Source organism: Streptomyces sp. NPDC001796 (genome assembly GCF_042892355.1).
In the GTDB taxonomy this organism is placed as follows: Bacteria; Actinomycetota; Actinomycetes; order Streptomycetales; family Streptomycetaceae; genus Streptomyces.
Genome location: NZ_JBIAUC010000006.1, coordinates 1 through 86,512 on the forward strand (window position 1 = coordinate 1; position 86,512 = coordinate 86,512).

Here is an 86,512-nt window from a genome sequence, read left to right on the forward strand (position 1 = left end):
TTCCGCGTCGGCTGCGCCGATGGCCCTTCGGGCCACCCTTGACTAGTCCCGCTCCAGCACGGGTGAGAAGCGAGCGAGCGGCCCGGAGGAACGGGGGGCCGACGGGGTTCAAGGGCCCCGTTGTCTGGATTGTGCTCAGGGTTGGGGGGCGCATCAGCGTCTCGCCTGCACGTCTGGTCGGCAAAGCGGCGTGCGGCCGGTGGGCAGCGGGTGATGGGTGGGCGGGGGCGGGTGGGTGTGTGCGGAGAGTGCGACACATCTGCGCTTTCTGTTGCAGTTTTCGGCAGAGGCACTCCGGCGAGCGGCACGCGTCACGCGCGCACGCAGGACCCGGCACGGTCTCCCGGCCGCCCTTGCGGTTGCGGGTGCCATTGCGGTTGGCGTCCCGCGAGTATGGGCGCCCGATCATGGCGCTCTGTGCATGTTCATCGCCGCCAGCCGCCTGCCCCCTGCCGCCTGCCGCCTGCCCGAACGCTCCCTTTCCCACCGTCGGTATGGCCGGTGATCATTCGGCTGGGCCCGCACACGCAGCGTGAGCGCCAAGTCAGCCGATGTGCCGCCGATCCGCGACGGCGTTTCCACCCTCGCACCGTTAGCCGCTGAACCCACCCGGCGTGCAGGCGAGGCGCGATGGCGCCCCGAACACCGGGCACAGCCCAGCCCACGCGCACGTCGCCTGACCTGGGGCACCCGTTCCTCCGGGCCGCTCGCTCGCTTCTCACCCGTGCTGGAGCGGGACTAGTCAAGGGTGGCCCGAAGGGCCATCGGCGCAGCCGACGCGGAACGCAGCGCAGCGGAGTGCAGCGGAGTGCAGCGGAGTGCAGCGCCCTTGACTCGGCCCGCGGAAGCACGACCCTGACAAAGAAGCGAGCGGCCCACCAGCCACTCCCCAACTCCCGAGCGACCCCAGGCAACCCCCGAGCACCCCCGGCCCCGACCTCGGATCCAGCCCCAGCGCCAGCCCCGGCCTCCGCTCAGCCCACCGCCAGCAGAATCGCCAGCACCACCGCTCCCGCGACCGCCGGCCCCGCGATCTCGTAGGCCCAGCGGACCGTCACCTCGCCCTGAGCCGTCTCCTCCTGCTCTCGGGTCTCGTGCAGCTGGCGCAGGTCATCCATGATCTGGTCGGTCGTGGCGCGGACGGGACCGGTCGGGCCTGCGGGGCCCGCCGGGCCGGCGTCCAGCCCGCCGGGTCCGAAGGGACGAGGCCGCAGCAGCCGGCCCTGCCCGCGCTCCGCGCCCGCCCCCGCGGCCCGCGCCCGCTGCCGTGCCGCCCTCTTGCGTGCCCGCATCGACACGGGCACCGCCCACAGCTGGTACTTGGTGCCGGACTTGGCGATGACCTCGTTCGAGTAGCCCGACCGCAGGGCCGCGACCTGGCCCCAGGGCAGGACGATCACGCGGAAGGGGTTACGGATGCGCAGCCGCTCGTCGTTGGCGTATACGGCCGGCCGCAGGGTGAAGGCGACCACCAGCGGCACGACGAGGATCATCGCGGCGAGCGCCAGCCACGGGGTGCGGCCGTGGCCGGTGAACAGGGCGTCGAAGCCGAGCCACGCGACGATGGCCAGCAGCAGCACACCGCCCGCGATACCGCCGGCCGACCGGTGGACCCGGTCCTTGAACTCGGGGGCCGGCGGCTGCGGCGCTGGTGACTCGTGCTCGGGCGTCGTCATGGTCCCGATTCTGCACGACGGGACCGGCGCGGTCGTGGGCGGTCTCGTCCGGCATCGCGTCAGCGTTGCGATGCCCACACGGGGGTGTACAGCCGCTACGCGCGTAGATATGCTCGGCTGGTGACCATGCCCACCACTGCATCCCGCGCACACGCTCTCGCCGACGTCACCGCGTCCGACAGCACGCTGCGCCGCTTCCTTCACGGGCTGCCCGGCGTCGACGCGGTCGGCCTCGAGGCGCGCGCCGCCTCGCTCGGCACCCGATCCATCAAGACCACCGCGAAGGCGTACGCCATCGACCTCGCCATCTCGATGGTCGACCTGACGACGCTGGAAGGCGCGGACACCCCGGGCAAGGTCCGGGCGCTCGGCGCCAAGGCGGTCCACCCCGACCCGACGGACCGTACGACCCCGACGACCGCGGCGGTCTGCGTCTATCCCGACATGGTGGCCGTCGCCAAGGAGGCCGTCGCGGGCTCCGGCGTGAAGGTGGCCTCGGTCGCCACCGCCTTCCCGGCCGGCCGCGCCGCTCTCGACGTGAAGCTGGCCGACGTGCGCGAGGCCGTCGCCGCGGGCGCCGACGAGATCGACATGGTCATCGACCGCGGGGCGTTCCTCGCCGGCCGGTACCTGAAGGTGTACGACGAGATCACCGCCGTGAAGGAGGCCTGCGGGACGTCCGCCCGCCTGAAGGTCATCTTCGAGACCGGCGAGCTGTCGACGTACGACAACATCAGGCGCGCGAGCTGGCTCGGCATGCTGGCGGGCGCCGACTTCATCAAGACCTCGACGGGCAAGGTCGCCGTAAACGCCACCCCCGCCAACACCCTCCTCATGCTGGAGGCCGTGCGCGACTTCCGTGCCCAGACCGGCGTCCAGGTCGGCGTGAAACCGGCCGGCGGCATCCGCACCAGCAAGGACGCGATCAAGTTCCTCGTCCTGGTCAACGAGACCGCCGGCGAGGACTGGCTGGACAACCACTGGTTCCGCTTCGGCGCCTCCTCGCTGCTGAACGATCTGCTGATGCAGCGTCAGAAGCTGGCCACCGGCCGCTACTCCGGCCCCGACTACGTGACGGTGGACTGATCACCATGGCATCCGCATTCGAGTACGCACCGGCGCCCGAGTCCCGCTCGATCGTCGACATCGCCCCCTCCTACGGCCTGTTCGTCGACGGCGAGTTCACCGAGGCGGCCGACGGCAAGGTCTTCAAGACGATCTCGCCCAGCACGGAAGAGGTGCTGTCCGAGGTCGCCCAGGCGGGCGAGGCCGACGTCGACCGCGCGGTGAAGGCGGCCCGCAAGGCGTTCGAGAAGTGGTCGGCGCTGCCCGGCTCCGAGCGCGCCAAGTACCTGTTCCGCATCGCCCGCATCATCCAGGAGCGCAGCCGCGAGCTCGCGGTCCTGGAGACGCTGGACAACGGCAAGCCGATCAAGGAGACCCGCGACGCCGACCTGCCCCTGGTCGCCGCGCACTTCTTCTACTACGCGGGCTGGGCCGACAAGCTCGAGCACGCCGGGTTCGGCCCGGACCCCAAGCCTCTCGGCGTCGCCGGCCAGGTCATCCCCTGGAACTTCCCGCTTCTGATGCTGGCGTGGAAGATCGCCCCGGCGCTCGCCACCGGCAACACGGTCGTCCTGAAGCCGGCCGAGACGACGCCGCTGAGCGCCCTGTTCTTCGCGGACATCTGCCGCCAGGCGGGTCTGCCCAGGGGCGTGGTCAACATCCTTCCGGGCTACGGCGACACGGGCGCCGCCCTCGTCGCGCACCCGGACGTGAACAAGGTCGCCTTCACCGGTTCCACGGCCGTCGGCAAGGAGATCGCCCGCACGGTGGCGGGCACGAAGAAGAAGCTCACGCTCGAACTGGGCGGCAAGGGCGCCAACATCGTCTTCGACGACGCCCCGATCGACCAGGCCGTCGAGGGCATCGTGGGCGGCATCTTCTTCAACCAGGGCCAGGTCTGCTGCGCGGGCTCCCGCCTGCTGGTCCAGGAGTCGATCCACGACGAGCTCCTCGACTCCCTCAAGCGCCGTCTGTCCACGCTCCGCCTGGGCGACCCCCTGGACAAGAACACCGACATCGGCGCGATCAACTCCGCCGAGCAGCTGGCCCGGATCACCGCGCTCGCCCAGCAGGGCGAGGCGGAGGGCGCCGAGCGCTGGTCCCCCGCCTGCGCCCTCCCGGAGAGCGGCTACTGGTTCGCCCCGACGCTGTTCACGAACGTCACCCAGGCCCACACCATCGCCCGTGACGAGATCTTCGGCCCGGTGCTGTCGGTTCTCACCTTCCGCACCCCGGACGAGGCGGTCGCCAAGGCGAACAACACCCAGTACGGCCTCTCGGCCGGCATCTGGACCGAGAAGGGCTCGCGCATCCTGGCCGTCGCGAACAAGCTGCGCGCCGGTGTCGTCTGGTCCAACACGTTCAACAAGTTCGACCCGACCTCGCCGTTCGGCGGCTACAAGGAGTCGGGCTTCGGCCGCGAGGGCGGCCGCCACGGCCTGGAGGCGTACCTCGATGTCCGATAAGTCAGAACAGCAGCGACTCACCGTCTTCAAGACCTACAAGCTGTACGTCGGCGGGAAGTTCCCGCGTTCCGAGAGCGGCCGGGTGTACGAGGTGACCGACTCGAAGGGCAACTGGCTGGCCAACGCTCCCCTGTCCTCCCGCAAGGACGCCCGCGACGCGGTGGTCGCCGCGCGCAAGGCGTTCGGCGGCTGGTCCGGCGCGACCGCCTACAACCGCGGCCAGGTTCTCTACCGCGTCGCGGAGATGCTGGAGGGCCGGCGCGACCAGTTCGTGCGGGAGGTGGCCGACGCGGAGGGACTGTCGAAGTCGAAGGCGGCGGCGGTCGTGGACGCGACCGTCGACCGCTGGGTCTGGTACGCCGGCTGGACCGACAAGATCGCCCAGGTGATCGGCGGCGCCAACCCGGTCGCGGGCCCGTACTTCAACCTCTCCTCCCCCGAGCCGACGGGCGTCGTCGCCGTACTGGCCCCGCAGGAGTCGTCCTTCCTCGGCCTCGTCTCGGTCGTGGCCCCGGTGATCGCCACGGGCAACACGGCGATCGTGGTCGCCTCCGAGAGGGCCCCGCTGCCCGCTCTGTCGCTGGGCGAGGTGCTGGCCACCTCCGACGTCCCGGGTGGCGTCGTGAACGTCCTGTCCGGCCGTACGGCGGAGATCGCCGCGCCGCTGGCCGCGCACCAGGACGTCAACGCGATCGACCTGGCCGGCGCCGACGACGTCCTGGCGAAGGAGCTGGAGATCGCGGCGGCGGACAACCTGAAGCGCGTTCTTCGTCCACAGCCTGTGGATTACTTCGAGACGCCCGGCATCGAGCGCATGACCGCTTTCCTGGAGACAAAGACGGTCTGGCACCCGACGGGTTCGCTGGGCGCGTCCGGTTCGTCGTACTGACGCCGGTCCGCGGGGCGGTCACCGGTCCGCGCGCCCCTGACAGACAGCAGAGCCGCGCGCTCCCCCGTCCGGGAGAGCGCGGCTCTGCGTCCGTTGCCGCCGGTCGGGAGGCGGTCAGCGCAGCGCCCCGACCACCTGCCCGACCACCGGCACACCGCCGAGTGACTCCGCCTCGGCCACCGGCCGGGTCAGGGACCGGGACGACAGCGGCTTGAAGTCGGCGAGTTGGGTGGCGACGCCGTTGTCGAGCGGGTCGACGCCCGTGCCGGCGAGCGGGTTGGGCTTCAGGCCCGCGAGCGGCCCGGCCGCGTACCTCACGGGCCCGGTGACGTACCCCACGGTCCCCGTCAGTGCCGACACCCCTACCTGCGGGTCGACCTTGCCGAGCGAGGTGGGACGGGTCCGCATCACGTCGGCCGACAGGCCGCCGTTCGCCGCCGACGCCGAGGCGGCGCCCGCCCCCAAGGCGACGCCCGCGGTCGCGAGAGCGACGAGCGCGCGCTGGGCGGTGGGGGACTTGGGGGAGGCGTGTCGTGCCATGGCTGCTGCCACCTTCTTGCTGCGAAACGTGAGAATGTCGCCACGCAGCGTAGTTGAGGTGTGATCTGCGCTCCAAACGTCGACCCGCGGGGTCCGCAGGGTGTACGGAATGCGTCACACTGGTGTCTCGTGAGTCTTCATCCCCCGGCCCCCGCCCGCGTCGTGCTGCTGTGCGGCCCCTCCGGCTCCGGCAAGTCCCTCGTCGCCGCCCGCTCCGGCCTGCCCGTCCTGCGGCTCGACGACTTCTACAAGGAGGGTGACGACCCCACACTGCCCCTGGTGGAGGGGAGTTCGGACATCGACTGGGACCATCCGCAGTCGTGGGACGCGGACGTCGCGGTCGCGGCCATCGCCGAACTGTGCGCCACGGGCCGTACGACGGTGCCGGTGTACGACATCGCCCTGAGCGCGCGTACGGGCGAGGAGACGCTGGACATCGACCGTGCTCCGGTGGTCATCGCGGAGGGTGTCTTCGCCGCCGAGATCATAGAGCGCTGCCGGGAACTCGGGGTGCTCGCGGATGCGCTGTGCCTGACCCGCGGCCCCCTCACCACGTTCCGCCGCCGCTTCCTGCGCGATCTGAGGGAGGGCCGCAAGTCGGTGCCGTTCCTGCTGCGCCGCGGCTGGCGGCTGATGCGCGCCGAGCGGTCGATCGTGGCCCGGCAGACGGCGCTGGGCGCGTACGCCTGCGACCGGGACGAGGCGCTGAGCCGGCTGGCCGCGGCGTCCGCGGGACGGCGGGCGTCGGTGGGTACGGCGGCGTAACCCGTTCCCCTGAGGACCGCACGGAAACGAGAAACGGGACTGGTTGGACCCCCCGGCCCTCCAGTCCCGCTCTCTTGTGCTCCCCCGTGTTCCCCCGTGCTTCCCTCCCCCGGTACCGGTCCCCCGATCGGTACCGCTCCCCCGTGTCCCCCCGTGCTCCCCCGTGTCCCCCCGTCCCTCAGGCGACGAGCTCGCCGAAGGACTCCTCCTGGTCACGGCCGAAGCTGAGGACCTCGTCCTCGCGCAGCCGGCGGAGCGACCGCCAGATGCTCGACTTCACCGTGCCCACACTGATGTCGAGGATCTCCGCGATCTCCGGGTCCGTGCGGCCCTCGTAGTAGCGCAGGACCAGCATGGTGCGCTGGATTTCGGGCAGCCGGGCGAGCGCCTGCCACAGGACGGCGCGCAGCTCCGTACCGCGCATCGCGTCCGTGTCGCCGGGCGTCTCCGGCAGCTCCTCGGTCGGGTACTCGTTCAGCTTGCGGCGGCGCCACGCGCTGATGTGCAGGTTGGTCATCGTGCGCCGCAGGTAGCCGCCCACGGCGGCCTTGTCGCTGATCCGGTCCCACGCCCGGTAGGTGGAGAACAGCGCGCTCTGCAGCAGGTCCTCGGCCTCGAAGCGGTCACCGGTCAGGTGGTAGGCGGTGGCGTACAGGGAGGCGCGGCGCTCCTCGACGTAGGCGGTGAACTCCGCCTCCGTCGCGGAGCGGCGCTCCCCCGGGACCTCCCCGTACGCGGCTCCCCCGTGAGCCTCCCCCGTGCGAGCGTCAACCACCGTCATGAGCCCGGTGTGCTGACGCCCGGTGCCGCGAGCGCACCCCCGTCCGCTCACTGCACCGGACTTCTCACCCCGGGTCACGTCGTGCAGACGCGTGACCACTGCGCTGGTGCTGGTGCCCTGCAGCGTGTTCATCTCGCGCCCCCCGTCGTGGAGTCCCGGTCGTCGGCTCGCTTCCTTGCCTGTGCCGAAGAGCTTGCCCGGGCCAGTTCATGGCCGTGTCCGCCGACTGTCACAGAGCTGTCACAGGGGTCGTCCGCGGCCGTGTCCCAGCCCGCTCACGGAGAAGAGCGATACGGCTACGCAGGTGTGGCGGTCAGTGGCGCCCTGCCCCGCGGGAGAGGCCGGAGCAGTCCGGCAGTCGAAACACGGCCACGGCATGGGCCAGAATGACCCCGTGCCTTCCCTGTTGCTGATCGAGGACGACGACGCCATCCGAACGGCCCTGGAGCTCTCACTGACGCGCCAGGGACACCGTGTGGCCACCGCTGCCACCGGCGAGGACGGTCTGAAGCTGCTGCGCGAGCAGCGGCCGGACCTGATCGTGCTGGACGTGATGCTGCCCGGCATCGACGGGTTCGAGGTGTGCCGGCGCATCCGGCGCACCGACCAGCTGCCGATCATCCTGCTGACCGCGCGCAGCGACGACATCGACGTCGTGGTCGGGCTGGAGTCCGGCGCCGACGACTACGTCGTCAAGCCCGTGCAGGGACGGGTGCTGGACGCCCGGATCCGGGCCGTGCTGCGCCGCGGGGAGCGCGAGTCCAGCGACTCGGCGGCTTTCGGCAACCTGGTCATCGACCGGGCCGCGATGACCGTCACGAAGAACGGCCAGGACCTGCAGCTGACCCCGACCGAGCTGCGGTTGCTCCTGGAGCTGAGCCGCCGGCCCGGACAGGCGCTGTCCCGGCAGCAGTTGCTGCGGCTGGTGTGGGAGCACGACTACCTGGGCGACTCGCGGCTGGTCGACGCGTGTGTGCAGCGGCTGCGCGCCAAGGTGGAGGACGTACCGTCCTCGCCCACGCTCATTCGTACGGTCCGTGGGGTCGGATACCGGCTGGACGCCCCTCAGTGACCGATTCACCAGGGGGAATCCGCGGCTGGGCCGCGGCTCGCAGGGCCGTGCAGTCCCGTCTGCGCTTCACGAGCCTGCGGCTGCGCCTGGTCGTCGTGTTCGGGCTCGTGGCGCTGACCGCCGCCGTGTCGGCATCCGGCATCGCGTACTGGCTGAACCGTGAGGCCGTGCTCACCCGCGCCCAGGACGCGGTGCTGCGCGACTTCCAGCAGGAGATGCAGAACCACGCGAGTTCGCTGCCGCCGCATCCGACGCAGGACGAGCTGCAGCGCACCGCCGGCCAGATGGCGAACAGCAGCCAGCGCTTCAGTGTGCTGCTGATCGCGCGGGACGAGCACGGGAAGACGGTCGTCGGCAACTCCGACCTGGACTCCTTCACGCCGGAGGACGTGCCGCAGTCGCTGCGGAAAGCCGTCGACAAGCAGCAGAAGGTGTCCTCCACCAACAAGTACGCCCACCACCTGTACTGGCAGCGGATCGTGGAGGGCGGCAAGCCGTACCTGGTGGGCGGCGCCAAGGTGATCGGCGGTGGTACGACCGGCTACATGCTCAAGTCCCTGGAGCCGGAGGCCAAGGACCTCGACTCGCTCGCCTGGTCGCTCGGTATCGCCACCGGTCTCGCGCTGATCGGCTCGGCGCTGCTCGCGCAGGCCGCCGCCACGACCGTGCTCAAGCCGGTGCACCGCCTCGGCGTCGCGGCCCGGCGCCTGGGCGAGGGCAAGCTGGACACCCGGCTGCGGGTGTCGGGCACGGACGAACTGGCCGAGCTGTCACGGACGTTCAACCGCGCCGCCGAGTCCCTGGAGAAGACGGTCGCCGACATGAGCGCCCGCGAGGAGGCCTCCCGCCGCTTCGTCGCCGACATGTCCCACGAGCTGCGGACGCCTCTGACGGCGATCACGGCCGTCACGGAAGTGCTGGAGGAGGAGCTGGACGCGGAGACCGGCAGCGTGGACCCGATGATCGAGCCGGCCGTGCGGCTGGTGGTCAGCGAGACCCGGCGGCTGGGCGACCTCGTCGAGAACCTGATGGAGGTCACCCGCTTCGACGCGGGCACGGCCCGGCTGGTCCTGGACGACGTCGACATCGCCGACCAGATCACCGCGTGCATCGACGCCCGCGCCTGGCTGGACGCCGTCGAGCTGGATGCCGAGCGCGGCATCATGGCCCGCCTGGACCCGCGCCGCCTCGATGTGATCCTCGCGAACCTGATCGGCAACGCACTCAAGCACGGGGGTTCGCCGGTACGGGTCTCGGTGCGCGAGGAGGGCGAGGAGCTGCTCGTACGGGTGCGGGACCACGGCCCCGGCATCCCCGAGGACGTCCTGCCGCACGTCTTCGACCGTTTCTACAAGGCGAGTGCCTCCCGCCCGCGCTCCGAGGGCAGCGGGCTGGGTCTGTCCATCGCGCAGGAGAACGCACACATCCACGGCGGCAGCATCACAGCCGCCAACTCCCCGGAAGGCGGGGCGGTGTTCACGCTGCGCCTGCCGCGCGACGCGTCGCCGCTGATCGAGCAGGAGACGCGGAACGGGAACGGCCCCGAGGGGAAGGCGCGATGAGGGCACGGGGCGGACGCCTGACGGCGATACGGGGCGGGCGCCCGGCGGTGCTGCCGGGCGGACGCCGAGTGGCCGTACGCGGCACACGCCCGGTGGCGGTACGCCTCGCACGCCGCTGGCTCGCCGTGCCGTTGCTGGCCGCGCTGGTGGCCGGGTGCGGGATCCGGGCCACCCAGGTGCCCACGGACTTCGGGCCGGCGCCGTCCCGGGTGCCGTGCGCGCTGTCCGGTGCGGACCTGGCCACGCAGGCGGGCCGCGGCATTCCCGTGCAGGTCTTCCTGTTGTGCGCCTCGCAGCTGGTGACGGTGGACCGTTCCGTGCACATCCCGGACGGCACGGCCGAGCGGCAGCGCCGGGTGCTGGTGGCGCAGGGGCTGCTCGACCAGCTCGCCAGGATGCCGTCGCTCGCGGAGAAGCAGGCCGGCTACACGACGGACGTGCCCGGCGGCATCACGGTGAGCGGCCCGCGCGACAAGGACCCGGAGGGCACGTTCCGGCTCAGCGGCCGCCTGCAGGACCTCACCTCCTCGGCCCTCGGGCAGATCGTCTGCACGTTCGCCGACTCGGAGGCGACCGCCGCCGACGACGGGACGGTCGTCCTCGGCGGGCCGGACGACCGGTCCTTGCGCCGCTACCGGTGCACGGCTCAGGTGCGCTCGCACCCAGGGTCGATGGCGCCGCCGTCGACCGAGGTGACCGGCGAGTGAACCGCGGGGCGCGCCCCTGAGGTGAGCGAGCCGTCACGAAGGGGAACCGATCGTGCCGGGAGCGGCGTCTAGGGGGGCGTGCAGCGTCAAGGCTCAATCGGCGGCAGCGCCGCGATCCGCGTCCGTGTGGCAGGGGGTGTCCTCCTCGTCGCACACCTCGCGCTCGTCGCCTGGATCACGCTGCGCCCGCTGGACGTGCCCTGGGTGAGGCCCGCCAACCTGCATCCGTTCGCCGGGATCAGAGCCGATCTCGCGCTGGGCTGGCCGGAGGCCGCCCGCCGTATCGGCAAGGGGCTCGCGCTGCTCGCACCGCTCGGGGTGCTGCTGCCCGCAGCGGGTGGGCGGCTCGTCGTCTCCCCGCTCGCCTCCCTGGCCCGTACGGTCGCCGCGGGCACCCTGATCTCCCTCGGCATCGAGCTGCTGCAGACGGGGGTGCCCGGACAGGTCGTGGACATCGACGCGATCCTGCTGAACACGGCCGGGGTGGCGCTGGCGCACCTCCTGGTCGTCCCCGTGGCCAGGTTCCGGCTGCGCCGGCGGATGGAGTCCCGCGGCCTGGGCTCCCACCCCCGGGAGGAGCCCGCTCAGGGTCGGACCCCGACGATTCCCAGGGTCGGGATAGCTCCGTAGAGTGACGCTTCGTCCGCTTCGCCCCCGTAGCGTGGAACATGTCGAAAGCGCCGAGGAGTTCGGCGCCGGCCCCCGGACTTCGGGCAGCCTCCGGAGCGGGGTTCCACCACGGTTCGCGAAGGAGCCACCATGACCTCCCTGGCCCGCCCCACCCACGGACGGATGATCGGCGGAGTGTGCGCAGCGCTGGCACGGCGCTTCGGCACCTCCGCGACCACGATGCGCGTGATCTTCCTGCTGTCCTGCCTGCTCCCGGGCCCGCAGTTCCTGCTCTACATAGCCCTGTGGATCCTTTTCCCCTCGGAGGACAAGGCGGCGGCCGGTACCGCCTGGTGACCGTGGAGGTCTCAGGCACGCCGATGGGCGCCCCGAGCGGGGCGCCCATCGTGGTCGTGGGGACGTGCCCGGTCAGCCCAGCGGGATGCCGTTCACCGGCAGGCCGTGCGTGGGCAGTCCCTGCACCGGCAGCCCGCCGAGCAGCCCGGCGGCCGGCGCGACGGGGCCGTTGCGGAGGGCCTTCTCGGCGGCGGGCTGCGCGGCGGCCACCACGGTGCCGAGCGCGTTCTGTCCCTGGCCGAGCGCCTGGTCCGCGCCGGGCAGCGTCTTGGCGACGTTGCCCACCGGCAGCGCCTGGGTGACGGAGTCCAGTGCGGCGGTGTCCGGCACGGCGGGGGCCGCGCTCGCGACACCCGCGCCCGCGGCGGCGAAGGCGGCGCCGAGGGCGGCGACACCGAGGGTCCTGGCAGCAGACTGCTTCATGTTGAACGCGTCCTTGGGTCCGTTGACGGAGATCTGAGCGGTCCAAAACCGTAAACACGCGCCGACGGGCTCCGCAAACATACGAATACGGCCGGACGATGATCGCCCGGCCGTGTCGAAAAATCCCTCCGTCAGCCCTCGGACGTCTCATAACCCCTGGTGGAGGCGGTCTGCTGGAACAGCCATTCGGACTTCAACTCGGCGTATCCCGGCTTGATGACGTCATTGATCATCGCCAGTCGTTCATCGAAAGGAATGAATGCTGACTTCATAGCATTGACGGAGAACCACTGCAGATCGTCGAGCGTGTAACCGAATGCCTCGACCAGGTGGTCGAATTCCCGGCTCATGCTCGTCCCCGACATCAGGCGGTTGTCCGTGTTCACCGTGGCCCGGAAATGCAGCCGCCGCAGCAGCCCGATGGGGTGGTCGGCGTACGAATCGGCGGCGCCGGTCTGGAGGTTGGAGCTCGGACACAGCTCCAGCGGGATGCGCTTGTCGCGTACGTAGGAGGCGAGGCGCCCGAGCTTGACCGTGCCGTCCTGAAGGACCTGGATGTCGTCGATGATGCGCACGCCGTGCCCGAGCCGGTCGGCGCCGCACCACTGCAGGGCCTGCCAGATGGACGGCAGCCCGAAGGCCTCCCCGGCGTGGATGGTGAAGTGGTTGTTCTCCCGCTTGAGGTACTCGAAGGCGTCGAGGTGCCGGGTGGGCGGGTACCCGGCCTCGGCTCCGGCGATGTCGAAGCCGACGACACCCAGGTCCCTGTACCGGTTGGCGAGTTCGGCGATCTCCAGGGCGCGGGCGGCGTGCCGCATCGCGGTGAGCAGGGCGCCGACACGGATGCGGTGGCCGGCCTCCTTGGCCCGCCGCTCGCCCAGCCGGAAGCCCTCGTTGACCGCCTCGACGACCTCCTCCAGGGTCAGCCCGCCCTCCAGGTGCTGCTCGGGCGCGTACCGCACCTCGGCGTAGACGACGCCGTCCTCGGCGAGGTCCTCGGCACACTCGGCGGCCACGCGCACCAGCGCCTCGCGGGTCTGCATCACTCCGACGGTGTGGGAGAAGGTCTCCAGGTACCGCTCCAGGGAACCGGAGTCGGCGGCCTCGCGGAACCAGACGCCGAGCTTGTCGGGGTCGGTCTCGGGGAGGTGGAGGTACCCGGCGTCGCGGGCGAGGTCGACGATCGTGCCGGGGCGCAGACCCCCGTCGAGGTGGTCGTGGAGCAGGACCTTGGGAGCCCGGCGGATCTGGTCCCAGCTCGGGGTGTTCTGGTGCTGGCTCGTCATTGCCGCACCATACGCCCTACGCGCGTAGAGCACGGGGTGCGGCAAGGCGTCGATACGCAAAGGTGACCCGTCGGCCAGGTTTCGTACACCGTCGCTTCTGACACTGTTCTGTCATGGCACATCAAGCGACGCCGGTTCGCAGGGCCCGGCTGGGGAGGGCGCTCGGCCCGGAACCGACGGCGGTGAGCGGCGCGGTGCTGCTGCTCCCCGGCGGTGACGAGATGTCCTCCCGAAGACCGCTCCCGGTGATGGCCACGGCCTCGGTCCGCGCGCTCGGCCGCCGGCTGACCCGGGCCGGGCATGGCGAAGGCCTGGTCACGCATGTCGTGCACTACCGCTACCGGGGCTGGAACGGCAGCGAGGCGCATCTGGCGCAGGACGCCGACTGGGCCGCCGAGGAGGTCGTCCGCCGCTACGGGGACGTGCCCGTCTGTCTGGTCGGCGTGGGCATGGGCGGCCGGGCGGCGCTGCGCGCGTCCGGGCACACGGCCGTCAACTCCGTTGTCGCGCTGTCCCCTTGGCTGCCTGAGGAGGACGTGGCGGCGCCACCCGAACCGGTGAAACAGCTCGCCGGACGCCGGGTGCTGATCGTGCACGGCACGAACGACGAACGCACGGACCCGGAGCTGTCGTTCCGTCTGGCGGCGCGTGCGAAGAAGGCGAACCGCGACATCTGCCGCTTCGAAGTCCACTCCGACGGGCATGCGTTGCACCAGTACCGCTCGGAAGTCCACGCCCTGGCCGAGGACTTCGTGATGGGCTCGCTGTTCGGTCGGGCGTTCTCCCGCCCGGTCCAGGACGCACTGGCGGCTCCGCCGCCACTGGGGCTCAGGATGCCGCTGGCCGCGGGTTTCGGCAGGTCGTTGAGGAGGTGAACCGGGGGCCTCCCTCGAGGGGCGCGGGACTGTGCCGACTGCGACTCCGCCGCGCGGGGGCGCGAGCGACCACGGCGAACCCGTGCCCTCAGTCCGGGAGAAGCCGCCCCCTCCTCGACAACAGGAACTTCTTGAAGGCCGCCACCGGCGGCGTGTCCACGTGCCCGGCAAGCCACGCCACGCCGATCTCCCGCACCGCCCGCGGCGCGGTGACCGTGAGCTCCACGACCCCGGGCCGGGGCACGGCCGGCGGTGGCAGCAGGGCCACCCCCAGTCCCGCCGCGACCAAGCCGCGCAGCGTCTCGGCCTCCTCTCCCTCGAAGGCGATCCGCGGCTTGAACCCCGCCTCGCGGCACAGGTCGTCGGTGATGCGCCGCATCCCGTATCCGGGCTCCAGGGTCACGAACGTCTCGTCGGCGGCTTCCGCGAGCCGCACGCGCCTGCGGCTCGCGAGCCGGTGGTCGGCGGGCACCACGAGCCGCAGCTTCTGCTCGTCGAGGCGCCGGGCGACCAGATCGGGCGCGTCCGGCACCGGAGAGGTCAGGCACAGGTCCAGTTCCCCCGCCCGCAGCCGCTCCAGCATCGCCTCGCCGTAGTTCTGGACAAGGCTGAAGCGGACGCGCGGATGGTCGGCGCGGAAGGCGTGAATCAGCCCGGGCACGGTCTCGGCGCCCATCGTGTGCAGAAAGCCGAAGGCGACCTTGCCCGCGGCCGGGTCGGCGTCCGCGCGCACCTCCTCCGCGGCCCGTTCGATCTCGGCGAGGGCGCGCTCGACGGAGGCGAGGAACGTGCGTCCCGCCGGAGTGAGCGAGACCGTGCGGCCGCGCCGGGCGAACAGCTCCACGCCCAGGTCCTCCTCGAGCCGGACCAGGGCCCGGGACAGGGTGGACTGCGGGACCTGCATCTCCTGCGCGGCGCGCGTGACGTGCTCGGTGCGGGCGACGCCCGCGAAGTACGCGAGACGCGGCGCGAGCAACGTGACGATGTCTTCTGCGTCACTTGTGTCACTGAACGATGACAGGCGAGCGTCCGACCTCTGCTGATGCACCATGGGAACGATTATGGCGGTTCTGTGCATTGGACGGATCAGCGGTCGTGTCCGTACGTTCGAGACATGCCTGCTGCCGATACCGGGGCGTCCACCACCGTGGACGCCGATGCCGTCACTGTTGCCGTCCCCGACTCGCGGATGACCCCGGGTGGCCCCGGCTACCGCCGGATGAGCCTCGCGCTCTTCCTCGCAGGCGTCGCCACCTTCGCGCTCCTCTACTCCACGCAGGCCCTGCTGCCGCTCGTCTCCCACGACTTCGGGGTGACGGCGAGCGCGGCGAGCTGGACGGTGTCCGGCGCCACCGGCGCGCTGGCGCTGTTCGTCCTTCCCATGAGCGCCCTGTCCGAACGCTTCGGACGACGCACGCTGATGACGGCGTCGCTGGCCGTGGCGGTGACCGTCGGACTGCTCGTCCCCTTCGCCCCGTCGCTGGGTTCGCTCATCGTGCTGCGGGCGGTGCAGGGCGCGGCCCTGGCCGGCCTGCCGGCGTCGGCGACCGCGTACCTGGCCGAGGAGGTCCGGCCCAAGGCCCTGGTCACGGCGATCGGCCTGTTCGTGGCCGGGAACAGCGTCGGCGGGATGAGCGGCCGGATCATCACCGGCTGGGTCGCGCAGGAGTGGGGCTGGCGGGTGGCCGTCGGCACGGTCGGCGTGATCGCGGTCGCCTGCGCGGTGGCGTTCCGCCTGCTGCTGCCGGCGCCCGAGCACTTCACGGCGGGTTCGCTGCGCCCGCGCGTGCTGGCCCGCACGGTCCGCGACCACCTCGCCAACCCGCTGCTGCGCCGGCTGTACGCGATCGGGGCGCTGTTCATGATGGTCTTCGGCGGCGTCTACACGGTGATCGGCTACCGCCTGACGGAGGCGCCGTTCGGGCTGTCTCAGGGCATCATCGGTTCGATCTTCCTGGTGTACCTGGTGGGCACGGTGTCGGCGTCGACGGCGGGGCGGCTGGTGGGCCGTCTGGGCCGCCGCGGGGCCCTGTACCTGGCGGGCGGCACGACCACGGCGGGCCTGCTGCTCTCCCTGGCCCCTTCTCTGCTGCTGGTCCTGCTGGGCCTGGTCCTGATCACCGCCGGGTTCTTCGCGGGCCACGCGGTGGCGTCGTCGGCGGTCAGCCACACGGCGAAGGAGGGCCGCGCGCAGGCGTCCGCGCTCTACCAGTCGGCGTACTACATCGGCTCCAGCACGGGCAGCACGCTGGGCGCGGTCGCCTTCCACGCGGGGGGCTGGACCGGAACGGTGGGGATGGGCGTGCTGGCGGTGCTGGGTGTCGTGGTGATCACCCTGTTCGGGTCGCGGGCGGCGCGGGTCGCCGCGCGGCGGGAGCCGGTGCCCGCACACTGAGCCCGGCCCCGGCCCGAGGGCCGTCCTCGTCCGGGTCCCGACCTGCGCTTTCCCTCGCTCCGAGAGCCGTTGTCAGTGGGCTGCTGTAGCTTCCGAAGTGCTGGGGCGCAACGGCGCGCGACAGGAACGGCCACAGGGGTGGGTGGACCATGGGTGAGGGCACGGCGACGGTGGAGGACCTCGACGTCCGGTTGGAGAAGCACCGGGTCGAGCTGACGGGGTACTGCTACCGCATGCTCGGCTCGTCCTTCGAGGCCGAGGACGCGGTGCAGGACACGATGGTCCGCGCCTGGCGGAGCTACGAGAAGTTCGAGGGCCGCTCCTCCTTGCGCTCGTGGCTGTACCGCATCGCGACGAACGTCTGCCTGGACATGCTGAACGCGGGCAACAAGCGGGCCCGCCCGATGGACCTGACCGAGGCCTCGCCGCTGGAGCGGGCCGCCCTCTCCCCGCGCCCGGACCACACGTGGCTGGAGCCGATGCCCGACGCGCGCGTGCTGCCGACGACCGGGGACCCGGCGGAGGCGGCCGTCGCCAAGGAGTCCGTCCGCCTGGCCTTCATGGCGGCCCTGCAGCAGCTGCCGCCCAAGCAGCGCGCGGTGCTCATCCTGCGGGAGGTGCTGGCCTGGAAGGCGAGTGAGGTCGCGGAGCTGCTCGACACCTCGGTGGCGTCGGTCAACAGCGCGTTGCAGCGGGCGCGGGCGACACTCTCGGAGAAGAGTGGCGAGGGGTCCGACGCGGCCGTCTCCGATCCCCTCGACGAGGAGCAGAAGAAACTCCTCGAGCGCTATGTGGCGGCCTTCGAGGGGTACGACATGGCGGCGCTGACGGCCCTGCTGCACGAGGACGCGGTGATGACGATGCCGCCGTTCGACCTGTGGCTGCGCGGCACCTCGGACATCACCGGTTTCATGACCACGCTCGGCGCCGCCTGCGCGGGCTCACGGCTGGTGCCGGTCGCGGTGAACGGCCTGCCGGGCTTCGCCCAGTACAAGCCGGACCCGGAGAAGGGCTGCTTCACGGCCTGGGCGGTGCAGGTGCTGGAGACGTCAGACGGCCGGATCACCGGGTTCCACTGCTTCCTCGACACCCAGCGCTGGTTCCCGCTGTTCGGACTGCCCCTCGAGCTCGATCGGGAGGCCGACGAGGTCGAGTAGCGCGCGCAGGGCCGGCGCCGGGTCGCGCAGCCGGATGCGGCCCCCGGCCCGGCGGGCGGCGAGCTGGAGCCGGGCCAGTACGTCGACGGTGGCGAGCCGTACGGGCCTGAGGGCGCCGACATCGCATACGACGACCCCGGTGCCGGTGGTCTCCAGCAGCGCTCGCACGTTGTCGCCGAGCTGCGCCACCTGGTCGGGGGCGACGGGGCCGGTCAGCATGAGTACGGGGGGTGTCTTGGCGTCCACGGAGGGTGGACCGGGCGGACGCCGGCAAATCATCGGCAGCGGCTGTGCCTCTAGTCGACCGGAAACTCGCTGGTGTCGATGACGAGATCGAAGGGAGCCGGAAGCTTGATGGCCTCACCGAACTTGGCGGTGCTCAGCGGGCGGTAAACGTCGCCCTTCGGTTCTCCGTAGAGCGTCGCGATGGGACCTTCGGGAGCCCAGCGGTCGACGAGGAGGTAGAGCGGGATGCCGGCGGCGGCGTAGGCGGCGGGCTTGCTGATGCGGTCGTGCCGAGCGTTGGACTTGGAGGTCACCTCGACGACGAGTTCGGCGAGTGCGGCCGGAATGTGGGTGTCCGCGTCAGCGCACTCCTGCACCGGGGCCACCACGAGGTCCGGGATGAGCATGCCCAGACGCGACGGAACGGCGACGGCCAGTGTCTGGAAGATCCCCCAGTCGTCACGGATCACGGAGTAGAGGCGACGCTGGATACGTTCCGCGATCACATTGTGACGGGAAGCAGGAACAGGTGACACGGTGACGATCCCCTCGATGATCTCCACCTTGCTGCCCTCAGGCCATTCCATCTCCTCCCAGAACCGGACGAGCTCGTCCCAGCTCTGCTCGGGGTCATGGCTGACGGTGAGTGCCCTCATGGCGGTCTCCTATCGGTGCGTCACCGATCCCAGCATGCCGAACGGGACCGGCGGCGGTCCACCGATCCCGTTCACCCGAAAGAAGAAATCCCAGGTCAGGCGATACGATCCAGCACGACCGGCGTAGCCGTGAACTCCGTGCCGGGCGCCGCGATGTCGTAAGAACCCTCCACCGCCTGAAGCGCGTACGCGAACCGCTCCGGCGTGTCCGTGTGCAGGGTCAGCAGCGGCTGGCCGGCCGTCACCGTGTCGCCCGGCTTGGCGTGCATCTCCACGCCCGCCCCCGCCTGCACCGGGTCCTCCTTGCGGGCGCGGCCCGCGCCGAGGCGCCAGGCGGCGACGCCGATGTCGTAGGCGTCGAGGCGGGTCAGGACACCCGACGACGGGGCCTTGATCACGTGCTGCTCCTTCGACGTCGGCAGCGGCGCGTCCGGGTCGCCGCCCTGGGCCGCGATCATGCGGCGCCAGACGTCCATCGCGGAGCCGTCGGCCAGGACCTTCGCCGGGTCGGCGTCCTTCACGCCTGCCGCGTCGAGCATCTCGCGGGCCAGGGCCACGGTCAGCTCCACCACGTCCGCGGGGCCGCCACCCGCCAGGACCTCGACCGACTCGCGGACCTCCAGCGCGTTGCCGGCCGTCAGGCCCAGCGGGGTCGACATGTCGGTCAGCAGCGCGATCGTCTTCACGCCGTGGTCCGTGCCGAGGCCCACCATCGTCCGCGCCAGTTCACGGGCGTCCTCGATCGTCTTCATGAAGGCGCCCGAGCCGACCTTCACGTCCAGGACCAGGGAGCCCGTGCCCTCCGCGATCTTCTTCGACATGATGGAGGAGGCGATCAGGGGGATGGCCTCCACCGTGCCCGTCACGTCGCGGAGCGCGTACAGCTTCTTGTCCGCGGGTGCCAGGCCGTCGCCCGCCGCGCAGATCACGGCGCCGACACCGTCCAGGACGGACAGCATCTCCTCGTTCGACAGCAGCGCCCGCCAGCCCGGGATCGACTCCAGCTTGTCCAGCGTGCCGCCCGTGTGGCCGAGGCCCCGGCCCGACAGCTGCGGGACCGCCGCGCCGCACGCGGCGACCAGCGGGGCCAGCGGCAGCGTGATCTTGTCGCCGACGCCGCCCGTGGAGTGCTTGTCGGCCGTCGGGCGGGAGAGGGACGAGAAGTCCATGCGCTCTCCCGACGCGATCATCGCCGCCGTCCAGCGGGCGATCTCGCGGCGGTTCATGCCGTTGAGCAGGATGGCCATCGCGAGCGCGGACATCTGCTCGTCGGCGACCTCGCCCCGCGTGTACGCGTCGATGACCCAGTCGATCTGCTCGTCGCTCAGCTCACCGCGGTCCCGCTTGGTGCGGATGACGGAGATGGCGTCCATGGCCATGGGTTCCTTCCGGAGGTTCGAAGGACCGAAGGTCCGAAGGTGTGCGGCCCCTCCGAGCCATGGGGTTCGACTCGGAGGGGCCGCACAGGAGTTACTTGGTGAGATGGTCCGGGCCGAAGGCCTGCGGCAGCATCTCCGACAGCGGCAGGACCCCCGCCGGAGAGTCCACCAGCAGATCGGGGCCGCCGAACTCGTACAGCAGCTGGCGGCAGCGACCGCACGGGACGAGCAGCTCGCCCTCGCCGTTCACGCAGGTGAAGTGCGTGAGCCGGCCGCCCCCGGTGTTCTGCAGCTGCGAGACGAGCCCGCACTCGGCGCACAGGCTCAGACCGTAGGAGGCGTTCTCGACGTTGCAGCCGGTGACGGTCCGCCCGTCCTCGACGAGGGCCGCCACGCCGACCCGGTAGCCGGAGTAGGGGGCGTAGGCGCGGGACATCGCCGCGCGCGCCTCCTCCCTGAGGGCCGCCCAGTCGAACGTCGCGGACTCGGTCACTTGCCCTGTCCCTTCCGGTACGGCAGACCGTCCGCCTTCGGCATCCGCAGGCTCTGCGCGGACAGCGAGAGCACCAGCAGGGTGACGATGTACGGGGTGGCGGTCACGAGCTGCGCCGGGACCTCCTTCGTGGAGGCGTACCAGACGAACATCAGGGCCGCGGCCACGGCCGTGATCAGCGCGGGGACATACTTCTTCTTCCACACGAGGTACGCCGCGCCGAACACCACCAGGATGGCGAGCAGCAGGATCAGCGCATGCACGTTGGTGGTGCCGCCGCGCAGGTTGAGGCTGTCGGTGTAGCCGAACAGACCCGCGCCGAGCGCGAGTCCGCCCGGCATCCAGTTACCGAAGATCATCGCGGCGAGACCGATGTAGCCGCGCCCGGCGGTCTGGCCGTCGAGGTAGACGTTCGAGGCCACGATCGACAGGAACGCACCGCCGAGACCCGCGAAGCCACCGGAGATGATCACCGCGATGTACTTGTACTTGTACACGTTGACGCCCAACGACTCCGCCGCCACCGGGTTCTCTCCGCAGGAGCGCAGACGCAGACCGAACGCCGTGCGCCACAGCACCCACCAGGTGACCGGGACCAGGGCCACCGCGATCACGGTGAGCGGCGAGAGGTCGGTGACGAGTCCGCCGATCAGGCCCGCGATGTCCGACACCAGGAACCAGTGCTTGCCGTTCAGGGCGTCGAGCCAGTGGGACAGGCCCGGGATGTCGAAGGTGCCGAGCGAGTCGATCGGCGGGGACTGCTTGGAGGAGCCCTGCGGGGCGTTCTCGAAGGTGAACTTCGACAGGTAGCGGGTGGTGCCGAGGGCCAGGATGTTGATCGCCACACCGGAGACGATGTGGTTCACGTTGAAGGTGATGGTGGCGATGGCGTGCAGGATCGCACCCAGGGCGCCGCCCACGATGCCGAAGACGACACCGGTCCACGGACCCCACTGGTAGCCGGCCCAGGCGCCGAACCAGGTGCCGAGGATCATCATGCCCTCGAGACCGATGTTGACGACGCCGGAGCGCTCGGCCCACAGGCCGCCGAGACCGGCGAGGCCGATCGGCACGGCCAGGCGCAGTGCGGTGGACATCTGGCCGGTCGAGGTGATGCCGTCCGCGCCGGTGATCAGACGGACGATCGAGGTCAGGACCAGGACGCCCGCGATGATCAGCAGGAGTGCGGGGAGCGAGATACGGCGGCTGCCCTTGCCGGGCTGCTGCGCCTTCGGCTTGGCGACGGTCGCGGTGGTCATCGGGCAGCCACCTCCTTCTGGTGCGAGTTGTTGTTGCCGGCCGCCTCCGCGGCCAGCTCCGCGCCGACCCGCTTCTGCTGGCGGCGCAGGCCCCACTGGCGTACGGCCTCGTAGGAGATGACGACCGCGAAGACGATCAGGCCCTGCATGATCGTGGCGATCTCCTTCTCGTACGCCACCGGAGTCGCGTAGTCGAGGGCCGGGGACGCCTTGTCGAGGAAGGCGATCAGGAGCGCGGCGAAGGCGATGCCGAGCGGGTTGTTGCGGCCGAGCAGGGCGATGGTGATGCCGGTGAAGCCGAGGCCGGTCGGGAAGCTCAGGCTGTAGGTGTGGGCGTCGCCGAGCAGCAGCGGCAGGCCCGACAGGCCCGCCACGCCGCCGGAGATCAGCATCGCGGTGAGGACCATCCGCTTGGCGTCGACACCGGAGGCCGCGGCGGCGGTCTCCGAGGCGCCGGTGGCGCGCAGGTCGAAGCCGAAGCGGGTGCGGTTGAGGACGAGCCAGTACAGGACGCCCGCGAGGACGGCGAGGAAGACCAGGCCGTAGATCTCGCCGACGTCGGCGCCCAGGCTGATGCCCGGGAACCAGCCCGACTTCTTCATGATGCCGGTCGTCATGTTGTTGCCGACCTGCACGCCCCAGACATTGGACAGGGTGAGGTAACCGATGAGGCTGGTGGCGATCGCGTTGAGCATGATCGTCGCGACGACCTCGCTCACGCCCCGGGTGGTCTTCAGCACGCCCGCGATACCGGCCCAGAAGGCGCCGGTGAGCATGGCGACCAGCATCAGCACCGGGATCTGCAGGAAGGACGGCAGCGCGATGTGCGCGCCGACGACGGCGGTCATCATCGCGGCGAGCCGGTACTGGCCGTCGACGCCGATGTTGAACAGGTTCATCCGGAAGCCGACGGCCACGGCGAGCGCCGCCAGGTAGTACATCGACGCCTGGTTGACGATCAGCACCTGGACGTCGGAGTACCCGATCTGCTGGAGCATCAGCGCGTACGGCTCGAACGGGTTCTTGCCGGAGGCGACCAGCACGACCGAGGTCAGCAGGATCGCCGAGACGAGCGCGATGACCGGGCCGGCCACCGCGAGGAGCACCCGCTCCTTGTCGAACTTCTTCATCGGGCCTCGTCCTCCGGACCGGCGTCTGCCTCGTCTGTGTCGGTCGCTACGTGTTCCAGGTGTCCGGACGCGGCACCCGTCATGGCCGAACCCAGCTCCTCCGGAGTGATGGTGGCGGGGTCGGCGTCGGCGACGAGCCGGCCGTTGTAGATCACCCGCAGGGTGTCCGAGAGGCCGATCAGCTCGTCCAGGTCGGCGGAGATCAGCAGCACGGCCAGGCCCTCGCGGCGGGCCTCGCGGATCTGGTCCCAGATCTGCGCCTGCGCGCCGACGTCCACACCACGGGTGGGGTGGGCGGCGATCAGGAACTTCGGCTTGTGGCTCATCTCCCGGCCGACGATCAGCTTCTGCTGGTTGCCGCCGGACAGGGAGGCCGCGGTGACGTCGATGCCGGGCGTGCGGACGTCGTACTCCTCGACGATCCGCCGCGTGTCCTCCTGGGCGCCCTTGGGGTCCAGCCAGAAGCCCTTGGCGTTGGGGCGCTCGGTGACGTGGCCGAGGATGCGGTTCTCCCACAGCGGGGCCTCGAGGAGCAGGCCGTGGCGGTGGCGGTCCTCGGGGATGTAGCCGACGCCCCGCTCGCGGCGCTTGCGGGTGGCCCAGGCGGTGATGTCCTCGCCGAGGAAGGCGATGGAGCCGGAGTCGGCGTGCTTGAGGCCGATCAGCGCGTCGATGAGCTCGGTCTGGCCGTTGCCCTCGACACCGGCGATGCCCATGACCTCGCCCGCGTGGATGGTGAAGGTGACGTCGTCGAGGACGCGCTTCACATCGCCGCCCGCGGCGAACTCGGTGAGCCCGCCGGCCGCGGGCTCGGCCTCCACGCCGAGGGAGGCGCCGCCGCTGGCGTAGACGGTGAGGTTCCTGACCTCGATGACCGGCTTGTCCGTGACCGTGGACTCGGCGGTCTCCGGGGTGGGCAGCTCGCTGCCGACCATCATCTCCGCGAGCTGGCGGGGGGTGGTCTCGGAGGGTACGGCGGTGCCGACCGTCGTACCCCGCCTTATGACGGTGATGTCGTCGGCGACCGAGAGGACCTCGCCCAGCTTGTGGGAGATGAAGATGACGGACAGGCCCTCGGACTTCAGTTCGCGCAGGTTGTCGAAGAGTGCGTCGACCTCCTGCGGGACCAGCACGGCGGTCGGCTCGTCGAGGATCAGGGTGCGGGCGCCTCGGTAGAGGACCTTGAGGATCTCCACGCGCTGGCGGTCGGCGACGCCGAGTTCCTCGACCAGGACGTCGGGGCGTACGTTCAGCCCGTACCGGTCGGAGATCTCCTTGATCTTCTTACGGGCGCCGCCACCGATGCCGTACAGCTTCTCGCTGCCGAGCACCACGTTCTCCAGGACCGTGAGGTTGTCGGCGAGCATGAAGTGCTGGTGGACCATGCCGATGCCGCGGGCGATGGCGTCGGCGGGGCTGGAGAAGCTCACCTGCTCGCCGTCGACGGTGATGGTGCCCTCGTCCGGCTTCTGCATGCCGTAGAGGATCTTCATCAGGGTCGACTTGCCGGCGCCGTTCTCGCCGACGAGGGCGTGCACGGTGCCCTTGTGGACCGTGAGGTGGATGTCGTGGTTGGCGACGACACCCGGGAATCGCTTGGTGATCCCCGCCAGCTCGACCGCGGTCGTCGACTGTGCGGTGAGCGGAGGGCTGCTGGACGCGTCGATGGCGCACTCTCCTTGGAAAAGGGGCCGCTCTACGCGCATAGCGCCCCTGCCTTAAATTTGCTCGGACCTGATCGCGGTCGATCCGTTCCGAGCATTCTGCCGCGCGAACGGGGGCGCCCCTGGCGCCGATCTCCCGCCCGGCCCGCCCTTCGGGCGGACAGCGGGAGATCGGCGCCAGGGGTGCGGTTCGGCGATCCTCCCCGCGCCCCGTTCCCAGGCCGTAACGCTGTCATGACAGCGCCGTTCCGGCCATGCCTTCGACAGGCCTATGACCACCTGGTCAGGAGGTCTTGACCTTGATCGAGCCGTCCTTGATGCCCTGCTCGGCCTTCTTCAGCGCGGCCTGCAGGTCGGCGTTGTTCTTGAACACCGGGTTGGAGTCGGCGAGGCCGACACCGCCGTTGGCCAGGGATCCGCGGATCTCGCCGGACAGCGGCTTGTTGTCCTTGATGACCGACTTGGCGAGGTCGTACACCGCGCCGGAGACGTTCTTCAGGGCCGAGGTGAGAATGTACTGCTTGTACGCGGCCAGCGCGCTCTGGTTGTACTGGTCGGAGTCGACGCCGATGGCCCACACCTTGTGCGTGGCGGCGGCCTTGATGACGCCCTGACCGGACAGGCCGGCCGCGTGGTAGATGACGTCGGCACCGGCGTCGATCTGACCGTTCGCGGCGTTCTCGCCCTTGTCGGGGCTGGAGAAGCCGCCCTCCTGGGCGGTCTGGGTCAGGTACTGCGTCTCGACCTTGATGTTCGGGTTGACCGACTTGGCGCCCTGGATGTAGCCGGCCTCGAACTTGTGGATGAGCGGGACGTCCACGCCGCCGATGAAGCCGATGTGGTTCTTCTTGGTGGTCTTCGCGGCGGCGACACCGGCGAGGTAGGAGGACTGCTCCTCGTGGAAGACCAGGTCGGCGACGTTCTTCGCCTGGATCGTGTTGTCGTCGATGATGCCGAAGGTGATCTTCGGGTACTTGGCGGCGGCCTCCTTGACGGCCGGCGCGTAGGCGAAACCGACACCGATCACCGGGTTGTAACCGGCCTTGGCGAGCGTCTCCAGACGCTGCACCTTGTCGGCGTCGGACTCGTTGTCCTGCGGCTCGACGTCACGGCCGCCGACACCGAACTCCTTCTCGGCTTTCTGGAAACCGGCGTAGGCGGCGTCGTTGAAGGACTGGTCGCCCTTGCCGCCGACGTCGTAGGCGAGACCGATGCCCTTGCTCTTGCCGCTACCGGCGGACTCGGTGGAGGAACTGCCACAGGCGGAGACGGTGAGAGCGAGGGCTGCGGTGGCAGCACCCGCGACGGCGATTCGGGACACCCGGCGCATGGAACGAGACTCCTTCGTGCAAGCGCCCATACCAGGCGCTGGTTCCGCGGCAGCGTAACGCGCGTAGACCGGACGGAAAACCCCTTCTGTCCGGTCCGTTATCGAGATGTGGCCACCGTCTCTTCGACGGGTTACGGAGAGCGTCGGGGCACTTGCGGGAGGCGAGGGAAAGCGATGTGTGGGGTGTTTGTGGGGTTTCTGGTTCTTCGGGGAGAAAAGGTGGCTGTGTGATCGATTTTGCGAAGGGGGTGAGTGAGGTGAGCAGGGCCGCCGACGGGTGCGGGGAGCCGGCCCGGAGGCCGCGCGGACGGCCGCCGCCTTCGAGCGGTCCGTGCTGTCCAGGGCTCATGGTCATCGGCACCGGGTTGCCACGGACACGTCTTCCATGCCGGTGCCGCGCGGACGCCGTTCGGCGTAGCCGTCGGCGGGCACAACGCACGAAACCCATCCCGCGCAGGGGATGGGTTTCGTCTCGGAGCGCCGGGCAGGCCTTGCACCTGCATCTCCCCGCAGGAAGCGGGGCGTCTTTCCTTGGACCACCAACGCGCGACCAGGCACCGGGAGTTCCGGCGGCCAGCTCAAGATCAAGTCTAGCAGAGTCCCGTCCTGCCCCGCCTCTCGAACAGGACGGGCGCCCCCGGCCCGTACGTCCCGGCCGAGGGCGCCCAGTCGTCGGCCGGGCCGACGACGGTGTCACTGCGTCTTGACGACGACCTTGCCGTCGATGATGTCCTGCTTGGCCTTGTTCACGGCCGCCACGACGTCCTTCATCGCCTGGTACTTCGGGTTGGAGTCCGCGAAGCCCACACCGCCCGACTTCAGGTCACCGCGGACCTCGCCGGTCAGGGGCTTGCCGTCGACCACGGACTTGGTCAGGTCGTAGACCGCGCCGCCGACGTTCTTCAGGGCCGAGCCGAGGATCCAGTCCTTGTACTTGGCCAGCGCGCTCTGCTCGTACTGGTCGGAGTCGACGCCGATGGCCCACACCTTGTGCTCGGCGGCGGCCTTGATGACGCCCTGACCGGACAGACCCGCCGCCTGGTAGATGACGTCGGCGCCCGCCTCGATCTGGCCGTTCGCGGCGTTCTCACCCTTGTCGGGGCTGGAGAAACCGCCCTCCTGAGGAGTCTGGGTCAGGTACTGCGACTCGATCTTGATCTTGGGGTTGACCGACTTGGCGCCCTCGTCGAAGCCCGCCTCGAACTTGTGGATGAGCGGGATGTCCACGCCGCCGATGAAGCCGATGTGGTTCTTCTTGGTCGCCTTCGCCGCCGCGACGCCCGCGAGGTAGGAGGACTGCTCCTCGTGGAAGACCAGGTCGGCGACGTTGCCCGCCTTGACCGTGTCGTCGTCGATGATGCCGAAGGTGATCTTCGGGTACTTGGCCGCGACCTCCTTGACGGCGGGCGCGTAGACGAAGCCGACGCCGACGATCGGGTTGTAGCCGGCCTTGGCGAGCTGCTCCAGGCGCTGCACCTTGTCCGCGCTCGACTCGCCGTCCTGCGGCTCGATGTCCCGGCCGCCGATCTTGAAGTCCTTCTCGGCCTTCTGGAAACCGGCGTACGCGGCGTCGTTGAAGGACTGGTCGCCCTTGCCGCCGATGTCGTAGGCCAGGCCGATGCCCTTGCCGGTGTAGCCGGAGGAGCTCTTGCCGGAGTCGCTGTTCGCCTCCGTGCTGGACTTGCCGCAGCCGGTGGCCGCGAGGGCGATGACCGCGACGGTCACCGCAGCTTGGGAGAACCTCGTTCTCCGAGAGACCCGAGAGATCAGACGCACAGCAAGCACCCCTTCATCCCCACGGCACCGTCACCGGTCCGCATGCCCAAAGCGCCGCCACCGCAGCGATTTCGGCGCACAGTAACGCGCGTAGAAGGGGAGGGGAACGGGGTTTCTCGCGGCCGTTATCGATTCGTGCCGCCGCCGGGTTACGGCTGGGCGACGGCGGTTACGGGCGGGTGACGGAAGGGGGCGAAGGAGTGCCAAACGGGGCACCCCTTTCGGCCACCGGTCACCGCCGCCCGGGCTCCGGCGCTCCTGACCCGGCCTGCACCCACCGGTCACCCGCCGTCCGGGCTCCGGGCTCTGGCCTCCGGGTCCGGCCTCCGGTCACCCGCCGCCCGGGCTCTGGCCGCCGGGCCCGACCTCCGACCACCGGTCACCCGCCGCCGGGGCTCGGGGCTTCGGACGCGGCCTGCGGCCACCAGGCCCGGCCACCGGCCCCGGACGCCGATTCCAGGCCCTGCGAACCGGCTACCGGCTACCGACCGGCTACCGCTCCTGCGCGTCCAGCAGTGCCGCCGCCGTGAACAGTTCCACGCCCACAGTGATGGCGTGCTCGTCCGCGTCGAAGTCGCCCTGGTGCAGGTCCCGCACCACGCGGTCACCGGGGCGGCGGACGCCGAGGCGGGCCATGGCGCCGGGGACCTTCTCCAGGTACCAGGAGAAGTCCTCACCGCCGAGGCTCTGCTCGGTGTCCTCCACGGAGTGGGCACCGCGCCGTGCGGTCATCGCGTCCCGCAGGAGTTCGGTGGCACCGGCCTCGTTGACGACCGGCGGCACCCCGCGGACGTAGTTGATCTCGGGCTTGGCCTTGTACTGGTTGGCGATCTCGTCGACCGCCGCGTGCACCAGGTCCGGCGCCTGCCGCCAGGCGTCGAGGTCCAGGCAGCGCACGGTCCCGGAGATCTCGGCGTGCTGGGGGATCACATTGCAGGCGTGCCCGGACTCGATGCGCCCCCAGGTGACCGAGAGCCCGCTGCGGGCGTCGACACGGCGCGCGACCATCCCCGGCACCTCGGCGGCGACACGCGCGGCGGCGAGCACGAGGTCCGTGGTGAGGTGGGGGCGCGCGGTGTGACCGCCCGGGCCGTCGAGCGCGACCTCGAGCCGGTCGCAGGCGGAGGTGATGGGACCGTGCCGCAGCCCGATGCGCCCGGCGTCGACCTTGGGGTCGCAGTGCACGGCGAGGATCCGCCCGACCCCCTCCAGGACGCCGGCCTCGATGGCGTCGGCGGCCCCGCCCGGCAGGACCTCCTCGGCGGCCTGGAAGACCAGCCGCACCGGCTTCGGCAGCAGCCCCTCGCGGTGCAGCTCGGCGAGGACGAGTCCGGCGCCGAGGACGACCGCGGTGTGCACGTCGTGTCCGCAGGCGTGGGCGCGGTCCGGCACGGTGGAGCGGTACGCGCAGTCGGTCTTGGTGTCCGGGATGGGGAGCGCGTCGATGTCCGCGCGGAGCGCGAGCATCGGACGTACGCCGTCCGGGTCGCCGATGTCACACACGAGTCCGGTCCCGGTGTCGAGGACGCGCGGCGTGAGACCCGCCTGCTCCAGGCGGGCCTTGATCGCGGCGGTCGTACGGAACTCCTGGTGGCCGAGTTCCGGGTGCATGTGCAGGTCGCGCCGGAAGGCGACGAGTTCGGCGTGCAGCGCCTCGGACAGCGCGCCGGGAAGCACCGCTTCCCCGGGGTGATCGGCCTCGGACTCTAGGGACATCAATTGGTTCACCCTTTGAAGGGTAAGGCGATCGGGCGGCCGGCCTCCCTGCGATCAACAAAACTTCAGCCCGTCAGGGGAAGAAAATCCGGCCGCACGCCGCATGGTCGGCAGTGAGGATGGGTAAACTCGCCCGGCTTTCCGGGCGACGGGATCGCACCGCGGTCGAGAGTGGGGCCGCGGAGGTGACCGCGGCGGCGTCCCGGCGCTGTGGGAGGCGCCCGGTGATCCCAGGACGGGACCGCTTCCGTGTGCGGGCGTCCCGTTACGTGAACGCTCGAAGGGCTCCGAGCGATTCCCGTACACCACGGATACCACGTCACGCCGCCTTCCCGTCGCGGAAGCGTCACCTCTTCTACGACTCCCCAGCCCGTGCGCTGCCTCACATGGCGAAGTGGTGAACGCTCGAAAGCAGCCCCTTTCCCGTACGCCCGCGCGGGTAGGGTCGCCCGCGTGAACGCCGAGGAACCGGACTTCATACGGACCACCCGGGCGTCGTACGACGCCATGGCCCCCGACTACGCCGACCGCTTCCCCGACGGCCTGGCGACCCGTCCCCTCGACCGGGCCCTGGTCACCGCCTTCGCGGAGCTGGTCCGTGCGCACGGCACCGCCCCCGTGGCCGACCTCGGCTGCGGCCCCGGACACGCCACGGCCCGCCTGCACACCCTCGGCGTCCCGGTCTTCGGTGTGGACGTCTCGCCCCGGATGGTGGCTCTGGCCCGCCGTACCCACCCTGACCTGCGCTTCCACGTCGGCACGATGACGGCGCTCGACCTGCCGCCGGAAACGCTGGGCGGTATCGCGGCGCTGTTCTCGGTCGTCCACGTACCGGAGGAGCACCTGCCGACGGTGTTCGGCGAGTTCCACCGTGTCCTGAACCCCGGCGGTCACGCGCTCGTGGCGTTCGAGACGGGCGACGACGACCACCGGCACCTTGTGGAGGGCCTGGGTCACGAGACGGCCCTCGACCATTACTGGCACGGCCCGGACACGGTCACAGCCCACCTCACCAAGGCCGGCCTGCAGGTCCGGGCGCAGACCCTGCTGGAACCGGACGGGGCGGGGAGGCGTCAGCGCGCGTACGTCCTGGCCCGCAAGCCGGGCGACGAGGCCCGGTGACGGCGGTCACGGCGACTCGCCCGCCACCGAAGGCCCCTACCCGGGCGGCCCCGGGGCCGCCCGGCCGATCGGCGCGAGCGCCGCGCCTGCGAGGAGCCCGTCAGCCGAAGCGGCCCTCCACGTAGTCGGCCGTCCGAGGGTCCGACGGGGCGGAGAACATCGCCGGGGTGGGGCCGTGTTCGCGATGGCGCCCGGGGTGTTCTGTTCGGCCAGGAAGAAGGCGCACTGATCGGAGACACGGGCGGCCTGCTGCATGTTGTGGGTGACGATCACGACAGTGACCTCGTGCGCCAGTTCGCGGATGGTCTCCTCGATGCGGCGGGTCGAGGTGGGTCCAGGGCCGAGCAGGGCTCGTCCATCAGCAGGACCTGGGGGCGTACGGCGAGGAAGCGGGCGATGCACAGGCGCTGCTTGGCGACGCGAACGGTGGCACGGCGACGCGACCGGGTCGCCGCGGCCGGAACGAGAAAGCGCACCCCGTCGGCCCGGCGGGGTGCGCTCGTGTGGAGAGGGTGAGGCGGCGGGCCGTCCTGGGGCCTTTCGTTTGGACCAGGCCGGGCTCCGGCCTGGTCCAAACGAAAGGCCCCAGACTAGCTACCCCGCTGCGATGTCCTGCTCGGCCGGGACGTCCCGTTCTGCTGCCGCCGAAGGCACCCGGTCCACGTTCCGCGCCGTTTCCGTCACCCCGGACAGGAAGCCCTGCGCCCGGGGCGAGGCGTGGTCGGTCAGCCAGGCCGGGTCGATGTCGCACACCGCGACGCGGACCTCAGTGCCGACCAGGGCCAGCGGCAGGGTGTGGACGACCGTGGAGGGGAAGCTGAGGATCGTGCGGCCGACGGGGCCACGGCGGGCGATCAGTTCCAGGGGCAGGTCCGGACGGACCACCTCCAGGCCCGTCTCCACCGCCAGCTTGTGGAGTTTCTCGGGGCTTTCCCGGCGGTGGGCGAAGTAGCGGGTCGCCCCGTGCGCCGCGGCGAGTGACCGCACCGCCTCCAGATAGCGCTCGCCGTCCACCACGCCCGTCTCGACGAGCGAGGTGCCGACCAGGTCCGCGCCCTTGGTCAGGCGTGGCGGGCCGAAGCGGGCCCGGGTCCAGGCGAAGTCGTTCGGCGTGATCGTGACCCCGGCCGGGGCCTCCTCGATCGGCATCGAGGAGAAGACATCCACCGTGCGCCGGGTGCCCGGGGTCAGCCTGCGGCGCGCCGAGGACGACACCGGGGCGAACAGCAGGTCCCGGGGGCCCCGGCGGCCGCCCTTGCGGTGCCAGCGCACCAGGCGTTCACCGCGGGCGAGCTGGGCGACGAACTCCATGGTCGCGGTGCCGTCGTCCACCACCACCAGTTCCCGGGCCCCGGTGATGGTCAGCAGCAGCTGGACGTAGCGGGAGAAGGGGTCACCCATCACCACCCGGCGCGCCCGGCGCAGCAGCCGGGTGAGGCCGCCGATGGTGTGGAAGGGGGCCAGGGCACCGCCCCGCGCCTCCTCCCAGCGGACCTCGTACCCCTCGTCACGGGCCAGTTCCGCCATGCGGCGCAGCTGCCCCCGGGTCATCGGGTCGGTGGGCGCCAGCACCACGAGGGTGAGCCCGTCCCCCGCCGCACCTTCCGCCGCGCCGACATCGTGCGGCGCCGTACCGTCCGCCGCCGCGCCCGCGCCGTCCCCCGTCGTACCGTGCGGTTCCGCGCCGTCCCCCGTCGTACCGTGCGGTCCTCCGCCGTCCCCCGTCGTACGCCCCGGCCCGGCCCCCCGGCCCCCCTGCGCGGCAATCCCCCGCGGCCGCCGGCGCCCCTGCGCGGGGATCGCCGCCGCGCGCCCGGGCGCGGCGTCCCCCGCGGTGCGCAGGGCGTGCGCGTGGGCCCACTCCAGCACGTTCAGGAGCTGTACCGGGCTCTCGACGAAGGCGAGCGTGGAGTGGGGGTGGCCGGCGGATCCGGCGCGGGGGCTCATCGGCTCAGGACCGTCCCGTAAGGCGCTCAGACCGCCACCGGCTCGCCGGCGGCGGCGGCGATCTCCGCCTCGGCGACGACGCCGGTGACGCGGCGCAGCTTCTTCATCGGGCCGAGCTCGGAGTCGTAGACCTTCTTCACGCCGTCGCCGAGGGAGGCCTCGATGACGCGGATGTCGCGCACCAGACGCGTGAGGCCCTGCGGCTCTACGGAGGCGGCCTGGTCGGAGCCCCACATGGCGCGGTCCAGGGTGATGTGGCGCTCGACGAACACCGCGCCGAGGGCGACCGCGGCCAGCGTGGTCTGCAGACCGGTCTCGTGGCCGGAGTAGCCGATCGGGACGTTCGGGTACTCCTTCTCCAGCGTGTTGATCACGCGGAGGTTGAGCTCCTCGGCCTTCGCCGGGTAGGTGGAGGTGGCGTGGCACATGAGGATGTTGTCGCTGCCGAGCACCTCCACCGCGTGGCGGATCTGCTTCGGGGTCGACATGCCCGTGGACAGGATGATCGTGCGGCCGGTCGCGCGCAGGGCGCGCAGCAGCTCGTCGTCGGTGAGGGACGCGGAGGCGACCTTGTGGGCGGGGAGGTCGAACTTCTCCAGGAAGGCGACCGCCTCGGTGTCCCACGGGGACGCGAACCAGTCGATGCCCTTCTCCTTGCAGTACTCGTCGATCTGGCGGTACTCGTCCTCACCGAACTCCACGCGGTGGCGGTAGTCGATGTAGGTCATCCGGCCCCAGGGGGTGTCGCGCTCGATGTCCCACTGGTCGCGCGGGGTGCAGATCTCGGGGGTGCGCTTCTGGAACTTCACGGCGTCGCAGCCGGCCTCGGCGGCCACGTCGATCAGCTTGAAGGCGTTCTCCAGCTCACCGTTGTGGTTGATGCCGATCTCGCCGCAGATGTAGACGGGCTTGCCCGGACCGACCTCGCGGGAACCGAACGTACGCAGACGGGAGTTGGTGCTCATGGCAGGAACTGTCCTTACTTGTGGAGGGAATCGAGAGAGGGGCCGAGGATCCAGCTGGCGATCTCTCGGATCGCGCCGTCGCCGCCGGGGACGGTGGTGACCGCGCGTGCGGCGCCGCGCACGACGTCGTGGGCGCTCGCGACCGCCACGGGCCAGCCGACGAGGCCGAAGCACGGGAGGTCGTTGACGTCGTTGCCGACGTAGAGCACGCGCTCGGGCGCGATGCCCTGCTCCTCGCACCACTGCTTCAGCGCGAGGTCCTTCCGGTCGATGCCGTGCAGGACCGGGATCTTGAGCTTCCGGGCCCGTGCGGCGACGACCGGGTTCACTTCCGTGGAGAGGATCAGCATCTTCAGCCCGCTCTTGCGCAGGGCCGCGATGCCGAGTCCGTCCCCGCGGTGCACGGAGACGAACTCCTTTCCATCGGCGTCGATCAGCACCCGGTCGTCGGTCTGGGTGCCGTCGAAGTCCAGTACGACTGCGTCGACATCGGCAGCGGTGGGCAGCGAACCGGGGAGGTCCGCGTCGAAGAGGGGCGCCAGAGCCCGCGCCCGCGCCAGGTCGTGCGGGTCGTCGATCTCCAGGACCCGCGCCGGGTCCGTCCGCACCAGTTCCGTGCGCCCGAAGAAGCGGTGCTGGTGCTTGCGGAAGCCGGCCGCGTCCATCGCGTAGGCGGCGCCGGTCTCCAGCAGGTCCTGGGGGCGGTCCTGGCGGCGCGGGCGGAAGGACTTGTCGTGGTTGACGCCGTAGCCGCCGCCGACGGCCGCGTCGGCCTCGGCGCCGGCGGCGACCTCGTCCGCCGCATCCTCGTGGTCTCGCCAGATGAAGCCGTGGAAGGGGGCCACGGTGACCGCGGTGTCCGCGCCGTTCTCGACGACCGCGCCGGCCACCCCGTCGATGTCCTCGCGGACGATGAACGGGCTGGTGCACTGCACGAGCAGGACGACGTCGACGGACGCGCCGTGCAGGGCCTCGTGGGCGTCCATGGCGTGCAGGACAGCGGCCTCCGAGGTCGCCGTGTCGCCTGCGATGGCGGCCGGCCGCAGCACGACCTCGGCGCCGGCCTGGCGCGCGGTCGTGGCGATGGCCTGGTCGTCGGTGGACACCACGACGTCCGTCACCAGGCGGGTCGCGAGGCACTCGCGCACCGCGCGCGCCACCAGCGGCACACCGCCGACTGGGGCGAGGTTCTTCGCGGGCACCCCCTTGGAGCCGCCGCGCGCGGGGATCACCGCGAGCACCCGGCGCACCGAAGCGCCTTGGCCCGCTTCCGGGTTGGGCATGGGGTCTACTCCTTGAAGAGAGGTCACAGCTCACCCATCCGCCGGATGACGGGCGCCACCCGCTGCACCCCGTGCCGGTACGCGCCCCGTGCCGCGCGGCGGACGATCCGGCGCACGGGTCCGGGCGCCTTGTCGGCGGCGGGCGCGCCCGGCAGCGGGCTGCCGTCCGGGGCGAGGTGGTGGCGGGCGAGGACGCCGGGCAGATAGCCGGGCGCGGTGACAGGGGTGTAGTAGGGCTTGAGCGGCGGGAGTCCGCCGGTGGTCAGCAGCTCGCCGATGCGCTTGCGGGCCTCGTCGAAGGCGGTGGCGTACGAATCTCCCCCAGAGGGGGAACCCCCGGCAGCGACGCCCTGCCGGGCCACCCACTCCGCATCGGGTACCGGCTCGTGTCCGGCGTCGAGCTGGTCCCAGGAGGCGAGGCAGCCCGAGCCCACGAAGTGGTGGTTGCCGAGCGCCTCCCGCACCCCGAGGTCGGTGAGGACGACGGTGGGGATACGGCGGTGCAGGGACTCCAGGGCGGCCGTCGAGCTGACCGTGACCAGCAGGTCGGTGCGGTCGAGGACCTCGCCCATGTTCCCGTAGACCAGGCGGAAGTTGGCCGGCAGGTCGTGCCGCTGGGCCAGCTTCTGGTAGGGCAGTTCCTCGATGTGGGTGGTGTGCTCGCCCGGCTTGGAGCGCAGCTTGAGCAGCACCTCGCGCTCGGGGTGGCGGCGCGCGTGCCGGACGAGCCGGTCCAGCAGGTACGCACGGTCCCTGCGGGACTCCGGGACGGAGGGCTGTGCGGCGAAGACGACCGTGTAGGGGTCCTTCTTCACGTACGGGGCGCCGCCGAGGAAGGGCAGCGCGACCTCGGTCACCGACGAGGCGTCGGCGCCCACGCCCTCGTAGACGGCCCTGAAACGCTCGGCGTCCTGGCGGGAGTTGGCCAGGACCAGGTCCGCGCCGTGCCGCAGCAGCAGGCCGTCGGCGAGCTTCTCGTAGACGACACCGACGTAGCCGGTGACCACCACGGGCCGCTCCGGGCGTCCCTGCCAGGCGTGGGCGAGCCCGTGCAGCATCGCCTGGACGCCGCCGCCGACGAGGGCGAGCACGAGGACGTCGTACGTCTCCTCCGTCATCTCGCGCAGGAATTCGACGGCGGTGACCTCGCGGAGGGAGTCCGCGCGGACGCCGACCTCCCCGAGCTGGCGGGCGGTGGGGGTGGCACGGCCCCGCAGGAGGAAGCCGTCGAGCCGGATGTCCGAATCGACTGTTTTATCAGGTGTTTCCGTCGATTCGGTGGCCTCCGCGAATTCCGTCGGCGAAATGCGGGCAGCGGTGAGCGCACCCCATTTCCACCGGGTGTCGGAATCGGCTAGAACGGCGACCCGCAGGCGCCTCGCAGTACTTGCTGGCACATCGAAGACGCTAGGAAGGGATTTCGAGGCGCAGCCGACGCGGAATGCAACAAAGGGTTAACAGCACGCCGCCGAACAGCGAATCAGGCCGTGAAACCGCGAGGAAACAGCTGGGTTCACTATTCCGCCACGCGCCGTTCACGCCCCATCAAACCGCCGGTCAAGACGAATGCCGGGCCGCCGCCTACCGTCACAGGCGTGGTCAAGCTCTCCGTCATCGTGCCGTTCTACAACGTGCAGCAATACGCGCCCGACACCCTGAAGAGCCTGCGTGCGAACGCGCGCGAGGACTTCGAATTCATTCTCGTCGACGACTGCTCGCGCGACGAGACACCGGACATCCTCGCGCGCGCGGAACGCGAGCTGCCAGGCGCGGTGTATGTCCGGCACGAGAAGAACGGGGGGCTGGCGACCGCGCGCAACACCGGGATCGACACGGCACGCGGCGAGTACCTCACGTTCCTCGACGGGGACGACTGGCTCGCCCCCGGCTACTATCCCAGGCTGGTCGCCGCCATCGAGGAGTTGGGCTGCGACTTCGTGCGCACCGACCACGTCCAGTGCACGGGGCGGGCGCGCGCCATCCACCGGGTGCCGCACGGCCGGCGCGGGGTGGTGATGAACCCGCGCGACGCCATCCTGCCCGCCGACCGCTCCACCTCCGTCGACTACGCGTACGCCTGGGCGGGTGCGTACCACCGCCGCCTCGTCGACCGCGGTCTGCTGCACTTCACCGACGGCCTGCGCACCGCCGAGGACCGGCCCTGGATCTGGAAGCTGCACCGGGAGGCGGAGTCCTTCGCCGCGGTGAGCCTCATGGGTGTCTACTACAGGCGCGGTGTCGCCTCCTCGCTCACGCAGATCGGGGATGTGCGGCAACTGGACTTCATCCGCGCGTTCGACCAGGTCGTGGCGGAGACCGCCGGGGACCAGGATGCCGACAAACTGCTCCCCAAGGCCGTGCGCACCTACTGCGCGATCATTTCCCACCATCTGGGATCCATCGAAAGGTTCGAGCCGCCGGTGGCACGGAAACTGAAGTCGATGAGTGCTGTCGCACTGCGGCGCATGCCGCAGGACGTGCTCGACGACGCCCTGGACTCCATGGACATCGAGCGGGCCTCGCGTCTGCGCCGGCTGCGCCGCCGTCCCGCCCCCGCGGGGGTGGCCGCGTGACGACGCAGATCTTCCTGGCGTCGACGCTGTACGGCACGGCGACCCTGGCCGCGGCGCTGGACAGCGAGTGCTTCGCGCCCGCCGACCGGCGCATCCTGCTCGTGTCCAACAACGCGGCGACGCCCGAGACCACGCCCGGTCTGGACGAGATGCCCGGCTTCGAGCGGCTGCGCGGCCGCTTCGACGAGGTCATCTCCTGGAACGAGACCATCCACCCCTTCCACCCGGGCGGCTGGGCCCCGCGCCTGGACGACGTCCCGCTGTGGGAGCGGCACCTGCGGCTCCTGTGGAACCTCGGCGACGACGACATCGAGCTGGCCGTCGAGTCCATCCAGGTCAACCCGGCGCTCGGCGTCTGCCAGATCTTCACCGGCGCGCCCGTCACCGTCTACGCGGACGGCCTGATGAGCTACGGCCCCACCCGCAACAAGATCGACCCGCTGGTCGGCACCCGCGTGGACCGGCTGCTGCACCTGGACCTGGTGCCGGGCCTGAAGCCGCTGCTGCTGACCGAGTTCGGCGTCGAGCCGGAGATCGTGCCGACGGACGCGTTCTCCAAGGTGCTCGCGGAACTCGAGGACACCGGCGACGCGCTGCCCGCCATGGAGGCCCCCGCGCTGCTGCTCGGCCAGTACCTCTCGGCGCTCGACATACTCACCGCCGTGGAGGAGGAGAACCTCCACGTACGGATGCTGAAGGGCGCCGTCGAGCTCGGGCACACCCGGGTGGTGTTCAAGCCGCACCCCTCGGCGCCGGCCCGCTGGTCGCGCGCCCTGGAGAAGGAGGCCGAGAGGCTGGGCGCCGACCTGGCGGTGCTCGACACCCCGGTGCTCGCCGAGGTGCTGTACCAGCGCATGCGTCCGGCGCTGGTCGTCGGCTGTTTCTCCACCGCGCTGCTCACCGCGTCCGCGTTCTACGGCCTCCCGGTCGCCCGTATCGGCACCGAGACCCTGCTGGAGCGTCTGGCCCCGTACGAGAACAGCAACCGCGTCCCGGTCACGATCGTGGACGCGCTGCTGCCCGAGCTGACGGCCCGCAAGGCGGTCGAGGACCAGCGCCGGGGCATGGAGGTCGGGGACCTCGACGCGCTCGTACGGACCGTGGGCTTCGCGATGCAGCCGAAGATCTACCCGGATCTGCGGGCGCACGCCGAGCGCTATCTCACCAGGTACCTGAGCCCGCACACCTGGCGGTACTTCAAGCGCCGGCGCCTGACCTCGCTGGCGCTGCCCGGCGGGATCCCCGTCCAGCTGGCGTTCATCCCGCGCAACGCCACGGTCCGCAGGGTCGCCCGCCGGGCCCGGGCCCTCAGGCGCGGGCGCGCCGCCCGGGCCTGAGCCCCCGCGGCACGCACCGCACCGTCCCCGTCCGGCCCTTCGGCGGGGGCGGGCCGTCTCACGGCGGCACCCTCGAAGCCCCATCCCGCAGTCGGCTCACAGGAATTGGCCCGCTGTTCACCTCGCCGCCCGTTCGGATGACCCCTGCCGGGCAGATGCTGGGCAGCTCTCGCACCGTTTCCGTCCGCACAAGGGAGTGCCCGTCCTCATGGTCGCCACAGCAGAAACGGCCTCACCGCCCCGCCGGCTCGATGACGTCCCCGGCTGGTTCCCCGTTCTCGACCAGACGCTCTTCAACTGGTTCCTCGACCGGCAGGAATCCGCCGGGATGCGCGGAGACCTGCTGGAGGTCGGGGTGTACATGGGCAAGAGTGCGATCTTCCTCGGCCGGCATCTGAGGGACGGCGAGGAGTTCACGGTGTGCGACCTCTTCGGGGGCGAGGCACCGGACGACGCCAACAGGGCGGAGTCGACGAAGTCGTACAGCGCGCTGACCCGGCAGGCCTTCGAGGGGAACTACCTCTCCTTCCACGACGCGCTGCCACGCGTCCTGCAGGGCCCCAGCTCGATGGTGCCCGACGAGGTCCCGCCGCGTTCCTGCCGGTTCGTCCACATCGACGGCTCGCACCTGTACGAGCACGTCCACGGCGACATAGGAGCGGCCCACGACCTGCTGCTGCCCGGCGGCATCGTCGTCCTGGACGACTTCCGCTCGGAGCACACCCCCGGTGTCTCGGTGGCCGCCTGGGAAGCGGTGCTGAACAGGGGTCTGCGCCCGATCTGTCTGAGCACGCAGAAGCTGTACGGGACCTGGGGCGATCCCGAGCCCGTCCAGGAGGAGCTGCTGGCGATGGTGGAGGGGCGCGAGGACTGCCACCTGAGTGTCCAGCAGGCCGCCGGCCACCGCATCATCCGCCTCAAGTCCAAGGGCATGCAGGCACCCCCGTTCCCGCCGTCCCGGCACGCCGACGCCCCCGAGCCCCCCGCGGCCACGATCCCCACGCAGCCCACCCGGCGGCCCGCCGACCCGCCGAAGCGTCCCGCGGTCCCGCGCAGCCGCACCCGCAAGATCGCCGCGGACCTGCTTCCGCCGGTGGTCACCCGCGCGATCCGCAAGGCCCGCAACCGCTGACCGGCGCGCCGGCGACCGGGGCCGTCCCGGGTTCACCCGGGCCGGGGCCACCGCCCCGGCCCGGTTCAGCCGGCCTCGGCCCTCTCGCGCGGCGACCTGCCCGAGGGCTGGTCCGACCGCACGAACCCACGGGTGACGGGTTACGCGACGCGTGACGGGCTACGCGCTCGCCAGCGACAGCTTCACCGCGAACCCCAGGAACAGCAGCCCCACGGCCGAGGTGGCCCCTGCCGACAGCCGCTTGCGCCGCTGGAAGGCCGCCGCAAGGCGCGTGCCGCTGAATATCAGGGCGCTGAGGTAGAGGAAGCTGGCGAGCTGGGCGAAGGCGCCGAGGACGACGAAGGACAGCGCCGGGTAGGCGTATCCCGGGTCGACGAACTGCACGAAGAAGGCGACGAAGAACAGGATCGCCTTGGGGTTGAAGAGGCTGATGACGAGGGCGCGGCGGTAGGGCCGCTCCTCGGCGGTCACCGGGACGGCCACCGGCGCGTCCTCGGCGCGCCTTTCCCGGCGCGTGCGCCACATCCCCCACGCGGCCCGCAGCATCCCGACCGCCAGCCAGGTCAGATACCCGGCCCCGGCGTACTTCACGATTCCGAACAGCAGGGCGTTCGCCTGCAGCAGCGAGGCCACCCCGGCGGCCGACAGCGTCATCAGCACGGTGTCCCCGCACCACACGCCCGCCGCGGCGGTGTACCCGGCCCGCACCCCGCGCCGGGCGGCGACGGACAGCACGTACAGGGAGTTGGGACCGGGAAGCAGGACGATGAGGACGAGTCCTGCCAGATAAGTGGGCAGATCGATGACGCCGAACATGAACAGGAGTGTCGCACGGGGGTGCGACGCTCCTGTTCCGGTTTTCGCGGGGTGAGACGGTCAGCCGTCGAGGAGGGTGTCGACGGAGAGTTCGTCCTTCCGGGGACACCCTCCATGAAAGCGACCGGGAGCGTGCAGGTTCCGCCCCCGCTCACCCGAACAGGCGAATTTCCCAGGTCAGAAGACGTCCGACGGCACGTAGGTCCCCCACACCTCCCGCAGCGCGTTGCACACCTCGCCCACCGTCGCGCGGGCCTTCAGGGCGTCCTTCATCGGGTACAGGACGTTGTCCGTGCCCTCGGCCGCCTTCTTCAGCTCCTTCAGGGCCGCGTCCACCGCCGGCTGGTCGCGTTCCGCGCGGAGCTTGGCCAGGCGTTCGGCCTGCTGGGCCTCGATCGCGGGGTCGACGCGCAGCGGCTCGTACGGCTCCTCCTCGTCGAGCTGGAAGCGGTTGACGCCGACCACGACCCGCTCACCGGAGTCGGTCTCCTGGGCGATGCGGTAGGCGTTGCGCTCGATCTCGTTCTTCTGGAAGCCCCGTTCGATCGCCGCGACGGCGCCGCCGAGGTCCTCGACCTTCTCCATCAGCTCCAGCGCCGCCGCCTCGACCTCGTCCGTCATCTTCTCGATGACGTAGGAGCCCGCGAAGGGGTCGACCGTCGCCGTCACGTCCGTCTCGTACGCCAGCACCTGCTGGGTGCGCAGTGCCAGACGCGCGCTCTTGTCGGTCGGCAGGGCGATCGCCTCGTCGAAGGAGTTGGTGTGCAGCGACTGGGTGCCGCCGAGCACGGCCGCGAGGCCCTGCACGGCGACCCGGACGAGGTTCACCTCGGGCTGCTGGGCCGTCAGCTGCACGCCCGCCGTCTGGGTGTGGAAGCGCAGCATCATCGACTTCGGGTTCTTCGCGCCGAACTCGTCCTTCATCACCCGCGCCCAGATCCGGCGGGCCGCCCGGAACTTGGCGACCTCCTCCAGGATCGTCGTCCGTGCCACGAAGAAGAACGACAGGCGCGGCGCGAAGTCGTCCACGTCCATCCCGGCCGCGACCGCCGTGCGCACGTACTCGATGCCGTCGGCGAGCGTGAACGCGATCTCCTGCGCGGGAGACGCGCCCGCCTCCGCCATGTGGTAGCCGGAGATCGAGATCGTGTTCCACTTGGGGATCTCGGCCCTGCAGTACTTGAAGATGTCCGCGATCAGCCGCAGGGACGGCTTCGGCGGGAAGATGTACGTCCCGCGGGCGATGTACTCCTTCAGGACGTCGTTCTGGATCGTGCCCGTCAGCTGGTCGGCGGACACGCCCTGCTCCTCCGCCACCAGCTGGTACAGGAGCAGCAGCAGCGCGGCGGGGGCGTTGATCGTCATCGACGTGGACACCTTGTCCAGCGGGATCCCGCCGAACAGCACCCGCATGTCGTCGACCGAGTCGATCGCCACGCCCACCTTGCCGACCTCGCCGTGCGCGATCGGGGCGTCGGAGTCGTGGCCCATCTGGGTGGGCAGGTCGAAGGCGACCGACAGGCCCATGGTGCCGTTCGCGATCAGCTGCTTGTACCGGGCGTTCGACTCGGTCGCCGTGCCGAAGCCCGCGTACTGGCGCATCGTCCAGGGACGGCCGGTGTACATCGTCGGGTACACGCCGCGCGTGAAGGGGTACGCCCCCGGCTCGCCCAGCTTCTCCGCCGGATCCCAGCCCTCGAGGGCGCCCGGCCCGTACACCGGCTCGATGGGCAGTCCGGACTCCGACTCGCGCGCCATGGTGTGTGCCTCCGCGTTGCTTCGTTGCTTCGTACTCGGCTTGGTGGCCTGGCTTCGTTACTCGCCAGTACAGACGACCCTCGCGACGGACTGTAGCGGCGGCCCTGCACGCGGTGGAATCGCCGCACGCTGGGACCTTGCTCACAACCATGCCCCCTGGTTCGCCGTCGGTCACGCGCGGGGAGCATCTGAGGAGATGCGATCGGGCGAAGGCGCCCGGTGAGGCGGCGGGGGGTCGGTATGCGTACCAGGGGCATGGGGAAGTCGCTCGTCGCCGTCGCCGGGGCCGCCGTGCTCCTCGCGGCCGCCGGCTGCACGGCGCAGCCGGGGGACGCGGGCGGCGGGGACGGCAGGCACCGCTCACCGGTGCACATCGAGGTCCCGCGCACCCCGTCCGGCTCCGGCCACACCGCGTCCGGGGACGGCGCGCCGAGTACCGCCGCACCCGCCCCGAAGGCCTCACCCGCCGCCCTGTGGCGGCGCGGCGACTCGGGCCGCGGGGTGCGCGAGCTGCAGGCCCGGCTGCGCCAGGTGGACTGGTTGTTCGACGGCCCGACGGGGACGTACGACGACCTGACCGAGAACGCCGTCAGGGGTTTCCAGGGCAAGCGCGGATTGCCCCGAACGGGCGAGGTGGACTCGGCCACCTGGCAGCGGTTGCTGGCCATGACGCACGAGCCCGGCACGTGGGAGCTGTACCTGATGGGCGGGCAGCCGGCCGGGGCCCCGGACCGGCGCTGCATGACGGGCCGGGTGCTGTGCATCAGCAAGACGAGCCGCACGTTGCGCTGGATGGTGGACGGACGGACGCTCTCGACGATGGCGGTGCGCTTCGGCACGGAGTACACCCCCACCCGCGAAGGTGTGTTCCGCATCTACTGGAAGTCACGCGATCACGTGTCCACGCTCTACCACTCGCCGATGCCGTACGCGATGTTCTTCAGCGGCGGTCAGGCGGTGCACTACTCGTACGACTTCGCGGCGCGCGGCTACGCCGGCGGCTCGCACGGATGTGTGAACGTACGGGACGAGTCGGCGATCGCGGCGCTGTTCGCCCAGGTGCGGGTCGGCGACAAGGTCGTCGTCTACTGGTAGAGGCCTGAAGGAGATGTGGGGCGCGGGCGGGACCGGGGGAACGTGTCCCGCCCGCGCCGGTGCACGAGCCGTGGGTACGGGGGGAACCCCGGCTCCGTGCGACGGCCGATGACCAGTCGGCTCACTCAGTACTGCGCCACGGCGGCCGAAAGCGTCACACCTACGGCGAAGAATTTTCCAGGAGAAGCGAAACCGCAGGTCAGCGGCACCGGCGACGGCTCAGTGGTTCTCGGCGGAGCCCAGCGCGCTGTACGTCGGGCTCGGGGACGCCGTGTGTGTCGGCACGGCCCCGACCAGGCCGCGGGGTGCGGTGGGCGCAGGGGCGACCGGCGCTATGTGGCCTTCGCCGTCACCGCCGTTGCCGCCCTGGTCGCCGTCGCCGCCACCGTTCCCGTGCCCGCCGCTGCTCCCTTTCCCGCCGCCGCTGCCGTTCCCGTCGCGGCCCTTGCCGCTCGCGTCCTGGCCGGAGCCCTCGTCGCCGCCGCCCAGGACGCCCTTGCAGTACGCCTTCACTCGACCGCCGCCGCCCGCCGCGTCCGCCAGGTCGCGCAGCCGGTCGGGGCCGAGGACCTTGCCGCCGGCCATGTCACGGCAGGACGAGCGCACCTCGGTCCACCGGTCACCGGTCCGGCCCGCCGCACGGTTGCCGGGGTCGCCGGGCCGGCCGGTCGCGGTCGAGCCGTCGCCTGCCTCGTCGCGCGAGGAGCCGTCCCGTCCGGGCGCACCGGACGTGCCGCCCGGCGTCACGGACGGGAGGCCTCCGGTTCCTGCCGTGCCGGGCGTCGGGGTGACCGACGGCTGAGGGGGCGTCGGCGCCGACGACACGGACGCGGCCGGCCCCGGGTCGTCGCGGAACGGGGTCGGCAGCACTCCGGTTCCGGCCGCCACCGCGACTCCGCCGATCATCCCGGCGGCCACCGTGGCGGCCAGCCCGAAGCGCACCGTGCGCCACCGGCGGGCCCTCCGCCCACCCGCCTCGGGACGGCCGAGACGGACGAGTCCGGCATCGGAGTTCGGGGTCCCCCCTGCTCGAGCGAGGTCGAGAGCTTCGGGGAGGGCGGCGAGCTGCGGGTGGCACACCGCCCGGTTGTCGTGCCGGGCCGCGCGGGCGGCCCGGAACGCGGCCACCGCGGCCTCCTCACCCGGGAGTTCCTCGCTGGTGGAAGGGGGTGTGGCGGCCAGAGCGGCGAGTGCTTCGGCGAGCCGTTCGGCGCGGGCACGCGCGTCGGCGTCGACGGGGGCCGGGGGCTCTCCGCGCAGCAGACGCTCCGCCGCGTCCCTGTCCAGCCACCTGTCCTGCTCGTCGGCCATCACATGTCCTTCTGCGTCCGCGAACGCGTATGCGTCACACCGGCGGACGACACCGCACGTCTGTGCGCGTCTCGCTGGGGAGGCACGGCGCCGAGCGCGCCAGCCGATTCCGGATCCGTGTCCGGATTCACGTCGAGCAGCTCCGCGAGCCGCTTCAGACCGCGGTGCGCCGCCGTGCGGACGGCTCCCGGGCGCTTGCCGAGGGTCTCGGCGGCGGTCTTGGCGTCGAGACCCACGACCACCCGCAGCACCACGGCCTCCGCCTGGTCCTGCGGAAGCTGGGCGATGAGCGAGAGCGTGCGGTCGGTCGCCAGGGCCTCGATGGCCTCCCCGGCCGTGTCCGACTCGGCGGGCTTCCCGGTGAGTTCCGTCTCGTCGCCGCCGATCGCGGGGCGGCGGCCGCGCATCCGTATGTGGTCGAGGGCGCGGTTGCGGGCGATACGGGCCGCCCAGCCGCGGAACCGGTCGGCGTCGCCGCTGAACCGGTCCAGGTCACGGGCGATCTGCAGCCACGCCTCGGAGGTGACGTCCTCCGCGTCCGGGTCCCCGACCAGCGTGCGCACATACCCGAGCAGCCGCGGATGCACCGCGCGGTACACGGTACGGAAAGCGGTCTCGTCCCCCTCCTGTGCCGCAAGTACCGCGGCCGTCAGCTCCGCGTCGTCCCCCAGCACCCGAACTGCCCCTCTGTGCGCCTGATCCGGCACCGCTCGCGCGCGCCGGGTTCTCGCCGTCGTGATTCCTCGTCCTGCCTGTGGTCTTCAGGCCGCTCGTGGTCTGCGGCGGTTGCATCACCCGTTATTGCTGATCGTCGCGGTCGGCGCGAAAGGCACGTTACGGCGTGAAACCGCTCTTCGTCCACGCCCGTACAACGTGCAACCAACCCGTGACGCGGCGAGGTGTGACAGAAAACGCATCCTCGGCGCTGTAGAGAGTGACGGGCCGCCGCGCGGCCCGTACCGCGCGACGGCCGGGGCCTCTCCTGTGGGGGGTGGCGGCCCCGGCCGTTGCTTCGCGGGGTCGGCCGCCGCCCGGGCAGCGCACGCACGAGCCACCGGAGCGTCGGGGGCCCGCCCGAGGGCGCCGGATTACTTGTTCTTCCCGCGGTCGTCGGCAGCCTTTGCGGTCTGTCCGCCCGGCCCTGGAGTGCGGGAAGGCCCCGGAGTCCGGGAAACCGCAGGAGCCTTGCCCGCCTTCTCCCCCTTACCCGATTCACCCGACTTGCCCGGCGCGCTGTCGTCCTGTGCCAACTGCTCGGCACAGTAGGCGGCGACGCCCTGCTCACCGCCGGCAGCCTCGACCAACCGCTGCCATGCGGTGGAGCCGACGGCGTTGCCACGGTTCTTCACCTGCTCGTAGGCGCGGCAATGGGCCTCGGTGTCCTGGGCGGTGTCCGGGCGGTCAGGAGAGACGGAGGTGTCCGGCACGGAGGACGTCGCCGGTTCCGGCGCCCCGCTCCACCGGCCCGGGGCGCTCGGCGACGGCTGCCGCCCGTGACCGCCGCCGTCCCCGCCGTCGAGGGAGCCGCCCGGGCCGATCGCCGCGAACGCGACTCCGCCAAGGGTCAGTCCGGCGAGAAACAGGCAGACCGCGGCCTTCACCGACGACCGCACACGCCCGTGCCCACGCGGCCGCCAGTCGTCCCGGGGCCGGGTCCGCGCCTGGGGCGCGCCGGCCTCGCGGACGGCCCGGAACGCGGCCACCGCCCTCTGTTCGGCCTCGGCGTCCAGGGCGCCCTCGCGCAGCGCGGCGGCGAGCAGCGCCTCCAGCGCGGCGCTCCCGGCCACGCCCGCGGAGGCCGACGCGGTACTGCCGAGGTGCACGCGCCGACGGCCGAAGACCTGGCCGCCTCTGTGCCGTTCACCCATGTCCGCACCCATCTCTGCCCGACGGCCGGGCCAGTCGCCGAGTCCACCGCCGCTGCCGCTCACTTCGACTCACCCAGCGTCCTGAGGCCGTCATCCGTCACACCTGGTCTCCGGCGCCTTCCGCGCGAAGCCCGCGGGCCAGACGCTTCAGCCCGCGATGGGCCGCGGTACGCACCGCACCGGGCCGCTTGCCGAGGACGCGGGCGGCGGCGGGGCCGTCCAGGCCGACGACCACACGCAACAGCACGGCCTCGGCCTGGTCGCGTGGCAGTCCGCGGATGAGTTCCAGGGCGTGCTCGGTGGAGATGGACTCCATCGCCTGGTCATGAGTGCTGTGGGCGCCCGGCAGTTCGAGTGCCTCCTGCTCCAGCCCCGACGACCGGGGCCGTACCCGGCGGCGGCGCAGGTGGTCGAGCGCGCGGTGCCGGGCGATGGTCGCCGTCCAGCCTCGGAAACCCGCCCCGTCGCCCTTGAACCGACCCAGGTCCCGGGCGATCTCCAGCCAGGCGTCGGACGCCACGTCCTCCGCCTCGTCCGCGACGAGACCGCGCAGATACCCGACCAGCCCCGGCTGCACGATCCGGTACGCCACCGCGAAGGCGGCTTCGTCCCCCTGCTGAGCCCGCGCGACCGCAGCGCCCAGCTCCGCGTCGTACGGGTGTACGCGGCGCGGTTCCCCTCGCTGACCCAAGACTGTCCTCGCCCCATGCCGAGTTCGCGGCGGGTTTGTGTGTAACACCCACGATCATCAGCGTCAGGGCTCACAGAAGTGTCACAGCTCGTCAGGCGGCAGCCGACCGCCGGACTTCCAAGGGCACTTGACGTGGACTTTGTCCCGTTTGTCCGAGCGGTGGCGTCGAAGGTCCCCTCTCCTGTACAACCGGGCGCCTTCCGATCGTGAAGGAGTGCACGCGTGAGACCCCGTTCCGCCGTTGCCGCGCTGGCGGTTCCCGCCGTGTCCCTGCTCTCGTTGTCCCTGGCCGGGTGTGCCGGGGGCGGCGGAACCGGAGCCCCGGCGAAGCCGGCCGCCGCGGACGTCGGCGCCAGGCCGAAGGCGGCACCCGCCGCACCACGGACACCCGAGGAGTTCCTCGCCCGGGCCACGGAGGCGATGTCGGGGCAGAAGGGCTGGACGTTCACCGTGAAGGGGAACGAGGGCCTGATGTCGCAGGGGCAGCAGAGCACCGCCACGTACACGGCCACGGTGCGGCGCACACAGAGCCCCATGGCGCTGCACTCCACGGGAACGACGTACGCCAAGGGCGTCGCCAAGCCCGAAGAGGTCTACGTCGTCGACGCGACGGGTTACGTCAGGAAGGGCGCGGCCGGGTCACGGTGGAAGAGCGGCCCGCTGTCGGACCCGGAGATCGGGAACGCCGTGGAGGACCCGGTCGCCACGCTCACCGCGTTCGGGGACTACGCCCGGGAGGAGTCGGGCGACGGCGTCTCGGTCGTGAAGTCGGGCAGTGCGGTCGAACTGCGGGCGGAGGTGTCGTCGGTGAAACTCCCCGCCGTACGGGACCGGGGCGTGGTGAAGCAGGCGGTACGCGAACTCACGCCGACCCTCGAGCAGTTGCGCGCCGCCGGCGTCAGGGCGCCCGAGAGCCAGGTCCTGGTGGAGCGCGTCGAGGAGGTGCTCTCCCTCGACTCCGCCACGTATCGCATCAGGTCCCACCGTTTCCGGTGCACCTTCCTCATCCCCTACGGCGGACGGACGATGCGCTACAGCCAGGACGTGACCGAGCGCACGGAAGGCGCGTTCACGGGGACCATCACCCTCCCGACGGGCCTCGGGTGAAACCTCGGCCGGCGGCGGCCGCGACAGGCCCTCAAGCCGTCCCGGTCGTCGCGTCCCGGCACAGCAGCCGCAGCGAGCCGTCGCCGTGGAAGCAGCGGCGGGCCTCGTCGATGGGATCCCACAGGCGGCCGTCGGGTGTGCGCACCCAGTGGTCGCCGCCGGACGACCACCACTCGCCGCCGGTCAGCCGGACCACCACCTCGCCCGCGTACGCCCCGAACCCGCGCAGCGCGCTCTCCACGGCGGCATACGGCGCGCCCTGACGGCCTATCTCCTCGATCATCCGGTCCACACGCCACAGGCTCTGCGCCGAGTAGTCGAGCCGCAGCCGGGCGCCCTCGCGCATGGCCGTGACGGCGTCGGCGGCCCAACGGACGGGCTTCGTGGCGGCGTGGGGCCTGGTCACCTCAGTTGCGTTCACACCCGGAAGAGCGCCCTCCACCGCCGTCGCGTCACGCCGTTCGGAGGGGGTCCCCGACACCGGCGCAGGACCGCCCCACCGCGCCACAGGACGGTCACAGGATCCTTGCAGCGGAACGGGTTTACCGGGCTGTGCGCCTCTGAGGCCAGGGTCTTTCGTCTGGATCCGGCCCCATACGGACGAGAAGCCCTACGTGCGGCCCCGTGCGCGCCGGGACACCACGGCCCGCAGCACCCGGCGCCCCTCGGTCGACACGTCGAGGGCCCCGCGCAGTCCGCCCGCGCCGTGATCCGTGACCAGCTCCAGGACGGTGACCTGGCGTCGCAGTTCCGCGGCGACGAGCGGCGGCATGCGGTCCGTACGGCCCTCGCGGCGGGCCGCGACCGGGGCGTCGTCGGCGGCGGGGTCGAGCAGCCGGTGGATCTGCAGCGCGGCCACCGAGCAGGCGTCGGCCCACCGGCGCAGGGCGTCGGCGGACGGCTCGGCGGGAACCGCCTCGAGCATGCGGCGGGCCAGCCGGGCGGCCTCCGCCTCGGAGGTGCACTCGGCGTCCGCCGCCTCGGAGCCCTCCCCGGCCGCCAGCTCGGAGCGTGCCTTGGTGAGCCGCTGTTCCCAGTCGTGTCCCTCGACGAGGCTCGCCCACAGCGGCCGCAGGACCTCGTCGTCGCCGCCGAGCAACGGCACACACCGATCCAAACAGGCCAGTCCGCTCGCCGCGAGTGCCCGTTCGTCGGCCTGCGCGATCAGGTCCACCAGGCTCATCAAGCCTCCTCGAAACGCCTCGTCGGGGCGCCTCATCCGTACGGAGCCCGCATCTTCCCTTACTGCGTGCGACGGACCCGGAGTGTCACAGTCACTTCAGGGGAGCTGTCGAGGCGTTCGAGGAGAACATTTTCGGCCACCAGGCCTGCCCCAGGGGGCGTTTCAGCCCAGCCGGCCCGCCAGCGCCTTGAACTGCGTCCAGGACAGCGACGGGGTTCGCGAGTCCCACAGCTTCTGCGCCGTCGCCCGCAGCGGCATCCGGATCCCGGCCGCCACCTGGTCCTGCGTCTGGGCGTTCGGGCGGTCGCCCCAGACGGCGAAGACGCCGCCGAGGATCTGCCCGTCGTACCGCGCGGGCACCGCCGTCGTGCCCCGCAGCACCCGCGGGGTCCACTGTTCGTAGATCCGCTGCCCGGTGGGGTAGACGAAGGTCTGCGGCTGGCCGAGCACGTAGTAGAGGTACTCGTCGTTGTAGTTGATCACTTTGCGGCCCGCGCCCAGGTAGTCGGTCGGCGGCCGGGCGCCCAGCTCCTTGCCGGTCCAGTACGCGGCCTGAAGGTCCCCGGCCGGCTGGACGGAGCTCGCCCGGTAGAAGCCGTCGTTCCAGGCCCGCATGGTCCTGCCGTGCCCGCGCATCACGTTCGCGCGGTCGTTCAGCCAGCCGGTCGCGAGGTCCGCGACGCCCGCCTTCGGCCCGAACCGGGCCCGCGCGGCGGCGGCGAGCTGCGGGTAGGAGGCGGCCGGGTCGCGCGCCGTCAGCGCCAGGTACTCGTCACCGCCGAGGTGCCAGTACGCGCCGGGAAACACGCCCGAGAACTCGCCCAGCAGATCGTCGACGATCTTCGCCGCCGCGGGCTTGGAGATGTCGACCGCCCCGCGCGTGGCGACGCCGGAGGCGTTGCGCAGCTGGATGTCGGGGTGAGCGGCGATGACGGCGCCCAGGTGACCGGGCGAGTCGATCTCGGGCACCACGGTGATGTGCCGGCTCGCCGCGAGATCGACGATCTTCTTCACATCGGCCTTGCTGAGGTGCTGCTTGGAGACGATCTCCGGGTGCGAGGAGGACTCGATGCGGAAGCCCTGGTCGTCGGAGAAGTGAAGACCCAGTTCGTTGTACTTCAGGTCGCCCAGCTCACGGATGCGGTCCTCGATCCAGCCGGCCGTGTAGTACTTGCGGGCGATGTCGAGCATGAACCCGCGCCGCGGCTTGGCGGGCACGTCGTTCACGACGCCCTCGGGCGCGGTGCCGCCGCCGTGCACTTCCTGCTTGAGGGTGCGGGTGCCGTAGAACACGCCGGCCTCGCCGGGCCCGGTGATCTTCACCCGCCCGTTCGTGACGGCCAGCGTGTACGACTCCTGGTTGCCGCTGCCGGCCAGGCCCAGCTCCACGTCACCGGCGCCGGCGCCGGTCTGCCCGCCGTACGCCATCCCCAGCTCCCCGGCGAGCAGCCGCCCCTCGTCGGCGAGCTGAGCGTTGTCGACCACCACCCGGTGCCCGGAGGCGGGCCGCCAGCCCGGGCCCCGGGCCGCGGTGAACCGGCTGACGGCGGGGATGGTGCGGGGCGGCTGCGACACGGGGTAGGAGCGGGACGGCAGGGAGCGGGCGGAGCCTGTGGACGCCGCCGACGTGCCCACGGAGGCCCCGGCCCCGTTCGGCGAGCCGCCACCGGAGGGCCACAACGTCACGGCCGCCGCCACACCGCCCGCCACCAGGATCCCGGTGGTCGCCAGCAGCAACCTGGTGCGCCGTACGTGCGTCTTCCCCTCGGGGACCCGCCTGCGGCCGGTCACCAGGTCACATCCGTTTCGACACCGGGGCACGGCCGCACCGTGCCCCCCTGCACGCATATGCGCAGCGGTATTCGCCCGACCTTGGACCGCACGCGACTCACCTCCGCACTCTGCCCCCCTGCCGTTCCCCTCCGAAGCTACGACCCCCGTCCGGCCCACGTGTCCACGAGAGGCCCCGAAACTCTCCCATCCGGGTGAAAGCCGGGCAGCGACTGGACGCCGACCCGACCACCGTCGCTAACGTGGCGGCGCATTTCTCACACGATCCCCTGCCGACCCGCACGTGGCGCGCACGAGCCGTCACGCCAGCCGCCGAGGACCCACGCTGTCCGCGCACCGTCTCCCGCACCTCCCCGGCCACACCGCCCTCCCGGCGCAACACCGCACCGAGGCCGCCACGGGCCTTGAGCGGTTCAACCGCGCACCCGCCGACGACGTCCGGCGCGCCCTGCTCACCTGCTGCCGCAGCCTGCGCTGGGCCCACCGGGTCGCCGAGCACCGCCCCTACCCGGACCTCGGCGCCCTGCTCGCCGCGGCCGACGAGGCGACGTACGACCTCGCCCCCGCGGACCTCGCCGAGGCCCTGGCCGGGGAATCCCTCGCCCCGCTCCCCGACGGCACGTACTCCGCCGCCCACACCGCCCTGAGCGCGGCACACGCGGCATACGAGAGCAAATTCGGACACGTGTTCATCATCTGTCTGGACGAGGTGGCGCCGAACGAGTTGCTGGACCAGCTCCTCGCGGCCATCCGATCACGATTGGCGAACGATCCCGAGGAGGAGCGGGTCCTGGCGACAGAGGAACTGCGCCGCCTGGCGAGGGGGAGACTGACCCGTTCGGTACGGGACTTTTCCGACCAGCCCGTGCCGGGCCGCGCGCCGTGACGACATGCGGCTGCGCCGCGTGGGCGCGAACAACCACAAAGCTCCCGCACACGGCAGAAAACAACGGGGCCCACCCCAGTGGCCGCCCGGCCGATGAGCCATCCGTGCTCGTTTGAGTGCCTGATTGATCACACCGGCAGGCCCCCCGTAAGCGCCGCAGGCAACCGTCGCTACCATGCTGGGGGCCGGTGGACCGTACCCGGCCGGGCCCGACCGACACAGAAAGCCGGCGCGGCCCTAGTCCCCGCTCCCGGAGGGTTCTTCCGTGCCGGCTGGAACGCTGTACCGCGGCCGGGAAGGAATGTGGTCCTGGGTGGCTCACCGAGTCACCGGCGTCCTCATCTTCTTCTTCCTGTTCGTACACGTGCTGGACACCGCTCTCGTCCGTGTCTCCCCCGAGGCCTACGACAAGGTCGTGGCCACGTACAAGACACCGATCGTCGCGATTCTGGAGTACGGCCTCGTCGCCGCCATCCTCTTCCACGCGCTCAACGGCCTCCGCGTCATCGCGGTCGACTTCTGGTCGAAGGGCCCGCGCTACCAGAAGCAGATGCTCTGGACCGTCGTCGGAGTCTGGGTCGTGCTGATGCTCGGGGCCATCTACCCCGTCCTCGGCCACGCCGCTCGTGAACTCTTCGGGAGCTGACGCGTATGTCCACCACTGAAACCACCACCTCCGGCATCGGCCCCGTCGAGGGTGCCCCGCTGTACGACGTCGACAACCCGGCGCCGGTCATCGAGCCGCCCCGGAAGCGGACGAGGAAGACCCCGAAGTCGACCCGCGGCAACTTCGAGATGTACGGCTGGCTGTTCATGCGCCTGTCCGGCATCGTGCTGGTCGTCCTGGTCATCGGCCACCTGCTGATCCAGCTCGTGCTGGACGGCGGTGTCTCCAAGATCGGCTTCGCCTTCGTGGCCGGCCGCTGGGCCTCCCCGTGGTGGCAGGTCTGGGACCTGCTGATGCTGTGGCTCGCGATGCTGCACGGCGCCAACGGCCTGCGCACGGTCATCAACGACTACGCCGAGCGGACCAACACACGCCTGTGGCTGAAGGGCCTGCTGTACACCGCCACGGTGTGGACCATCCTGCTGGGCACGCTGGTGATCTTCACCTTCGACCCGAACATCCGCTAGGCACGGGGCTGCGAGAATCATGAAGATCCACAAGTACGACACCGTCATCGTCGGCGCCGGTGGCGCCGGTATGCGCGCCGCCATCGAGTCGACGAAGCGCAGCCGCACCGCCGTGCTGACCAAGCTCTACCCCACCCGCTCCCACACGGGCGCCGCGCAGGGCGGTATGGCCGCCGCGCTCGCCAACGTGGAGGAGGACAACTGGGAGTGGCACACCTTCGACACGGTCAAGGGCGGTGACTACCTGGTCGACCAGGACGCCGCCGAGATCCTGGCGAAGGAGGCCATCGACTCCGTCCTCGACCTGGAGAAGATGGGCCTGCCGTTCAACCGGACGCCCAACGGGACGATCGACCAGCGCCGCTTCGGCGGTCACTCCCGCAACCACGGCGAGGCCCCGGTCCGCCGCTCCTGCTACGCGGCCGACCGCACCGGCCACATGATCCTCCAGACGCTGTACCAGAACTGCGTCAAGGAGGGCGTGGAGTTCTTCAACGAGTTCTACGTCCTGGACCAGCTGATCACCGAGGTCGACGGCGTCAGGCGTTCGGCCGGTGTGGTGGCGTACGAGCTGGCGACCGGCGAGATCCACATCTTCCAGGCGAAGGCCGTGATCTACGCCTCCGGCGGCTGTGGCAAGTTCTTCAAGGTGACGTCGAACGCGCACACGCTGACCGGTGACGGCCAGGCGGCGGTGTACCGGCGGGGCATCCCGCTGGAGGACATGGAGTTCTTCCAGTTCCACCCGACCGGCATCTGGCGCATGGGCATCCTCCTGACCGAGGGTGCGCGCGGTGAGGGCGGCATCCTCCGCAACAAGGACGGCGAGCGCTTCATGGAGAAGTACGCGCCGGTCATGAAGGACCTCGCCTCCCGTGACGTCGTCTCGCGCTCCATCTACACGGAGATCCGCGAGGGCCGCGGCTGCGGTCCCGAGGGCGACCACGTCTACCTGGACCTCACCCACCTGCCGCCGGAGCAGCTGGACGCCAAGCTGCCCGACATCACCGAGTTCGCCCGTACGTACCTCGGCATCGAGCCCTACACGGACCCGATCCCGATCCAGCCGACCGCGCACTACGCGATGGGCGGCATCCCGACGAACGTCCAGGGTGAGGTCCTCGCGGACAACACCACGGTCGTCCCGGGTCTGTACGCGGCCGGCGAGGTCGCCTGCGTGTCCGTGCACGGCGCCAACCGCCTCGGCACGAACTCGCTGCTGGACATCAACGTGTTCGGCAAGCGGGCGGGCATCGCCGCCGCCGAGTACTCCCAGACGGCGGACTTCGTCGAGCTGCCGGAGAACCCGGAGTCGCTCGTCGTCGCGCAGATCGAGCGGCTGCGCAACTCCACGGGCAACGAGCGCGTGGCGGAACTGCGCCGTGAGCTGCAGGAGACCATGGACGCGAACGTCATGGTGTTCCGCACCGAGCAGACGATCAAGACGGCGGTCGAGAAGATCGCCGAGCTCAAGGAGCGCTACAAGAACGTGGCGATCCAGGACAAGGGCAAGCGGTTCAACACGGACCTGCTGGAGGCCGTCGAGCTGGGCAACCTGCTGGACCTCGCCGAGGTCATGGCGGTCTCGGCGCTGGCCCGCAAGGAGTCCCGCGGCGGTCACTACCGCGAGGACTACCCGAACCGCGACGACGTCAACTTCATGCGCCACACCATGGCGTACCGCGAGGTGGGCGACGACGGCACCGAGTCCATCCGTCTCGACTACAAGCCGGTCGTCCAGACCCGCTACCAGCCGATGGAGCGTAAGTACTGATGGCTACCCCTGTTCTGGACAAGGCCGAGGCGGGCGCTTCGGGCTCGGCGGCGTCCCCCTACATCACGGTCACCTTCCGCGTCCGCCGCTACAACCCCGAGGTCTCGGCCGAGGCGACCTGGCAGGACTTCCAGCTGGAGATCGACCCCAAGGAGCGCGTCCTCGACGGTCTGCACAAGATCAAGTGGGACCTGGACGGGTCGCTGACCTTCCGCCGGTCCTGCGCGCACGGCATCTGCGGCTCGGACGCCATGCGGATCAACGGCAAGAACCGCCTCGCGTGCAAGACGCTGATCAAGGACATCAACCCCGAGAAGCCGATCACGATCGAGCCCATAAAGGGCCTGACGGTCCTGAAGGACCTGGTCGTGGACATGGAGCCGTTCTTCCAGGCGTACCGGGACGTGATGCCGTTCCTGATCACCAAGGAGACGAACGAGCCGACACGCGAGCGTCTGCAGTCGGCCGAGGACCGCGAGCGCTTCGACGACACGACGAAGTGCATCCTGTGCGCGGCCTGCACGACCTCCTGCCCGGTGTTCTGGAACGACGGCCAGTACTTCGGGCCTGCGGCCATCGTCAACGCGCACCGCTTCATCTTCGACTCGCGTGACGAGGCCGGCGAGCAGCGGCTGGAGATCCTGAACGACAAGGACGGCGTGTGGCGCTGCCGCACGACGTTCAACTGCACGGACGCGTGCCCGCGCGGCATCGAGGTCACGAAGGCGATCCAGGAGGTCAAGCGGGCGCTGATCACCCGCCGTCTCTGACGTCTCCTCGCCGCACGTCACCGAGGGCCCCGTTTCCGCTGGATACGGGGCCCTCGGGCATATGCCACACCATCGGGTGAACGTGGCTGCGAAGGACGCCCGGGCGTCGCCCGGCCTACGATGATGCTCTCGACACCAGCCCACGGGAGGCACCTGATGTCCGCAGCATCCGTCGAGCAGCCCTTCGAGCACGAAGAGCCGGTCAGCCTCACGACCATCGCCGACGAGATCATGGAGCGCCATCCGGGCTACCGCGTCGAGATCATCGGAGGCCATCTCCTCGTGACCCCGTCCCCGGATGCTCCCCACGCTCGAGCCCTGACCAGCCTCATGATCCCGTTCATCGCGGCCGGCCTGCACGGTGGCGAAACGGAGGTCCTCCAGAACGTCGGTCTCTGGCTGCCCTCCGACGCGGAGGACTATGCCATCCCCGACCTGGTGGTGGTCGACGCGGACATCGACGACCACTTCGTCGAGAACAACTGCTACGACCCGGTCTGCTTCCGCCTCGTCCTCGAGGTCACGTCCAGCAACTGGAAGAACGACCTCAAGACCAAGGTCGCCGCCTACGCCGAGGCGAAGGTGCCCGTCTACGTCGTCGTGGACCGCAAGCACCAGCGCCTCCACGTCCTCACGGACCCCGCCGGGAACGGGTACGAGAACCATCGTCCGTACGCTCCCGGCGAGACCGTGACCCTCCCCGGCTCCATCGGCGCCGAAGTCACGCTGGACGTGGCCGAGATCCTGAAGGCCGGCCAGCAGAGGGCCCAGTAGGGGCCCCGCCCGTCAGCCCCGCAGTACCCGCCCCTGCTTGTCCGTGCGGTCGTTGCTCGTCAGGAACAGGATGCCGTCGATCAGCGCCCAGAGGCCGAAGCCGCCGCAGGTGAGCAGCTGGGCGATGCCCACGCCGACCGAGCCGACGTAGAAGCGGCCGATGCCGAGGCCGCCCAGGAAGATCTGCAGGAGTCCCGCGACGATCTTGGACTTGTCGGAGTACGGGCGGCCCTGCGGGTCGACGCCGTAGGGAGCCTCGGGGGTGGGGACGGTCATGGGACTGCTCCTGGAAGTGCCGTAGCGGATCACGGAGAACCGGAATGGTTGACTCCGGAATGAGGCCAGGAGGGATCCCGCCACGAAGTTGGAATGAGAGATCCGACCGGGATCCGGTCGGAGTTCTTCTGCCGTCGTCCCCCCTGCGAGCTGGGAGCTTAGGTAGAGAGAGCGCAAGGGCGGGAGAGGGTGTGAATGATTGTTCCTGTTCCGTGATCAAGTTTGGGCAGCCGACGGTCACATCAAGCCGACGCGACTCAACCCCCGTCCGCTAGAAGGCGTTACGAACGACCGTCCACGCCAGCGCCAGCCCCAGGACCAGCACCTGCGCCCGCGTGCTCAGTTGTGGCTGCCAACGACGGCCTCGCAGCCCTTCGATCGCCCAACGGCCCAGCAGAGCGAGTGCGTACGGCGAGGCGAGCAGCAGCGCCCTGTTGTCCAGCCACGCCTCGGTGAAGTGACCGTGCATCAGGTCGTACACCATGCGGGTGCCGCCGCAGGCGGGGCAGAGCAGCCCCGTGAGGAGCCGGAACGGGCACTGGGGCAGCAGGTGCCCGGGCTCGTGCGGATCGGTGACGTACAGATAGCCGGCCCCGGCCGCCCCGGCGGCGAGTACCGCCAGGGGCGCCGCCGCCGGGTGCCGCAGTACGGACTGGGGAGACACCGGGTCCTCAGCCGCGCAGGACGCGGCCCTGGGAGTCGGTCTGGTTGCTGCCCGTCAGCAGGATGATGCCGTCGATCAGCGCCCAGATGCCGAGGCCGCCGCAGGTGAAGAGCTGGGCGAGGCCCAGCCCGACGTTGCCGATGTAGAAGCGCCCGACGCCGAAGGTGCCGAGGACGAACTGCAGCACACCGGCGACGATCTTCGACTTGTCGGAGTAGGGGCGGCCGTAGGGGTCGTAGCCGTACGGGGCGTTGGGGTCGCCGGTGTACATCCCGGGCGGCACGGCGCCAGGCGCATACCCGTACTGCGGATACCCGTACCCAGGCGGCGGGCCCGGGGGCTGGTTCGGGTACCCGTAACCGTAGGGACCGGGCTGCTGCGGCTGTTCGCTCAAGGACTGCTCCTGGGACCGGTTGCGGGGAGCCCCGCGAAGATACGACAAGACGAAATGAGCCCGGTCATCATGCCCGAGACGCCCCCGAGCTCAGAAGCCGGGGGCGCCTCGCACAACACGTCCTGCCGGTCGGTCAGATCCAGCTCAGCCGCCAGAGGCGGAAGACGCCCGTGCCGTCCGACAGGTACTGGCCGCCGCCGATGTCGTTACTGCTGACCACGTACTCCTTGCGCTGCCACAGCGGGATCAGAGGGACGTCCTGCGCCACGATCTGCTGGATGTGCTGGAAGTCGTCGGCGGTCCGGCTGCGGTCGGAGTAGCGCTGGCTGTCCAGGATCAGACCGTCGACCTGCTTGTTGCTGTAGCCGTTCTTCATGCTGTTGCCGGTGCCGATGAGCGGGGCCGTGAAGGTGTCCGGGTCCGGGAAGTCGGCGACCCAGCCGATGGCGTACGCGTCGAGCTTGCCGCTCGCGTACCGCTTCTGGAAGTCGGTCCACTCGTAGCCCTTGACGTCGACCTTGAACAGCCCGGTCGCCTCGAGTTGCCGCTTGAGGTCGGCGGCCTCCTCGGCGGCGGCGCCGCGGCCCTGCGCATAGCCGTAGGTGAAGTGGACGGGCCCGCTCACGCCCGCGGCGGTGAGCAGGGCCCGGGCCTTCCTGGCGTCGGGCTTGGGATAGTCGTCGAAGAACGAGGTGGTGTGCCCGGTGATACCCGCCGGGATCAGCGAGTACAGCGGGTCCGTCGTTCCCTCGTACACCTTGTCGACCAGTTCCTCGCGGTCGATGACCGCGGCGATGGCCTGGCGGACACGGCGGTCGTGCAGGGGCGAGCTCGCGGAGGTGTTGAGGACGAGGTTGCGGATCTCCGCGCTGTCGGCCTCGCTGACACGCTGGTTGGGGTCGCTCGGTGAGAGGGCGGCCAGCACGGAGGGCGGCAGCTGACGGGTGGCGACATCGACGTCCTTCGCCTTCCACGCCTTCTCCAGGGCGCCGGGGTCGGCGTAGTACCGCAGCTCGATGGGCCGACCGGTTCCCTTGACGTCGCCCTCGTAGTGCTTGTTCGGGGCGAGGTGGGCCGTCTTGTCCTTCGTGTACGACGTCAGGGTGTACGGCCCGGTCCCGTCGACACCGTTGTCGGTGCGCAGCTTGTCCTGCGGGTACTTGGTGCGGTCGACGATGGAGCCGGCACCGGTGGCCACCTTGAACGGGAAGGTCGCGTCCGGCGTGGACAGGTGGAAGGTCACGGTCAGCCCGCTCGCGTCCACCGAGCGGAGGGTGTCGAGGAGGGTCGCGGGACCGACGTCGGAGTTGATGCGCTTGACCCGGTCGAAGGAGTATTTGACGTCTTCGGCAGTCATGGCGCGCCCGCTGGGGAACGTCAGGTCGTTGCGCAGCGTGCAGCGGTACGTCTTCAGGTCGGTCCCGACGAAGTCGCAGCTCCGGGCCGCGTCCGGCACCGGCTGGACACCGTTGGGCTCGAAGGTCAGCAGTGACTGGAAAACGCTGCTGAACAACGCCCACGATCCGGCGTCATAGGCACCCGCCGGATCGAGTGACGTGACGGCGTCCGTCGTCCCGACCGTGATGGTCCTGTTGGTGTTCTCCTTGGCCGGCAGCAACTGCCACCCGCCCACTCCCGCGCCTGCCAATACCAGCACAGCCGCAAGAATCCGCATGCGAACCGATCGCATCGGCGCCCCTCCCCAGGCCCTCAGCGCATACCACTCCCCTGTGGCGGTGATCACCTAACCACGGCGTTTCAAGTGGGGGAAGAGGCATTAGTTGAAGATGAGAGAGAACTTACCCAGAGGTTGTTTCCGTCAGGTTTCGGCCACCGCCCGCTCCCCACGGCACCCACCAATCGGCGGCACGCGTTAAGCCGATGAGCTGGTACTTCACCGGGCTCCGTCAAGGCACACCCCTGCATGCCCCGTCGGCCAGGCAAGCTCTCCTCAGTCCGGGAAAGCCTCCCGAACTGATGGAAATAAGGAGCAACTACGTGAGTTGTGAGCACAGGATCAGAAGGGGCGGTGTGATCGCCTCCCTCGCGCTGGTGATGGCTGCCGGAGCCGCAGCACCCGCCATGGCGGCGGGGCAGACCGCTCCCGTTGGGCAGCGCGCGCATCTGTCGGGGGGTTGCGACAGCGGCCACAGGAACGTGATGGACGGCCTGTCCTCGGGCGGCGGCGACAAGGACTGCAAGGTCAAGGTCCACGAAGTGTCGCGCACCGTCCAGGTGCCTCCGCAGGGCAACAACGTCGTGTTCACCAACGTCGACGCCGTGTGCCCGGCCGGTGAGCAGGCGATTTCCGGCGGCTTCGACGGAACCCAGGCAGTCGATGTCGGCGTGTTCGCCTTCAGGCAGGCGACCACCAACACCCCGGGCGACACGTGGCGGAACGCGGTCCACAACTTCAGCACCACGACGGCCGAGCCTTTCACCACCTTCGCGTACTGCGCGTCGTAACGCCCAGCGCGACACCGGGTGAGTGTCTCCCCGTGAGGTGCCGGCTCCGGCAAGGAGCCGGCACCCTCCGTTTCAGGCCTGCTTCGACGCCAGTTCCACCACCGTGATGTCACTCGGTGCCCCCACCCGCGTCGGCGGCCCCCAGGCCCCCGCTCCCCTCGACACATACAGCTGCGTGTCGCCGTAGCGGTCCAGGCCGGCGACCGTGGGGTTGGCGGCGGCCGCGACGAAGTTGCCCGGCCAGAGCTGGCCGCCGTGGGTGTGGCCGGAGAGCTGCAGGTCCACGTGGTGCCTGACCGCCTCGTGGATCTGCAGCGGCTGGTGGGCCAGGAGGACGACCGCACGTGAGGTGTCGCGGTCGCCGAGCGCCTTGGTGAAGTCAGGGCCCTCGCCCTCGCTCTCGCCCGCCAGGTCGTTGACCCCGGCCAGGTCGAACGCGGGCAGTTCCGTGCGGGCGTTCTCCAGGGGGTGCAGGCCCAGCCGGCGTACCTCCTCCACCCACTGGTCCGCGCCCGAGAAGTACTCGTGGTTGCCCGTCACGAAGTAGCTGCCGTGACGGGCCTTCAGCCGGGACAGCGGGGCCGCCGCCGGGCCCAGGTCCTTGACGCTGCCGTCGACCAGGTCGCCGACGACCGCGATCAGGTCGGGCTGGGTCGAGTTGATCGTGTCCACGACCTTCTGCGCGAAGCCCCTGCCCAGCACGGGGCCCAGGTGGATGTCGCTCACCACCGCGATGCGGAAACCGTGGGCGGCGCGGGGCAGTTTGGCCAGCGGCACCGTGACCCGCTTCACGGCGGGGCCGCGCAGGACGCCGTAGGTGCCGTAGCCCACCGTGCCAGCCGCGGCCGCGACCACCGCTCCGCCGACGACCCGGGAGACGAACAGGCGCCTGGACGGGGCGGACCGTTCCTGTGGCGGCGCGGGTTCCGGGTCCGCGGGCTCCGGCTCCGCGGGCGCCGGTCCCGCCGGCACGGCTGCCGGTACCGGTGCCCTCTCCTCCGCCCGCGCCCGGCGCTCCACCAGGTGCCGCACCAGCGGTCGTACCAACTCCCCCGCCACCAGTGCCAGCAGCAGGTACAGCGTCAGCGCCATCCACAGGAAGCCGGGCCAGCCGAGGACACGTTGCAGCCAGAACGGGGCGCCGGCGCGCTCGGCGACCAGGGCCGCGACCATCACCACCGGTCCGGCGACGAACACCGCCGTGCCGATACGGCGGGCCGGGCCCGGACCGCGGGTCGTGTCGCGGACCAACCGGCGCCAGGCGTACCAGTGCAGGGCGACCAGCGCGGCGAGGACGGCGAGCGCGGCCAACGCGAAGACGACGACCACGGTGTCGTCCCCGTCCGCTATGACGTTCGCCGCAGCGCGCGCAGTCCGCGCAACCCAATGACGCCGATGACAGTCCCAAGGACAAAGGAGACGACGGCGAGCGTCAGGTGCACCCAGAAGTACGCCGTCGGATTCCCCGCGTCGTCGAACGCGAGTCCGCTGCCGTCCTTCCAGAGGTTTTTGACGAAAGTGATCCAGATGACCCAGCTCCACACCCCGAAGGCGAGCAGGAACCAGGAGACGGGGCGGCTGAGCTTCATGCCTTCAGTATCGCGGGTCGTCGGCGGGCACTCGCCCGCGGGTGCGCGGCAACGGCCGGGACGGGGCGGGACTTCCCTGTCGGCGCCCGGTACCTTCGCGGTCGTGTCCGCCTTGAAGAAGATCGTCGGGCGCCGCCTGCCGGTCGCCTCCACTGTCGTGCTGTCCCTCTCGCTCGCCGCACCGGCGACCGCGTTCGCGGCCCCGAAGACCCCGGCGGCGTCGCCCTCGGCCACCCCTCCGGCCGTGATGTCGACCGTCGGCGGCGAGCAGCTCGGCAGGCCGGGCACCCAGGTGAACCTGGGCAGCGGTGCGCCGGTGCTGCCCAAGGACGTCACCGCGCGCTCCTGGATCGTCGCCGACGCCGAGTCCGGTGACGTCCTCGCCGCCCACAACGCGCACTGGCGGCTGCCCCCGGCGAGCACCCTGAAGATGCTGTTCGCGGACACCGTGCTGCCGAAGTTCCCGGCGAGCGAGACGCACAAGGTGCTCCCCTCCGATCTGGCCGGCATGGGGACCGGATCCAGCCTGGTCGGGATAAAGGAGGGCGAGACCTACACCGTCCACGACCTGTGGCTCGGCGTGTTCCTGCGCTCCGGCAACGACGCCGTGCACGCGCTGTCGGCGATGAACGGCGGCGTCCCGCAGACCGTGCAGGACATGCAGGCGCACGCCGAGGAGCTGCAGGCGCTCGACACGCACGTGGTCAGCCCGGACGGCTACGACGCCCAGGGGCAGGTGTCGTCGGCGTACGACCTCACCCTGATCGCCCGCTCCGGGCTTCAGAAGAAGGACTTCCGCGACTACTGCTCGACGGTGCGGGCCACGTTCCCGGGGGAGACCACCCAGAAGGGCGGCAAGAAGTCCCGCGGGTCGTTCGAGATCCAGAACACCAACCGGCTGCTGGCCGGCGACTACGACATGACCCCGTACCGGGGTATCGCGGGCGTGAAGAACGGCAACACCACCAACGCGGGCGCGACCTTCACGGGGGTCGCCGAGCGCAACGGCAAGGTGCTGCTCGTGACGGTCATGAACCCGGAGAAGCACGACCACAACGAGGTCTACAAGGAGGCCGCCCGGCTGCTCGACTGGGGCTTCGGCGCCGCCGGCAAGGTGACGCCCGTGGGCGAGCTGGTCGCGCCGAAGAGCGCCACCTCGGGCACGGACCCCAGCGGGACACCGTCCCCCGCCGCCGCGGCCGGCGGGCCCGGCAAGCCGGTGGCGGCCTCGGTGCGGGAGGGCGGCTCCAGCGGGGTGGGCGTGGCGCTCGGCATCACGGCCGGCCTTCTGGTGCTGCTGGGCGCGGGGGCGTTCCTGGTGAACCGCCGCTGGCCGCTGCCCGATCTGGTACGTCGCCGGACGCGTCCCTGACCTGCTCCGCCTCCTTCTCCTTGCTCTGCGTCGCCGTCCAGGCGGCGCAGAACAGCACGAGCTTGGAGGTGAAGTTGATCCACAGCAGCAGCGCGACGGGCACGCCGAAAGCGCCGTACATGCTCTTCCCGGCGACGCCCTGGATGTACCCGCTGAGCAGCAGTTTGAGCAGTTCGAAACCGACCGCGCCGATCAGGGCGGCGACGAGCAGACGGCGCCGCCCCGGCTCCACGCCGGGCAGCAGGGTGAGGACGTAGAGCAGGACGAGGAAGTCGGCGAGGACGGAGACGGCGAAGGCGGCGATCCGCAGCAGGACACTGCCCCAGCCGTCCTCGAGGCCGAGCTGCCGGGCCATCCAGTCGACCAGCGCGGTGGCGACGGTGGAGGTGGCGAGGGTGACGACGACCGCGCCGCCGAGGCCGACCAGCACCAGCCCGTCCTTGAGCGTGCGCACCAGGGGGTTCGCGGTGTCGTCCGGCAGCTCCCACACCGCGCGCAGGCAGTCCCGCATCTGGCCCACCCAGCCGATTCCGGTGAACAGCAGCACGGCCCCGGCGATCACGCCGACGGTACCGGCGTTCTGCACCAGGCCGTGTATGTCGAGCTGGCTGGAGATGCCCGGGAACTGCTCGGCGATCTTCTTCTGCACGGTGTTCTGCTGGGCCTGGCTGAGCGTCGCGGCGCCGATCGCGGCGGCGACGGTGAGCAGCGGGAAGAGCGCCACGAAGCTGACGAACGTCATCGCGGCGGCGAGCCGGGTCCACTTCACGCGGTCCAGTCGTTCATAGGAGCGCCAGGCGTGCGTGGCCATCAGGCGCGTGACCAGTGGCCCGATGCCGGGGAGTCCTTTCAGCCAGTCCATGATCCGTCCCTCCCCGCGTGAACCCGGTCTGTACCCCGGTACTCCGGTCTGTATCCGGCTTCCCCGCATCGCCCATTTCAGTGAGGAGCCGCACAGAGGAGAGATATGGAGAGGTTATGCCCGTTTAATCACGATACGGTCGCGGTCATGTCTGCCGCGAAGGACGCCCACCGCCTGCCCCAGTCCCTGCTGATCCTGGGCGGCACGTCGCAGATCGCCCTGGCCACAGCCCGCCGCCTGGTCGCCCGCCGCACCCGTACCGTATGGCTGGCGGGGCGGCCCTCCCCCGCGCTGGAGGCCGCCGCCGAGCATCTGCGGGCGCTCGGCGCCGACACCCGCACCCTCCCCTTCGACGCCCTCGATCCCGAAGCGCACGAGGCGGCGCTCGGCAAGGTGTTCGCGGAGGGAGAGATCGACCTGGTGCTGCTCGCGTTCGGCGTGCTCGGCGACCAGGCGACCGACGAACGCGACCCGGTGGCCGCGGCGCGCGTCGCACAGACCAACTACACGGGCGCGGTCACGGCGGGGCTGGTGTGCGCCCGGGCCCTTCAGACGCAGGGCCACGGCTCGATGGTGGTGCTGTCGTCGGCCGCCGGGGAGCGCGCCCGCCGCCGGGACTTCCTGTACGGCTCCAGCAAGGCGGGGCTCGACGTGTTCGCGCAGGGCCTGGGCGACGCGCTGTACGGCACGGGCGCGCACGTCATGGTCGTACGCCCCGCGCACGTCCGTACGCGCCGTACGGCGGCCACGGAGCCGGAGCCGCTCTCCACCACGCCGGAGGAGGTCGCCACGGCGATCGAACTGGGGCTGCGCAGACGGTCGGAGGTGGTGTGGGTCCCCGGCGTCCTGCGCCTGGTCATGGCCGTCCTGCGGCACCTTCCGCGACCATTGTTCCGGCGGCTGCCCGTCTAGGTCGCCCAGGAGCAGGAGCAGGCGTCCTCAGAGGGTCGGCAGGGTGGCGTTCTCGGCCCGGGCGGCCGCCTGCGGCGGTACGACCGCGCTGCCGAAGGGGAACTCCCGCAGCTTGCGCCAGACGCCGTCCGCGCCCTGCTCGTACAGCGCGAAGCCCGTGCAGGGCCACTCGGCCGCGTAGTCCGCGAGCTCCTCGTACGCCCGGTCCATCGCCGCGTCGTCGATGCCGTGCGCCACCGTGACATGCGGGTGGTAAGGGAACTGCAGCTCGCGCGCCACCGGCCCGGAGGGGTCCCGGACCTGCCGCTGCAGCCGGGAGCACGCCTCGGCGCCCTCGACGACCTTCACGTACACCACCGGCGACAGGGGCCGGAACGTGCCCGTGCCGGCCAGCCGCATCGGGAAGGGGCGCCCGGCGGCCGCGACGGCGACGAGGTGCGCGTCGATCGCGGGCAGATCCGCGGACTCCACCTCCGTCGGCGGCAGCAGGGTGACATGCGTGGGAATGCAACGCGCCGCGGCGTCGCCGAAGCCCGCGCGCAGCTCCTGGAGCTCGCTGCCGTGAGGCTCCGGGACCGCGATCGACACACCGATCGTTACGGTCCCCACGTCGTCTCCCTGTCGTCGTGTCGGATTCGTGCACAGCCGTCCGGCTATCGACTGTACGGCCACGACCGCCCCGTGGGCAGGCGCAACCGCAGTGATGTACAGCGCTCTTGGCCGTGGCGCGTCCGTGCGCCGGTAGGTGCCGGTCCCGGCCGTCAGTGCTTGGCGGGCAGGAAGCCCACCTTGTCGTAGGCCTGCGCCAGCGTCTCCGCGGCGACGGCTCGGGCCTTCTCCGCGCCCTTGGCCAGGATCGAGTCGAGGGACTCGGGGTCGTCCAGGTACTGCTGGGTGCGCTCCCTGAACGGCGTCACGAACTCGACCATGACCTCGGCGAGGTCCGTCTTCAGCGCGCCGTAGCCCTTGCCCTCGTACTGCTGCTCGAGGTCCGCGATCGGGGTCCCGGTGAGGGTCGAGTAGATCGTCAGCAGGTTGCTGACACCCGGCTTCTGCTCCGCGTCGTAGCGGATCACGGTGTCCGTGTCCGTGACCGCGCTCTTGACCTTCTTCGCGGTGGTCCTCGGCTCGTCCAGCAGGTTGATCAGGCCCTTCGGCGTGGACGCCGACTTGCTCATCTTGATGGACGGGTCCTGCAGGTCGTAGATCTTCGCCGTCTCCTTGAGGATGTACGGCTTCGGGATCGTGAAGGTCTCGCCGAAGCGGCCGTTGAAGCGCGTGGCGAGGTCGCGGGTCAGCTCGACGTGCTGGCGCTGGTCCTCGCCGACCGGGACCTCGTTCGCCTGGTACAGCAGGATGTCGGCGACCTGGAGGATCGGGTAGGTGAACAGGCCGACGCTCGCGCGGTCGGCGCCCTGCTTGGCGGACTTGTCCTTGAACTGGGTCATGCGGCCGGCCTCGCCGAAGCCGGTGAGGCAGTTCATGATCCAGGCGAGCTGGGCGTGCTCGGGGACGTGGCTCTGGACGAAGAGCGTGCACCGCTCCGGGTCGAGCCCGGCCGCGAGCAGCTGGGCGGCGGCCAGTCGGGTGTTGGCCCGCAGGTCCTCCGGGTTCTGCGGGACGGTGATCGCGTGCAGGTCGACGACCATGTAGAACGCGTCGTGGGTCTCCTGCAGGGCCACCCACTGGCGGACGGCGCCGAGGTAGTTGCCGAGGTGGAACGAGCCCGCGGTGGGCTGGATACCGGAGAGCACGCGAGGACTGTCAGAGGCCATGTTCACCATTCTCTCAGGTCCGGGGGGCCGGGCTGGAACTGGCCGGGAACAGCTGTGATCCGATCTTTCTGCGACGGTGTAACAAAGAACATGACAACCAAGGGGGATCGCGTGCGCGGGCTCGGCGGGCTGGTGGGGGCACTGGTGACGACGGTGGTGGCCGCGGTGGTGGCGCTGGGCGGGCCGGCGGCGCCGGCGCGGGCCATGAGCCGGGACATACCCGATCTCGCGCTGGTCGTGGCGGGCGATTCGGGCCGCACGACGACCTTGCGCTCGGGTGACCGGCGGTTCGCGCTGCTGTGGCAGTTGCTGGCTCCGACGGAGGCGCGGACGGAGCGGGTGCCCGAGGCGTGGCAGCGGGGGCGGTATCCGCGGGCGCGGGCCACGGTGGTGTGGGCGCTGACCGGGATCGGGGGGTGGCCCTACACGCGGCGGGCGCCCGGGGGCGACGTGGCCATCGAGCGGCAGGACCAGGTGTTCCTGGCGGCGGACGGGACGCCCTGGGTGCGGTCGGACCCGGCGCCGGACGTGGCCGACGACGACATCCGGTGGCGGCGGGTGCCCAAGGACGTCTTCGAGCGGTTGGAGCGGGACGGGCTCTTCGGGACCGCGCCCGCCGCGCCCGCAAGTGGCCTTCGGGACGGCCTCCGCTGGGCGGCCGGGGGGCTCGGGGCCGGGCTGGCGCTGGGTGCCGGTGGCACGTTGGCCGTACGACGGCGCGCGGCGGATCGGCGGGTGGCCGAGCCGCCGCGGCAGGAGCTCATCGATCTCGGGGAGTTCGGGTGACCGGCAGCGGTCAGCCCAGGTCGATCTCCGGGTACAGCGGGAAGCCCGCCACCAGGTCCGTCGCTCGCTGGGCGATCTCCTGGGCGACCTTCTCGTCCAGGACGTGGGCCGCCTTGGACGGGGCGCCGGACTTGGTGGTGCCCGGCTCGGTGGTGGTGAGGACCCGGTCGATCAGGCCCGCCACCTCGTCCATCTCCGCCGTGCCCAGGCCGCGGGTGGTGAGCGCGGGCGTGCCGATGCGGATGCCGGAGGTGTACCAGGCGCCGTTCGGGTCGGCCGGGATGGCGTTGCGGTTGGTGACGATGCCCGACTCCAGCAGGGCGGCCTCGGCCTGGCGGCCGGTGAGGCCGTAGGAGGTGGCCACGTCGATCAGGTTCAGGTGGTTGTCGGTGCCGCCGGTCACCAGCGTGGCACCGCGGCGCATCAGGCCCTCGGCCAGCGCGCGGGAGTTGTCGACGATCCGCTGGGCGTAGTCCTGGAAGGCGGGCTGCCGGGCCTCGGCGAGCGCCACCGCCTTCGCGGCCATCACGTGCGGGAGCGGGCCGCCGAGGACCATCGGGCAGCCGCGGTCGACCTGGTCCTTGAGGGAGTCGTCGCACAGGACCATGCCGCCGCGCGGGCCGCGCAGCGACTTGTGGGTCGTGGTGGTCACGATCTGGGCGTGCGGGACCGGGTCGAAGTCGCCGGTGAGGACCTTGCCCGCGACCAGGCCCGCGAAGTGGGCCATGTCGACCATGAGCGTGGCGCCGACCTCGTCGGCGATCTCACGCATGATCCGGAAGTTGACCAGGCGCGGGTAGGCGGAGTAGCCGGCGACGATGATCAGCGGCTTGAACTCGCGGGCCTGGGCGCGCAGGGCGTCGTAGTCGATGAGGCCCGTGGCCGGGTCGGTGCCGTAGGAGCGCTGGTCGAACATCTTGCCGGAGATGTTCGGGCGGAAGCCGTGGGTGAGGTGGCCGCCCGCGTCCAGGGACATGCCGAGCATGCGCTGGTTGCCGAAGGCGCGGCGCAGCTCGGCCCAGTCCTCCTCGGAGAGCTCGTTGACCTGGCGGACGCCCGCCTTCTCCAGGGCCGGGGTCTCGACGCGCTGGGCGAGGACGGCCCAGAAGGCGACGAGGTTGGCGTCGATGCCGGAGTGCGGCTGGACGTAGGCGTGGCGGGCGCCGAACAGCTCGCGCGCGTGCTCGGCGGCCAGCGACTCGACGGTGTCCACGTTGCGGCAACCGGCGTAGAAGCGGCGGCCGACGGTGCCCTCGGCGTACTTGTCGCTGAACCAGTTGCCCATCGCCAGCAGGGTGGCCGGGGAGGCGTAGTTCTCGGAGGCGATCAGCTTGAGCATCTCGCGCTGGTCGGCGACCTCCTGGCCGATGGCGTCGGCGACCCGGGGCTCGACCGCGCGGATCACATCGAGGGCGGCGCGGAAGGCGGTGGACTCGGTGGAGAGGGGCTGCTGCTCTGTCATGTCGGCCTCCGGGCGGCGTGGCTTGAAGCGTTCACGGTTCACGGTTGGCCCAGGCGCACGGCACTCGCTCGCATCCGGGCCGCTCCCCGATGGTCGGTCCCATCCCAGCGCGCCAGTCACGGCCCGTCGATCAGCCTACCGGGCGTCGCGGCGCGGTCCGTTCCCGTGTCCATCATGCGAGCGACGGCGGGCAAGGGGCACACGCCCGCCGCCGCCGGAAGAGGCCGGGCCGGCTGCGGGCGGTGCTCGGCGTCCGGGCGTCCTCCTCTAGAGGATCACGTGCGGCAGGAAACGCGCGTACTCGTCCGTGACCAGGCCCGACGACTCGCGGATGCCGAGGCCCGCCGGCTCGTCCTCGACGACCCAGGCGCCGAGCACGACGTGGTTGCCGTCGAAGGAGGGCAGGGGCGCCAGCTCCTGGTAGCAGCAGGGCTCCTCCCGCACGACGGGCGCGGCGCCCGGCGCGTGCACCGTGACGCCCTCGCCCTCGCGGCCGAGGAGCGGCTTGGCGACGTAGCCCGTGGTGCGGGCCAGCTCCCGGGGGCCGTCCAGGTGGGCCGGGAGCAGGTTCGGGTGGCCGGGGTACAGCTCCCAGAGGATCGCGAGCAGGGCCTTGTTGCTGAGCAGCATCTTCCAGGCGGGCTCGATCCACAGGGTGCTGCCGGTGCCGCCGCCGTTGTCGAGGGTGTCGAGGACGTGGCCGCCGAAGCGGTCGGTGGTGAGCCATTCCCAGGGGTACAGCTTGAAGCAGCTGCGGATGAAGCGGAGCCGGTTGTCGACGAAGCGCTCGGAGAGCGGGTCCCAGCCGATCTCCTCCATGGAGATCCAGTCGGTGTCGAGACCGGCCTGGTCGGCTGTCTCCTTCAGGTAGGCGACCGTCATCAGGTCCTCGCCGAGTTCGTCGTCGGCGGAGTGCGCGAAGTACAGCGGGCCGCCGGGCGGGAGCAGCGTGGCCTGCCTCTTCCAGGCGGCGACGAGGCGTTCGTGCAGGGAGTTCCACTGGTCGGCGCCGGGGAAGCGGTCCTCCATCCAGAACCACTGGGCGCTCGCCGCCTCCACGAGCGAGGTGGGCGTGTCGGCGTTGTACTCCAGGAGCTTGGCCGGGCCCGTGCCGTCGTAGCGCAGGTCGAACCGGCCGTACACGGAGGGGAGTTCGGCACGGCGGTGCCAGGCCTCGGCGACCGCGGCGGCGACGCCCGGGTCGGTGATGCCGAGGTCGGCGAAGCGGTCCGTGGCGACGATGTGGCCGGCGGCGGCCAGGCACATGCCGTGCAGCTCCTCGACGACCTCCTCGAGGGCCTCCACCTCGCCGAGCGTGAAGACGTAGTAGGCGCTCTCGTCCCAGTAGGGGCGCAGCGAGTCGTCCGGATAGCGGGTGAGGGGGTAGATCAGGCCCTGTGCCTCGACGGTCCGCTGCCAGCCGGGGCGAGGTTCGGTCGTACGGCGTTCCACGGCGGCTCAGCCGCCGGACTTGCCGTGACCGCTGCCGAAGCCGCCGCGGTCGATGCCGCCGTGGCTTCCGGAGCCGCCGGATCCCTTGCGGGACTTGGTGAAGGAACCGCCGTTGACGAAGCCGCCCTCCTTCTTGCCGCCGTAGTACCAGCCGCCGTTCACGGACGTCTTGGTGGACGTGCAGTTCTTGTCGGAGACGACCTTGTAGCCCTTGCCGAGGGTGTAGCTGTCACGGTCGACGCAGCGCTTGTCCGGGTCCGAGGAGCAGGCGGTGAGGGCGGCGGCGAGGAGCCCCACGCCGCCGAGGACGACGGTGCCCGAGCGCAGTTGCCGGCGTGTGTCCGCCATGTTCGTTGATCCCCCGTCGAGTGAGAATTCGTTGAGCTGTCGGTGAGACTGTGCGGCTTTCAGACTAGAGACCGCCGCCGTCGCCTTCCCGCCTGCCCCCGTCCCCGGGATGTCTCCTACAGTCGGTCTGTGCTTGTGGGAATGGTGTGCGCGCTGGGCGCGGCGGTCTGTTTCGGTACGGCGACGGTGTTGCAGGCGGTCGCGGCGCGGGCTGCGGGCACGGGCGGTGGCGGAGACGCGGCGCTGCTGCTGCGGGCGGTGCGGCAGTGGCGGTATCTCGCGGGGCTCGCGCTGGACGGGCTCGGGTTCCTGTTCCAGATCGCGGCGCTGCGGTCGATCCCGATCTACGCGGTGGGCGCGGCGCTCGCGTCCAGCCTGGCGGTGACGGCGGTGGTCGCCGCGCGGCTGCTGCGGGTGCGGCTGACCGGGAGCGAGTGGGGCGCGGTCGCGGTGGTCTGTGCGGGGCTGGCCATGCTGGGGCTGGCGTCCGGGGCCGAGGGCGACCGGGGCGGGTCGGCGGGGCTCCGGTACGCGATGCTGGCGGCGGCGGTGTGCGTGCTGGTGCTCGGGCTGGCCGGGGGGCGGTTGCCGGGGCGGGGGCGTTCGCTGGTGCTGGGCCTGGGCGCGGGGTTCGGGTTCGGAGTGGTCGAGGTGGCGGTGCGGCTGATCGACTCGCTGGCGCCGTGGGGGCTGCTCACCAATCCGGCGACGTATGCGCTGGTGGTGGGCGGCGGCGCGGCGTTCGTGCTGCTGACGACGGCGCTGGAGCGCGGGTCGGTGACCGTGGCGACGGCGGGCATGGTGGTCGGCGAGACGGTGGGGCCGGCGGCGGTCGGCGTGGTGTGGCTGGGCGACCGCACACGGGAGGGGCTGAGCTGGCTGGCGGTCCTGGGGTTCGCGGTGGCGGTGGCGGGTGCGCTGGCGCTGGCCCGGTTCGGGGAGGCGCCGGTTCGGGAGGCGTGAGGGGGACCTGGGCGGTCACGGCAGTACCCGGCACAACGCCTCCAGCGTCCCCGCCCAGGCGTGGTCCGGTGGTGTTCCGTAGCCCACGACCAGGGCGTCCAGTGGGCCGGTGGTGGCGGACGGGTGGCGGTAGAGCGACAGGCCCTGCAGGGACAGGCCCTGCCAGGCGGCCGCCCTGACCACGGACGCCTCCGTGCCCGGGGGCAGTTGCAGCACCGCGTGCAGGCCGGCCGCTATGCCCCGGACGTGTACCTCCGGGGCGCGGGAGGCGAGCGCGGCGACCAGGGCGTCGCGGCGGCGGCGGTAGCGCAGGCGGGCGGCGCGGACGTGACGGTCGTAGGCGCCCGAGGTGAGGAACTCCGCGAGGGTCAGCTGCTCCAGGACGCCCGTGGCCCAACCGCCCGTCCGCTGGACGGCCAGCACCTCCGGGAGCAGGGACGCGGGCAGGACCATCCAGCCCAGGCGCAGCCCGGGGGCGAGGGACTTGCTGACGGTGCCCAGGTACACCACGTGCTCCGGGTCGAGGTCCTGCAGCGCGCCCACGGGCTGGCGGTCGTAGCGGAACTCGCCGTCGTAGTCGTCCTCCAGGACGAGGCCACCGGTGCGGCGGGCCCAGTCGACCACCGCGGCCCGGCGCTCCGGGCGCAGGGCGCCGCCCAGGGGGAACTGGTGCGCGGGGTTCAACAGCACCGCCGGTACGCCGCTCAGGTCCTCCGTCCGCGTGCCGAGGCCGTCGAACGGCAGCGGTACCGTGCGCAGCCCGGCCCGCTGAAGGATGTTCCAGTGCACGAACAGGCCGTACGACTCCACGGCCACTGAGCCCGCCCCCCGGTCCCGCAGCACCTCGCCGAGGAGCTTCAGGCCCTGCGCGAAGCCGGAGCAGACGACGATCCGTTCCGGGTCGGCCCGCACGCCCCGGACCCGGGAGAGGTAACCGGCGAGCGCGGTGCGCAGTTCCACCCGGCCGCGGGGGTCGCCGTAGCCGAGGGCGTCGTTCGGGGCGGCGGCGAGGGCGCGACGGGCGGCCTTGAGCCATGCGGTGCGCGGGAACGAGGACAGGTCCGGGGTGCCCGGCGTCAGGTCGAGGGGGAGACGGCCGTGCTCCGGCGCGTGGTGTGGGGCGGGCGGTTCGGACGGCCCACCCATCGCTCGCTCGGCCACCCGGGTGCCCGAGCCCTGACGCGCGGTGAGCCAGCCCTCGGCGACGAGATCGGCGTAGGCGTCGGCGACCGTGTTGCGGGCGATGCCCAGGTCTGCGGCGAGCGAGCGGGAGGACGGCAGCCGGGTGCCGGGCGCCAGGCGGCCGGTGCGGACCGCGTCGCGCAGGGCGTCGGTCAGGCCCCGGCGCAGGCCCGATCCGGTCGGTTCCAGATGCAGGTCGACGCCGAAAGTGGCCCAGGATTTCGCCATGGAACTGGACCATACTCCTGGTCCGCCTGGCTCGTAGGGTCGAGGGCATGACGACGAACGAGAACACCACGACGACGGTGGAGTACGCCCCCGAGCACACCCCCCGCATGGTCTGGGCCAAGCACGCACCCGAGGTCTTCAAGACGATGGTCCGGCTGGACGCGGCCGCCGGGCAGGGACTGGAGCCGAAGCTCCGCGAGCTGGTCAAGATCCGCGCTTCCCAGATCAACCACTGCGCGTACTGCCTCGACATGCACACCAAGGACGCGCTCGCCGCGGGCGAGAGCGTGGAGCGGATCGTCCAGCTCGGCGCGTGGGAGGAGTCGCGGCACTTCTACACGGAGCGGGAGCTCGCGGCACTCGAACTGACCGAGGCGGTCACGGTCCTGACCGACGGCTTCGTCCCCGACGAGGTCTACGGCAAGGCCGCCAAGCACTTCGACGAGGCCGAGCTGGCGCAGCTCATCGCGGCGATCGCCGTGATCAACGCGTGGAACCGGTTCGCCGTGTCGACGCGTGCGGTGCCGGGGCACTACCGGCCGGGGCAGTACAAGTGACGGCTCGCACGACGTATCTGGACGGCGGGGTCCGCGCCTCGATGCAGGCCCTGAGCGCAGTCGCGAAGAAGGGCCTCGGCGACCCCGCCCTCGCCGAGCTGGTCCAGATCCGCGCCTCGCAGCTCAACCACTGCGCGTTCTGCCTGGACATGCATCTGGCGATCGCCCGGAAGCACGGGGTCGACGAGTCGTGGCTGGATCTGCTGAACGCCTGGGAGGAGGCCGGGGAGGTCTTCGACGAGCGGGAGCGGGCCGCGCTGGCGCTGACGGAGGCGGTCACGGTCCTGACGGAGGGCTTCGTGCCGGACGAGGTGTGGCAGCGGGCCGCCCTGCACTTCGACGAGGCCCGGCTCGCCCACCTGCTCGCGCTCATCACCGTCATCAACAGCTGGAACCGGCTGATGGTGTCCCGGCGCATTCCGGCGGGGAGCATGGAGTGGTGAGCAAAGTCGACACGTTCCGCGCCCTGCACCATGGACGCCTCCCCGGCGATCCCCTTGTCCTGCCCGGGCCCTGGGACGCGGCGAGCGCGCGGGTCCTCGTGGACGCCGGGTTCCCGGCGCTCGCCACGCCCAGCGCCGGGATCGCCGCCTCCCTGGGGTACGCGGACGGGTCCACCCCCGCCGACGAGATGTTCTCGGCGGTCGCACGGATCACCCGGGCGGTCGATGTGCCGGTGTCGGCCGACGTGGAGGACGGGTACGGACTCGCCCCGAAGGAGCTGGTGGAGCGCCTTCTGGAGGCGGGCGCCGTGGGGTGCAACCTCGAGGACTCCAGCGGGGGTGTCCTCGAGGACCCGCGCCGGCACGCCGACCGGCTCGCCGAGGTGCGGGCCGCGGCAGGCGACCGGCTGTTCCTCAACGCCCGCGTCGACACGTTCTCGTGCGGGGACGGGGACCCCGAGCGGGCCATCGAACGGGCCGCGTTGTACGTCGCCGCGGGCGCCGACTGCGTCTATCCGATCGGCGCCCCGGCGAACGTACTGCCCCTGCTGCGGGCCGGGATCCAGGGACCGCTCAATGCCTACGCCCAGCTCGACGGCGAGAGCCCCTCGCCCGCCGAGCTGGGCGAACTGGGCGCCACCCGGGTCACGTTCGGGCCCTGGCTGCAGCGGCGGACGACAGCGGCGCTGGGCGCGATCGCCGCAGGGCTGTAGGCGGGACCGGCGGGATCAGGACAGCCAGGCCTTCCAGGTGGACCCGTGGCTGTCCACCCACTTCTTCGCCGCCTCGTCCGGAGTCAGCTTCTGATCGGCGATCATCAGGGCGACCTCGTTCTGGTCCTCCGTCGTCCACCTGAACTTCTTCAGGAACCGCGCAGCCGCGCCGCCCTTCTTCGCGAAGTCGGCGTTGAGGTACTTCTGCAGCGGTGTGTGCGGGTAGGCGCAGGCGACCTTCGCCGGGTCCGCGTCGCAGCCCTCCTTGTACGGCGGCAGCCGCACCTCCGTCATGGGGACCTTCTTGAACAGCCACTGCGGCGCGTACCAGTACGTCAGGAAGGGCTTCTTCTCCTTCGCGAACTGCCTCATCTGCGTGATCTGCGCCGCCTCCGAACCCGCGAAGACCACCTGGTAGTCCAGCTTCAGGTTCTGCACCAGCGCCTTGTCGTTGGTGACGTACGACGGCGAGCCGTCCATGAGCTGGCCCTTGCCGCCGCTCTCCGCCGTGCGGAACAGCGAGGCGTACTTGTTCAGGTTCCTCCAGTCGGTGATGTCCGGGTGCTGCTTCGCCAGGTACGTCGGCACGAACCAGCCGATGTGCCCGGTCACCCCCAGGCCGCCGCCGCGGGTGATCGTCTTCTTGTCCTCGACGTACCGCTTCTCCTGGTCCGGGTGGCCCCAGTCCTCCAGGATCGCGTCGACCCGGCCCTGGCTGAGCGCGTCCCAGGCGGGCACCTCGTCGACCTGGACGGTGTCGACGCGGTAGCCGAGCCTGTGCTCCAGGATGTACTGCGCCACGGCCACGTTGGCCTGGGCGCCCACCCAGGACTGCACGGACAGGGTCACGGACTTCGAGCCCCCGGCGTTCGCGAACGGCGAGGCCTGCTTGGTCATGTCGGCGGCGCCGCAACCGGCGAGCAGCGAGCATGCGGCCGCCGTCGCGGCGATCAGGGCCGTCCTGCGGTTCAGTGTCATCTCACGCTCCCTTCGTCGTGCGTCGCTGGGTCGGCTGGGTCACCCGGTCGAGCATCAGGCCGAGGCAGACGATCGCGATCCCGGCCACCAGGCCGGTCGCCAGGTCGCCCTGGGCGAGGCCGAAGACGACGTCGTAACCGAGCGCGCCGCCGCCCACCAGGCCGCCGATGATCACGACGGCGAGCACCAGGACCACGCCCTGGTTGACTGCGAGCAGCAGAGCCGGGCGGGCCAGCGGAAGCTGCACCTGGCGCAGCTGCTGCCCGCTGGTCGCGCCGAGCGAGCGGGCGGACTCCAGCGCCGCCGGGTCCACCTGGCGCAGGCCCTGCGCGGTGATCCGGACGACCGCCGGAAGGGCGTACACGATGGCGGCGGCGACGGCGGGGGCACGGCCGACGCCGAACAGCGCGACGACCGGGATCAGGTACACGAACTGCGGCATCGTCTGGAAGACGTCGAGGACGGGGCGCAGCAGCCGCTCGAAGCGGTCGCTGCGGGCCGCCGCGATGCCGGTCGCGAAGCCGACGACGAGGGTGACGGCGACGGCGGCGAGCACCTGCGACAGCGTGTCGAGCGACGGCTTCCACACACCGAGCACGCCGATCGCGGCCATCGCGAGGACGGCGGTCAGCGCGGTGCGCCAGGTGCCGATCAGCCAGGCCAGGGCGGCGACGATCAGCAGGACCGACCACCAGGGCAGCCACTGCAGACCGGAGCGGACCGGGTCCAGGACCCAGGTGGTGAAGTGGCCCGCCCAGTCGGCGGTGCCGCCGACGACCGGCACGCCGGAGTACAGGTGGGCGGTCATCCAGTCGACGGCGCGGTTGACGGTCTCGGCGATGTTCACCGTCCAGCCCGTGGGCCAGTCGAGGCGGCCCGTCAGGCGCGCGGCCAGGGCCACGGCGACGGCGGCGAGGGCCGCGTAGGCCCAGGGGCGGGCGCTGCGCTGCTCCTGCCCGATCCGGTTGCCCGCCGCCGAGGTCACCCGGTCCAGGACGACGGCCAGCAGCACGATGGGGATGCCCGCGGCCAGCGCGGCACCCACGTCGACCGACGCCAGCGCCTGGTAGACGCGGTCGCCGAGACCGCCGGCGCCGATCACCGAGGCGATGACCGCCATGGACAGCGCCATCATGATCGTCTGGTTGAGGCCGAGCAGGAGTTCCTTGCGGGCGAGCGGGATACGGGCGGTCAGGAGGCGCTGCCGTGCGGTGGCGCCGAGGGAGTCGACGGCCTCCAGCACCTCCTTGTCGGCGGCGCGCAGGCCGAGGGCGGTCAGACGGGCCATCGGCGGGGCGGCGTAGACGACGGTGGCGAGGACGGCGGCGGGCACACCGATGCCGAAGACCAGGACCACGGGGAGGAGGTAGGCGAACGCCGGCAGCACCTGCATGGTGTCCAGGACCGGGCGCAGGGCGCGGTCCGCGCGGTCGGACAGACCGGCGCCCAGGCCGAGCAGCGCGCCGACGAGGACCGAGGCGAGGACCGCGACCACCATGAGGGCGAGCGTCTGCATGGTCGCCACCCACATACCGAGCAGACCGCAGGCGAGGATCGCCGCGGCGGTGCCGAGCGCGAGGCGCACACCGGCCACACGCCAGGCGACCAGGGCGGCCGCGACCGTCACCCCCGGCCAGCCCGCGGCGAGCAGGAGGAGGTAGACGGCGCGCACGGAGAGGACGACGGCGTTGCTGATGTAGCCGAAGAAGTACAGGAACAGGGGGTGGCTGTCCCGGTTGTCGATGATCCAGTTGCTGGCCGTGGTGAGTGGCTTGGAAAGGTCGACGGTGAGGGCGCCCGGCCAGACGGCCCCCGGCCAGCGGGAGTCGACCAGCGGTGCGAGGACCGCGGCGATGACCGCGAGGACCAGGAGCTTGCGGGCGGCGCGGGTTTTGACGAAGCCGGGCAGCAGGGCGCGTGGGGCGCTTGCGGTGACCGTGGCCATCAAGCGTCCTCCTTGCTGGTGCTGAGCGGCGGACGGTGCGCCGGCTCCTGCTTGCCGGGGGCCTCCGTCACACCCGACTTGGCTCGCGCGGAGGTGCCCGTCTCGCCCACCTGTGCCGCCACAGCCGCCCGTTTGCCCGCGGCCACGGCGGCCATCCCGGCCGCGGCCTTCTTGGCCCGGGCCGTGCGGGACGGCGTCTCCGGGCCCGTCGCGGCTCCGGCCGGTGGCCCGTCGCCCGTCGCCACCCCGGCGACGACCCCGAGCAGCGCCTCGGAGTCCACCAGGCCCAGACAACGGCCGTCGTCCACCACCCGGGCCGGTGCGCCCGCCCGGGCCACCGCCTCGATCGCCTCGGAGACCGTGGCGTCCGGCGGTACCGCCGGGCCGCTGCCCGCCTCCTCCAGGGACGCGGTGCGCATGGCGCTGCGGACCGTCATGACCTGTTCGCGCGGGACGTCCCGGACGAACTCGCGGACGTAGTCGTCGGCCGGGGAGCCCACGATCTCCTCGGGCGTGCCCAGCTGGACCACGCGGCCGTCGCGCATCAGGGCGATGCGGTCGCCCAGTTTGAGGGCCTCGTTGAGGTCGTGCGTGATGAAGACCATCGTGCGGCCCTCCTCGCGGTGCAGCCGGATGACCTCCTCCTGCATGTCGCGCCGGATCAGCGGGTCGAGCGCGCTGAACGGCTCGTCGAACAGGAGCACTTCGGGGTCGACGGCGAGCGCCCGGGCGAGCCCGACGCGCTGCCGCTGACCGCCCGAGAGCTGGCCGGGGCGGCGGTGCTCCATGCCCTCGAGGCCGACCTTCGCGACGACCTCGGCGGCCTTCTCACGGCGTTCGGACCTGCCCAGGCCCTGGATCTCCAGGCCGTAGGCCACGTTGTCGAGGACCGTGCGGTGCGGCAGCAGGCCGAAGTGCTGGAAGACCATCGCGGCCCGGTGGCGGCGCAGTTCGCGCAGCCGGGACCTGTCCATGGCGCGGACGTCCTCGCCGTCGATGACGATGGTGCCCGCGGTCGGTTCGATGAGGCGGGTCAGACAGCGCACCAGCGTGGACTTGCCGGAGCCGGACAGACCCATGACGACGAAGACCTCGCCCTTGCGGACGTCGAAGCTCACATCGCGCACGGCGGCCGTGCAGCCGGTGCGTTCGCGCAGCTCGGCGGGGCTGAGTGCGCCGAGTTCCGGGTCGGTGGGGACGCGGTCCGCCTTGGGTCCGAAGACCTTCCACAGGCCGTCCACGGAGAAGACAGGTGTGCTCGAGACGGGAGTGCTCATCACGCACCACCTCCGATCAGGTCGGCGGCCTTCTCCCCGACCATCAGCACCCCGATCATCGGGTTGACCGCGGTCATGGTCGGGAAGACGGAGGCGTCGGCGACGCGGATGCCGTCCAGGCCGCGGATGCGCAGTTCGGGGTCGACGACGGCGAGGTCGTCGGTCTCGGCGCCCATGCGGCAGGTGCCCGCCGGGTGGTACACGGTGTGGGCGACCTTGCGGGCGTACTCGCTCAGCTCCTCGTCACCGGTGATGTCCGGGCCGGGGCACACCTCCCGCTTCAGCCAGCCCGCCAGCGGCTCGGTCTTCGCGATCTCGCGGGCGATGCGGATGCCGTCGATGAGGGTGCGGCCGTCGTAGTCGTCCTCGTCGGTGAAGTAACGGAAGTCGAGGGCGGGCTTGACGGTCGGATCCGGGCTGGTGAGGTACAGCCGGCCGCGGCTCTTCGGTTTGGGGATGTTCGGGGTCATCGAGACACCGAACTCCGGCCGCTCGTAGCCGAGGCGCTCCGGGTTGTCCGTGAACGGGATCTGGTAGAAGTGGAACATCAGGTCCGGGCCCGCGTGTTCGGGATCGCGGCGCACGAAGAGCCCGGCGTCGGAGTCCATCGCGGAGTTCTCCGGGATGGGGCCGTGCGTCTCCCAGACGATGACCGACTCCGGGTGGTCGAGCAGGTTCTCACCGACGCCCGGCAGATGGTGCACCACGGGTATGCCGAGCTGCTCCAGGTCCGCCTTGGGGCCGATCCCGGAGTGCAGCAGCAGCCGCGGGGAGTCGACGGCGCCGGCGCACAGCACGACCTCGTGCCGGGCCCGTACGAGGATCTCCTCGCCCTCCTTGGTGCGCACGTGCACGCCGCGGGCGCGCGTGCCGTCCAGCTCCAGCTTGTACGCCCACGTCTCCAGCAGCAGCGTGAGGTTGGCGCGTTCGTCCATCACCGGGTGCAGATACGCCACCGACGCGCTGGAGCGCTTGTTGTTCTCCGGGTGGTAGGCGAGGTCGAAGAAGCCGACGCCCTCGGTGAACGGCTTCTTGTTGAAGCCCTCGACGCGCGGCACGCCGAGCGCCGCCTGGGCCGCGTCCACGAAGTCGCGGGCGATGGCGTTCCGGTCGTTCTCGTCGACGGGGACGATGTTGTTCTTCAGACGGGCGTAGTACGCCTCCATCGGTACGGCGCCCCAGCCCTCGGCGCCGGCCGCCTCCCACTCGTCCCAGTCGGACGGCAGCGGCTTGAAGGCGATCAGGGTGTTGTGCGAGGAGCAGCCGCCGAGGACGCGGGCGCGGCTGTGCCGGATGTGGGAGTTGCCGCGCGGCTGCTCGGTGGTCGGGTAGTCGTAGTCGAGTTCGCCGCCCAGCAGGCCCATCCAGCGGCGCAGGGTGAGGACGTCGTCGCGGCCGACGTCGCTCGGGCCGCCCTCGATGACGGCGACGGTGACGTCCGGGTTCTCGGTGAGTCGGGAGGCGATGACGGAGCCTGCGGTTCCGCCACCGATGACGACGTGGTCGTACTCGCGGGTGGTCTCGGGCATGGGCGTCGTGCTCCAGGGATACGGGGAGGTGGGGAGTGCCAGGTCGGGGGGAAGGTGGGGACGGAGGTGGAGGTCGGGGGTGATCGGTCGCGGGACTCAGCCCGCGAACCACCGCACCGGCTCGGGGGCGAGGTTCTGGTAGACGTGCTTGGTCTCGCGGTACTCGGCGAGGCCGGCGGGGCCGAGTTCGCGGCCGATGCCGCTCTTGCCGAAGCCGCCCCACTCCGCCTGCGGGAGGTAGGGGTGGAAGTCGTTGATCCAGACGGTGCCGTGGCGCAGCCGGCCGGCGACGCGGCGGGCACGGCCGGCGTCGGCGGTCCACACGGCGCCGGCGAGGCCGTACTCGGTGTCGTTGGCGAGGGCCACCGCCTCGTCCTCGGTGCGGAAGGTCTCGACGGTGAGGACGGGACCGAAGACCTCCTCCCGGACGACCTTCATCTCCCGGTGGCAGTGGTCGAGGACGGTCGGCTCGTAGAACCAGCCGGTGGCGGGCCGGGTGTCGCCGGGCTCGGGGCGCTTGCCGCCGCAGCGCAGCACCGCGCCCTCGGCGAGCGCGGAGGCGACGTACGCCTCCGTCTTCGTGCGCTGCTGTTCGGAGACGAGCGGGCCGCACTCGACGCCCTTCTCGGTGCCGCGGCCGAGTTTGATCTTCTCGGCGCGGCGGGTGAGTTCGGCGACGAAGCGGTCGCGGACGGACTCCTCGATGATGAGGCGGGCTCCCGCCGAGCAGACCTGGCCGCTGTGGATGAAGGCGGCGTTGAGGGCCTGGTCGACGGCGGTGTCGAAGCCCTTCTCGGTGGCGCAGGCGTCGGCGAAGACGACGTTGGGGTTCTTGCCGCCGAGCTCCAGGGCGATCTTCTTGACGCCCGCGGCGGCGGCCTGCGCGACCTTCGTGCCGCTGACCAGGCCGCCGGTGAAGGAGACGAGGTCGACGCCGGGGTGCTCGGCGAGCCGGGCGCCGACGGAGTGCCCGGGGCCGGTGACGATGTTCGCGACCCCGTCGGGCAGCCCGGCCTCGACCAGCAGGTCGATCAGCGCGATCGTCGTCATCGGGGTGATCTCGCTCGGCTTGGCCACGAAGGTGTTGCCGGCCGCGAGAGCCGGGGCGATCTTCCAGCCGGCCTGGAGGAGCGGGTAGTTCCAGGGGGTGATCAACGTGCACACCCCGACGGGTTCGTGCACGACGACGCTGTGGATGTCGGGCGAGCCGGCGTCGACGACCCGGCCGACGCCCTCGGCGGCGACGAGGTTCGCGAAGTAGCGGAAGGCGTCGGCGACGCAGTCGATGTCGACCCGGCCCTCCTCGACGGTCTTGCCGGCGTCCCGGCTCTCCAGCAGGCCCAGCTCTTCGCGATCGCGTATGAGAAGATCGGCGACGCGGTGCAGCAGCGCGGCACGCTCCGCGACGGGCGTGCGCGGCCAGGGCCCCTCGTCGAAGGCCCGGCGCGCGGCCTCCACCGCGGCGTCGGCGTCCCGCTCGTCACCCTCCGCGACCACCGCGAACGGCGTGGCATCCGCCGGGTCGAGGACCTCGCGCGTGGCACCGGAGAGGGCCGTGCGCCACTCCCCTGCCACGTGGATCGTCTGCTCTGCCTGCCGTGCCTGCTGTCCGGCCATGATCGGTACTGCCTTCCGTTCCTGTGCGGTACCCCTGTGTCACACCGGTGTCACTCCGGGGCCGGAGGCGCGCCTGCCCCCGGCTCGTCGATGCATGCGGGCCCTGCGGCCGAAAGTGCGGAGCGTCACTAAAAATGCGGTCGAAAAGGGTGAAAAGTACGCTGAGCCACTGGAGGTGACGTGATGTCCCGAACCCATGGCTTCGCGATCGCTACGGGCGCCGTGTCGATGGCGCTGCTGTTGCCCCCGATGTCGTTCTCTCCGCCGGCGAGCGCCGCCGTCCCCGCCCAGGTCGGAGGCAACCAGAGCCCGCAGGAGCTGGCCGCGCAGGCGGAGCGGGGGCTGCAAAACGCCAGATCCGTCCGGCTCGTCTACGAGGACCGCAGCGCGACGGCGAGGTCGAGCAAGCGTCTGCCGACGGCAATGGACCTCGCCCTCGACCGGGCCGGCAACTGCGCCGGCACCATGACGCTCGGCGGACACGGCGGCACCGTCCAGATCGTCAAAAGGGGCACCGACGTGTGGCTGAAGCCGGACGCGGCGTTCTGGAAGGCGGAGTACCCCGGCAAACGGGGTGCCGGCCTGGCCACGACGTTCACCAACCGCTACATCCACGGCTCCACGTCCAGCAACCTGCTGGCCGGCATCGCGAGCACCTGTGACCTCCGTCAAATCCAGGACGTCGCGAAGGTCTCCGCACCCTCCTCCCTGAAGGAGGGCCTCGCGACGACCCTGAACGGCACCCGGGTGGTCCCCCTGTCCTTCCAGGTGAACGGCTTCACCTCGACGCTGTACGTCACCACGGGCAAGGACCACCGCCTCTACCGGGCGGCCCAGAAGGGCCCGGACACGGATCTGAGCCTGACCTTCACGGGCTACAACGTGCCTGTGCCGAGGACGACCCCGCCCGCCGGCCAGACGGTGGACATCTCACGGGTTCCGCAGCCGTCGCAGAGCTGACGGAGAGGACAGGTGCCCGTCGCACGAAGAACGGGCCCCGCTCCGGATGCAACCGGAACGGGGCCCGTGGCGCAGGGGCGCCGAGGTGTCAGATGAGGCCGAGGCCGCGGACCGCCTCGCGCTCCTCCTCGAGCTCCTTGACGGAGGCGTCGATGCGGGCGCGGGAGAACTCGTTGATGTCCAGGCCCTGGACGATCTCGTACTTGCCGTCCTTGGTGGTGACCGGGAAGGAGGAGATCAGGCCCTCGGGGACGCCGTAGGAGCCGTCCGACGGGATGGCCATGGAGGTCCAGTCGCCCTCGGCGGTGCCGTTGACCCAGGTGTACACGTGGTCGATGGCGGCGTTGGCGGCGGAGGCGGCCGACGAGGCGCCGCGGGCCTCGATGATGGCGGCGCCGCGCTTGGCGACGGTCGGGATGAAGTCCTCGGCCAGCCACTTCTCGTCGTTCACGACCTCGGCGGCGTTCTTGCCGGCGACGGTGGCGTGGAAGATGTCCGGGTACTGGGTCGCGGAGTGGTTGCCCCAGATGGTCAGGCGCTTGATGTCGGCGACCGTGCTGCCCGTCTTCTTCGCGAGCTGGGTCAGCGCGCGGTTGTGGTCCAGGCGGGTCATCGCGGTGAAGCGGTCCGCCGGTACGTCCGGCGCGGCGGCCTGGGCGATCAGCGCGTTGGTGTTGGCCGGGTTGCCGACGACCAGGATCTTCACATCGTCCGCGGCGTGGTCGTTGATGGCCTTGCCCTGCGGCTTGAAGATGCCGCCGTTGGCCTCGAGGAGGTCGCCGCGCTCCATGCCCTTGGTCCGCGGGCGGGCGCCCACGAGAAGGGCGACGTTGGTGCCGTCGAAGGCCACGTTCGGGTCGTCCGTGATGTCGATGCCCTGCAGGAGCGGGAACGCGCAGTCGTCGAGCTCCATGGCCGTGCCCTCGGCGGCCTTGAGGGCCGGGGTGATCTCCAGGAGGCGCAGCCTGACCGGCACGTCCGCGCCGAGCAGCTGGCCGGAGGCGATGCGGAAGAGCAGTGCGTAGCCGATCTGGCCGGCCGCGCCGGTGACGGTGACGTTCACGGGAGTGCGGGTCATGGCGTTCTCCGTATGACAGCTGGCGGTGGGGCGTCGTCGCCCCGGGGTGAGGGATCCCCGTCACCGGCTCGCGGCCGGCGCCCGCCGCGATGATCGATCACGGGTATGAATGATCGATCTCTTGGCGTCAAGAGAGATCCAGTCGTCAGGCTATCGCGCATCCGGCATCCCGCACGGCCGGGTCCGTGTGGCCCGGCCCACAACCCCCATGAGGCGGCGGCCGCCTGCTCGATGAGGGGGGACTGAGCGGCGGCCGCCGTGGGGGATGTCCTGCCGGAAGGGGAATGTCGGCCCTCCGGCGCTGCCGGACTCCCGTGGGGGTGTACGGTCCGCCTGCCCCGCGACGGGACGCTCATGCGTGTCGTGGCGTGATTCTTTTCCGCGAGAGACGCACGGCACCCGTCCGCGCGCCCCTCGCTGCCGCCGCCGTGCTACTGCGTGCACCCCTTCCGCCCCGATGCCAGCGTCACGCAGGCCTTCGCCGCGGCCCCGCCCTTCACGGCCACCATCGGGGTGTACGCGTCGGTGTCCCCTGCCGTGGTGACCGAGCCGGTCTGCTTCGCCGCCCCGGCCGCGGACACCTCGACGGTGTCGCCCTGCGCCGCCCCGGTGATACGGGCCCAGGCGGCGCCGCAGGTCCTGCTGTAGCGGACCTCGACGAGAGTGGTACCGACGGTGACGCTGGTGCTGGTCGTGGCCTGGGTGCCGCCGCAGCCCATGGTCTCCGGGTCCTTGCCGGTACAGCCCGCGCCGGCGCACTTGACGCCGGGCGGAAGGTCGGCGTCCGCGCTCGGCGAGGCTGCGGACGGCTTGGGAGCGGCGGCCTTCTCGTCGTTGCCACCGGTGAGGTGGAAGGCGGCCGCGATCAGCAGCAGCGCTCCGACCAGACCCGCCACGAACATGGTCAGCCGACGCCTGCCGCGCGCGTTGCCGGACCCGCCGCCGTCCGGCCGGGCGTCGGAGGGCGCCGGTCCGTGCGGCCGGGACACGTCCGGTGCGGGGACGGAGCCGGGGGCGGGTGCGCCGGACTTGGGCGCCGCGGCCGGGCCGCGGTCGGCCACCGACGGCCCCTTGAACCCGGCGAGTCCCCAGGAGTTGCCACCCTTCGAGCCGGCACCCGCCGTACCGCCGCGCGCCGCACCGGAGTCGCCCGCCGCGTCCGGGGTCTGCTCGGGCGTCGGCTGCGGCGGCACCGTCGGGGACACGCCCGCAGGGCCCGCGATGCCCGGCGCCACCGTGGCGCTGCGGGCCGCCCTGCCGTCACGGCCCTGGCTCTCGGTGGCCGCCCCGAACTCGCCGAGCGCGGCACGCGCCTGGGAGATCCGGATCGCCTCCATGGTTCTGTCGTGGCGCATCTCCGCCCGGCTCCAGGCCCGTTCGGCCAGCTCCCACATGGTGGTCAGATGGACGGGATGGGTGCCGGTCACCTCTGCCAGCGCGACGATCGCGCCCTTGGGTGCGAGGAGCCGGCCGTTCAGGTACCTCTCCCAGGACGTCTTGCTGTAGCCGGTGCGGTCGGCCACGGCGGAGACGCTGAGACCGCTGCGGTCCACGAGCCGCCGCAACTGTGCCGCGAACTCCTTGACCTGCGGATCGAGTTCATCGGGCAAAGCCTTCCAGCGAGGCATTGCTTCCCCCCTCTTCCCCCGGTACATCCTGTTGTTCCCCGTGCGTGGTGCCCGCTCCCGGTCCCCGTTGTGGCTACCCGCGCCGGAGGCGCCCGGCCGGGCCTTCCATCCCCGGAACGGGGGGCGCACGGAGGCAGTCGGACGGGAGCGAGCGCCGTCGCACGCCCCCGTGGGTCTCCGGACCAGTGCCCACCGTCTGTTCGTACGGCCGAACAGAACGTCCGGCTCACTGCGCGAGACGCCCCGGACCGTCCCGATTGGACACGTTAGCCGCCATGTGCGAACGATTCGCGGTCCATGCGCGAACTTGTCAACACATCGACACAACGGGGACACAGCGGCGACCTCAGCGGACACAGGGGCCCCAGGGGGAGCCCGGTCACCTCACGCGAAGGTCACGATCCGAAGGTCACGATCCGAAGGTCACGATCCGAAGGTCACGATCCGAAGGTCACGATCCGAAGGTCACGATCCGAAGGTCACGAT

The 86,512-nt window shown here is 71.3% G+C and carries 81 protein-coding genes, 2 pseudogenes and 1 riboswitch; of the genes and pseudogenes, 33 read left to right on the forward strand and 50 right to left on the reverse strand.

From position 1 onward, the window contains the following. Positions 1–974: 974 nt before the first annotated feature. Complete coding sequence (locus ACFYZE_RS14085) at positions 975–1,676, reverse strand: PH domain-containing protein (protein ID WP_388992447.1); 702 nt, start codon at positions 1,674–1,676, stop codon at positions 975–977. 126 nt (positions 1,677–1,802) lie between these two features. Here ACFYZE_RS14085 and deoC point away from each other — a divergent pair, with 126 nt between their 5' ends. Genes deoC through ACFYZE_RS14100 form a run of 3 tightly spaced genes read left to right on the forward strand, consistent with a single transcriptional unit; the run spans position 1,803 to position 5,096 of the window. Next, positions 1,803–2,762 carry a deoxyribose-phosphate aldolase gene (deoC, locus tag ACFYZE_RS14090; protein WP_103837554.1) on the forward strand — a complete coding sequence of 320 codons (960 nt, stop codon included), beginning with the start codon at positions 1,803–1,805 and terminating at the stop codon, positions 2,760–2,762. A 5-nt stretch (positions 2,763–2,767) separates the two neighbouring features. After that, entirely contained in the window at positions 2,768–4,207 is a 1,440-nt protein-coding gene (locus tag ACFYZE_RS14095; RefSeq protein WP_388992451.1) for an aldehyde dehydrogenase family protein, read from the forward strand. Then, entirely contained in the window at positions 4,197–5,096 is a 900-nt protein-coding gene (locus tag ACFYZE_RS14100) for an aldehyde dehydrogenase family protein (RefSeq protein ID WP_388992454.1), read from the forward strand. Before ACFYZE_RS14095 ends, ACFYZE_RS14100 begins: the two co-directional genes overlap by 11 nt. Before the next feature lie 114 nt (positions 5,097–5,210). Here the strand turns inward: ACFYZE_RS14100 and ACFYZE_RS14105 are convergent, their stop codons facing one another. Then, positions 5,211–5,636: a hypothetical protein gene (locus tag ACFYZE_RS14105; RefSeq protein WP_388992457.1), complete on the reverse strand. Its 426-nt coding sequence runs from the start codon at positions 5,634–5,636 to the stop codon at positions 5,211–5,213. A 129-nt stretch (positions 5,637–5,765) separates the two neighbouring features. Between ACFYZE_RS14105 and ACFYZE_RS14110 the strand changes: the two genes are divergently transcribed. Next, positions 5,766–6,401 carry a uridine kinase gene (locus ACFYZE_RS14110; protein ID WP_388992459.1) on the forward strand — a complete coding sequence of 212 codons (636 nt, stop codon included), beginning with the start codon at positions 5,766–5,768 and terminating at the stop codon, positions 6,399–6,401. Between the two features lie 178 nt (positions 6,402–6,579). Here ACFYZE_RS14110 and ACFYZE_RS14115 read toward each other — a convergent pair whose 3' ends face one another. Continuing rightward, a complete protein-coding gene (locus ACFYZE_RS14115; protein ID WP_388992461.1) occupies positions 6,580–7,314 on the reverse strand; it encodes a SigE family RNA polymerase sigma factor in 735 nt (244 codons plus the stop codon). Positions 7,315–7,576: 262 nt separating this feature from the next. Between ACFYZE_RS14115 and afsQ1 the strand changes: the two genes are divergently transcribed. The 5 genes from afsQ1 to ACFYZE_RS14140 all read left to right on the forward strand — a co-directional run bounded on the left by afsQ1 (position 7,577) and on the right by ACFYZE_RS14140 (position 11,489). Next, positions 7,577–8,254 (forward strand): two-component system response regulator AfsQ1, encoded by a 678-nt coding sequence (afsQ1, locus tag ACFYZE_RS14120; RefSeq protein ID WP_388992464.1) that lies wholly within the window; start codon positions 7,577–7,579, stop codon positions 8,252–8,254. After that, positions 8,251–9,816: an ATP-binding protein gene (locus tag ACFYZE_RS14125; protein ID WP_388992467.1), complete on the forward strand. Its 1,566-nt coding sequence runs from the start codon at positions 8,251–8,253 to the stop codon at positions 9,814–9,816. The genes afsQ1 and ACFYZE_RS14125 overlap by 4 nt, the downstream gene beginning before the upstream one ends. After that, a complete protein-coding gene (locus ACFYZE_RS14130; protein WP_388992470.1) occupies positions 9,813–10,523 on the forward strand; it encodes a hypothetical protein in 711 nt (236 codons plus the stop codon). The genes ACFYZE_RS14125 and ACFYZE_RS14130 overlap by 4 nt, the downstream gene beginning before the upstream one ends. A gap of 78 nt (positions 10,524–10,601) precedes the next feature. Beyond that, the gene (locus ACFYZE_RS14135; RefSeq protein ID WP_388992473.1) at positions 10,602–11,153 is read left to right on the forward strand and encodes a VanZ family protein; all 552 of its coding nucleotides are present in this window, start codon (positions 10,602–10,604) and stop codon (positions 11,151–11,153) included. Positions 11,154–11,282: 129 nt separating this feature from the next. Then, entirely contained in the window at positions 11,283–11,489 is a 207-nt protein-coding gene (locus ACFYZE_RS14140; RefSeq protein WP_388992476.1) for a PspC domain-containing protein, read from the forward strand. Between the two features lie 72 nt (positions 11,490–11,561). Here ACFYZE_RS14140 and ACFYZE_RS14145 read toward each other — a convergent pair whose 3' ends face one another. After that, positions 11,562–11,912, reverse strand: a complete 351-nt coding sequence (locus tag ACFYZE_RS14145) for an ATP-binding protein (RefSeq protein WP_103837400.1) — start codon at positions 11,910–11,912, stop codon at positions 11,562–11,564. 131 nt (positions 11,913–12,043) lie between these two features. Then, positions 12,044–13,198 carry an adenosine deaminase gene (locus tag ACFYZE_RS14150; RefSeq protein ID WP_388992480.1) on the reverse strand — a complete coding sequence of 385 codons (1,155 nt, stop codon included), beginning with the start codon at positions 13,196–13,198 and terminating at the stop codon, positions 12,044–12,046. Between the two features lie 113 nt (positions 13,199–13,311). On the opposite strand from ACFYZE_RS14150, the gene ACFYZE_RS14155 reads away from it, so the two are divergent. Further along, positions 13,312–14,073 carry an alpha/beta hydrolase gene (locus tag ACFYZE_RS14155; protein ID WP_388992483.1) on the forward strand — a complete coding sequence of 254 codons (762 nt, stop codon included), beginning with the start codon at positions 13,312–13,314 and terminating at the stop codon, positions 14,071–14,073. 88 nt (positions 14,074–14,161) lie between these two features. Here ACFYZE_RS14155 and ACFYZE_RS14160 read toward each other — a convergent pair whose 3' ends face one another. Further along, the gene (locus ACFYZE_RS14160; RefSeq protein ID WP_388992486.1) at positions 14,162–15,124 is read right to left on the reverse strand and encodes a LysR substrate-binding domain-containing protein; all 963 of its coding nucleotides are present in this window, start codon (positions 15,122–15,124) and stop codon (positions 14,162–14,164) included. Between the two features lie 63 nt (positions 15,125–15,187). On the opposite strand from ACFYZE_RS14160, the gene ACFYZE_RS14165 reads away from it, so the two are divergent. Together ACFYZE_RS14165 and ACFYZE_RS14170 are read left to right on the forward strand one after the other, a co-directional pair. Next, on the forward strand, positions 15,188–16,468 hold the full coding sequence (locus ACFYZE_RS14165) for an MFS transporter (RefSeq protein ID WP_388992489.1): 1,281 nt from the start codon (positions 15,188–15,190) through the stop codon (positions 16,466–16,468). Between the two features lie 149 nt (positions 16,469–16,617). Further along, on the forward strand, positions 16,618–17,625 hold the full coding sequence (locus ACFYZE_RS14170; RefSeq protein WP_388992492.1) for a sigma-70 family RNA polymerase sigma factor: 1,008 nt from the start codon (positions 16,618–16,620) through the stop codon (positions 17,623–17,625). Here the strand turns inward: ACFYZE_RS14170 and ACFYZE_RS14175 are convergent. The 10 genes from ACFYZE_RS14175 to ACFYZE_RS14220 form a co-directional block, all read right to left on the reverse strand. Further along, the gene (locus tag ACFYZE_RS14175) at positions 17,518–17,904 is read right to left on the reverse strand and encodes an STAS domain-containing protein (protein ID WP_388992495.1); all 387 of its coding nucleotides are present in this window, start codon (positions 17,902–17,904) and stop codon (positions 17,518–17,520) included. The two genes, ACFYZE_RS14170 and ACFYZE_RS14175, sit on opposite strands and share 108 nt — an antisense overlap. A gap of 17 nt (positions 17,905–17,921) precedes the next feature. Then, complete coding sequence (locus tag ACFYZE_RS14180; protein WP_388992498.1) at positions 17,922–18,506, reverse strand: Uma2 family endonuclease; 585 nt, start codon at positions 18,504–18,506, stop codon at positions 17,922–17,924. A 95-nt stretch (positions 18,507–18,601) separates the two neighbouring features. After that, complete coding sequence (locus tag ACFYZE_RS14185; RefSeq protein WP_388992501.1) at positions 18,602–19,885, reverse strand: thymidine phosphorylase; 1,284 nt, start codon at positions 19,883–19,885, stop codon at positions 18,602–18,604. 91 nt (positions 19,886–19,976) lie between these two features. Continuing rightward, positions 19,977–20,378 (reverse strand): cytidine deaminase, encoded by a 402-nt coding sequence (locus tag ACFYZE_RS14190; RefSeq protein WP_388992504.1) that lies wholly within the window; start codon positions 20,376–20,378, stop codon positions 19,977–19,979. Then, complete coding sequence (locus ACFYZE_RS14195; protein WP_388992507.1) at positions 20,375–21,637, reverse strand: ABC transporter permease; 1,263 nt, start codon at positions 21,635–21,637, stop codon at positions 20,375–20,377. The genes ACFYZE_RS14190 and ACFYZE_RS14195 overlap by 4 nt, the downstream gene beginning before the upstream one ends. Continuing rightward, entirely contained in the window at positions 21,634–22,767 is a 1,134-nt protein-coding gene (locus ACFYZE_RS14200; RefSeq protein ID WP_388992510.1) for an ABC transporter permease, read from the reverse strand. Before ACFYZE_RS14200 ends, ACFYZE_RS14195 begins: the two co-directional genes overlap by 4 nt. Beyond that, complete coding sequence (locus ACFYZE_RS14205; protein ID WP_388992513.1) at positions 22,764–24,473, reverse strand: ABC transporter ATP-binding protein; 1,710 nt, start codon at positions 24,471–24,473, stop codon at positions 22,764–22,766. The genes ACFYZE_RS14200 and ACFYZE_RS14205 overlap by 4 nt, the downstream gene beginning before the upstream one ends. Positions 24,474–24,714: 241 nt before the next feature. After that, a complete protein-coding gene (locus ACFYZE_RS14210; RefSeq protein WP_388992516.1) occupies positions 24,715–25,761 on the reverse strand; it encodes a BMP family protein in 1,047 nt (348 codons plus the stop codon). Positions 25,762–26,454: 693 nt separating this feature from the next. Beyond that, positions 26,455–27,486 (reverse strand): BMP family protein, encoded by a 1,032-nt coding sequence (locus tag ACFYZE_RS14215; protein ID WP_388992519.1) that lies wholly within the window; start codon positions 27,484–27,486, stop codon positions 26,455–26,457. 543 nt (positions 27,487–28,029) lie between these two features. Then, on the reverse strand, positions 28,030–29,253 hold the full coding sequence (locus tag ACFYZE_RS14220) for an amidohydrolase (RefSeq protein WP_388992522.1): 1,224 nt from the start codon (positions 29,251–29,253) through the stop codon (positions 28,030–28,032). Between the two features lie 453 nt (positions 29,254–29,706). On the opposite strand from ACFYZE_RS14220, the gene ACFYZE_RS14225 reads away from it, so the two are divergent. After that, the gene (locus tag ACFYZE_RS14225; RefSeq protein WP_388992525.1) at positions 29,707–30,375 is read left to right on the forward strand and encodes a class I SAM-dependent DNA methyltransferase; all 669 of its coding nucleotides are present in this window, start codon (positions 29,707–29,709) and stop codon (positions 30,373–30,375) included. Positions 30,376–30,475: 100 nt separating this feature from the next. Here ACFYZE_RS14225 and ACFYZE_RS14230 read toward each other — a convergent pair. The 5 genes and pseudogenes from ACFYZE_RS14230 to ACFYZE_RS14250 form a co-directional block, all read right to left on the reverse strand. Continuing rightward, positions 30,476–30,788, reverse strand: a pseudogene (locus tag ACFYZE_RS14230) (phosphate ABC transporter ATP-binding protein); the annotation flags it as partial. A gap of 181 nt (positions 30,789–30,969) precedes the next feature. After that, positions 30,970–32,322, reverse strand: coding sequence for a hypothetical protein (locus tag ACFYZE_RS14235; protein ID WP_388992528.1), 1,353 nt, complete (start codon positions 32,320–32,322; stop codon positions 30,970–30,972). A 26-nt stretch (positions 32,323–32,348) separates the two neighbouring features. Then, positions 32,349–33,287, reverse strand: a complete 939-nt coding sequence (locus ACFYZE_RS14240) for an N-acetylneuraminate synthase family protein (protein ID WP_388992531.1) — start codon at positions 33,285–33,287, stop codon at positions 32,349–32,351. A gap of 14 nt (positions 33,288–33,301) precedes the next feature. Next, positions 33,302–34,570, reverse strand: coding sequence for a cytidylyltransferase domain-containing protein (locus ACFYZE_RS14245; protein WP_388992535.1), 1,269 nt, complete (start codon positions 34,568–34,570; stop codon positions 33,302–33,304). A 23-nt stretch (positions 34,571–34,593) separates the two neighbouring features. Then, the gene (locus ACFYZE_RS14250; protein ID WP_388992538.1) at positions 34,594–35,967 is read right to left on the reverse strand and encodes a DUF6716 putative glycosyltransferase; all 1,374 of its coding nucleotides are present in this window, start codon (positions 35,965–35,967) and stop codon (positions 34,594–34,596) included. Between the two features lie 198 nt (positions 35,968–36,165). Between ACFYZE_RS14250 and ACFYZE_RS14255 the strand changes: the two genes are divergently transcribed. The 3 genes from ACFYZE_RS14255 (at position 36,166) to ACFYZE_RS14265 (ending at position 39,612) form a co-directional block, all read left to right on the forward strand. Continuing rightward, positions 36,166–37,143, forward strand: coding sequence for a glycosyltransferase family 2 protein (locus ACFYZE_RS14255; protein ID WP_388992541.1), 978 nt, complete (start codon positions 36,166–36,168; stop codon positions 37,141–37,143). Then, complete coding sequence (locus tag ACFYZE_RS14260; protein ID WP_388992544.1) at positions 37,140–38,480, forward strand: alpha-2,8-polysialyltransferase family protein; 1,341 nt, start codon at positions 37,140–37,142, stop codon at positions 38,478–38,480. Before ACFYZE_RS14255 ends, ACFYZE_RS14260 begins: the two co-directional genes overlap by 4 nt. Positions 38,481–38,688: 208 nt before the next feature. Continuing rightward, positions 38,689–39,612: a class I SAM-dependent methyltransferase gene (locus ACFYZE_RS14265; protein ID WP_388992547.1), complete on the forward strand. Its 924-nt coding sequence runs from the start codon at positions 38,689–38,691 to the stop codon at positions 39,610–39,612. Positions 39,613–39,771: 159 nt separating this feature from the next. Here ACFYZE_RS14265 and leuE read toward each other — a convergent pair whose 3' ends face one another. Beyond that, positions 39,772–40,428: a leucine efflux protein LeuE gene (gene leuE, locus ACFYZE_RS14270; protein WP_388992549.1), complete on the reverse strand. Its 657-nt coding sequence runs from the start codon at positions 40,426–40,428 to the stop codon at positions 39,772–39,774. 177 nt (positions 40,429–40,605) lie between these two features. Further along, positions 40,606–42,186, reverse strand: coding sequence for a methylmalonyl-CoA mutase (locus tag ACFYZE_RS14275; RefSeq protein ID WP_388992552.1), 1,581 nt, complete (start codon positions 42,184–42,186; stop codon positions 40,606–40,608). Between the two features lie 240 nt (positions 42,187–42,426). Here ACFYZE_RS14275 and ACFYZE_RS14280 point away from each other — a divergent pair, with 240 nt between their 5' ends. Then, a complete protein-coding gene (locus ACFYZE_RS14280) occupies positions 42,427–43,281 on the forward strand; it encodes a L,D-transpeptidase family protein (protein ID WP_388992555.1) in 855 nt (284 codons plus the stop codon). Positions 43,282–43,500: 219 nt separating this feature from the next. On the opposite strand, the gene ACFYZE_RS14285 is transcribed toward ACFYZE_RS14280, so the two are convergent. The 4 genes and pseudogenes from ACFYZE_RS14285 to ACFYZE_RS14300 all read right to left on the reverse strand — a co-directional run bounded on the left by ACFYZE_RS14285 (position 43,501) and on the right by ACFYZE_RS14300 (position 47,151). Continuing rightward, the gene (locus ACFYZE_RS14285; protein ID WP_388992558.1) at positions 43,501–44,592 is read right to left on the reverse strand and encodes a hypothetical protein; all 1,092 of its coding nucleotides are present in this window, start codon (positions 44,590–44,592) and stop codon (positions 43,501–43,503) included. Next, the gene (locus ACFYZE_RS14290) at positions 44,592–45,266 is read right to left on the reverse strand and encodes an RNA polymerase sigma factor (RefSeq protein WP_388992561.1); all 675 of its coding nucleotides are present in this window, start codon (positions 45,264–45,266) and stop codon (positions 44,592–44,594) included. The genes ACFYZE_RS14285 and ACFYZE_RS14290 overlap by 1 nt, the downstream gene beginning before the upstream one ends. 414 nt (positions 45,267–45,680) lie before the next feature. After that, complete coding sequence (locus ACFYZE_RS14295) at positions 45,681–46,460, reverse strand: hypothetical protein (protein ID WP_388992564.1); 780 nt, start codon at positions 46,458–46,460, stop codon at positions 45,681–45,683. Positions 46,461–46,519: 59 nt separating this feature from the next. Beyond that, positions 46,520–47,151: pseudogene (locus tag ACFYZE_RS14300) on the reverse strand (RNA polymerase sigma factor). A gap of 222 nt (positions 47,152–47,373) precedes the next feature. Here ACFYZE_RS14300 and ACFYZE_RS14305 point away from each other — a divergent pair. Then, complete coding sequence (locus ACFYZE_RS14305) at positions 47,374–48,258, forward strand: hypothetical protein (RefSeq protein WP_388992567.1); 885 nt, start codon at positions 47,374–47,376, stop codon at positions 48,256–48,258. Positions 48,259–48,289: 31 nt separating this feature from the next. Here the strand turns inward: ACFYZE_RS14305 and ACFYZE_RS14310 are convergent, their stop codons facing one another. The 3 genes from ACFYZE_RS14310 to ACFYZE_RS14320 form a co-directional block, all read right to left on the reverse strand. After that, positions 48,290–48,604, reverse strand: coding sequence for a hypothetical protein (locus tag ACFYZE_RS14310; RefSeq protein ID WP_388993440.1), 315 nt, complete (start codon positions 48,602–48,604; stop codon positions 48,290–48,292). Between the two features lie 264 nt (positions 48,605–48,868). Further along, positions 48,869–49,441, reverse strand: coding sequence for a hypothetical protein (locus tag ACFYZE_RS14315; RefSeq protein WP_388992570.1), 573 nt, complete (start codon positions 49,439–49,441; stop codon positions 48,869–48,871). A gap of 162 nt (positions 49,442–49,603) precedes the next feature. Then, positions 49,604–51,289, reverse strand: coding sequence for a glycoside hydrolase family 20 protein (locus ACFYZE_RS14320; protein ID WP_388992573.1), 1,686 nt, complete (start codon positions 51,287–51,289; stop codon positions 49,604–49,606). A gap of 226 nt (positions 51,290–51,515) precedes the next feature. On the opposite strand from ACFYZE_RS14320, the gene ACFYZE_RS14325 reads away from it, so the two are divergent. The 6 genes from ACFYZE_RS14325 to ACFYZE_RS14350 all read left to right on the forward strand — a co-directional run bounded on the left by ACFYZE_RS14325 (position 51,516) and on the right by ACFYZE_RS14350 (position 56,570). Next, on the forward strand, positions 51,516–52,118 hold the full coding sequence (locus ACFYZE_RS14325) for a 2-oxo-4-hydroxy-4-carboxy-5-ureidoimidazoline decarboxylase (RefSeq protein ID WP_388992576.1): 603 nt from the start codon (positions 51,516–51,518) through the stop codon (positions 52,116–52,118). Between the two features lie 265 nt (positions 52,119–52,383). Continuing rightward, positions 52,384–52,764 (forward strand): succinate dehydrogenase, cytochrome b556 subunit, encoded by a 381-nt coding sequence (sdhC, locus tag ACFYZE_RS14330; RefSeq protein ID WP_103837432.1) that lies wholly within the window; start codon positions 52,384–52,386, stop codon positions 52,762–52,764. A 5-nt stretch (positions 52,765–52,769) separates the two neighbouring features. Then, the gene (locus ACFYZE_RS14335; protein ID WP_388992579.1) at positions 52,770–53,252 is read left to right on the forward strand and encodes a succinate dehydrogenase hydrophobic membrane anchor subunit; all 483 of its coding nucleotides are present in this window, start codon (positions 52,770–52,772) and stop codon (positions 53,250–53,252) included. A 19-nt stretch (positions 53,253–53,271) separates the two neighbouring features. Continuing rightward, complete coding sequence (sdhA, locus tag ACFYZE_RS14340) at positions 53,272–55,026, forward strand: succinate dehydrogenase flavoprotein subunit (RefSeq protein WP_388992582.1); 1,755 nt, start codon at positions 53,272–53,274, stop codon at positions 55,024–55,026. Further along, positions 55,026–55,796 carry a succinate dehydrogenase iron-sulfur subunit gene (locus ACFYZE_RS14345; RefSeq protein ID WP_388992585.1) on the forward strand — a complete coding sequence of 257 codons (771 nt, stop codon included), beginning with the start codon at positions 55,026–55,028 and terminating at the stop codon, positions 55,794–55,796. The genes sdhA and ACFYZE_RS14345 overlap by 1 nt, the downstream gene beginning before the upstream one ends. Positions 55,797–55,952: 156 nt before the next feature. After that, complete coding sequence (locus ACFYZE_RS14350; protein WP_388992588.1) at positions 55,953–56,570, forward strand: Uma2 family endonuclease; 618 nt, start codon at positions 55,953–55,955, stop codon at positions 56,568–56,570. Positions 56,571–56,582: 12 nt separating this feature from the next. Here the strand turns inward: ACFYZE_RS14350 and ACFYZE_RS14355 are convergent, their stop codons facing one another. From ACFYZE_RS14355 to ACFYZE_RS14370, 4 genes are all read right to left on the reverse strand, one after another. After that, positions 56,583–56,846 carry a TM2 domain-containing protein gene (locus ACFYZE_RS14355; protein ID WP_388992591.1) on the reverse strand — a complete coding sequence of 88 codons (264 nt, stop codon included), beginning with the start codon at positions 56,844–56,846 and terminating at the stop codon, positions 56,583–56,585. A 271-nt stretch (positions 56,847–57,117) separates the two neighbouring features. Beyond that, a complete protein-coding gene (locus ACFYZE_RS14360; protein ID WP_388992593.1) occupies positions 57,118–57,510 on the reverse strand; it encodes a DUF2752 domain-containing protein in 393 nt (130 codons plus the stop codon). Positions 57,511–57,517: 7 nt separating this feature from the next. Next, positions 57,518–57,904 (reverse strand): TM2 domain-containing protein, encoded by a 387-nt coding sequence (locus tag ACFYZE_RS14365; protein ID WP_263231565.1) that lies wholly within the window; start codon positions 57,902–57,904, stop codon positions 57,518–57,520. 133 nt (positions 57,905–58,037) lie between these two features. After that, positions 58,038–59,594 (reverse strand): ABC transporter substrate-binding protein, encoded by a 1,557-nt coding sequence (locus ACFYZE_RS14370; RefSeq protein WP_388992596.1) that lies wholly within the window; start codon positions 59,592–59,594, stop codon positions 58,038–58,040. Between the two features lie 341 nt (positions 59,595–59,935). Here ACFYZE_RS14370 and ACFYZE_RS14375 point away from each other — a divergent pair, with 341 nt between their 5' ends. Beyond that, a complete protein-coding gene (locus ACFYZE_RS14375; protein ID WP_388992599.1) occupies positions 59,936–60,370 on the forward strand; it encodes a hypothetical protein in 435 nt (144 codons plus the stop codon). A gap of 72 nt (positions 60,371–60,442) precedes the next feature. Here ACFYZE_RS14375 and ACFYZE_RS14380 read toward each other — a convergent pair whose 3' ends face one another. Beyond that, positions 60,443–61,699 carry a metallophosphoesterase gene (locus ACFYZE_RS14380; RefSeq protein ID WP_388992602.1) on the reverse strand — a complete coding sequence of 419 codons (1,257 nt, stop codon included), beginning with the start codon at positions 61,697–61,699 and terminating at the stop codon, positions 60,443–60,445. Positions 61,700–61,716: 17 nt separating this feature from the next. After that, positions 61,717–61,959 (reverse strand): SCO4848 family membrane protein, encoded by a 243-nt coding sequence (locus ACFYZE_RS14385; RefSeq protein ID WP_103837560.1) that lies wholly within the window; start codon positions 61,957–61,959, stop codon positions 61,717–61,719. Between the two features lie 103 nt (positions 61,960–62,062). Between ACFYZE_RS14385 and ACFYZE_RS14390 the strand changes: the two genes are divergently transcribed. Beyond that, complete coding sequence (locus ACFYZE_RS14390; RefSeq protein WP_388992605.1) at positions 62,063–63,331, forward strand: D-alanyl-D-alanine carboxypeptidase family protein; 1,269 nt, start codon at positions 62,063–62,065, stop codon at positions 63,329–63,331. Here the strand turns inward: ACFYZE_RS14390 and ACFYZE_RS14395 are convergent. Continuing rightward, positions 63,234–64,193 carry a YihY/virulence factor BrkB family protein gene (locus tag ACFYZE_RS14395; protein WP_388992608.1) on the reverse strand — a complete coding sequence of 320 codons (960 nt, stop codon included), beginning with the start codon at positions 64,191–64,193 and terminating at the stop codon, positions 63,234–63,236. The genes ACFYZE_RS14390 and ACFYZE_RS14395 overlap by 98 nt on opposite strands. A 147-nt stretch (positions 64,194–64,340) precedes the next feature. Between ACFYZE_RS14395 and ACFYZE_RS14400 the strand changes: the two genes are divergently transcribed. Beyond that, the gene (locus ACFYZE_RS14400) at positions 64,341–65,105 is read left to right on the forward strand and encodes a decaprenylphospho-beta-D-erythro-pentofuranosid-2-ulose 2-reductase (RefSeq protein WP_388992610.1); all 765 of its coding nucleotides are present in this window, start codon (positions 64,341–64,343) and stop codon (positions 65,103–65,105) included. Between the two features lie 27 nt (positions 65,106–65,132). On the opposite strand, the gene ACFYZE_RS14405 is transcribed toward ACFYZE_RS14400, so the two are convergent. Together ACFYZE_RS14405 and trpS are read right to left on the reverse strand one after the other, a co-directional pair. Next, the gene (locus ACFYZE_RS14405; RefSeq protein ID WP_388992613.1) at positions 65,133–65,714 is read right to left on the reverse strand and encodes a 2'-5' RNA ligase family protein; all 582 of its coding nucleotides are present in this window, start codon (positions 65,712–65,714) and stop codon (positions 65,133–65,135) included. A gap of 152 nt (positions 65,715–65,866) precedes the next feature. Further along, on the reverse strand, positions 65,867–66,880 hold the full coding sequence (gene trpS / locus ACFYZE_RS14410) for a tryptophan--tRNA ligase (protein ID WP_388992616.1): 1,014 nt from the start codon (positions 66,878–66,880) through the stop codon (positions 65,867–65,869). 90 nt (positions 66,881–66,970) lie between these two features. Here trpS and ACFYZE_RS14415 point away from each other — a divergent pair, with 90 nt between their 5' ends. Next, complete coding sequence (locus ACFYZE_RS14415) at positions 66,971–67,666, forward strand: hypothetical protein (RefSeq protein ID WP_388992619.1); 696 nt, start codon at positions 66,971–66,973, stop codon at positions 67,664–67,666. Between the two features lie 10 nt (positions 67,667–67,676). Here the strand turns inward: ACFYZE_RS14415 and ACFYZE_RS14420 are convergent, their stop codons facing one another. The 3 genes from ACFYZE_RS14420 to ACFYZE_RS14430 all read right to left on the reverse strand — a co-directional run bounded on the left by ACFYZE_RS14420 (position 67,677) and on the right by ACFYZE_RS14430 (position 70,928). Further along, complete coding sequence (locus ACFYZE_RS14420) at positions 67,677–69,128, reverse strand: glycine hydroxymethyltransferase (RefSeq protein ID WP_388992622.1); 1,452 nt, start codon at positions 69,126–69,128, stop codon at positions 67,677–67,679. A 40-nt stretch (positions 69,129–69,168) separates the two neighbouring features. Further along, positions 69,169–69,258: riboswitch (ZMP/ZTP riboswitch) on the reverse strand. A 137-nt stretch (positions 69,259–69,395) separates the two neighbouring features. Beyond that, positions 69,396–70,580 (reverse strand): glutathionylspermidine synthase family protein, encoded by a 1,185-nt coding sequence (locus tag ACFYZE_RS14425; RefSeq protein WP_388992625.1) that lies wholly within the window; start codon positions 70,578–70,580, stop codon positions 69,396–69,398. 6 nt (positions 70,581–70,586) lie between these two features. Further along, entirely contained in the window at positions 70,587–70,928 is a 342-nt protein-coding gene (locus ACFYZE_RS14430) for a hypothetical protein (protein WP_388992628.1), read from the reverse strand. Positions 70,929–71,069: 141 nt separating this feature from the next. Between ACFYZE_RS14430 and ACFYZE_RS14435 the strand changes: the two genes are divergently transcribed. After that, complete coding sequence (locus ACFYZE_RS14435; protein WP_388993442.1) at positions 71,070–71,891, forward strand: hypothetical protein; 822 nt, start codon at positions 71,070–71,072, stop codon at positions 71,889–71,891. Between the two features lie 15 nt (positions 71,892–71,906). Here ACFYZE_RS14435 and ACFYZE_RS14440 read toward each other — a convergent pair whose 3' ends face one another. Beyond that, positions 71,907–73,301, reverse strand: coding sequence for a PLP-dependent aminotransferase family protein (locus tag ACFYZE_RS14440; protein WP_388992631.1), 1,395 nt, complete (start codon positions 73,299–73,301; stop codon positions 71,907–71,909). Between the two features lie 47 nt (positions 73,302–73,348). Between ACFYZE_RS14440 and ACFYZE_RS14445 the strand changes: the two genes are divergently transcribed. From ACFYZE_RS14445 to ACFYZE_RS14455, 3 genes are read left to right on the forward strand one after another with little or no spacing between them, the layout of a single operon-like run. Further along, complete coding sequence (locus ACFYZE_RS14445) at positions 73,349–73,858, forward strand: carboxymuconolactone decarboxylase family protein (protein ID WP_388992634.1); 510 nt, start codon at positions 73,349–73,351, stop codon at positions 73,856–73,858. After that, the gene (locus tag ACFYZE_RS14450) at positions 73,855–74,301 is read left to right on the forward strand and encodes a carboxymuconolactone decarboxylase family protein (protein WP_388992637.1); all 447 of its coding nucleotides are present in this window, start codon (positions 73,855–73,857) and stop codon (positions 74,299–74,301) included. The genes ACFYZE_RS14445 and ACFYZE_RS14450 overlap by 4 nt, the downstream gene beginning before the upstream one ends. After that, complete coding sequence (locus ACFYZE_RS14455; RefSeq protein ID WP_388992640.1) at positions 74,298–75,014, forward strand: isocitrate lyase/phosphoenolpyruvate mutase family protein; 717 nt, start codon at positions 74,298–74,300, stop codon at positions 75,012–75,014. Before ACFYZE_RS14450 ends, ACFYZE_RS14455 begins: the two co-directional genes overlap by 4 nt. A 15-nt stretch (positions 75,015–75,029) precedes the next feature. Here the strand turns inward: ACFYZE_RS14455 and ACFYZE_RS14460 are convergent, their stop codons facing one another. From ACFYZE_RS14460 to ACFYZE_RS14480, 5 genes are all read right to left on the reverse strand, one after another. Then, positions 75,030–75,992 carry an ABC transporter substrate-binding protein gene (locus tag ACFYZE_RS14460; protein WP_388992642.1) on the reverse strand — a complete coding sequence of 321 codons (963 nt, stop codon included), beginning with the start codon at positions 75,990–75,992 and terminating at the stop codon, positions 75,030–75,032. Between the two features lies 1 nt (position 75,993). Continuing rightward, the gene (locus tag ACFYZE_RS14465; protein WP_388992644.1) at positions 75,994–77,937 is read right to left on the reverse strand and encodes an ABC transporter permease; all 1,944 of its coding nucleotides are present in this window, start codon (positions 77,935–77,937) and stop codon (positions 75,994–75,996) included. After that, a complete protein-coding gene (locus tag ACFYZE_RS14470; protein WP_388992647.1) occupies positions 77,937–79,214 on the reverse strand; it encodes a glycine betaine/L-proline ABC transporter ATP-binding protein in 1,278 nt (425 codons plus the stop codon). Before ACFYZE_RS14470 ends, ACFYZE_RS14465 begins: the two co-directional genes overlap by 1 nt. Next, positions 79,214–80,743: a GMC family oxidoreductase gene (locus ACFYZE_RS14475; protein WP_388992650.1), complete on the reverse strand. Its 1,530-nt coding sequence runs from the start codon at positions 80,741–80,743 to the stop codon at positions 79,214–79,216. The genes ACFYZE_RS14470 and ACFYZE_RS14475 overlap by 1 nt, the downstream gene beginning before the upstream one ends. A 96-nt stretch (positions 80,744–80,839) precedes the next feature. After that, positions 80,840–82,360 carry an aldehyde dehydrogenase family protein gene (locus ACFYZE_RS14480; RefSeq protein ID WP_388992653.1) on the reverse strand — a complete coding sequence of 507 codons (1,521 nt, stop codon included), beginning with the start codon at positions 82,358–82,360 and terminating at the stop codon, positions 80,840–80,842. A gap of 183 nt (positions 82,361–82,543) precedes the next feature. On the opposite strand from ACFYZE_RS14480, the gene ACFYZE_RS14485 reads away from it, so the two are divergent. Next, complete coding sequence (locus tag ACFYZE_RS14485; protein WP_388992656.1) at positions 82,544–83,320, forward strand: hypothetical protein; 777 nt, start codon at positions 82,544–82,546, stop codon at positions 83,318–83,320. Positions 83,321–83,408: 88 nt separating this feature from the next. Here ACFYZE_RS14485 and ACFYZE_RS14490 read toward each other — a convergent pair whose 3' ends face one another. Together ACFYZE_RS14490 and ACFYZE_RS14495 are read right to left on the reverse strand one after the other, a co-directional pair. Next, positions 83,409–84,398 (reverse strand): malate dehydrogenase, encoded by a 990-nt coding sequence (locus tag ACFYZE_RS14490; protein ID WP_388992659.1) that lies wholly within the window; start codon positions 84,396–84,398, stop codon positions 83,409–83,411. A gap of 431 nt (positions 84,399–84,829) precedes the next feature. Then, positions 84,830–86,026 carry a DUF2690 domain-containing protein gene (locus ACFYZE_RS14495; protein ID WP_388992662.1) on the reverse strand — a complete coding sequence of 399 codons (1,197 nt, stop codon included), beginning with the start codon at positions 86,024–86,026 and terminating at the stop codon, positions 84,830–84,832. Between the last annotated feature and the right edge of the window lie 486 nt (positions 86,027–86,512).

Excerpts from the sequence above, each read along its gene's own strand:
- ACFYZE_RS14085 (WP_388992447.1), bottom strand. The coding sequence starts at position 1,676 with ATGACGACGCCCGAGCACGAGTCACCAGCGCCGCAGCCGCCGGCCCCC.
- deoC (WP_103837554.1), top strand. The coding sequence starts at position 1,803 with ATGCCCACCACTGCATCCCGCGCACACGCTCTCGCCGACGTCACCGCG.
- ACFYZE_RS14095 (WP_388992451.1), top strand. The coding sequence starts at position 2,768 with ATGGCATCCGCATTCGAGTACGCACCGGCGCCCGAGTCCCGCTCGATC.
- ACFYZE_RS14100 (WP_388992454.1), top strand. The coding sequence starts at position 4,197 with ATGTCCGATAAGTCAGAACAGCAGCGACTCACCGTCTTCAAGACCTAC.
- ACFYZE_RS14105 (WP_388992457.1), bottom strand. The coding sequence starts at position 5,636 with ATGGCACGACACGCCTCCCCCAAGTCCCCCACCGCCCAGCGCGCGCTC.
- ACFYZE_RS14115 (WP_388992461.1), bottom strand. The coding sequence starts at position 7,314 with ATGAACACGCTGCAGGGCACCAGCACCAGCGCAGTGGTCACGCGTCTG.
- ACFYZE_RS14130 (WP_388992470.1), top strand. The coding sequence starts at position 9,813 with ATGAGGGCACGGGGCGGACGCCTGACGGCGATACGGGGCGGGCGCCCG.
- ACFYZE_RS14140 (WP_388992476.1), top strand. The coding sequence starts at position 11,283 with ATGACCTCCCTGGCCCGCCCCACCCACGGACGGATGATCGGCGGAGTG.
- ACFYZE_RS14145 (WP_103837400.1), bottom strand. The coding sequence starts at position 11,912 with ATGAAGCAGTCTGCTGCCAGGACCCTCGGTGTCGCCGCCCTCGGCGCC.
- ACFYZE_RS14150 (WP_388992480.1), bottom strand. The coding sequence starts at position 13,198 with ATGACGAGCCAGCACCAGAACACCCCGAGCTGGGACCAGATCCGCCGG.
- ACFYZE_RS14155 (WP_388992483.1), top strand. The coding sequence starts at position 13,312 with ATGGCACATCAAGCGACGCCGGTTCGCAGGGCCCGGCTGGGGAGGGCG.
- ACFYZE_RS14160 (WP_388992486.1), bottom strand. The coding sequence starts at position 15,124 with ATGGTGCATCAGCAGAGGTCGGACGCTCGCCTGTCATCGTTCAGTGAC.
- ACFYZE_RS14165 (WP_388992489.1), top strand. The coding sequence starts at position 15,188 with ATGCCTGCTGCCGATACCGGGGCGTCCACCACCGTGGACGCCGATGCC.
- ACFYZE_RS14170 (WP_388992492.1), top strand. The coding sequence starts at position 16,618 with ATGGGTGAGGGCACGGCGACGGTGGAGGACCTCGACGTCCGGTTGGAG.
- ACFYZE_RS14175 (WP_388992495.1), bottom strand. The coding sequence starts at position 17,904 with ATGATTTGCCGGCGTCCGCCCGGTCCACCCTCCGTGGACGCCAAGACA.
- ACFYZE_RS14180 (WP_388992498.1), bottom strand. The coding sequence starts at position 18,506 with ATGAGGGCACTCACCGTCAGCCATGACCCCGAGCAGAGCTGGGACGAG.
- ACFYZE_RS14185 (WP_388992501.1), bottom strand. The coding sequence starts at position 19,885 with ATGGCCATGGACGCCATCTCCGTCATCCGCACCAAGCGGGACCGCGGT.
- ACFYZE_RS14195 (WP_388992507.1), bottom strand. The coding sequence starts at position 21,637 with ATGACCACCGCGACCGTCGCCAAGCCGAAGGCGCAGCAGCCCGGCAAG.
- ACFYZE_RS14200 (WP_388992510.1), bottom strand. The coding sequence starts at position 22,767 with ATGAAGAAGTTCGACAAGGAGCGGGTGCTCCTCGCGGTGGCCGGCCCG.
- ACFYZE_RS14205 (WP_388992513.1), bottom strand. The coding sequence starts at position 24,473 with ATGCGCGTAGAGCGGCCCCTTTTCCAAGGAGAGTGCGCCATCGACGCG.
- ACFYZE_RS14210 (WP_388992516.1), bottom strand. The coding sequence starts at position 25,761 with ATGCGCCGGGTGTCCCGAATCGCCGTCGCGGGTGCTGCCACCGCAGCC.
- ACFYZE_RS14220 (WP_388992522.1), bottom strand. The coding sequence starts at position 29,253 with ATGTCCCTAGAGTCCGAGGCCGATCACCCCGGGGAAGCGGTGCTTCCC.
- ACFYZE_RS14235 (WP_388992528.1), bottom strand. The coding sequence starts at position 32,322 with ATGAGCCCCCGCGCCGGATCCGCCGGCCACCCCCACTCCACGCTCGCC.
- ACFYZE_RS14240 (WP_388992531.1), bottom strand. The coding sequence starts at position 33,287 with ATGAGCACCAACTCCCGTCTGCGTACGTTCGGTTCCCGCGAGGTCGGT.
- ACFYZE_RS14245 (WP_388992535.1), bottom strand. The coding sequence starts at position 34,570 with ATGCCCAACCCGGAAGCGGGCCAAGGCGCTTCGGTGCGCCGGGTGCTC.
- ACFYZE_RS14265 (WP_388992547.1), top strand. The coding sequence starts at position 38,689 with ATGGTCGCCACAGCAGAAACGGCCTCACCGCCCCGCCGGCTCGATGAC.
- leuE (WP_388992549.1), bottom strand. The coding sequence starts at position 40,428 with ATGTTCGGCGTCATCGATCTGCCCACTTATCTGGCAGGACTCGTCCTC.
- ACFYZE_RS14275 (WP_388992552.1), bottom strand. The coding sequence starts at position 42,186 with ATGGCGCGCGAGTCGGAGTCCGGACTGCCCATCGAGCCGGTGTACGGG.
- ACFYZE_RS14280 (WP_388992555.1), top strand. The coding sequence starts at position 42,427 with ATGCGTACCAGGGGCATGGGGAAGTCGCTCGTCGCCGTCGCCGGGGCC.
- ACFYZE_RS14285 (WP_388992558.1), bottom strand. The coding sequence starts at position 44,592 with ATGGCCGACGAGCAGGACAGGTGGCTGGACAGGGACGCGGCGGAGCGT.
- ACFYZE_RS14295 (WP_388992564.1), bottom strand. The coding sequence starts at position 46,460 with ATGGGTGAACGGCACAGAGGCGGCCAGGTCTTCGGCCGTCGGCGCGTG.
- ACFYZE_RS14310 (WP_388993440.1), bottom strand. The coding sequence starts at position 48,604 with ATGCGCGAGGGCGCCCGGCTGCGGCTCGACTACTCGGCGCAGAGCCTG.
- ACFYZE_RS14315 (WP_388992570.1), bottom strand. The coding sequence starts at position 49,441 with ATGAGCCTGGTGGACCTGATCGCGCAGGCCGACGAACGGGCACTCGCG.
- ACFYZE_RS14320 (WP_388992573.1), bottom strand. The coding sequence starts at position 51,289 with ATGCGTGCAGGGGGGCACGGTGCGGCCGTGCCCCGGTGTCGAAACGGA.
- ACFYZE_RS14335 (WP_388992579.1), top strand. The coding sequence starts at position 52,770 with ATGTCCACCACTGAAACCACCACCTCCGGCATCGGCCCCGTCGAGGGT.
- sdhA (WP_388992582.1), top strand. The coding sequence starts at position 53,272 with ATGAAGATCCACAAGTACGACACCGTCATCGTCGGCGCCGGTGGCGCC.
- ACFYZE_RS14345 (WP_388992585.1), top strand. The coding sequence starts at position 55,026 with ATGGCTACCCCTGTTCTGGACAAGGCCGAGGCGGGCGCTTCGGGCTCG.
- ACFYZE_RS14350 (WP_388992588.1), top strand. The coding sequence starts at position 55,953 with ATGTCCGCAGCATCCGTCGAGCAGCCCTTCGAGCACGAAGAGCCGGTC.
- ACFYZE_RS14355 (WP_388992591.1), bottom strand. The coding sequence starts at position 56,846 with ATGACCGTCCCCACCCCCGAGGCTCCCTACGGCGTCGACCCGCAGGGC.
- ACFYZE_RS14370 (WP_388992596.1), bottom strand. The coding sequence starts at position 59,594 with ATGCGATCGGTTCGCATGCGGATTCTTGCGGCTGTGCTGGTATTGGCA.
- ACFYZE_RS14385 (WP_103837560.1), bottom strand. The coding sequence starts at position 61,959 with ATGAAGCTCAGCCGCCCCGTCTCCTGGTTCCTGCTCGCCTTCGGGGTG.
- ACFYZE_RS14395 (WP_388992608.1), bottom strand. The coding sequence starts at position 64,193 with ATGGACTGGCTGAAAGGACTCCCCGGCATCGGGCCACTGGTCACGCGC.
- ACFYZE_RS14400 (WP_388992610.1), top strand. The coding sequence starts at position 64,341 with ATGTCTGCCGCGAAGGACGCCCACCGCCTGCCCCAGTCCCTGCTGATC.
- trpS (WP_388992616.1), bottom strand. The coding sequence starts at position 66,880 with ATGGCCTCTGACAGTCCTCGCGTGCTCTCCGGTATCCAGCCCACCGCG.
- ACFYZE_RS14415 (WP_388992619.1), top strand. The coding sequence starts at position 66,971 with ATGACAACCAAGGGGGATCGCGTGCGCGGGCTCGGCGGGCTGGTGGGG.
- ACFYZE_RS14420 (WP_388992622.1), bottom strand. The coding sequence starts at position 69,128 with ATGACAGAGCAGCAGCCCCTCTCCACCGAGTCCACCGCCTTCCGCGCC.
- ACFYZE_RS14430 (WP_388992628.1), bottom strand. The coding sequence starts at position 70,928 with ATGGCGGACACACGCCGGCAACTGCGCTCGGGCACCGTCGTCCTCGGC.
- ACFYZE_RS14435 (WP_388993442.1), top strand. The coding sequence starts at position 71,070 with ATGGTGTGCGCGCTGGGCGCGGCGGTCTGTTTCGGTACGGCGACGGTG.
- ACFYZE_RS14440 (WP_388992631.1), bottom strand. The coding sequence starts at position 73,301 with ATGGCGAAATCCTGGGCCACTTTCGGCGTCGACCTGCATCTGGAACCG.
- ACFYZE_RS14445 (WP_388992634.1), top strand. The coding sequence starts at position 73,349 with ATGACGACGAACGAGAACACCACGACGACGGTGGAGTACGCCCCCGAG.
- ACFYZE_RS14460 (WP_388992642.1), bottom strand. The coding sequence starts at position 75,992 with ATGACACTGAACCGCAGGACGGCCCTGATCGCCGCGACGGCGGCCGCA.
- ACFYZE_RS14465 (WP_388992644.1), bottom strand. The coding sequence starts at position 77,937 with ATGGCCACGGTCACCGCAAGCGCCCCACGCGCCCTGCTGCCCGGCTTC.
- ACFYZE_RS14470 (WP_388992647.1), bottom strand. The coding sequence starts at position 79,214 with ATGAGCACTCCCGTCTCGAGCACACCTGTCTTCTCCGTGGACGGCCTG.
- ACFYZE_RS14475 (WP_388992650.1), bottom strand. The coding sequence starts at position 80,743 with ATGCCCGAGACCACCCGCGAGTACGACCACGTCGTCATCGGTGGCGGA.
- ACFYZE_RS14480 (WP_388992653.1), bottom strand. The coding sequence starts at position 82,360 with ATGGCCGGACAGCAGGCACGGCAGGCAGAGCAGACGATCCACGTGGCA.
- ACFYZE_RS14485 (WP_388992656.1), top strand. The coding sequence starts at position 82,544 with ATGTCCCGAACCCATGGCTTCGCGATCGCTACGGGCGCCGTGTCGATG.
- ACFYZE_RS14490 (WP_388992659.1), bottom strand. The coding sequence starts at position 84,398 with ATGACCCGCACTCCCGTGAACGTCACCGTCACCGGCGCGGCCGGCCAG.
- ACFYZE_RS14495 (WP_388992662.1), bottom strand. The coding sequence starts at position 86,026 with ATGCCTCGCTGGAAGGCTTTGCCCGATGAACTCGATCCGCAGGTCAAG.